We start from the raw sequence: 114,426 nt of genomic DNA, 5'->3' as shown, positions 1-114,426 counted from the left end.
ATTGTTGTTAAGGAAAACAATAGTGATTACTGGGAATTGCATCGTGTCAGTATTGTTTATCAGTTAAGCACGACAAGTGAAGAAATTTTATCTGTCGAATATTAAAACCTATTTACAGCCCATTAGTTAATGTTAGTCAGTGGGCTGAATAATAGGTTTTAAGGAGTAAAACAATGAAATGTAAATGCCCTGCTTGTGGTGCAGTGAATTCTTTAGATAGCTTAGTGGCAAATGAAAAAGCCAGCGAGGCGTTACAGTTAGCCTTAGCGGTAAGTGGCGAGCTAGGTAAAGGCTTAATCGGCTATTTAGGCTTATTTCGCCCAGCTAAAAGCTCGCTCTCTTTTGACCGAGTAGCCACCTTATTAAGCGAGCTTTTACCCTATATTGAACAAGGGGAAATCCAACGTGATGGGCAAGGTTATCCTGCGCCTGTGGAAGCATGGATTTATGCCATTAACCAGACCTTAGCAAATCGGCATAATCTTAAATTGCCAATGAAAAGCCATGGTTATTTGTTTGAAATTATTAGCCGTTGGAAACCGCAAGCCAGTACACAAGTTGCAGTTTTCGCCGATAAACCAGCGGTCAAACAAGGGCAATCAAAAACCTTAGGGGCATTACAACGCTTACAGCAAATGAAAGGGGGCTAAATGTGGTTACAAGATACCATTATTAACGGTTTATCAAGGTTAATTGTGCTACGACTACAAAATTGTCCGCCTGAAGATGCAGTGGAATTAACAGTAAAAGTGTGGCTAGAGGCAATTAGTTTTAAATTCCCCCACCTTGAGGAGAAGCTGGATAGAAAACGGATTGAGCAAGCCTTTTTAAAACTGTGCTGTGAATGTGAACGCTTTCCTACGCCCTCAATGCTCATTGAGCGAATACCGCCAAGGGAGATTGTGGCACTGCCTGAACAGGTGTGGACAGAACAAGATAGACAAAAAGCCATAAAAAATATGAGAAAAATACAAGGATTATTAAGAAAATGCACCAGAACAACCAACGTCAAGCGTTAATCGCTAAGATTCATATTGCGAAAAATCAGCTTAAATTAGATGAAGACACTTACCGTCAAATGCTACAAGGTTTAACAGGCAAAGCGAGCTGTCGTTTAATGAAAATCGCTGATCTCAATAAAGTCTTAGAAGCGATGAAACGGCGAGGATTTAAAGCTCAACATAAACAAAAACGCCCTGAACCTGCCAAGTATAAGGCGATATATTTAGCCAAAATTACGGCGTTACTCTGCCAATATAAACTGCCACCAAGCTATGCGGATAGCATGGCAAAACAAGCCTTTGGTGTTGATTTTGTGCATTGGTTAAGTGTTGATAAGCTAAAAAAAGTCATTCAAATGTTAGCGGTTTATCATCAACGACAACAGCAGAAAAGATAGTTTTTTCAAGTATTATTTGTATAAAAATGTAGAAACAAAAATATAAGTTTTGTATAGTTATTACCATTAATAATGATCGATTAAAGAGGATATTATGAATAAATTAATGGTACTGTTTCTAAGTTTTGTATCTCATACTGTTTATGCTAACTGGCTATTTTCACCCCCTCCCAAATGTGATGCTGTAAATGATGCAATTAGGCAGTTACTTGCAGAAAGAAGCCAAGAAACAGGAATTGATTTATTTTTACAAGATATAAATTACATCAAAGAAATTAAAAAACAAAATACCGCTAAAAATACAAGGTATTGTTCTGCAATAATCCAAACATCGTTGTATAAATTTGATATTATTTACTCTATTTTTCCTAATAAGAAAGGTGAATATTTAGTTCAACTAGAAGAGGCAGAAACAATTATAGATGATGAAACTATCAAAAAAAGTACTGCTAATATAAGTAATCAATTAGCAGATGAAAAGATTAAATCGTTTGAATTAGCCAAGAAGTATGGTGATATGCAAGAAGCCTGTTTAGCACTAAGAGTAGCTAAAGATTTTTATTTAAATGCTAATAATGAGCCAGAATACATAAAAGTTAATGAGCTATTAAAAGAAAATTGTGGAAAATAATTTAAAATTTTTTGTCGCAAATATCCTCACATTCAAAAATCCCATGTGATAATGCCCTCAATCTAATCAGTATGAGGGCTTTTTTATGCAAGATTTTAATGACATTATTGATTATCTACCTGAAATTGTGCAAGAAATGGTTCGCCTTATTGGCTTAAATGATACCCAAAAACTGATTGAACATTTTGGCGGTGCCGAGTTTTGCTTTACGGACGGAGTTTATTATTTCCCCCGTTTAAAAGCCTTATTAGGCAAAGAAAGTGCGGTCATATTACGCCAATATTTTCAATCCGAGCGGGTTTATATTCCCCGTTGTGAGGCTGGCTTGCGAATGTTACGCAATCGCCAAATTTTGGCAGATTTTAATTATTTAACCGAACAAAAAGGGCTAAGTGCCAGATTGGCAATGTTGGAGCTTTGTAGTAAATATAAACTGTCTGATCGGCGACTTTGGGAAATATTGCAAGAATTGCGAACTCAAAGGGACACACAACCCGTTCTATTTTAATCAGAGAAGGTCAAGGTGCTGAACCCTTTCCTACCTTAAATTAAGCCCCTTTTTAGCATAATAACCTCAAGAATTTCATTACTTGAGGTTATTTTTATGCCCGAAATCAACAAAATTGTGATCCACTGCTCTGCCACGCAAAACGGCAAGTTATTACGCAATAAAACCCATACCGCCGCACAACGCATTGATGAATGGCACGCTAAAAGGGGCTTTCAACGGCAGGCTTGGTGGCTACGTCGCTTTAATCCCCATTTAAAACATATCGGCTACCACTATGTGATTGATACCGACGGCACAGTGGAAACAGGGCGAAAAGTCGGCGAAACAGGCGCACACGTTAAAGGGCATAACACAGGCTCTATCGGCATTTGCCTAGTAGGCGGTATTAGCATTGACGGTAAAAACTATGGTCGTTATACCGCCAAACAGTGGCAGGTTCTACACCGTTTATTGCGTGAACTGGAAGCCAGCTATCCTCATGCTCGTATTTATGGGCATCGTGATTTATCGCCTGATTTAAACGGTGATGGCACTATTACCCCCAATGAATGGGTTAAGGATTGCCCTTGTTTTGATGTTTGGCACTGGCTGGATAGCGGCGAAGTGATTAATGTTGATCATTGGTTTAAGGACTAATAATGAATTACCAAGACTTTTATGCTTGTGCCAATAATGTTAAACAACACGCTGAATTTGAACGCTATTTAAAGGAAATATTGTTCAATAAAACCGAGCGTGAAGCCTTTTATCGCCGATTATTGGCGTTGGATTGTGATGTATCAAAAGACAGCTTTAAGCCCTATTTTGAACTTTATGCGGCAGAGCGTAAAAGCAATAAACAAGATTATACCCCTGATAGTATAGCGAGTATTCTTTCGCAGATTACAAATGCTGGGCAAGCCACGCCCACAGGTTATACCGCTTACGACCCTACCGCAGGCACAGGGGCATTAATTATCAATAAATGGTGGGCAGATATGACTGCTGAAACTATTTTCAGCTATGCCCCGCACCGTTATTTTTATTTATGTGAAGAGTTGGCGGATAACGCTATCCCTTACTTATTACATAATCTTGCCCTGCGTGGTATGAATGCCATCGTGATTCACGGCGATACGTTGGAGCGTGTGGCGAAACAGATTTATTTTATTCAGAACAGTCAAGATGATTGCTTGATGTTCAGCGATATTAATGTGATGCCACATTCTGAAGAAGTGGCAAAGGATTTTAATATCAAACATTGGCAAGAGCCTGCGATTAAGCATATTGAAAGCGGTGATGTGCGATTGAGTCATGCGTTACCGATGCGACGTAAGCCGTTAGTTATACAACAGACTAAAGCAAAGCCTTATACGCCGCCAGAAAACTGCTTACAGCTACAAGATATTGCGGAGGTAGAACGGGCAAAAAAGTCGAAAATCTACCGCAAGGGCAGCATTGTGATTCAGCTGTCAGCGACCAAGGGGCAAGTCGGTTTGCTGACATCCAGTGGTGAGGTAGGAACACAATATGCGGTAGTGAATAGCTTATATTTTGATGATGTTTATTTGTTTTACTTAATAAAGTTAAGACTGCCTAGACATTTGCACCGAGTACAAGAGGGGCTAAATGTGAAGTTTGAAGATGTTTTGACTATGCCTATTGGCTAATTTGAGAGGAGAATGACTTGAAAATCCAAGAATTATTTACCAATGATAACGGACGTTTATCAACCACAGGCTTTATCCAATTTTTTGGGGCGTTATTAATGGCAGGGATTTTAGTGTTCTGTGTGTGGCTTGATCGAGCTTATGTACCAGAACTCTTTATGACCTTTGCCATTTTCTGTGGCGGGGGTGTTGCCACCAAAGGCTTTGCCAATGCCCTTAACCGAGGAGAAAAATCATGAATATGCTATTAACAGGGATTTTACTGTTAGGCGGTTTAGCAGGCTTTGCCTATTGGAAAATAGGCTCGCTCACTCGCCAACTTCAAAAACAACAACAAGCCTTAAACCAAATTAAAGCAGAGGCTGCCACACTCAATAAGGAGTTAAAAAATGCCAAACTTGCGAAAAAAATTGCGAAAAAGCACCGCACTTTGTCTGATGATGATATTGATCGCCAGTTGCGAGAGCAAGGCACCTTACGTTCAGATTAGTGGTTGTAGTGCCTTTGGTTTGATTTATGTGAGTTCAAAAGACACGACGGAAACCAAACGGCAGGTATTAAGCCATAACCAAACTTATCTGGAGGTATGTCATGAACCTAGCGATTAGTGGCGAATGGCTATTTAATGGCGTGGTTTCCATCGCCGTTACCTTTGTGGGCTTTTGGTTGCGTTCAGTGAAAGAAGAAATTAAAGAGCTGAAATCGGAATGTAATCAGATAAAAGAGAACTATCAAAGCAAAGAAATGGCTCAGCTAAATGCCAAGCATAGTGATGATATTTTGCGAGAAATTCGCACGGAGTTACGGGCGATTAACCAAAAATTAGATAAAAAGGCAGATAAATGAATAAAGAACAAAATGACAAACTTGATGAAATTTTAGCATTAACCCGAGCCGCCAATAGCAAAATTGACCGCTTAGGCGAACGGGTAGAAAGTTTAGATAGCCGTTTATTTGAGTTAGAAAAACGTATGGATAAATTGGGCATTAAAGCGGTTGCTGCAGGTGGCTTAGGGGGAGCGATTACGGCGATTGGTATTGAGATTATCAAAGCGAGTTTGGGGCAATAAAGATGGCACATGACAGCAAAACCCGAGCCTTTGTGCGCCGTTATTATGTGTTTGATTTACTGCCTCTTGAACAATCTGCCGAAAAAGCAGGGGTATCTTTTGCCACCGCTCGCCGTTGGAAAAAACAGGCGGAGCAACAAGGCGATGATTGGGATAAGGTACGTGAGGCACATACGTTGTCAGGGGGCAAGGTTGAAGATGTAGCACGTGGCTTATTAACCGCCTTTGTGCTTTATTTCGGTAATGTGATGGAAGAACTAAAAGCCGATAACGAAATGTCTGTGAAAGATAAAGCGGTGTTATTAAGTGGCTTAGGCGATAGTTTTACCAAAATGACGGCTGCCAGTCGCAAAATTATGCCTGAAGTGTCGGAATTAGCTTGTGCTATGAAAACGGTTAAGTTGCTAGGTGAATATATTCAACAACACAAACCGCAATTATTAGAAGCATTTTTAGCGTTATTAACGGATTTTGGTGCAGTACTTGAACAGGAATTTAAATAATGAAAAGCAAGGAGTTTTTAGCGGAACTTGCCGCTTATGCGGATAGTTTACGACAAAAATTAGAGGCAAGCTTTAATGGTTGGGACGATAGCCTTGACGCCATTGCTAAACGGCGTAAGCAGGTGTTTGATCCTGTGTCTGGATTTGAGTTTTTTGTCAGTGAATATTTTCCCCATTATGTACGTTCGCCTGCTCGCTCGGCATTACATCATTATTTGTTTGCCACCTTGCCAACCTTATTGCAAAAAATAGAATCAGTGCTTTTAGCCACTGCCGCACCACGTGGCGAGGCGAAATCTACCTTGGTATCACAGTTGTTTACCTTGTACTGTTTAATTATCCAGCAGAAAAAATATGTTTTGATTATAATGGACAGTATCGACCAAGCCTATCCGATGTTAGAAGCCATTAAAGTTGAACTTGCCTTTAATCAACGATTGGCGATTGATTTTCCTGAAGTGGCAGGACAAGGGCGTGTTTGGCAAGCGGCAACTATTGTGACTAAAGCCAATCAGAAAGTACAGGTAGCGGGCTCAGGTAAAAAACTGCGTGGCTTACGGCATGGGGCTTATCGTCCTGATTTAGTGGTATTAGATGATATTGAAAATGACGAGCAGGTACGTTCAGTAGAACAACGAGATAAGGTGCACGACTGGTTGAAAAAAACCGTATTACCTCTTGGGGCAGCGGGGGAAAAATTAGATATTGTCTATATTGGGACGATTTTGCATTATGATAGTGTACTAAATCGTACTTTATCTTCTAAAGCATGGCAAACCGCAAAATTTAAAGCCTTAATTCGTTTGCCAGATAATATGGCTTTATGGGATAAATGGGAAAATCTTTACCTTAATGAGGGCGAAGCTGTTGCCGATGCGTTTTATTTATCTCATCAAGCCGAGATGGATAAAGGGGCGGAAGTTTCTTGGGCAGCAAGACCCTTGCTAACATTAATGAAAATTCGTGCCAGAGATGGGCATAGCACCTTTGATTCAGAATATCAAAATGATCCTATTAGTAGCGACAGTGCTATGTTTGCCAATGCTATTCAATACTGGACAAGTTTACCACAAGATTTAGTTTATTTTGGTGCGGTTGATCCCAGTTTAGGCAAAGCAGGGGCAAGCCGAGATCCGTCAGCGATTTTAATCGGTGGTTATCATCGTCAAACAGGTAAACTCTATGTGATTGAAGCCTTAATTAAAAAACGCCTACCTGATTTGATTATTGAAGATGTCATTCGCTTACATCAGCAATATCAATGTCAGCAATGGTTTGTGGAAACCATACAATTTCAAGAGTTTTTAAAAGATGAATTGGTTAAACGCTCTGCCAGAGTGGGCTATCCTGTGCCAGCGGTGGGTATAAAGCCAAATACGGACAAAATGTTACGGATTGAAAGCCTACAACCCCATATGGCAAATGGTTTAATTTTATTACACCAAAGCCAAAGCACCTTGATTGCCCAATTACGCCACTTCCCTAAAGCTGATCACGATGATGGGGCAGATGCGTTAGAAATGCTATGGCGACACGCAGTGAGTGCATCTGCCCCCATTGAATGGATTGGACTTGATGAGGATAACTTTGGTGGTTCAAGTGGTGGCAGTATTTGGAGACATTAATGATGAGTAAAAACAAGAAAAAAACACAAAAAACCTTAACGACACCACAACAATTACAAACGGCAGCGGTAACCAGTACAGGGCGAATTATTGCCGATCACCCCAGCAATCGCATTACACCGAGCAAATTAAAAAGCATTTTTGAAGATGCCGAGCGTGGGGATATTACCGCTCAACACGAACTGTTTTGCGATATTGAAGAACGGGATAGCAATATTGCCGCCAATATTCAAACTCGTAAACGGGCAATTTTAACCCTAGATTGGCGAATTGTTGCCCCACGTAATGCCACCGCTCAAGAAGAACAATATCAACAAGAAATTGAAGAGTTTTTTTATCAGTTTGTTAATTTAGAAGACTTACTTATTGACTTAATGGACAGTGTGGGACACGGTTTTGCTGCCCTTGAAATCCTTTGGCAACAATATCATGGCAAATGGATTCCAAAGCAGTTTATCCCTCGTCCGCAATCTTGGTTTAGGTTAGATGATCAGGATAATTTGTTGTTAAAAAGCCGAGATAACCCCATGGGCGAAGCCTTATTGCCTTTTGGTTGGGTCATTCATCAACATAAATCACGCTCAACCCAATTAGCACGAGTAGGCTTATATCGTACCCTTGCTTGGCTTTATATGTTTAAGCATTATTCAGTACATGATTTTGCTGAATTTTTAGAGCTTTATGGGATGCCGATCCGTATTGGTAAATTTGGTGCGGGGGCGACTGCAGAAGAAAAACGCACTCTATTAAGAGCCTTAGCAGAAATTGGGCATAATGCCGCAGGGATTATGCCAGAAACCATGCAAGTTGAATTGCATAATGTGGCGAATAGTGCGGGGCAAAATAATCCTTTTTTACAAATGGTGGATTGGTGCGAAAAGTCGATTGCTCGCTTGATTTTGGGGCAAACCCTTACCAGCGGAGCTGACGGCAAAAGCTCAACCAATGCGTTGGGCAATGTGCATAATGAAGTACGGCGTGATCTGTTAGTCAGTGATGCCAAACAGTTGGCACAAACCTTAACCAAACAGATTATTTTGCCGTATTTGCAAATTAACTTGAATGCCAATATTGATCCAACCCGTATTCCTTATTTTGAGTTTGATACCAAAGAGCGAGAGGATTTAAATCAATATGCGGAGGCTTTACCCAAATTAGTAGAAATTGGGGTAAAAATTCCTGAACGCTTTGTGCGTGAAAAATTAGGCATTCCAGAGGCAAATGAGGACGAGGAAATTTTACAATTTAAAGCCTTAACACCTGAGCCTACTGCATTATCTCAAAGCCATTGCACTTGTTGTCAGCCTAAAGGCATTGCCCTTTCACACGAGGAGGTTTCAACACAACAGGCGATATTAGATGAGGAGCAAAACAAAGCGTTTGCCGATATTGATTTTAATCGCCAACTTGATCCTATGGTTAAGCAAGCGGTGGCATTATTGCAATCTTGTGATGATTATGAACAAGTGGCAGAAGCCTTAGCAAGGTTATATCCTGATTTAGAGGATAGCCAACATCAGCGTTATTTAACTCAAGGGCTATTTGTGGCGGAATTGTTGGGAGTCAGTGATGGCTAAAACCGCTTTTTCTTTTGGGCTATCCCCAGAACAGGCTATCGCTTATTTACGCAATAAAAAAGCCATTTTAGACCAAGTTGATGATGTGGCATTGCTTACCAGTGCCAGAGGCAAAGCGGCTCGCATTGCGAATTTATCTTCACTTGAGATGACTAAGGATATTTATCAATCACTTATTGATGCACAACAAGCAGGCAAGCCTTTTCACCAATGGCAACAAGAATTACTTGCTGAAATGAAGCATAAAGGGTGGTTACATAATATTAATAAAAAAGCGGTGATTGCTGATCCGAAAACAGGGGAAATTTTTGGTACGCCTCGCCGTTTACGCACTATTTATCAAACTAATACCCAAGCAGCCTATTCAGCACAACGTTATCAACAACAACGAGATAATGCGATTAACCGCCCTTATTGGCAATATACTGCCGTAGGCGATAAACGCACTCGCCCAAGCCATAACCAAATGAACGGATTAGTTTATCGTTATGATGATCCCTTTTGGCAGACGTTCTATCCACCTAATGGCTTTAATTGTCGTTGTACGGTGATTGCCTTAGCTCAACGAGATATTGAACGGCAACAGATTGAAGTGAAAAGCAGTGAGGGGCAATTAATTGTGCAAAGTCCTAGACAGCTAAAAAATGGCGTGGAGTACACCACTGGCTATAAATTGCCTAATGGTACAATAATTCAGGCTGATCGTGGCTTTGATTATAATGTAGGACGAGTGAGCTATCGCCCGAATTTAGACAATTACCCGACACCTCTCGCCTATCAATTTACCAAGCGAGAAATGGCAGGCGACAGTTTTAAATTGGATTATTTACAGTTTCAACAAGAATTTAAACAAATTAAACAGCAATTAGGTTTGATAGATAAATTGTCATCATCAAATTTAATTGCTATTAGAAATCAGTTACGCAAAGAATATAAATTTAGTGCTGGAGTATTAACAAATCAAGATCAATTGTTATTAAATAGCACAACTAAAACTGTATGGCTGTCTGATGACTCATTACTCAAGCAATTTAATAGTCGTGAAGGACAGGGGTTTACTTCAGAATCTTATGCAATTTTACCAGATATAATTAACCAAGCTGAGTTCATTGTAAGAGATGGACAAGACAAATATCATTTTGTTAAAAATGGATTTGTTACTATCATTAAAAGTATTAGTGGGAAAGAACTATTTATTTTATCGTTTCGTAAAATAAAAGAAGTAGAAATGAAAAAAATGAAAGAAAAATATACGGTTATTCGGTAGGGCTCCCCACACCTACACACGATCAAAGTAAGTGCTATTTCAACTTACCGCCTGCGATCAGGGAGATTATCATCGCTTTTCAAATAACCGTATATAGAATATTACAATATGATAGAAGTTAAAGTCAAATTCAGACGAGTAAGTCATAAACAATGGAAAAAAGCCTTTGATAGGTAACGTGGCTAGGTAGGGCTCGAACCACCTACACACGATCGAAGTAAGTACTATTTCAACTTACCGCCTGCGATCCTCGAGATTATCATCGCTTTTCTAACCACATAAGGATATTACAATATGATAGAACTTGAAGTCAATAATGATGAGCGTATTGCCAAACAATTAGGCAAAGCCATACAAGGGCTGACAAACCGATCCCCATTAATGCAAAAATTGGCTGGCACTATGTTGTCAGTTGTACAACAAAATTTTGTGGAAAGTGGTCGCCCTAAATGGGCGGGATTAGCCTATCGTGAGGGCAAACCATTAATTGATAGCGGTAATTTGCAAAACAGTATTCAAGCCAAACATAATCATGATGAAGCCATTGTTGGCACAAATGTCCTCTATGCCGCACTTCATCATTTTGGCGGAACCATTAAACCGAAAAAGGTCAATTATTTAAAATTTAAAATCGGTGAACGTTTTGTACAAGTTAAATCTGTCACCATTCCAGCTCGTCCTTTTCTAACATTAACCGAACAAGATAAAGCGGATTTGGTGGCTGATATGCAAGACTATTTTCGCTCTTTACTTAGCCAATAATCCGATATAGCTAAAAATGCCCCTAAATGGCTTATACAGCGATTTTCTACGTTTAAGGTAGCATTTATCATTTCAAATTTTTTAAAAAGATTTAAAAGGGGTTTAAAACGTTTTAAAAAAGGTTATAACCTTAATGCCCCTTTATAATCGTTTTAATTTGAAATAAACGACTATGCCTAAGTGCTGAAGTACTTCCCCGCTTTTTCTCATCTCACCTTTCCTACAATAAAACCCTAACCACAGTTTAGGAGTTTTCAATGACATTATCCCCTATCGCTTGCAGTTTTGCCTTAAAAGAACAAAGTAACGGTCGTATTCAGTTATTTCCTTACGGGCGTTTTACTGCCATTGATGGGCGTGGCAAAGAATTAGGAGGCTGGTATGTAGATGAAACCAATGGCTATCAACTTGCCGAGCAAATTAATCTCGCTCAAGTTAAGCCAATGATTGATTACGAACACCAAACACTTTTTATTCAGACAAACGGGCAAGGCAATCCTGCTGCTGGTTGGATTATCCAAGCGGAATATATTGATGGCGAGGGCTTATTTGCTGATGTGGAATGGACAGAAAAAGCCCAACAACATATCAAAGCCAAAGAATATCGCTATATTTCGCCTTATTTCTTACCTGCACAAGATGGTGCGGTGGTGCAAGTCATTAATGCGGCACTCACTAACCGCCCTGCTTTGCATCAACTGCACGAAGCCATTGCCGCTTCACAACAATCAAATAAGGAAAAAACGATGTTGGCATTATTACGTGATCTTTTTGGCTTACCTCAAGCCAGTGAAGATGAAATTAAACAAAAACTGACCGCACTTTCACAAGCTAAAGGCGAGCAAGGTATTGCCCTTTCCGATGTGTATAGTGAATTGAATAAACAAACGGCATTAGCTGCACAAGTTACTGCTCAAACTCATATTGATCTAACCCAATATGTTCCTCTTTCTGAAATGAAGAAAGTACAACAAGAGCTAGTTACCTTAACCCAGTCCATTAACCAAGACAAAGTCAATCAATTAGTTGAGGTGGCATTATCGGAAGGGCGTTTATTACCTTCACAAAAAGAATGGGCAATCAATCTAGGGCAAAAAGACTTACAAGCCTTGTCGGATTATCTCGCCGTAACCACCGTTAATCCTGCTTTAACAAGCACACAAACTCAAGGCAAAGCCCCAGAGGAAAAAGCGGTTGCCTTATCGGAAGGGGAAAAAGTGGCAGCGAAAGCCTTGGGACTGACTGAAGCCGAATTTATTCAAGAACATTATTTAAATAAATAGGAGTAAATCATGAGTTTTAAAAAAGCGGAAGTATTAAAAGTTTTTGATGCTCAATTTAAAAAAGATTTTGTCGCTGGGTTAGCACTGGTCAATCCTCAATGGCGAGAAATTGCGATGGCTGTTAATTCAAGCACCAAAATTTCTACTTATGGTTTTTTAGGACAATTCCCTAAAATGATTGAATGGACAGGCAAACGTCAGCGTAAAAATATGCAAGCTCAAGGCACGTCCATTACCAATAAATTATTTGAGTCCACTGTAGGTATTCCTCGTACCAATGTGGAAGATGATGATGTTGGCTTTTTCCGTAATGTAGTGAAACAAGCGGCGCAATCGGCAGCGGAATTGCCTGATGATGAAGTGTTTGCTTTATTAAAAACAGGTAAATCGACCCTTTGTTACGATGGGCAAAACTTCTTTGATACTGACCACCCTGTTTTTGATAACGTTGACGGCACAGGGTCAAGCACCAATCAAGCTAATATCACTACAGGTAGCACAGCTTCCGCCCCTGTATTTTATATTTTTGATACCAGCAATGTTATTAAACCGTTAATTTGGCAAGAGCGAACTAAACCTGAAATTGAAACCCGTTTTGACCCAGCCAAATCTGATACCACCTTTAATGAAGACATTTATGAATGGGGCGTGCGAGCGCGTGGTGCAGCAGGGTTTGCTTTCTGGCAGTTAGCTCATCGTGTGGAGCAAACGGAACTGAATGCAGAAAATATTATGGCGGTGATTGCTCAAATGCAGAGCTTAAAAGGCGATGGCGGTAAGTTATTAAATATCCGTCCAAATCTGATTTTAGTGCCACCTTCATTGGAATTTAAAGCTCGCCAAATTTGTGAGAGCGAAATGATTAATGGCACGACCAATATCTTGAAAGGTCGCCTTAAAGTGATGGTGTCTTCACAAATTATTGAATAACCCAAGGGCAAGGCAACTTGCCCAGATAGGAGAAAACGATGGCAAGAAAAACAGTAAGCAAAAAAGACAAAGTTCAGCTGCAAACGGAAGAAGTCAAAGACAATGTTAAAGAACAAGAACAAGAACAAGAACAAGAACAAGAACAAGAACAAGAACAAGAACAAGAACAAGAACAAGAACAAGCTCAGCAAGATAACGGCGATTCGGCATTAACGCAAGTACAAAGCCATGTTGTCGTGCGATTACGGGAGATTCACCCACAAGCAAGTTATGGGCGTTGTGGTTATCGTTTTTCTAAAGAACAAGCGATAGAGATACCTTTTGAATGGCTTACACAATTACAGATTATTGAGCTTATGGAAGATCCTTGGCTTGAGGTTTCTCTTATTTATGAGGAATAACCGATGTTTGCTTATGCCAGTGTTGAGGATTTTGTGTTGCGTATTGGCGAAATGGAAACTATTCAGCTTACTGACCGAGAACATACAGGCGAAATTAATCAGCGGATTTTATCAGTGGCATTGGCGGATAGCGCCAGTCAAATTGATGGTTATTTGGCGGGGCGTTATCCCTTGCCTTTAGCCAGCGTGCCACAGAATTTAGTGCGAATTTGCTGTGATTTAGCTCGTTATCGGCTAGCGAGTATGTCCGATACGACGATTAGCGAAGAAGTGATTGAGCGTTATCGCTTAACCTTAAAAGAGCTTGAATATATTGCCAATGGCAAAGTCTCCTTAGGGATTGAAACACAAACTCCACAAGAAAAATTGGAAAGTAATGTGATGTTCTCTAATCCGAAAAATAAGGTGTTTAGTCGTGATAACCCGCATTGAAAATGCCTTAATTGACCGCTTAAAACGTGGGCTAGGCAAACTCGTCTATGAGGTAAAAAGCTATGAGGGCGAAATTGACGATGCTCGTCTTGCTGTCAACCGAATGCCATTGGTCTTAGTGTCTTATGGTGGTAGCCGTTTTGTCAGTAAAACGATGACAGGGCGTGGGGTACGTTATCAGCATCAGGATACCTTTGTGGTCATTGTGATGGTGCGCAATTTACGTGGTTCACAAGCGGCAAGGCAAGGGGGTGTAGATAAACGAGAAGTCGGGGCAAATCAGTTGGTTTCAGCAGTGCAATATTTGCTGGTTAATCAAACCTTGGGGCGTTTAGTTGAGCCGATTAAGCCCTTGCGAGTACAAACACTGTTAAATAATGCCGAAGTGCGTAATGAAAAGCTGACGGCTTATGCCATTGAGTTTGAAATCAGTTACAGCTTAAAACATTGGCTTGAAGATGGGCATTATCCCGAGCCTACGCAGGATAAACAGCACCCAGATTATATTTTTAATGCTTATCAAGGTCAGCTTTCTGAGCTTACGCCTGATTTAGTTCATATTCAGGGCAAAATTTATGATCCCAATAGCCATGCTCAAGTGGGCATTGCAGTAGAGACAAAAGTTGAGGAGTAATCAGTGAAAATTCAAGTAAAAGCACGTGAAGGGGTAAAGGTTCCCTATGAACACCGTCCCTCTCTTTATATTACCGAGTTTGAGCCTGTAGAGGTGGAAAACAGTATTTATTATCAACGCCGTCTTGCTGATGGTGATCTATTTATGGTGGTGCAGACTGGACAGACAGCAGAACCGCCAAAAACGCAGAGTAAAAACAAGAAAGGAGCGAATGAATGAGTATTGAATTTAATCATATCCCACAATCCTTGCGTAAGCCCGGGGTTTATACCGAATACAACAATAAAGGGGCAGTAAATAGCTTACCCAATAATAAACAAGAGGTGTTGATTATTGCCCCAATGACAAAAGAAAATGCTATGGCATTTACGGGGGCTATCCAAATTTATTCAGATAAAGAAGCAATGAGTTATTTTGGGGCTGGCTCGTGGGCGCATTTGATGAGCAAAATCGCCATTCGCAATAATAGTTTGCTGAATTTATCGGTTATTGGGCTTAAAGATAATAGTGCTGGTGTGGCAGCTACCGCCACTGTTACCTTAAACGGCACAGCGACAGTGATTGGTGTTATGGGGGTTAACATTGGTGGCACAGAATATAAAATCTCGGTCAATAAAAGCGAAGATGCGGCAACCGTGGCAAACCGTTTAACGGCGGTGATTAATGCTGGCGAAGAGTCGTTAGTGAGTGCAACGGTATCCAGTAAAACCATTACCTTAACTGCCAAATCCAAAGGGCAAATTGGTAATGAAATTGCCTTAAGTACCTATAACTCTGTGTCCGATATGACCATTGCGGCGACTTCTTTCACTGGTGGGCAAGAAAATGCTGATATAGCCCCCGCTTTAGCCAGTGTAGCAGGGACGAAATATGATGTGATTATCAGTGCTTTTTCTGATGAGAAAAATGCGGTGGCTTTGCGTGAACATTTGGCGACAGTTTCCGCTCCCCTTGAGAAAAAGCCCGGTATTGGGGTATTGGGCTGGCGTGATAGTCTTGCCACTGGCACGACATTTACGGGTAAATTAAATGCAGAACGGCTCACTGTGGGTTGGTATAAGGGTTGTATACAAGGAAATGCGTTAATTGCGGCAGGGTATGGTGCGATTATTGCTGGCGAGGAAGATCCTGCCAAACCGCTAAATACTCTGGAAATTAAAGGGTTAAGTTTAGTTGATGTGAGCAATACGCCATTACTTACCGAGGCTAACCAAGCGCTCTATAATGGTTTAACGCCAATTACGATGGTGAATCAGCGGGTACAAATTATGCGAGCTATTACCACTTATACTAAGTCCGCCACGAATACTGATGACCCAAGTTATTTAGACTTAACCACTATTCGCACTTTGGATTATGTGCGTAAAGCGGTAGAACAACGCCTAGAGTTACGCTTTCCACGGGATAAGCTCAGCCAACGTACGCCGAAAAAAGTGCGGTCAGAAATCATTGATGTTTTAGTCAAAATGGAAGAGGCTGAAATTTTGGAAAATGTACAAAGCCATTTAGCCAAACTCATGGTGGAGCGAGATAACGTGGACGTTAATCGCTTAAATTTAGCCATTCCGACTGATGTGGTAAATGGTTTACATATTATTGCTAACCGAATTGATTTGATTTTATAGGGGTAAACAATGGAAAAATATGCAGGCTCTGTGGTGCTTGAAGTGGACGGCAAAGAAATTGAAGTAACAGATTTAAGCGTAACCAAACAAACAGGGCGAAAGTTAGTTAAAACCATGAATAGTCAGGGTATTGCTAAAGGGTTTGCCCAAGGTATTGCCGTATGGGAGTTGAGTTTAACGGCAGCGATGCCTATTGATGGTTCGGAAATTGATTGGGCGGAGATCAGTGATGCGAAAGTAACCATTTATCCCCTTAATCAAGAAGAAAAACGCACTTCTTACCTCGGTTGTTTTACCACACAAGTGGGCGAAAAATACACCGTAGATAATGAGGCGGTGATTGATATTCAAATGAATGCCTTAAAAGAAATCAAGGAGTAATCAATGAAAAGTAAATTATTGCTAGGCTTAAACTATCAAGGCAATACCTATTATGCGTTTAGGGCAAATTTATTGACGGTAGCAGGTGAATGCCGAGCTTTAGAAACCATTGAAGAAATGGGCTTATCCTTAGACGACTTAACCAATGAACAGAGCGATAAACATACAAAGCAGAATATTGCATTAATTGATTTGGCGTTTATTTGTCAACAAGTGAGCTTTGAGGGAATACCTTCTTCTGACTTAACCCCTCAGTATTTGCTTGAACACTTGGCGAGTACTGATTATGCCCTTATCAATGAGGTATTAGACGAATTAAGAAAAAAGCGAATCGTCGCTGGAAATGGCGAACCCCATATAAATCAGGGCGAATAAATACGACCCAAAGACAATATGGGCTACCGCAGGCTTACCGTAGTTATCAACAAAGCACAATTTTATTAAGCAAAATTGGCTTTAATGCCGAGCAGGTTTGGCAAATGCCGATTGTTGAATTAACGAGCTGGATTAACCATTATCTTAATAGCCTTGGTATTAACGATCCTTCGCCAAAAGGCGAGCGAAAGCAGGGCAATACCGTTCATTACAATGTGGTAAGAAAAAAAGAGTAACACAGTAAATAGGGGGAGGTGGCATACTCCCCCTTTTTTTATTGAATATTTAAATGGCTTTTAACAGGAATTTAAAAATGGCAACGATGAATTTAGAAATGATCGTTAAGGCAAAAGATTTTGCCAGTAAGCAATTTAAGCAAGTGTTAGATAATGTTAAACGGACATCAAAAAATATTGATGAAATTAGCAAACAAACGCAAAAAAATCAGCAAAACGCCGCCAATAATGTGGGCAAGACTGCTGAACAGATTGCTAAACGTCAGCTAGAAACAGCAAAGCGATTAAATCAAGCTAAAGAGCATTTAGGGATTCGCAGTGAGCATCGTATTCAGCGGGAAATTCAACGCACCATAGCCGCCTATAACCGTTTACAACGTAGTGGTACAGCGAGTAGCAAAGAATTAGCCAGAGCGGCAGAGGCTCAACGGTTACGCCTTGCAAAATTAAATGAAGAAATGGTAAAAGTGGAGAAAAGCCATACCCGAATAAACAATACAGGGAATGGGCAACGCTTAACCAATATAGGGCGTGGTGTAATGGGCGTGGCGGCTGGGGTTACTGCGGGGGCTATGGTAATGGCGCAACCAATGAAACGAGAAATGGATTTTGACCGTCAATTAGCGATGACTGCAAATACTGCTTTTGTGGAACGTGATGTACAGGGACGAATTGCAGGAAAAAAAGCGTTATTTGATGCTGTTGAGAAAGCAGTAAATGCGGGAGGGGGTTCAAAAGAAGAAGCCTTAGGGGCATTAGATACAATGATCGCTTCTGGCGCGGTATCAGCACAGACAGCGATAAATTTATTACCAACTTTACAAAAAGGGGCTGTTGCTACAGGGGCAGATCCTAATGATTTAGCTAAGATTGCTATTTCATCAATGCAACAATTTGGTATTAGAGAAGAAGATATTGGCATCGTATTAGATAAAGCCGTCGCTGCAGGTCAAGCAGGTAATTTTGAGCTGGCAGATATGGCGAGATGGCTACCAAAACAAATGGCGGCGGCAAAACAAGCAGGCATTTCGGGTTTAGAGGGGCTTGATACGTTATTGGTTGCTAACCAGCAAGCAAGGGTAACTGCAGGAACCAGTGATGAAGCAGGTAATAACCTTGTAGATCTCTTAGCTAAAATGACTGCCAAAGAAACTAATGAGCGTTTTAAAAATTTAAAAATAAAAGGCAAAGACGGCAAAGAACATGGCGTAGATTTTATTGCCTCTATGGAGGCGGAAAAAGCCAGCGGTAAAAATTCACTAGAAGCCTTTAACGCCATTATGGATATGATTATCGGCGAAGATGAACAATATAAGCAATTACAAGAACGCTTAAAAACTGCCTCAAGTTCAGAACAAAAAACATTATTAGATCAGATGACAAACTTGATGGAAGGGAAAGCTATTGGGCAAATTCTTTCTGATAGACAAGCGTTAATGGCTTATTTAGGGATTCGTAATAATTTACAACTTGGTAATGAAGTCAAAGAAAGTTTAGCTGATAGTGAAGGTGCGGTGGATAAGTCCCATGCGGTGATTGCCGATACCAATGCTTTTAAAACGGAACAATTAAAAAATACTGCGGATTTTGCTCAAATGAAGTCCATGAAAGAGCTGAATGATAAGTTTGGCGATGTCAGCGAGAAATTAACTGAGTATGCTCAACAATATCCTAATCTTACAGCAGCATTAACAGGTGCGGCAACAGGCATTAGTGCATTAGGAACGGCAGCATTAGCTGCAGCAGGTTCTGTAGCTTTGCTCGGAGGTGGAAAAGGTGTTGGAAATGTCCTAAAAAATGGAACCCAAACCGCTACTGCTGTTGCTGCTGGCGGTGTTGCCTCTAAAGCCAAAAATGTTATTAAAGCAGGTGCAATTCCTTTAATTGCAACAACAGTTTTTACTTCGCCTGACTTAGATGAAGAAACTCAATCCACCTTAGATTTACAGCATAAAGTGCAAGCTGGGCAAGCCAGTGATGAAGAAAAGTTGTTATTGGCTAAAAGAATAGAGTTTGCCCGAAAAGAGGCACTATTGTTTGAAGCTTTACGCAATACGGACGGTGGTTGGGGATCAACATTAACACGTAAAAGTGTTGAAATTGACTCAATTAAATACCTAGAAAATCGGTTAGCGACAGGCGATATTAATCAGGAACAACGTACTCAAATTTTAGAACGCATCAACCGCTATGCTAAGGAAGAAAGTCGCTTATATCAGCCAAGTATTGATTTATCTGCTCATGTGCAGTCCATGGCTGAAACGTCCATTAAACTTGCTGAAGGGATCAGCGCATTGGCAAATCAACATAATACGATACAAAACCATATTACTGTTGATCTTGATAGTCGAGTGGTTGCCGAGCAAGTTTCTGAATATCAATATCAACATTTTAATCGGGGGCAATAATGAAAGGCTGGACAATGCCCATTCAGCGAGCAAGTTACCGTAATGTGCGTTTTGAAGTATTAAGTGTGGAAAATAGCTTTGAACGAGTTATGGCTGAACACGCTTACCCTTTTGTAAATGGGGCGGATATTGAGGATATGGGCTTAAATCCGCATAGTGTGCGATTACAAGCTATTTTCTATGGGCAAGAGTATTATACGGATTTTAAGAAGTTTTTAGAGGTACTAAAAAAGCAAGGGGCGGATACTCTCGTTCATCCAATTTTAGGGCGTATGCCAAATATGATTTGTTATTCTGCCTCATTTAAACACGAGGCAGATTATATTAATTATGTGTTAGTTGATTTAAGTTTCAAAGAGGCGACACCCGCCAAGCCAATTTTTGTATTTGAAAATTCATTACTCAATAAAATTGATGAATACTTAAACAAATTAGAGAATTTTATTGATGATATTTATGCCTTTTATGGCGAAGTGATGAGTTATGTGGCATTTGCCTTTAATGTGAAAGCACGCTTACTCGGCGCTTGGGGTGCTATAAGTGGTATTGTTAGCCAAGCCTTAGGGCTATTTGAGTTAGGTAAGGATTTTATTAGCCTACCTTCAAATGTGACCGCAGATAATTTTGGCTTAACGGCAAGTAAAGCATTGCAAGGCTTAAATCATATTATTAAAACAGGGACAACACAAAGTGCAAAAGTAAATCAGCTAACCATAAAATCTCGCTTTGATGATGTGTTAGTGAATACCCAAGCTATTTTGGCAATCCCTAAAAATTTGGTATCAGGTAAAAACCAAAAAGAACGGATTAAATCACGTGTTACCTCATTAACCAGTACAGATATTGTGGAGATTAGTTGCGCATTACAATTACTTTGTACAGCAAACTTAGCTAGTGTGGCGGTTGAAATCATTGAATCTGAACAAGAGATTACCCCAAATGATATTGAATATATTTGTACCCAAGTTAAACAGGCTTGTTTAGAGGGGATTTTGGCAGTACGGGCGTTACAAACCAGTGCAACGAATACCACAGATTTACAACAAGCTCAAACGGCGGTCTATGAAAAAGCCCATCGGGTGATTGAACAATTACGAGATATTGCCGCTCAAACCACACAATTAGCGATTTCAGCCATTAATCGTAAACCGCCATTGATTATTCGCACCGTTGAAATCAGTGGCACATTACAGCAAGTGGCGCATCATTTTTATCAAGATTATCAACGAGCAAATGAGTTATTACGGCTCAATGCCCATATTCGCCACCCTAATTTTATTGCTTGCGGCGAGGTATTAAATAGTTATGCGGAATAATAAAACGGATAATAGCTACCCTTTCGATAATGAAATTGTGGTAGAGATTGATGGAAAGCAACATAAAAATTGGAAGAGTTATGAGATTGATAGCGATTTTTTGATCCCTGCGGATAGCTTTAGCTTTAATATTGGTCTGCCAGCAGAAAGCACACAGATCCCCAATTATACGGGGAAAACCGCAAAGGTGCTGATTAATGATGAGTTAGTGCTAACAGGGATCATTGATACAACCAGACATAATATTAGCAAAGGCAACCGCACTTTTTCGCTAAATGGACGAGATAAGGCAGCTATCTTACTGGATTGCTCTGCACCGCAAATCAATGTAAAAGGGCTGACGGTGTTACAAGCTATTGAGCAGATTGTTAAACCTTTAGGCATTACCAACGTCCAACTGAAAGCCGAATCCAATCCTATATTGGATAAGGTGGATATTAATGTGGGGGAAAGTGCGTGGCAAGCAATAATGAATTGTGCAAATTCTGCTGGCTTACATTGTTGGTTTGAGCCTGATGGCGTGTTGGTTGTCGGCGGTGCAGATTATTCTACGCCACCAGTGGCAACCCTTTGTTGTAATAAATCAGGTGATAAAAATAATGTATTAGAAGCCTCTTTGATGTTTGATTATTCGCAATCTTACAGCCATATTACTTTTTTAGCCCAACGGCATGGGCGAAGTAATGACGAAAGTAAACACGATTTAAAATGGGTTTATGAAGCAGAAAATGCCCCAAGTTATAAACCGAAAACCATCGTGATTGCTGATGTTGAGAACCTTGAGGCTTTGCAAAAGAAAGCCAAGAAATTTATTTCAGATAGCTTGCTTGAACAATTTGATTTAACGCTCATTGTTGCTGATCATAAAACCGCATCGGGCGAATTATGGCGACCCGGGCAACGAGTTCATGTTATTTGTGAAGAATATGGTATTGATGCTATTTTCTTTTTAATGGGCAGACGTTTTATGTTGACAAAATTTGGTGGTACACAAACAGAATTAAGGCTAAAAGAAGATGGTGTTTGGACGCCTGATGCCTACGCCGCAAAATCAGAAAAAGCGAGAAAACGCAAAGGGAAAGGAAAATTATTGGTATCAGACGGTCAAGGGGGCTGGAAATGAGACGCTTAGGGCAACAATTAAAAAATATGGGGCAACATATTGCTGAAAGTCTGCGGCAGGCGTTTCGTGGGCGAATTAACCTTGTTAATTCACAAGATAATATTCAAAAAGTACAGCTCTCTGCATTGGCTGATGAAACATTGCAAGATGTGGAGTTTATCCAACATTTTGGTTTGACCTCTGTACCACCTGCTAACAGCCAAGCCATTATTTTGCCTTTAGGCGGGGAAACGAGCCATAGCGTTGTGATTGCAACGGAGCATGGCAGTTTTAGATTAAAAGCACTGCAAGAGGGCGAAGTCGCTATTTATGATCAAAGTGGCAGTTCTGTGATATTAAAACAGGGTAAACTGATTGAAATGCACTGCGAGAATTTGATTATTAATGCCAGCCAAAAAGTGCAAATTAACTCGCCATTGGTGGAAACCTCACAAGTTTTAACCGCACAGGGACAAATCAATGGCAATGGCGGTATGGCAATTCAAGGTGGCAATGGGGCAACCTTTAATGGTAACATTTCTCAGTCTTCGGGCGACTATAAAACAACAGGCGATGTGGTGGCGAATGGTAAGTCATTGGTTAATCATAAACACAAAGAACAAGGCGATGGTCAACCAACATCAGCACCGTTGTAACGTTCTAATATAAAAAGGGGTGCTGAACCCCTTCGACCTCTCTCCTCTCTCATAAATCCTTATTCTGTCGCTATGGACAGAGAATTAAACACCGCCACAGGCGATTACAACGGTCAAAATACGACTTCATTGCAAAATACGGTTTATATTCGTTTAACTACGCCATTAGGGAGTTGGTGGGCAAATCCAGCACTTGGCTCATTGTTACATACTTTACCGCGTGAAAAAGACGTTGAACGTGTGGGATTGCTGGCTCAACAATATGCGGAAGAAGCCTTACAGCCTTTGCTTGATGATAAGCGAGTAAAAACCCTATTAGTAACATATCAGCAACCGAAAAATGGTTGGTTATTGTTATTTATTGAAGTAACAGATAATCGTGGAGAACATTATCAATTTCAGCACCCTGTAAAAGTGATTTAACGAGAGATTTAACGATGTTTAAAACCCCAACATTAACGGAAATTAGACAGCAATTATTAAGGGATTATCAATCCCTTGTACCAGATATTGATATAGCGGAAGACTCGGATACTTATGCAAGGGCAAGTGTATTAGCTGCAATGGCAGAAGGGCTTTATGCCCACCAGTCTTGGTTATTTCGCCAATTTTTTCCTGATACTGCTGACAGTGATTTTTTAGAAAAACACGCCAATTTGCGTGGTATTCGCCGTCGTAATGCCACTTATGCCAGCGGAACAGGCGCAACCATTACAGGCAAGGAAAATGCCATTGTTGCCGCAGGCTTAGTGATTAAAACTGCAAATAATCAATTTTATACCACAACACAAGAGGTCATTATTCCATCATCAGGCAGTGTTGAGGTTTCAGTCAAAGCAATGGCTCAAGGCAGTCAACAGAATATCACTCACACTACGCAGGCAAGTTTTATGTCAGCCCCTGTTGGCGTGCAGTCAGAGGTGCTCTTAAATAATGTTGTTGGCGGCACAGATGCGGAAAGCGACAGTGCATTATTAGCCCGTTTACTGGAAAAAATCCGCCGTCCTGCAGCAGGCGGCAATCGTTATGACTATCGTAATTGGGCTTTAGAGGTGGACGGTGTAGAAGCCGCTTTTGTTTATCCGTTAAGACGAGGTTTGGGGACGGTTGATATTGCGATTACAGCCAATAATGATATTCCCAGTGATGACACTATTCGCCGTTGTCAGGCTTATATTGACGAAGTTCGCCCTGTTACTGCCAAAGAATCGTTGGTTGTTAAACCTGATGTCAGCAAAATTCATTTTAATATTAAAGTGAGTATTGTAGATACTAGTCTTGATGAGATTACACAGGCAATAAAATCTGCATTACAAACCCATTTTAACAGTATTGAGCCGGGCGATAGTTTTATTGTTTCACAATGTGAAGCCATTGTATCAGATTTGATCGGCGTGGTTGACCGCAAATTTATATCGCCAACCCGTAATCAAACCGCAGATACCACCAGTAAAATTGAATGGTTTAGATTGGGTAATGTGAATGTGGAGCTAATGGCATGACGGATTATAAAACGGGCTTAGCTAAACTTTATCCGCCAGTGTCTTATAACATTAACGGCGAACATTTGCTTATTCAGTGTGAGGTTGATGGCAATGCTTTTGAACGCTTAGAACAAGGAGCAACAGAGTTACTGAATGTGGTTGACCCCCAAACCAGTAATCAAATGCTAGCAGATTGGGAGCGATTGTGTGGCATTAAAACCAACTTAAATCTGACTTATAGCCAACGAGTAAGAAAAGTTATTTTACAGCTTAATGCCATTGGTGGTTTATCCATTCCTTATTTTACTCAACTTGCCGAATCCATTGGCTATCAAATTGAAATAAAGGAATTTTCTCCACTTAACAATGATTTGCCTAATGTGGGTGATATTCCCATTGCTAACTCGTCAACGGACACGTTGATTTATATGTGGCGTGTTACGGTGATAAATGGCGATGACAATATTATTTATTTTCGTGCTGGACAATCTTTAGCGGGAGAGCGGTTAGTCCAATTTGGCGACCGTGTGATAGAAGAGTTTTTTAAAGATTTAAAGCCCGCTCACACGTATTGTTATTTTGCATACAAAGGATAAGCGATGAAAGATTTACTAAAAAAAATTAATTCCAATGATGGTAATTTCCATAATGGTAATCCCGCCACAGGTGAGCAAGGGACAAGAGTTACTGCAGAGTGGTTAAATGACAATCAGAATACTTTAATCAGCTATGGTGAGGAGCTGAATTATGTATTAACACAAGCTAAACTTTCGCCTATTCCAAGTAAGAAAACACAGCTTTATGAGGCGATTGTGAACGTAATAAAAGCTATTACTGGCACGCCCTTTCAGAATTTTTCAGCCACTTCTTCCTTGAACAATATGACCAATTTAAATGATTTAAAAGGGACAGGAAAATACGGTGTTTATTCGCAAAGTAGTAATAGCAACGCCCTTACGGCATTAAACTATCCAGAACAAAAAGCAGGAACGCTATTTGTTCTGCCCTCTGCTTATCAAGGTATTCAGCTTTATGTACCGTTTGATAATCAAATCATCTATATTCGCCGAACCAATCAAGCCAGTGGGTTTGAAAATTGGCGAATTATCGGCGAGGTAATTGATAATTTAAATAGCGATAGCAAAACCGCAGGCTTATCCGCTCGTCAGGGGAAATTATTAAACGAGAATAAAGCCGAAAAAACCGAGGTAATGCCCTTACAACGAACTTCATTATCAGCCACTGATGATTTAAATGATTTCCGTCAAAATGGCATTTTTGCACAAACAACCTCTGCTCGTGCATCTATTGAGAGAAATTACCCCGAGGCTGTCGCAGGGGTTTTAGAAGTGCTATATAACGGCAATTTCCAACGTTATACCACCTTTAATAGTGTTTGCTATCAGCGAGATTATCGTAGTGGTAAATGGCAAGATTGGCGGCGAGTGGATTCATTGGGTAAGGTTGATCGGACTGGGGATACTATCAATGGATTATTACGTATTAATGCTCAATCTGGTTGGTCTTTACTACGGTTAGGGACAAATCAAGGATATTGGGATTTAGAAGTCAATCCAAATAGTGAGAGTGATAGACGGTTAAATCTTAAATATACAAATGATAGTGGTTCATCAACCTATATTCGTTTTCCTGCAACAAGGGTAGAACAGAATATCGCCTATCAAAGTTGGGTAACAGAACAAGCAAAAAACTATGTGAATAAAGATGATTTTACCCAGAATCTCAGTGGCACAGGTTGGTGCAAATTACCAAATGGCTTAATTTTACAATGGGGTCAGGTATCTGATGCAGGAAATAAATCATTTCCTATCGCATTCCCAAATGTCGCACTTATCGTTTTAGCTACAAATATTAATAGGCAAGGAGATCGTGTAGATAATTCTTTTGCTTATGTAGTTGATAAAGCAACATTTTATTATGGAGCAAAATCAAGTGCATTCAATGGAGTAACAGGAAGTGCAGGAGCATTTTTAGCAATAGGATATTAAAACGGAGAGATATATGTATTTTTATGATAAACAAACAAATGGTTTTTATTTACAGGGACTACACAAAATCCCTGAAAATGCGGTTGAAATCAGCGAAGAAAAATATAAAGAACTATTAGCAGGGCAATCACAAGGCAAAACCATTATTGCCGATGAAAATGGCTCGCCAATTTTAATTGAACCACAGCCTAGCCCTTGCCATATTTTAAAGGGGAGTGAATGGGTTATTGATGAAAACAAGCAACAAGCCTATCTCGCCAGTCTTCGGCAACAATTAAGCAATGACATTGATAATAAAGCCGCCGATATTTCTACTTATTGGACTCGTTTTATCAATGAATATCAAGAACGAGAGGCGGCGGCATTGGCATTCAAACAAGCAAACTATCAAGGCGAGCCGAGTGTTTATATCACAAGTTTTTCAAGCGTAGCGGGCTTAGATAATCAAGCCGCAGTTGAGTTGATTTTAAAACAAGCGGCAGAGTTGAGAGCCTTGCAAGAACAGCTTGCTATACAACGAATGCGAAAATATGAGTTGAAAAATGAGGCACTTGATGAATCGCAACTGCAAGCAATCTATCAAGATATTATTAACAAAATGAATGAACTGGCGGAGAAAGCATCATGAAAACACAAGTCTATTTAGCCTTTTACAAAGGCAAAAAACAAGGTTGGAAACCGAAAGCTGTGATTGCACGATTAAGCGATTGGCTAACAAGAAAACTGACAAAAGGCATTTATTCTCATTGTGAAATTGTGATAAAAGCAGAGGGAGAAGAGCATTATCAATGTTATTCCTCAAGTATTCGTGATGGCGGTGTGCGGCAGAAAACGATGTTACTGGATAGTGATAAATGGGATTTGATTGAGTTGTTTGGCGTTAATGAAGCCCAAATTATTCGCTATTTTAACCAAACCCAAGGTAGTCGTTACGATTGGTTTGGGGCAATCGGTGTGGTATTTGGTATCCCTCACGCACGTTCAAAATTCTTTTGTTCAGAATGGTGTGCGAATGCGATAAATGGTGGTACACAAGGCTGGCGGTTTAGCCCAAATGATTTGGCGGCGATTTTTAGAGTAAAGCAAAATGAAAAGGGTAAAGCTGACAGAGTTTGGCAAAGCAGTTCGTAAAGCAAGGGTTGATGCCAATGAAACTTTGTACAGTATGGCAAAAGCCATTGGTACAAGTCCCTCATTTTTAAGTGGTATGGAAACGGGACGCAAAAAAATTACAGTTAAATGGGTAGAAAAAATTGTAGTATTTTTTCAAGAAAGAAATATACAGACTGATAATTTTCAAATGTTAGCGGAGATTTCTAATCATGCTATATCGGTAAAAGGCTTACCATTACAACAACAGATACTTATCGCAGAATTGGCTAAATCTGTGATGACGATAGAGCAATTAAAAACACTTGCAATTTTGGTTAAACAAGTCAATCAAGGAGTATAACAAAAATGATTTTATAATGTGAGAACTAAGGAAAAAGACGGTATCGTTAGTTGGTCGCAACAACTAACGATAGCCTAAGCAGAACCACCCTGCATAAGCCCGTGACCGTCCTGTCTGACCAGACGGGCGGATCTTAACATAAAACCGCTTAAAATGGGAAAATTATGCAGATAAAGGAATATCGTTGTCGTTGCTGTAAAAAGCTACTAGCACGAGCGAAAAATGCACAAAGTTTAGAGATAAAATGCGTGCGTTGTAAGAAAATCAACAGTTTCAATTAACTTAGAGTGTCGGAGCATCAAGAATGCCAGAACGCCATAATTTAAAGGAGCTAAATTATGGCAAATAAAACAAAATCTTTACATTTCACTCAAGCCCCACTGCCGTTTGTGGGGCAAAAAAGGCTGTTTTTAAATCAGTTTAAAGCCTTGTTAAATCAGCATTTAACCGATGATGGCGAGGGCTGGACGATTGTTGATGTGTTTGGCGGGAGTGGGTTATTAAGCCACGTCGCTAAGCAAATTAAGCCTAAAGCAAGGGTTATTTATAACGATTATGACAGCTATGCCGAGCGGTTAGCGCATATTGATGATATAAATCGTCTGCGGGCAGAACTTTGGCAGCTGCTTGATGGCAAGGTGGAAAGTAAGAAGCGATTACCGCCTGCCCTGAAACAGCAAGTCATCGCCAAAATTGAAGCCTTTAAGGGCTCTAAGGACTTAAATACCTTAGTGGACTGGTTGTTATTCAGCGGGCAACAGGCTGCCACCTTTGAGGATTTTTATCGCCAAGACTTTTGGTTTAGAGTGCGTAAAACCCCTTATGCCAGTGCAGAACATTACTTAGATGGTTTGGAAATTGTGAGCGAAAGTTTTCATCAGTTAATGCCAAAATTTCAGGATAATCCCAAAGCCTTGCTGATTCTTGACCCGCCTTATTTATGTACTCATCAAGCTAGCTATCGTCAAGCCCATTATTTTGATTTAATTGATTTTTTACGCTTGATTAACCTTACAAGACCGCCCTATTTGTTCTTTAGTTCGACCAAATCGGAATTTATTCGTTTTATTGACTATATGATTGAGGATAAGGTGGATAATTGGCAAATTTTTGAGAGCTATCAGCGTATTGTTAATACTTCCACCAGTTATGCGGGGAGATATGAGGATAATTTAGTCTATAAATTCTAAGGCAATCCCCGCCATTTAGCGGGGAAATTCGGATTTTAAGGCGTAAAAATCAGGCGTTGTGCTGTGGTTGGTTAATAAATAAAAACTGACGAGTTTATCATGTAAGTGGGAATGGCGACCTGTAAAGCGGATAGGCGTAAACGCCAGTTTATAGGTTACCCCCTCAAAGGTATAGGTATCGTTGCTGATGGTTTCTTTCCCTGTTTTTACAATGCGTAAAGCAAATTCGGTCAGCATTTCGTGGTGGGTTCTGAGTTTTAACATTGTTTTCTCCTTAATTAGTAAGCTATTGTATTAAAGACAGCTTCGCTCGGAATGCAATGAAAGTGAAGTGTTACTATATATAAAGTAGACTGACTGCGGTTCAAATAGGCTGGAGGGGTATGGATGTCTGGTTTTATTTTATAATAATATTCATCTCATTTTTATTTGCATAAAACCAAATATTAATTTTATGCAAATAATTTTATAACTTTATGCAAAAAATTTTGCGAACTTACAGAGCAATCTCAACCTTAGCTTATGAACAAAGTTTTGTTCTTGCACCACAATACCAAACGCCATTTGATCCTTTTGACAATATAGAGAAAGGACAACGTGGTGGTATTCATTGGCAAACAGATAACCGACAACAACTACTCTTAAAAATGATTGATCAAACCTTAGCTGACAATCCCAATATTGACACTAATAGAATTTATCTAATCGGATTATCAAGAGGAGCAGAGGGAGCATTAAATCTTTTGCTAAAACGACCGCACTTTTTTGCTGGAGCCTTGCTACTTAGTGGACGAGAGGCACATAGCCTTGAGTGGATCGATGGTAATGCCACCAAAGATAACCTCGCTAGTATCAAGCATATACCCATTTGGTTTATTCATAGTCAAGAAGATAAAATTGCCCCCGTAACAGGCTCTCAAAAAAACTATCAAATACTTCGTTCACTTAACGCCCCTTTTGTGAAATACAATGAATTAATATTTCAACAAGTTGGCGACAATGGAATGATTAACAATAATGCTCATAATAGTTGGGATATGGCATTTGATAGTCCCACAGTAATAAATTGGTTATTGCAACAAAGACGTTCATCAACGGAAAGAAAATAGTGGGTAAGTAAAAATCTTCTGTGTGATCTGAATCCAAAAGTTGGACTCATTTCATCAAGCTTATCATTTGATATTGCTAGCTTTGGTTGGAATGTAGTATCGGTTTGCTCCTGTCAAGTTTGGTAATACCCAATTACAGTTTATCAAACGGTTATTGTAAGAAAAGGGAATTTGTCAAAGTATATTGAGGAAAGGAAATTGCTTTGATATAGCTGTCCCACTTTAAAATAATACAGCGTTGGCACACTTTGTCTTGTTTTAAATTGAGGGCGGTTATATTTTTTCACTTTCATTTCTCTGATTTGGCTAGCGGGGTTTTGACGTTGGTAACGGCAGAGAATAAATCGTGAAAAATATCCCAAAAAACTACCTTATCGGTAGTTTATTAATATTCCCATTGATCTGGATTGATCCCCATTTCACGCATAATTTGCTTTGCGGTTTCAGGGATTTCATCATGTCGCTCTTTAAGCAAATCTTCATCAGTAGGTAGGGGCTGTCCTGTAAAAGCGTGCAGAAATGCCTCACACAGTAATTCACTATTGGTAGCGTGGCGAAGATTGCGGATTTGGCGGCGTGTGCGTTCATTGGTCAAAATTTCTAAGACTTTAATGGGGATAGATACGGTAATTTTTTTTACTTGTTCACTTTTTTTACCATGCTCTGCATAGGGGCTAATATATTTTCCGTCCCAATTCGCCATAATTCTTTATCCTGATCCTCTACATAAATTGTGGGTATTTTAAAGAAAAACTAGACAAATAACAATCTAGACGTCTAGATTTCTTTTTCTTATTTTTTCATCATTGAGCAAATCAATGGTACAATAAATCTCCATTTGGTGTAAAACACAAGGAGAAAACCATTGAGCAAACAATTACATAAATTTGGTGGAAACGCATTAGCTGATGCCAATGGAATTAAACAAGTTAGTCAATTAATTCAACAATATAGCCAAGCTGAAGATTTAATTGTGGTTTCAGCAATGGGGAAAACCACAAATTTATTAATTGATTGGGTACAATTTTCACAAAAAAATCCTCTTGAAGCGAACCGCACTTTACAACTTATTCGCCATAGTTATTTAACGCACGCTAATAGCTTATTAAAAAATCCTGAAAAGGTAACCGAGCCTTTTCTCGCTGAAATTTTACATTTATCCCATCTTTTAGATCAAACAATCACTGAAGCCGTTTATGCTGAAATTGTGGGGCATGGGGAAATTTGGTCAGCTCGTTTGTTAACCGCTTATTTAAATCAACAAAATATTGCGGCGGAATTTATTGATGCACGTACATTTTTAGTGGCAGAACAACATATTTTGCCAACGATAAAGGTTGAGTTGAGCCAACAAGCTTTGCAACCGATTTTACAAGCTCAGCAACAAAAACGGCTTGTGATTACGGGTTATATTTGTCGTAACCTACAAGGAGAAACATTGTTATTAGGTCGTCATGGCTCGGATTATTCAGCCACCCAAATTGCCGCTCTAGCCAATATTGAACAGGTTACTATTTGGGGAGAAATTGCAGGGATTTATAGTGCCGATCCAAATTTAGTGAGAAATGCTAATTTATTGCCTTTATTGCGTGTTGATGAAGCCACTGAATTGGCTCGCCTTTCTGCACCGATTTTACACCCTAATAGCTTACAACCTGTTAATGAACAAAAATTAAAATTGCGTTTGCGTAGTTATATCCAAGCTGAACAAGGTTACACTCAAGTAGAACATTTATTAGCTTCCTCCGCACAAGGTAAAATTGTTACACATCATAATCATATTGGTCTTATTGAACTGACCATTGCTCCAAATCAAAATATCACGCAATGGCAACAACAATTAGAAAATTGGTTACAACAGCAACAACTTATCCCTTTAGCCTTGTCAATTAATACCTCTGAATATCGGATAAAATTAGTCTATCCAAACGATATTATTGATCCTATTTTTATCCAATTTAAACAGCTACCTTTACCATTAGAATCCATGTCAATACGCTACGATCTAAGTATGATTGGCATTATTGGGGCAAATATTTGCCAAAATTCATTACAAATGATGCGATTTTTTCAACAAATTAAAAATCAACCTATTGAATTAATTTGGCAATCTCCGCAAAATATTAGCGTTCTCGCTATTTTACGCCAAGCGGTAAGTCGTGAATTATTAAATAAGGTACATGATGATCTCTTCCGAGCCCATAAAACCATTGGTTTAGTGGTGCTTGGTAAAGGCGAAATTGCGAAAACTTGGATTCAACTTTACCAACAAGAAAAAGAAAAAATGGCGGCACGCAGCCATTTTGATTTTGCTCTAATAGGGTTAGTATCTAGCCAAAAGGCTTGGCTAGATTATCAAGGCTTACCCACATTAGGTTTTAATCAACTTGATGAACAATTTGCTCAACACGCCAAAGAATTAGTTCCCGATCAACTGTTACAATGGCTTAGTCTTCACCCCTTTGACGAATTAGTTATTTTAGATATTACCGCCAGTGATTTTGTTGCTCATCATTATATTGATTATGCGAAATATGGTTTCCATGTGGTCAGTGCCAATAAACGAGCGGCTGGCTTTCCGTTAGCTCAATTTCAACAAATTCAAGCTGCTTTTGCACAATCGGGCAGTTATTGGCTCTATAATGCCACCGTAGGGGGCGGTTTGCCGATTAATAACACCGTACATGATTTGGTGGAAAGTGGCGATAAAATTATCAGTATTGAAGGAAGTTTCTCTAATTCTCTCGCTTGGTTATTTTATCAATATGATGGCACTATTCCTTTTTCACAATTAGTAGAGCAGGCTTGGTTACAAGGACTTACCGAGCGTGATCCTCGAGAGGATTTGTTTGGTTATGATGCCCTTCGTAAATTAGTGATTACCGCTCGTTCTGCGGGCTACAATATAGATAATCATCAAGTAAAAGTACAATCTCTGATCCCTGCTCATTTAGCAGAATGTTCCATTAATGATTTCTTTGAACAATTAAGCATTATTGATCAGCACATTGCACAACAATATCAAGAAGCTAAAGAAGACGGCAAAATCTTACGTTACATCGCCAAATTTCACGCCCCTGATCAAGCCTATATTGGTCTAGCTCAACTTGATCCCGAAGAAAATCTCGCCAAAATTCTTCCGGGGGAAAATATTTTTATGCTAAAAAGCCAATGGTATCGTGATAACCCACTTATTATTCATGGCCCAAGTTCTGGCAAAGCCATGAGTGCTGGGGCAATTCTCAATGATTTAAATCGGTTGGTGAGGTTGTTTTAGGATAATATGTTCATTTTAATTTGAAATAAGCAAAGCAGCTCAATGTTGTATTCTTTATAAAAGAAATGACTATATAATGAGAAAGCATGGCTAATATTTAAAACAATATTAGCCACTTTTTTATATTGATAAATGCCACAAATACTTATTATGATAAACCTAGCTAATCAAAGAATAAGTTTATTTACCCCTGCCCATAATAAGCATTCTTACCATGTTTCCGTAAATAATGTTTATCCAGCAATACTTGTTGCATATCTGGTAAATTTGGTGTGAGTTGGTAAGAAAATAGGTTCATATAAGCAATTTCTTCTAGTACCACAGCATTATGTACCGCATTATGTGGATTTGTCCCCCAAGCAAAAGGTCCGTGCGAATGGACTAATACTGCAGGAATATCTTTTGCTTTAATTTGGCGTTGGTTGAATGTTTCAACGATAACTTTACCTGTTTCTAACTCGTATTCGCTGGTAATTTCTTGTTCTGTCATCAAACGTGTACAAGGAATGGTGCCGTAAAAATAATCCGCATGGGTTGTGCCTAATGCAGGTAAATCTCGTCCTGCTTGCGACCAAATCGTGGCGTGGCGTGAGTGAGTATGGACAATGCCACCAATGTCCGTAAATTGGCGATAAAGTTCAAGGTGAGTTGGTGTATCAGATGATGGTTTTTTGTTGCCTTCTACTACTTTGCCTGTGTGTAGATCGACGACCACCATATCTTCAACTGTCATTACATCATATTCTACACCTGATGGTTTGATGACAATTAAACCACGTTCACGATCAATGCCACTTACGTTACCCCAAGTGAAGGTTACTAAACCATATTTGGGTAAATCAAGATTGGCTTCTAATACTTGTTGTTTCAATTGTTCTAACATTCAAATCCCCCTAATTGCATTTGTTGTTCAATCCATTTGCGTGCATTAATAATTTCAACTATCGGCTCTTCTGCTTTTTCTGTCCACATTTCAATTAAAAATGCCCCACGATAGTTAAGTTGTTGTAAGGTTTGAAAAACCTTAACAAAATCCACACAGCCTTCACCAAATGGTACATCTCTAAATTGTCCTGAGTAATCTTTGGTTACTGCATAAGTATCTTTTAAATGAATGGCGGCAATACGATCCATACCTAATTGTAATTCTTGTGCCACATCATTTCCCCAAGCAGAAAGATTGCCAACATCGGGATAAACGGTAAACCAAGGCGAGGCAAGTAATTGATCCCATTTTTTCCATTTACGAATGGAATTCATAAATTCGGTATCCATAATTTCTACGGATAACATAACTTGTGCCGCCGCTGCTTTTTCTACCGCCCATTGTAAACCTTGCAAAAAACGCTGGTAGGTACTGTCGTCTTGTTGTTCATAATAAACATCATAACCTGCTAGCTGAATAGTACGAATACCTACATCCGCTGCTAATTGAATCGCTTTTTCCATTATTATATAGGCTTGTTGACGGATTTGTTCATCGTGGCTACCAAAAGGAAAACGGCGATGACCCGAAAGGCACATTGAGGGGATAGTAATGCCTGTTTCTAATATCGCTTTGACTAAGGCTAAACGTTCTTCCTTGCTCCAATCCAAACGAGCAAGCCGTTCATCAGTTTCATCAATGGACATTTCCACAAAATCAAAACCACAAAATTTTGCTAAGACCAAACGTTCATTCCAGCTAATGCCTTTGGGTAAGGCTTTTTCATAGATCCCTAGCTTATGTTTTTTCATATTATTACTCCAAGTTGAAATGATGCTGTTGTTCATTAAATGTTTGTAGGCAACGTACTAATAATTGATATTTTTGATATTTCTGTTGATAGAGAGAATAGGCTTGTGGATCAGGTTGAATTTCAATGACTTTCGGTTTAATTGCATTTGTTAGCGGTCGTTGACTAACACCTTGGCAAGCTACCATTGCAGCCCCTAAACAGCCTGTTTCTTCAATTTGTGGTACTTCAATCTTAATTCCCGTTAAATCAGCCAATATTTGTAACCATACCTTTGATTTAGCTGGACCACCTGTTACTCGGATAGTATGAGTTTGTGGAAAACGTTCTAACATTCGTTGCAAATGATACATTAAGCTAAACATTACGCCCTCATAGACCGCTTGTAATAGATGAGCTTGATTGTGGATAGATTGCAAGCCATAAAACCCTGCTTGCATACCCAATCCTGCATTTGAGCCATACAAAAAAGGTACAAAAAAGACCGCACTTTTGGCTTTAGGCAATTCACTGACTAATTGATTAATGCGTTGATAATCTTGAATATTTAATTGCTGGCAAACCCATTCTAAATTGGCTGCTGAAGTTGGACTTGCCTCGTGTACAATAAATTGATTTTGGATAGCATAACGTCCATAAACAAAAGGAATGGTTTGTTGTGATTGAATATGATCGGTAATGCCACTGACTACTGACCAAGTACCAAGTACCGCATTTAAGGTGTACTCATCAGTTAAGTTAGCACAAAGTGCGGTGGAAACCACATCAAATAATCCACCAACCACAGGCGTACCTATTGCAAGTCCAGTTTGTAATGCCACCTCTGGCAGAATATAACCCGCAATGTCAGCAGATTGAATAATCGGCGGTAAAGCAGGCATAATTTCGGCAATATCCAGTAACTGGGCTAAAGATTCATCATATTGCCCTGTTTGCATATTATATAAATTAGATTCTGAAATATTGGTTTCTTCGGCGGCAATTTGTCCTGTTAAGCAAAAACGTAAATAATCGTGCGACATTAACACCGCCCCAATATTTTGATAACGCCCAGGCTGGTGTTGTTTTAACCAACGCAAAATCGCCACAGGGTGTCCAGTCCACAGGGTTTGCCTGGTTTGTGGGTAAAGTTGTTGTGGAATACCCTCTTGTTGCCATTGTTTAACAATCTCTAAAGCTCGTTGATCCGATGATAAAATGCCATTGCCTAAAGGTTGCTGTTGTTTGTCTAGCAGAAAAAGCCCTTTACCTTGTGCTGAGATACCAATACCTTTGATATCTTGTGGATTAAGCTGGCTTTGTTGCACAACCTCCTTAATTACAGCAACACAAACCAGCCAAAGATCAGTAAGGTTTCTTTCTGCCCAACCTGCTTGAGAGCTAATAATGGTTAAACTTTGCCGTACGCAATGTATTTCATTAAATTGAGCATCGTATAAGCCTGCTTTAATAAAAGTGCCACCGCAATCAATACCTAGCCAATATTGTTCATTACTTTTTACCATTAACTTTCCCTTTATTTAAAAACAGAAAGAAGATACTGATTGTTCAGTATATCCAGATTAAGTTTATCTTGATCAAAAAAGCCAAGTTTATTTCTGTTTTTTGATCAAGATCGCATTTTTTACTCCGCCAAGGCATCAATTTTGTTGATTAACTCATCGCCATTTTTATCAATAAAGGATTTTCTAACTTGTTCCTCTATAATGGCTTTAAATGGTGCCACATCAACGGTTTCAATGACTTCTACCCCTTGTTGACGCATTTTATCTAACAAGTCTTGTTCATTTTGTTCATTTAATTGACGCTGATAGGCACCTGCCTCTTTCGCCGCCTCTAAAATAGCCGTTTGTAATTCTGGCGAAAGTCCATCAAATTTGGCTTTATTCATTACCACAATCAATGGTGTATAACCGTGATTCGTCAAGCTCAGGTATTTTTGCACTTCATAGAGTTTTGATGACCATACAATGCCAATTGGGTGTTCTTGCGCATCAACGGCTCTTGTTTCTAAAGCGGTATAAAGCTCAGACAATGGCATCGGTACTGGATTTGCTCCAAGTAAGGTAAAGGCTTGAATATACATAGGGTTTTGATTGGTTCTCACCTTGAGATTTTTAATATCTTCAGGGGTGTTCACAGGGTGTTTAGAATTGGTAAAGGAGCGGAAACCCACGTCCCAGAAAGCTAAGCCTTTTAGTCCTTGTTTTTCTAGGTCTTTAAGTAACTCTTGCCCCACTTCACCATCTAATACGCGATAAACGTGTTGACGATCTTTAAAGATAAAAGGAATATCAATTACATTGAGTTTAGGTTCTAAACCAGTGAAATTCGGTGATCCAGACATCTCAATATCAATCGTGCCACCTCGTACCGCAGAGATCATTGTTTGTGCATTGCCCAAAGTGCTATCAGGGAATAAACGCAATTTAATTTCACCATTGGTTTTTTCTTTCAATAGCTGATCAAATTTTTGTGCAGCGGCGTGTTGAGTATCACTACGAGGTGCTTCATAACCAAAACGCAAATTTACTGCAGCATAACTGCTGGTGGCAAATAAGGTTGTAGCAGCAAACAAAGTCATCAGTTTTTTAAGTTTCATAATATTCTCCTATTGTAACCACGCAAGTGGGGTTAAAACGAGTTGAGGAAAGAAAATCAGAGTAAATAATAATGCAACCATCATTAACATATAAGGCATTACCCCTTTGGCTGCTTGATCAAAAGGTAATTTTGATACACCCGTAATTACATTTAATACATTGCCGACAGGTGGTGTTAATAAGCCAATAGAGGTGTTTAAAATAAACAGTACACCGAAATAAACAGGATCAATACCTGCTTCTAACACTAATGGCATAAGTACAGGTGTTAGGATTAACACTGTTGGGGTAAGATCCATGACCATTCCGATGATAAAGACCGCCAACATAATAACAATTAATAATAAGGTTGGGCTATCAATCAATGGCTCAAGTAATTCAGTAAGCATTTGTGGTAATTCTGCAATGGTAATTAACCAACCTGTAATTTGTGCTGCCGCTACAAGGAACATCACGACAGCGGTGGTTTTGCCTGCGGCTAATAGCACTTTATACAGTTGCGACCATTTCAACTCTTTATAGACAAAAATGGAAACAATTAAGGCATAAAACGCAGCAACCGCTCCTGCTTCCGTTGGGGTAAACATACCTGAACGAAAACCACCAATAATAATCACAGGTAACAATAATGCCCAAATACTGTTTTTAAAGGAAAGACAGAGTTCTTGTTTAGTGGCTTTGGAAAAGGTCATTAAATCAAGACGTTTGGCTTGCCACCACCATAATGCCGCCAAACAAACGCCCATTAAAATGCCGGGAAATATGCCCGCCAAAAATAGCTTCGTAATGGAAACACCACTGGCAACACCGAAGATGATAAAGGGGATAGAAGGTGGAATAATCGGTGCAATAATACCCGCTGTACCAATTAATCCAGCGGATTTATCAACGGGATAGCCTGTGGTTTTCATCATTGGTAATAACATCGCTGCCACAGCTGCAGTATCGGCGACCGCAGATCCTGATAAACTTGCCATAATCATTGCTGCAATAATTGCCACAAAGCCTAATCCACCACGTTTATGCCCAACCAATTTCATTGGTAAATCAATGATGCGTTTTGACAAACCGCCTTCATTCATTATTTCACCTGCTAATACAAAAAACGGAATAGCCAGTAAGGAAAAACTATCAGCACCGCTGACTAATTGTTGAGCAAGAATTTGTGCATCAAATAAATCTAAATGGATCATTAAGGCGATACCACAAGCAATCAATGAAAATGCAACAGGAACGCCGAGGAGAATACAGCCTAATAATACCGAGAGGAAAAGAACTATGGTCATTTGTTTACTCCTTTTATTAAAAGTACTAATGTACTAAATATACGAGCAATTAATAAAAGACCAATCGCTATAGCCGCAATTAGGCTAGCAAGGAAATTAATACCGATTGGAATACCCGAAATAGGTGCAATATTATTGATATTTAGCTGAAACTGTATCCAGCTACCCATTAAAATTAAATAACAGCAATACAACATTAAACCATCAGTGAATAGCGACAAGATTTTCCGTTTTTGCTCAGTTAATTTGTCAATAAACATCGTTACTCTTACGTGCTGATTTTCGCTAAAGGCTAAAATTGCACCTAAGAATGTCAACCAAACAAACAGATAACGAGATAATTCTTCCGTCATACTAATACTGCTATGAAAACCATAACGTAATACCACATTGATAAAAACCAGCACTGACATTACAGCTAAAATTACCACAAGAGTAAATTCCAGAGCTTTATTCACATATTGAGCTAACTCACGCATTTTGCCTCCTAAGGACTTAATTGCGACATTGCAATCTTCACCACGACTTTTCTGATGGGTGAAGATTGCCCATCAATACAATTAGGACGATGAATATCATTGGGAAAGAACACAGCAAAATTACCTGGACGCATAATCAAATAACTTTCATTTTCCACATTGGCATAAAACAAAATATCTCGTTTGGTGTCATAGGGTTGTGCCACAGGATTATTGCCATTGTCGGCAACCACGCCAATTTTTTCTATACCACTGTGTAAATATTGCACATCAAGATAATGGCGATGGACTTCAGGTAGATTTTGTTCAGCAGACTGAGTTTGTAAATCTAGCACTTGCACATAGATTTTATCGCCCTCTAATTCATAGCGACCTACCTCAAGCTGATCAAAATCAGTTTGTTGCAAAAAACGCAATGCTTTTTGTACCGCACTTGGATATAAATGAAAATCAATATGTTGAATATGCCCGAAAAACATTTGCTGCCCCCTTTGCTTTAGTTATGATTATAAAGACAACAGTTTTTGCCACACGCTATCATCAACAGGAATACCATTCGCCACATTATCCGCTTTTAAGGCGACAAACTCGTGTCCAGGTAAACGAACCTCAACATTAGGATCAGCTCGTTCTGCGGTTTTAACATAATCCATAATGCGATTTAATTTTTCATCACGAGTTTTACCATCAATTAAACGATCTACTTCAATGGCAATAAAAATTTGAGAAACACAGTATTCATCATCTTTTTCTTCCGTTACCTCTGCCACAGATAGCCCATTGGAAAGTAAGGTGGCAATCATATCAAGCACAATAGATAAACCTGATCCTTTCCAATATCCCATTGGCAATAAACGGCGATTTTTCTCAATGGTAGCTGGATCTTTAGTAAGGTTACCCTCGTCATCAAATCCAGCATCAACAAAGGTTTGTTTGCCTGCTAAACGGTTGACTTCCAACATACCGTAAGAATACATAGAACAAGACATATCTACCATGGTGATAGGATTACTTGGCACCGCAATAATAAGAGGATTTGTGCCGATACGACATTCTTTTGCTCCCCAAGGTGGCATCACTGCAATAGAATTTGTCCAACAAATACCGATATAACCTTTTTCTGCCGCTTGATAACCATAGCCACCGCCACGCATCCAGTGATTGGCATTTTTTAATGCCACCACACCAATACCAAACTGATCGGCAATTTCCATCGCGCGATCCATCATTTTTTTGGCAGTTAAATTACCGATAGCTTGATGGGCGTCCCATTGTTCTATTGCCCCAACCGATAATACTTTTGTTGGTTCTGCATCTGGCACAATATCGCCGTTCTCTAATTGTTGAATAAAACGAGGAAAACGATTAACACCGTGTGAATATACCCCTGCTTGTGTGGTATCGGCAAACATAGTGGCACAATCTTCCGCAATAGGCTCAGCTACATTACGGGCTAATAAAACACGTTTAAATTCTGCTTTTAATTGTTGATAAGATACTCGCATAACACCCTCTTGAATTTCAGATAGTAAAATCATATTTCACAAATTACGCTGTTCAAGCTACAAAGTCAATTTAATTGAAAAATAAAAAGTTAATATAAATCAATATGTTATTTGTAAATTTTCAAATTTGTGAACAAGATCGCAAAAATATGGTATTCTATTTCATAATATGAAATAGAAACCCACCCAAATTAAGGAATATCACTTATGGAAAAAAATCAAGGTAATCAAAGTTTAATACGGGGTTTACGTTTAATTGATTTATTAAGCAACTATCCAAATGGCTGCCCACTTGCTCACTTGACTAAGTTGGTAGGGTTAAATAAAAGTACCGTTCATCGCCTATTACAGGGGTTACAAAGTGAAGGTTTTGTCTGCCCAGCGAATAGTACAGGCAGTTATCGTTTAACCACAAAATGTTTAAGCATTGGACATAAAACCTTAGCTTCATTAAATATTATTAATGTTGCTATGCCCTATTTAGAGCAATTAAATCTTACCTTAGGCGAAACGGTAAATTTTTCTAAACGGGAAGATGATCACGCATTAATGATCTATAAACTTGAGCCCACCACAGGTATGATGAAAACTCGTGCTTATATCGGTCAACATTTGCCTCTTTATTGTTCAGCGATGGGAAAACTTTACCTTGCTTTTGAAGATGATCCCGCCTATTTAACCACCTATTGGCAAAGTCATCAAGAAATTATTCAGCAATTAACCGCTAAAACCATTACTTCCTTAGACAAAATGTGTGAAGAATTAAATAAAATTCAGCTTGAGCATTATGCTATGGATAGAGAAGAAAATGAATTAGGTGTTATGTGTATCGCTTACCCTATTTTTAATCATCAGCACAAAGTGGAATATGCAGTTTCCGTATCTGCCTCCATTTATAAATTTGCTCAACTTGGTATGGCTAATGTTCAGCAACAGATTCAATTAACAGCTCAAGGGATTTCTCAAGAACTTGGGGCAAATATAGAATAGTGCCCCGTTGATTTATTTGCCAAACATCAGCTCCCTTTGATTATGTTTGTGCTAAGTTAGTCCCAATATTGCGCAATTTCAGCCCGAATTGCATTGGCTGTCGTTTTACCTTGTTCGCCCACCAATGCACGTCCTGCAATAAAGGCTTTGGCATGTTTAATGGATTTAAACAAATGAATATCCTGTGGCACAATACCACCAGTAATAGAAACCGCTAGTCCAATTTGTTCTAAACGTTGCATATTTTCAATATCTTCGGCTGTCCAACCTTTGCCCGCCAATTCTGCATCTCTAGAACGATGATAAATCGCTTGTTTAATGCCAGCATCAACCCATTGTTGAGCATCTTCAAAAGTCCAATTACCATAAATTTCAATTTGAATTTCTTTTTTTACCTTTAATTCAGGGTGAGCAGCATTAAATTCATCAGCCACTTTCTTACAAGCTGCTTTCGTGGCTGGGTGAGCTGCGGCTGAAACTGTAAGCCAATCGGCTCCTGCCTCAAATGCCATTTTGGCTAGAATGGCACCGCCATCTGTGGTTTTTAAATCGCAGACAATAATATGATTAGGGTGCAATGCACGTAATGTGCTTACCGCTTTCATTCCCTCAGCACAAGCAAGAATGGTACCCACTTCAATAATCTCTACCAAGTCTTCCGCCTGTTTAGCATCAGCAACGGCTTTTTCTAAATTAAGTGAATCTAAAGCGATTTGTAGTAATGGTTTTGTCATAAGCTATCCTTTTTTAATTAGTCAGTTTAAAATTTATCAATAAATTTATATGCTCAAACTATTGCTTTAATTAGGCTAATGCCTGATCAATGACTTGATAAACTTGCTCAACTGTTTGACAACGGCGAATTTTTTCAAGATCAATTCCTGTTTCACTATCAGGATCATCTAACACTTGGGTGATTTCCATAAGCCCTTGCATATGCTGATCGGAATCACTGCCAGCTAAAGCAAATAACACATCAACAGGTTCTTCTTCGCCCTCAAAGAAAACGGGTTGGCTTAAAGTAATTAACGAAAAAGCGGTATGCTTAACCCCGTCTTCAGGACGAGCGTGTGGCATTGCCAAACCGGGGGCAAGAATAATATAAGGTCCCATTTCTGTGATACATTCAATGATACGATCATAATAGCGTGGTTCCACCGCTCCTGAAGCAATTAAAGGATCAATCGCCAGTTTTACGGCCTCTTGCCAACTCTTTGCTGTTTGATTAAGCAAAACAGAATGATTATCCATTAATGATTGTTTTAAGTTCATTTTCCTCTCCTTATTGTGAGATCGCTTTGTTTATTTTTTATCAAAGCGATCTTGATTAAATGGTTATTTCTCAGCGTTATGTTTATTAATTAACTCAATTAACTCCTCGCCAAAAGAATGAGGATTAAGCATATTTTTCACGCCAAGTACCGATTTTCCTTCACCTACTTGAATTTCGCCAGCCAAATGTTGTGAGGCAACAATAATATCAACATCGTTTAATTTACCTTTATAATCTGTTACCGCACAAGAGTCCATAATATTGGCAATGCCTTTTTTATCCAAATAACCTTTAATTTTCATTTTCATCATCATTGATGAGCCCTGACCTGAACCACAAACCGCTAAAATTCTCACTACTTTGTTGCCAGCTTGTACTTGGTTCACTTCTTCCCTTACTGGGGTGGCTACCTCGTCTAAACCATAACCGTCTAATTGCTCTAAGGTTAAACCTGCCGCCGCGGCTTTTGCTTCGTCCTGACGTAATTGACGAGCAGCAAAATACATATATACCAACGCAAGCAACAATATTACAAAGAAGAAACCGGGAATGCTCACAATGCCTTGTAAGACAGGTGGGAAGAATAATGCCCAATCAGCCATACCCATCCAACCATTAAAGGTTGTTCCTTGTGTGGCTAACAAGTGGATAACCCAAGCAGAACCTAGAATTTCAATAATGCCCATTACAAAACAGATTTTCATCACAGCTTTCCAACCACCAAATTGGTTAGCAAATACACCGATAGTGGCGTTGGAAAAGAACATTGGAATAAAACCGGGGATAATTAATACCGCATTATGCACTTCAAAGTAACTATTAAACAGCAATAATAGCCCAACAGCCACAAATTGCCCAATCGCCCCCCACATAAAACCAAATACCATCGCATTAGGTGAAAAAGCATAGATTGCCGCACAATCAATAGCCAGTACCGAATTTGGAATGACTTTTTCAGAAATTCCTTTAAAGGCTTCGGACAGCTCTGCCACAAACATACGCACCCCAGTAACAATAATTTGAATGGCTACCGCAAATTTTAACCCTGTTTCAAGGATATACATAAACCAGTTGGTTTTACCTGCCATAGCTTGCAAGTTATCTAAGCCAAAGGAAAGCAAAATTATACCGAAGAATAAGGTCATAATTAATGCGGTTGCGGAAATACTATCATGGAAGATATGTAGCCATTTCGGCAAATTCATTTTATCCACCGTATCGTTTTTATCGCCTAATTTCGGGGCGATTTTGGTGGCAATCCAAGAGGCAATTTGCTGTTGATGACCAATGGAAAAACCTGCCCCATTTGTAACCGCTTGCGTTGGTTTGTACATAATATTAGAGGATATGCCCCAATATAATGCCATTAAAATTGCAGTGTAAATAACGGTTTCCCACATTGAGGCACCAATAATCATATAGAATACAGCAACCAACCCTGCTTGCTGGAACATAATATGTCCTGTAAGCATAATGGTACGAACACCAGTAAAGCGACGCAAAACCACCAATAAAATATTGAGGAATAACGCTAATATAACCGCATAACCGACCCAAGCATAATTATCGCCCATAGTTTCAATGGTGGATTGCATACTGGTATAAGGATCAATCACTGCTCCTGCGAGATTATGAAATTTGGATAAATTTTCAATAATAGGCTTAAAACTGCTGACTAACGTCCCTGCCCCGATTTGTACCATCATAAAACCCACAATGGTTTTGATCGTCCCTTTGAGGATCGTGGTAGTATCTTTTTTCAATAAAATATAACCAATACAAGCCACCAACCCTAATAGGAAGGGGGCTTTAGATAACACTTGGTCATTAAAACCTAAGAATAAATTATAGAGTGTTTCCATAATGGACCTCTCTTGAGTTGTGTGGATAGGAACAACAAAATGATAACAAAAATAGTCTTGCCAGTGATTAAGTCATATTAATAACTTAATCCTCACAATACTATGGCTAGCATAATACTGCACTTTTAAGATTATAAAAGATTATTTTTGATTATTTGTGAATAAGATCACAAAATTTTTTAATCAATTAAAATCATCTATTGTCAGTTAAAAGCTCCAATAAATAATCATTAGCCCATTTATCACCTATTATTCTCTAAGTGCGGTCAGTTTTATTATTGTTTTTTAACGATAAAAATAATGAAAAAAACTACCGCACTTTTTATCTTACCCAACAAAAAGAGAGCTAGATCACAAAATTTGAAAAAAGCATTTTACAAATAATAATGATTAGTTATGATTAGTTGTGATTATTTTGATTATCTATGAGGAGCAAGTTATGAGCAAAATTCAAGAAATTACCCGTGAAAGCTGGATTCTTTCCACCTTTCCAGAATGGGGCACTTGGTTAAATGAAGAAATTGAGCAAGAAGTGGTGCCTGAAGGGCATTTTGCTATGTGGTGGCTAGGTTGTGTAGGCGTATGGATTAAAACCCCGGGTGGTGCCAATATTTGTATGGATTTATGGTGCAGTCGTGGTAAAAGTACCAAAAAAGTAAAAGATATGGTAAGAGGACACCAAATGGCAAATATGGCAGGGGTAAGAAAATTACAACCTAATCTGCGAGCTCAACCAATGGTACTTGATCCCTTTGCGATTAATGAAGTGGATTTTATTGTCGCCTCTCATTATCACAGCGATCATATTGATGTGAATGTTGCTGCGGCGATTGTGAATAACCCAAAACTGGATCACGTAAAATTTGTCGGACCTTGGCATTGTGCTGAATTATGGAAAAAATGGGGTGTGCCTGAAGATCGTTTGATTATTGTGAAACCTGGTGATGTGGTTAAATTAAAAGATATAGAAATTCACGCCTTAGATTCTTTTGATCGTACTTGTTTAGTCACTTTGCCAGTGGAAGGTGCGGAGGAGCAAGGGGGCGAATTAGCAGGACTTTGCCCATCTGATGAAGAAATGGGACGTAAAGCCGTTAATTATGTCTTTAAGACCCCCGGTGGTAATATTTATCATGGTGCGGATTCACACTATTCAATTCAGTTTGCTAAACATGGTAAAGAGTTTGATATTGATGTGGCATTAAATAACTATGGTGAAAATCCAGTGGGAATTGCGGATAAAATGACCTCTATTGATTTATTGCGTATGGCTGAGTGTTTACGCACCAAAGTGATTATCCCTGTACACCATGATATTTGGACTAACTTTATGGCAAGTACGGACGAAATTTTACAGCTTTGGCGTATGCGTAAAGATCGCCTACAATACCAATTCCACCCATTTATTTGGGAAGTAGGGGGGAAATATGTTTATCCGCGAGATAAAGATTTAATTGAATATCATCACCCACGTGGCTTTGATGATTGTTTTGAGTATGAACCCAATATTCAATTTAAATCCATGTTGTAATAAATAAAAAATTAAACGCTGATTGAAATAATCAAAAAAATCAAAAGCAATCAATCAGCGTTTATTGTATTATATAAGCTATGACCTGTTATTTTGCATAAGGATTAAAATGAACGCACATTATCGGCATAGCAATCTGTTAAACCTATTAAATAAACAAGGGACTTTATCTACTCAACAAATTATTGAGGCGCTTAATATTTCGCCAGCCACTGCTCGACGAGATATTAATTTATTGCATCAAGCCGGTAAGTTGAGAAAAGTCCGCAATGGTGCCGAAGCCTTATATTTTGATGTCAACCAACCTCGCCAGCGTACCTTTTCCAACAGCAATGAAAAACAACGTATCGCCAAAGCTGCCAGTGAATTATGCCAAGAGGGGGAAAGTATATTAATTACTTGTGGTTCAACAATGTTAATGCTAGGGGAACAACTCTGTGGCAGAAAGTTGCAAATTATCACTAATTATCTTCCTCTCGCCAATCATTTAATTGAACGCAATCACGATGATATTGTGATTTTAGGTGGGCAATATAACAGAAATAAAGCCATTACTTTATCCCTTAATACTCAAAATGAAACCACCTATATTGCCAATATTATGTTTACTAGCGGTCGGGGCTTTACCAAAGAAGGGCTATATAAAACCGATATGATAATCGCCAATTCAGAACAACAAATGTCCGCAAAATCAGGCAAATATGTAGTCTTACTTGATAGTTCAAAATTAGGGCAACAGGTAGGTATGCTTTTCACGAAATTAGAGGAAATTGATATTCTTATTACAGGTAAAGAAGCCGATCCGAATATTATTGCGGAATTGCAACAACAGGGCTTAGAGGTCATTTTGGCTTAGGTTAATTTATAATTGTTTCAATTTAAAATAAGACAAGACGCCTCGCCGAAGACTGTACAGATAGTACGGCGAGGTTATGTCAGCACCCTATTATTGCAAAGTATAATGATATATCTTTGATTACAGCATCAACGCCTTACGGATAAGTTGTTGTTTTAAGGGGGGGAGGTTTTCTACACTGTTTAATCCAATACCTCTGATCAGTTTTTTAATAGGATTGTCGCCGCTGAACAGATCTTTTAAGCCTTGCATGGCGATTAGCATTTTCATTGCTTCTGTTTTACGTTGTTGTTCGTAGTGGCGAAGGTGGCGGTATAAGCCTATATCCTGTTGTTTTTGTGCTAAAGCCAGTAAGGTTTGGGCAAGTGTTATGGCATCTTGGAAACCTAGATTGACACCTAAACCCGCTAAGGGGTGAATGGTATGGGCGGCATCTCCCACTAAGGCTATGCGAGGTTGGGCAAATTGGCGAGCATATCTTGCGGTAAGTGGGTGGCTTTGGCGTTCGCTTACTACTTCACATAATCCTAACTGGTGATCAAAGGCAACCGTTAAGGCTTTATTAAAGCTGGCTTGATCGCAATTTATGAGTTGTTTTGCTTGTTCTGGTGGTAATGACCAAACAATGGAACAAAGATCCTCTTGATGTAAGGGTAAAAAGGCTAAAATACTTTGTGGCGAAAAAATTTGCCTTGCACAATGTTGATGAGGTTCACTGGTTTTTACATTGCAAACCAATGCGTGATGCCCATAATCACGAAAAACCAGCGGAATGTGTGCTTGTTGGCGTAGCCAAGAATTTGCACCATCAGCTCCGACCACCAATTTGGTTGATAATATTTCGCCATTAGCTAGCGAGAGAATGGCATTGTCTTCGGTAATACCTAAATGTTGTGGAAGTGCGGTCAATATTTCACAATTTTTTTGTTGTTCAACCTGTTGCCATAATAGGCGTTGTAATAAGGCATTTTCTACAATATGTCCTAAATGGCTTACCCCTAATCCTTGTGTTGTGAAATTAAGTTGAGCAAAGCTATCTTTTTCCCATATATACATTTGTTGGTATGCCGTTGCTCGCTGTTGTAACAATAATTGCCAAACCCCAAATTGTTCAAGCATTTGTTGGCTAGTTAAATTTAATGCACTAACCCGATGTGATACCTCTTGTTGTGTTAAATCTGGTGGGCGATTTTCAACCACAGCGAGATTAAATGAGCTATGGCGTAAAGCGAGGGCTAATGCCAATCCCACCATACCGCCACCAATAATAACAAGATCAAAATGTTTCATAAATTAGACCCACCCTAGTGTTTGTTTCGCGAAATGTTGACGCAATAAGCAAGATTGTGCTAATGCCAATAAGCCGAAGTTACGCCCGATTTTCATTGGTAATAAGTCATTAGCAAAAAGTGAAACCAAGCCGTCAGTTAAATTGATGATATTAGCTTGATCCTGTTGGCGTTGTTGCTGGTAATGTTGTAATTGTGTGTAATCGCCAAAATCTGTCCCTTGTTTTACTTGTTGTTGAATATATTCGCTTAATGCCAATATATCTCTTATCGCCAAGTTAAAGCCTTGTCCCGCAATAGGGTGTAAAGTTTGGGCGGCATTGCCGACTAATACCACTCTTGGTTGAATATATTGTTCGGCTTTAATCAGTTTTAACGGATAGGCAAAACGTTGTCCGCATTGTTCTAATTTGCCTAATCGCCAACCAAAGGCTTGTTGTAATTTGGCTAAAAAGGTTTGTTCAGAGAGAGATAACAAGTCATCAATTTGTGTTACACACCAAACCAAGGTCATACGTTTTTCGCCTAAAGGCAATAATGCAATAGGTCCTTGTGAGGTAAAGCGTTCAAAAGCCCGATATTGGTGATCCTGTTGTGTTTGAATATTGGTGATGATTGCCGTTTGTTGATAATCTCGTAAGGTTTGTTGTGGAATATGGCTTAATTGTGCCACTTTAGAAGGTACGCCGTCTGCCCCTACTAACAATTTTGCGGTTAAAATGCGTTGGGATTTTAAGGTAACTTGAATATGCTGGGGTAAAGGGATTATCTCAACCATTTCATCAGGGCAGAAATAATCAATATGGGGTTGTAATGCGATTTGCTCGAGTAATAATTTACCTACTTGGTGTAACTCTACCACTGCCCCGAGTTGATCCAAATGAAATTCTTCTGCGTGAAATTGTACTATGCCTGCTTTGCCTTTATCTGACACATGAATTTGTTTAATCGGGGTGGCAAATGATTGGATTGCTTGCCATAAATGTTGCCTTATCTGGTTTGATTGGCTTAATGGGATTTGAGCAAAACGTTGGCAAGAGCCTTGGGCTAGGGCAATACAGCGTGCATCAAACCCTTGTTGTTGATGAAAATTTTGAGGTTGGCGTTCAATCACCGCAATTTTTAACGGATATTGCGGATTATTGGCTAAGGCTAATGCTAAGGTTGCCCCTGTCATTGCCCCGCCATGGATAATTACATCATACACCGCGGTTGCTCCCCTTGCATTAATGCCTCAATGTCGGCAATTTCTTTGGGTACTGCACTGGTTAATACCTTATTGCCATATTCGGTAATCACAATATTATCTTCAATACGAACCCCAATACCACGATATTGTGCAGGAACTTCAGCTTGAGGCGAAATATATAGCCCGGGTTCAACGGTTATGACCATACCCACTTCTAAAGGACGATCCCGATTATTGCCATAATCGCCAACATCATGAACATCAAGCCCTAACCAATGCCCTAAGCCGTGCATATAAAATTGACGGTGAGCCTGATTGGCAATTAATTCATCAATATCGCCTTGTAAAATGCCTAATTCTATCAAGCCTGTTACTTTAATCCGAATGACTTCATCATTTGCCATTTTGATAGAATTTCCTGCTACCAATAATTCAATAGCACGTTTTTGTGCTTTTAGTACCAAGTTATAAATGGCTTTTTGTGGTTCAGTAAAACGCCCATTGACAGGAAAGGTGCGTGTAATATCCCCGGCATACATAGCAAATTCACAACCTGCATCAATCAATACAAGTTCGCCTTGTTTGAGCAGACAATCATTTTCGGTATAGTGTAAAATACAGGCATTTTCGCCCCCTGCGACAATGGGATTATAGGAGGGAAAACGAGCTCCATGGCGACTAAACTCGTGTAATAACTCGCTTTCTATTTCATATTCAAAACGATTAGGACGTATTTCTCGCATTGCACGCAAATGGGCTAAGGCGGAAATTTGTCCTGCCTGTTGTATTAGGGCAATTTCTGCTTTTGATTTAATTAACCGCATTTCATCTAACCAAGTTTGCCAGCTAGCTTGTTGGCTTGGTAGGGGCAAGGTTGCCAATAATTGATCTGCCCAAGGGTGTAGCCCTTGATAATGATAAAGTGCGGTGGCTTTTGCCAAAATTTTTGGCAATTCTGTAGTGATTTCATCAATAGAAAAGGCACGATCTACCGATAATTTTTCACTTGCTCGAGCAACCCCTAATCGCCGTCCATGCCAAATTTCTGACAAGGGATCAGAGGGACGTAAAAATAAAATTTGCTGTCCTTGTCCTGCCGATTTTTGTAATACTAACAGGGCATTAGGTTCATTAAATCCCGTTAAGTACCAAAAATAGCTGTCTTGGCGAAAAGGATAACAACAATCATTATTACGCCGTTTTTCTATTTCAGAGAACACCAATAAAACGCTATTATCGGGCATTTTCTCCAATAAGGTCATACGGCGTTGAACAAACTCTTGTGCGGGTAACTGTGCTAAATAAGCCAAATCCATATTTTCCCCTTTTTGCTTAATGTAAGGTGTTTGTTTGAGCTTGACGAGGACGAAATTCGGCAAAAAACAAGTTTACCAACGTGCGTACATATTCTGTAACTTCCTCTAATGCCAAGCTCAATTCTTCAGGATCATCATCTTCTTCATAACATAAACGACAAATATCATGTAAATCTTCCAACGCCTCTTGAATATCTGGGTTTTGATATTGTTGCAAACGAGGTTGAGCTAAACCTAATCCCAATAAAAAATGGTTTGCCCATTCTGATAGACTGTCTGCTTGCACAAACACCGAGTCGTGTTCTGCTAGCCAAAGTCGGAAATTAAACCCATCAATATCCGCCAAGAGTGTATAGGTGGTTTGATAAAGTTCACTGACTTCTTGTAATAACTTTTGGGGATAAGCCTGTCCGTCATTAGTGAATTGATACAATAAGGGTTGCCAGCTTTGATCTGCCACGCCACCACAAATTAATCCTGTTAAAAAACCATGTAATTCAGCGGGCGAAAGGGGAATGGCGGCTTGCTTTAAGCTCGCGGTAAATTGTTGATAAGTATTTTTATTAAGCATATTCTTTTCCTCGCAGTGGTTGGCGGATATTTTAGCACTCTTGCCCTAATGCAACCAATAAATCTAGATTAAATAGCCAAAAAAATGGCATAATAGGGCAAAATCGTTGCTAGCGAGAACTCTATTTATGTCATCAAAAAGTATTGAAATTACTATTTTCGGTCAAACATTACGCTTAAACTGCCCTGAACAACAACACGAAGAATTGCGTGCCGCCTCGCAAGATCTAGAAAATAAAGTGGCGGAATTAAAAGAACGTACAGGTATCGTACAATTAGAACGTCTGCTTGCCATTGTGGGATTAAATTTAAGTTTTGAACTGGCACAGGAAAAACAAAAAAATCTTGCCATTGAAAACGTATTACATACCCGTATTCAACAGCTTGATCATTCTTTAGATCATATCTTAACCCAGCAACAAAATAGCAAATTGCACAATTAATGTGATCTTAATAAGGATTTACTGAATTAACACTAGATCCTAGCGATAAATTGGGTTAGTATTGACAACAAAGATTACCTGGGGTGTTCGCCTGTGGATTATGTCCCTGAGCCGATACTTTAAACATAATGAATTGGTTCTCTATTATTGGTGTGCAGGCTTAGCTAGACTAAGAAGCCTAAAAATAATAATAACTAATTCTCCTTGAACCATAGGGTTCAAGGACTGCTGTCCACGACGGCACTCTGGGGCCTTTATCAATAGAGGATAAAAAATCTTAATGTTACAAACTCGCCAACAACTTCGTCATCAAATCAGAAAAATTCGTCAAAAACTGACCGCACTTCAACAAGCTCAAGCTGAACAACATATTACTCAACAAGCCTTAGAATTGATTGAACAACGGCAAGCAAAGCATATTGCCCTTTATCTTAGCCACGATGGTGAAATATCAACCCAACAATTAATTCAAACCTTATGGCAACAGCAAAAATTCGTGTATTTACCCGTTCTTCACCCTTTTTGTCGTGGGCATTTATTGTTTTTACGTTATTTACCTGATACCGAGATGATCCCTAATCAATTTGGTATTCTTGAGCCTAAACTCAACTGTCAAACCTTATTACCACTTGAACAACTGGACATTATTTTTACCCCCTTAGTCGCTTTTGATCAACAAGGCAACCGCTTGGGTATGGGGGGCGGTTTTTATGATCGCACCTTGGCAAATTGGCAACAAAAAAATTTTATCCCTGTGGGGCTGGCTCATGCTTGTCAACAAGTGGCACAAATTCCCATGCAAGATTGGGATATTCCTTTGTACAATATTTTAATTGGCTAAACGTCCCACTTTAAAATGATACAGCGTTGGTATACCTTGCCGTACTACTTGTACTGTCTTCATTGACATGACAATATGAAGATTTGGCAAAATTTTGCATTATTATTTTCACTAACAATGTTAAGATAAGGGCTAATTTTTTGCATAACGATAATGAAACAAAATGAGAATACCACGAATTTATCAGCCTGTTCCTTTGGTTGAGCAAACCACCTATGTGCTGAACGAAGAGGCCGCCAATCATGTTGGGCGAGTTTTGCGTATGCAAACGGGGGAAAAACTTGAATTATTTGATGGTAGTAACCATATTTATCCTGCGGTTATTCAAGCAATAAATAAAAAACAGGTGGTGGTTACGCTTTCGCAACGGCAATATGTTGATCGTGAATCCCATTTACCTATTCATCTTGGGCAAGTGATTTCTCGTGGCGAACGTATGGAATTTACCATTCAAAAATCCGTTGAATTAGGGGTAAAAGTGATTACGCCATTGCTTTCTGAACGTTGCGGGGTAAAACTGCAAGCGGAAAGAATGGAAAAGAAAATTCAACAATGGCAAAAAATCGCCATTAGTGCTTGTGAACAATGTGGGCGTAATGTGATCCCTGAAATTCGTCCTTTAATGAGCCTGCAAGATTGGTGTCAAGAACAAGATAACAGCTTAAAATTAAATTTACACCCAAGAGCAAGCTATTCCATTAAAACGTTGCCAAGCATACCCGCACAAGGGGTACGCCTATTAATTGGCCCTGAGGGCGGGCTATCAGAACAGGAAATTGCCTACACCGAGCAACAACAATTTGCACAAATTTTATTAGGCAAACGGGTATTACGCACCGAAACCACCGCATTAGTTGCCATTACCGCTTTACAAGTTTATTTTGGCGATTTAGGCTAAGTGATTAGCCCTAACAAGTAGGAAAGCAAATGAAATTAGACGATCATTTTTTAATCGCTATGCCACAATTAAATGATGAATATTTTTATCGCGCTGTCATTTATATGTGTGAGCATAATAAGCAAGGGAGTATGGGCTTAGTGCTAACCCAACCTACCGATTTGAGTATTGCGGAATTAGTGGCAAAAATGAATTTTATGATGGCAAATGACCGTCAATTCTCGCAAGATATGGTGTTAGCAGGTGGGCCTGTTAATATTGAGCATGGTTTTATTTTACATACAAAAACTGAGCAGGCTTTTCAGCATAGTTATAAAATTACTGATCGCTTACAGCTCACTACCTCAGGCGATATTATTGATACCTTTGGCACAGCACGCCAACCTGAAAAATACTTAGTGGCTTTGGGTTGTGCCAGTTGGTCGCCAAATCAGCTAGAAAATGAAATCGCTGATGACGCTTGGCTGGTTGTTCCTGCTAATGAACATATTTTATTTGATGTACCTTATGATCGCCGTTGGTTAGCCGCAATGCAAATATTAGGCATTCAACAAGAAAGCCTTTCCTACCAAGCAGGACACGCCTAATGGGAAAAACCGTTATCGCTTTTGATTTTGGCACAAAAAGTATTGGTTGTGCCGTAGGGCAAAGTATTACAGGCACAGCCCAAGCATTACCTGCCTTTAAAGCCCAAGATGGGATTCCAAATTGGCAACAAATTGAACAATGCCTACAACAATGGCAACCTGATTTTGTGGTAGTTGGCTTACCTTTAAATATGGACGGCACAGAGCAAGACCTTACCTTACGAGCCAAAAAATTTGCAAATCGGTTGCATGGACGTTTTGGCATACAGGTTAAACTTCAAGATGAACGACTTACCACCACCCAAGCTCGCAGCGAAATATTTGAGCGAGGCGGTTTTAAATCGCTCAAAAAAGGCAAAGTTGATGGTATTTCTGCTTGTCTTATCTTAGAAAGCTGGTTCGCTGAAAATCCGCTATAACCAAGGGGTAAAATAATTATAAAACCGCACAAAAGTGCGGTTTAAATTGAAATTATTTTATGGTTTTTCCTAAAAATTTAAAGAGCTTCACTTTGGCTTTCTTAATCCATTGATCGAGGATTAAATTTAAACGGTTGTTGGTTTTATTTTGGCTAAAATGCACTCGCCGTTTATCGCCAAGATGTTCTATAACGGGTTGTTTGAAAAAAACACTAATAAAATTTCGTTGGCGATAAAAGTCAGAAAGAACATCTTCTAAAGGTTGTCCATTTAATTTTGCGTAATGACCGAATAAATCCATATCGGCTTTACGGCGCAATGTGGGATTAAAGGTAAAAACCTCTTTACGCACTTGATAAAAATGTTCGCCTTGTGGTGAGATATAGTCTTCAGCAAGGAAAAAATCTTCAGGGTAATCCTGTTTGCTTCGCATTCCTACTAATAAAACCTTGGGATCTTGTTCTAATACAGCTAAAGAACGCTTAATAAAGCCCGATTGTGAAAATAACCAGTCATCTTCACAATGAAAAATATAGGGCGTTGTTACTTCGGCATAAGCACGATCAATAGAACGCATCTGTCCCAAACGTTGTGGATTTATGATTAATTGAATAGGATATTGAGTGTATTGGCGAAGCAATTCACGTAATGCTTTCTCACCCCCACCACTATCTTCAATAATGATAATTTTGGCTAAGGGATAATGATTATAATGAAAAAAACTTTGCAATGTTTGTGCTAATAGATCAAAACGCCCAGCACTGGTAATCACTAATGTTACTTTAGATTGAGTAGTTTCGTTCATAATGGGTTATTTTTTACTGTTTTTATTGTTCATCAATGGGTTTTAATTGGGCAAGTCCGTTGTGGCAAGCAATGACTTTTTGTTCAATCGCTATATCAAGTAATTTGTCATTTTCTGGCAAGCTATCTCGTTCCGCTTCGTGATGCCAAAGATGATAAGCAATGCCAGCAAATTTAAGGTTAGCTCGTTTACCACCGTTATTATAAAAACGTGCTACAAACTCACTATCTTCACGCCCCCAACCAACAAAATCGTTGTTAAAGCCATTAATTGCTACGGCATCTTGCTTAAAGAAAGCCATATTACAACCGCGTATGCCTTGGTATTCATTACGCAATTCTTTGGCTAAAATGACCGCACTTAACCAAGGCAAATGTAAGGCTGAAAGGCGTTTTTCTAGTCGTTTCTCTAGTTGTTTTTCATACCATTTTAATGGTCTATATTGGCGAGGATTTGCCAATAATTGTTCGGTCTTTTGTTCTGTTAAGATGACTCGTCCCCCTTGAACAAAAAGCCCTTTGCGTGCTGCTTTCTTATGATCTGCGATAAAGTCAGGGTGAAGAAGCATATCCCCATCAATAATGATGACATAATCACTTTCCACCATAGCTAACGCACGATTGCGTGATTGTGCCAAACGAAAACCGTCATCAGGTTGCCAAGCGTGTTTGAGTTTAAAAGGTAGGGCTTGAGTTTGAAAATCTTTGATAACTTGTTGTGTTTGTTCCTTTGAACCGTCATCAGCGATAATCACTTCTTGCGGTAAATCTTTTTGGGCTAACACCGAGTATAACACCGCTTCTAAGGCATCGGGGCGATTATAAGTGGTAATAATCAATGATGATGTTAAGGTTTGGTTTGCTTCCGCTAATTTCACATATTTATAATAAGCACCACAGGCGTTGGCAAAGGAAATCACAAAGCCGTCAGCACCAGATAAAATACCTTTTTTAATGAAATAATTTTTAATAAAGGCTGAAATGCCATGCCCAATTGCGGTCAGTAGAGAAGAACGTTTTTGGAATTTTTGTTGCTCTGCAAACAAGCTCGTATATTGTTGCATTTTGTTAATTAATCCTTCTGCATTGGCAAAGGAATAATGCACAAAGGGGTGGTTCAACTTGATAATTTGATGATCTTGCGTTAATTGTAGCGATTCATGCACTTTTTTATGGTTAAATTGTACCGCACTTTTATGATATAAGCGTTTTACATAATCAGGATACCAACCACAGGTTTTAATGGGTTTACCACGATAATGATTAATGCGAGGAATAGCATATACCCGATTAGGATTGCTAAGATCTAATTGGCGAATTTCTTGTATAAGCTCAGGGGTAAAAATTTCATCGCTGTCAATGTTGAGAATCCAACTATGTTTAGCGAAAGAGGCGGCTAAATTTTTCATTTCGCCAAAGCCGATAAAAGTATGATGCTGAATAACAACATTGGGATATTGCTGTGCAATGGTTAAGGTTTTATCGCTTGAACCATTGTCTAAAACAATAATTTCATCAAAATCTTGTAACGCATTTAAACATTGTTTCAGGTAAGTTTGTGAGTTTTTTGTCAGAATAGTAACCGTAATCGGCAATTTTTCTGCCATAATTTATCCTTTAAGTCTGTTGCATGAAAGATTATACTATTGCGAAATTTTAGCATATAAAATCGCTCTCACCTATGTTTACTAAGAGCAAAGTTTACTAAAAACAAATTTAAACAAGAAAAATAACAAAAACTTATGTTACGTTTTTTATATACTCTATTAATGTACTGTATTCAGCCAATCATTATATTTTTTATGCTGATTCGCAGTTTAAAATCGCCGAAATATCGTCAACGCCTTGGCGAACGCTATGGTTGTTATCATCACATTCAACCTCCAAAACCAGAGGGCATTATTATCCATGCGGCTTCTGTGGGGGAAGTTATTGCAGCCACACCATTGGTAAAACGCATACAACAACAATATCCTGATCTTGCCATTACCTTTACTACCGTTACTCCAACAGGTTCGGATCGGGTGATGTCTGCTTTTGGGCAGCAGGTTAAACATATTTATTTGCCTTACGATCTTCCGTTCGTGATTAAACGTTTTATTGATTTTGTGCAACCTAAACTTTGCATTGTGATTGAAACGGAAATTTGGCCGAATTTAATTCGTCAATTACGGCAACGCCATATTCCTTTTATGATTGCTAATGCCCGTTTGTCGCCGCGTTCAGCTAAACGTTATGGTTGGGTAAAAACACGTTTTCAAAATATTTTAAAGGATATTGAGTTAATTGCTGCCCAAGATCGCATCAGTGGCGAACGTTATTTACAACTTGGTTATCCCGATCAGCGATTAAAATTAACGGGCAATATCAAGTATGATTTAACAATTTCTCCTCATTTACAGGATAAAATTAATGGTTTAAAAACCTTATGGGGCGATAGGCTGGTTTGGGTGGCAGGAAGTACCCATGACGGAGAAGATGAAATCATTTTGCAAGCTCATCAACAATTATTAACGCAATATCCTGATTTACTCTTAATCCTTGTGCCACGCCACCCTGAGCGTTTTAATGTGGTTGCGGAATTGGTTGAAAAAATGGGATTTAATTATTGTCGCCGTAGCAAAAATATCTTACCAAATGCCAAAATACAAGTGGTGTTAGGCGATACCATGGGCGAACTAATGTTGTTATATGGACTAGCGGATGTGGCATTTGTTGGTGGCAGTTTAGTGAAACATGGTGGACATAATCCGCTAGAACCTCTTGCTTTTAAATGCCCGATTATTAGTGGGCAATATACCTTTAATTTTCCAGAAATCTTTGAGCAATTATCAAAGGAGCAAGGCGTGCTGAAGGTAAAATCTGATGTGCAATCTTTCAAAAGTGCGGTGGATATTTTGCTAAATTCGGCGGAAAAACGCCGCCAATATGGCGAAGCTGGTTTTAAGGTTTTAATGGAAAACCGAGGGGCATTAGACCGTTTATTACAACTTTTACAACCTTATTTAGAGCGATAACAGCATGACAAGCGTAATTTATCCGGGAACATTTGATCCTATTACCAATGGACATTTAGATATTATTGAGCGTAGTGCGGCATTGTTTCCTCAAGTATTTGTTGCGGTGGCAGCAAGCCCGAGTAAACGCCCTATGTTTGAATTAGCACAACGTGTTGAATTGGTTAAACAATCGGTAGCACATTTGCCTAATGTTAGTGTAGAAGGTTTTTCAGGCTTATTAGCCGAGCTAATTAAGCAACGCCAGATTAAAGCCATTATTCGAGGTGTAAGAGGGGTAGCGGATTTTGAATATGAATTGCAACTTTCTCACTTAAATCGCTTATTAACTCAAGGCGTAGAAAGCCTTTTTTTCCCCCCCTCAGATAGGTGGTCGTATGTTTCCTCAACAATGATCCGAGAAATAAAATTGCATGGTGGCGATATTAGTCAATTAGTGCCAGCCCCTGTTCTAAAAGCCTTAAGATAAAAATTTTGCCAAAATAGACCGCACTTTTTGCCTTATTTTGCAGAAAAAGATTTCTTAATGCCAAAATATTGCTATAATTTCTCTGTATAAAAAAACAGTGGTAGCGAGTATGGATTTTGCAGAATTACTTGATGGTTTAAATGATAAACAACGTGAGGCAGTGGCAGCGCCGCTAGGCAATTATTTGGTCTTAGCGGGAGCAGGCAGTGGCAAAACGAGGGTATTAACCCATCGTATTGCTTGGTTAATTGGGGTTGAAAATATTCCTGAAAGCCAAATTATGGCGGTAACCTTTACCAATAAAGCGGCAAATGAAATGCGGCATCGTATTAAAGCAACGCTAGCTAATCAGCCCTTGTTGGGTATGTGGGTAGGGACTTTCCATAGCATTGCAAATCGTTTATTACGGGCACATCATCTTGATGCAGGTTTACCGCAAGATTTCCAGATTATGGATAGCGAAGATCAATTACGCTTGATCAAACGCTTAATTAAACTTCATCAACTTGATGAAAATGCTTTCCCGCCTAAACAAGTGGTGTGGTATATCAATAGCCGAAAAGACGAGGGATTACGTCCTTGTCATATTGATTTACAAGAAAATCCAAAAGAACGTGAATGGGTAAGGCTTTACCAAATTTACCAAGACGCTTGTGATCGAGCAGGATTACTTGATTTCGCCGAACTATTATTGCGTAGCTATGAATTATGGCAGAAAAAACCGCTTATTCTTGAACGTTATCAGCAACGTTTCCAACATATTTTGATCGATGAGTTCCAAGATACCAACAAAATCCAATATGATTGGATTCGCCTATTAGTAGGGAAAACAGGGCGAATTATGATTGTTGGCGATGATGATCAATCTATTTATGGTTGGCGAGGGGCAAAAATTGAGAATATTCAACGCTTTTCACGAGATTACCCTCAAGTAACCACCATTCGTTTAGAGCAAAATTATCGTTCTACCAATAATATTCTTAATAGTGCTAACCAATTAATTGCCAATAATCAAAACCGTTTAGGTAAAAATCTTTGGACACAGGGGGGCGATGGCGAGCCTGTGGGGATTTATGCGGCTTTCAATGAACTTGATGAAGCCTTATTTGTCGCTTCACAGATTAAAATATGGCTAGAGGACGGTGGAAAATTAGAGGATTGTGCGATTTTATACCGTAGTAATAGTCAATCTCGGGTATTAGAAGAAGCCTTATTGCGAGCTAATATCCCTTATCGGATCTATGGGGGTATGCGATTTTTTGAACGACAAGAAATTAAGGACGCACTTGCCTATTTACGTTTAATGGCAAACCGTCAAGATGATGCGGCGTTTGAACGCATTATTAATACCCCAACTCGAGGGATTGGCGAACGCACCTTAGATATTTTGCGTAACCTAACACGAGATCGACAAATTACCCTTTGGCAAGCCACCCAAGTGGCAATTCAAGAAAATAAATTACCTGCACGCACAGCAACAGCATTATTACGCTTTGTAGAATTAATTAATTCATTACAGCAAGATAGCGAAGCAATGCCATTATTTGCCCAAACAGATTTTGTGATCAAAAATTCTGGTTTATATGCGATGTATCAACAAGAAAAAGGCGAAAAAGGCGAAGTGCGGATCGAAAACTTACAGGAATTGGTATCGGCAGCAAGAAGTTTTATTAAACCTGATGATGCTGAAGAAATGTCCGATCTTACTGCCTTTTTAACACACGCTTCTTTAGAGGCGGGCGAAATGCAAGCTAATCCTTATCAGGCTTGTGTAGAAATGATGACGTTACACTCAGCCAAGGGATTAGAATTCCCACGAGTATTTATGGTTGGTGTAGAAGAGGGCATTTTCCCAAGTAAAATGTCCTTAATGGAAAATGGACGCTTGGAAGAAGAACGCCGTTTAGCCTATGTAGGGATTACCAGAGCGAAACAAAATCTAACCATTAGCTATGCGGAAAGTCGTCGCCAATATGGGCAAGAGGAACGCCATATTCCCTCTCGTTTTATTAGCGAATTACCGCAAAACTGTATCCAAGAAATTCGCTTGCGTGGCACAGTAACACGTGCATTTCATTCTGCAAATGAGCCCCAAGCCACCAGTGTGACGAGCTTAACTCAGGATAATCCTTGGAAAATGGGGCAAAAAATAAAACATGAAAAATTTGGTATTGGCACTATTGTCAATGTAGAGGGAGCAGAGAATAACACACGTTTACAAATTGCTTTTCAAAATCAAGGGGTAAAATGGCTCATTGCTTCTTTAGCCAAATTAGAAAAAATCTAATACAATAACAAAATTGCTTTATAGGAAAATTTTGACGAAAGCAACAAAACCAGTTACATTAACCCAAGTATTAACTTAATTTGAGATAACAACTATGGAAAATCTAAACAAACAATCTTTTCAAGATGTCTTAGAGTATGTGCGTATGTACCGTTTAAAAAACAAACTAAAAAGAGATATTGCTGATAATGATCGCAAAATCCGTGATAATCAAAAACGTGTATTATTACTAGATAATCTTAATCAATATATTACTGATGATATGAGTATTGATGATGTTAGAGCCATTATCTCTAATATGCACGATGATTACGAAACCCGCGTTGATGATTATATGATTCGTAATGCAGAACTTTCTAAACAACGCCGTGAAATTTCCAATAAAATGAAAGAACGCCATAAATTGCATGAGCAGTTGGCAAAAAATAAGTAATCACTAAAATATGAACCTGACAAGCAATATTGTCAGGTTTTTTCATTAGCTTAATCCTGCTAATGAGCGCATCACTAAATCCACATCACGATTTTCTAATTCTTGAATGATGTGTAAATAGGTCTTTTGTGTCGTCGTCATACTTGAATGCCCTAAACGTCTTGCTACGCTGGCAATAGATACTCCTGCAAATAATAACAGAGAAGCGTGAGTATGCCTTAAACCATGTAAGGAAATAGTGGGTAAATTGGCTCGTTTGCAATGGCGAAATAATACATCATTTACTGTTGAATTATAAATTTTTTGTTTACCTACAAAAATAGGGGAATTTTCTGGTAATGCTTTGATAAGTTGAGAAAATTGAATAATGGTTTGCCAGTCTAATTGAATTTTACGTACCGAAGAACGATTTTTGGTGGGTAAAAATCCACCATCGCCTTTGTAATCCCAAGTTTTACTAATAGACAAGGTTTGCCGAGAAAAATCAAAATCATTGGGTGTTAACGCTAAGGCTTCGGAAAATCTTATACCTGTTTTTGCTACCAACATAATAAACCAATCCCAGTTAAGTTGTTGATCTAATTGTAAATGACTAAGTAGGGTATGGAGTTCAAACTGATTAAGGTATTTAGGTTTTTTGGCTTTTGGTGTTTTGCCCTTAATAATGGCTTTACGTGTTGGATCTCGAGTAATAAGTCCCTCATCTACAGCATCTAAAATTGCTCCTTTTAGCTGATGATGAAAATCCATTGTGGTTTGGCGTTCGTGCTGTAAAGCATAATCATTTAGTAATTGTTGATAGGTTGTGCGAGTTAAATCACATAATCGAATTTTAGGCGCAAGTTTAATTAACCAATTATGAGTCATCAAATATTTTGCCATTGTAACAGGACGAATAGCCCCCTCCTTATAAACTTTTACCCAACGTTTATAATAAATATGAAATAATTCTTGTGTATGAATATTCGTTTGCATAAAACATTCTCCAGATAAATTAAAAAATACTTAAAGATAATAAATCCTATAAGCACCCTTAGGCATAGTTACGCCCAATGCTAGATTAGAATAATTTACCTAAACTGACTATTATTTAATCCTTTGTTTCTTTATTTTTTAACAATCTATGATTGATAGCTAGAATCTATTATAAATTAGGGATTTTGGGGCAATTTTGGCGGAATTTTTCCTTACGCTGATGAAGGGTAATAAGCTGATCGAGTTGGCTGAAAAAGTGGCCTATTTGGGTTTGTTCTCTTGCTATTGGAATATATACATGGAATTCAGAAAATTTTGAAATCCAATGCCGTTCATGATTTTGAGGAACATATTTTATATTCTTTAATATGTGATAAATAAAATAAATGTTTTCTTTTGGCGATGTTACTTCCAGTAGTTTAATAGCTGTACTCTTAATTTTGAAAGGAAAGTCAACATAATGAGAATTGGTTGTAAAATCATCAAAAATGATAACAGGTTTTTTCGGGCTAGCTTCTTTTATACCACTAATTTCATTTGTATATCCTAAAACAAAACTATTTCCAGCGGTTAAAACAGGTATTCTAAAATTATTAGAATAGTCTGTTGATTTAACAACATAGCTATTAGGTTGCTCATATTTTAATAAATCCCCTAACTTCCGCTGTTCCCAAGCGTTAGCTTTTTATTAATTTGTATTATTTATATTTCGTAAAAAATACTGACGCTTGGGAACAGTGTAAGTTTTTGAATATATTAAAAACCTATCCATTTCGTCAATATTTGGCATATCCCATTGAAAAAGGTAATTACATCATCATTCAACAAGGAGACAATCCAATTTTAGGATATGCTAATGGAAAGCCATTTGATAACTTTAATAATGTAATATTATTTGGAGATCATACAGTTTCTTTATATAAGCCATTAGAAAAATTTTTTATAGCCACCGATGGTATTAAAATTTTAGGAGCATCTAATTTTGATCGTGATTATCTGTTTTCATTATTAGAATTTTATAAGCCAGAGCCTCAAGGATATAAAAGACATTTTTCAATCCTTAAAAATATAGAAATATGGTATACAGACAATAAAATCGAACAACAAAAAATCGGCCACTTTTTCAACCAACTCGATCAGCTTATTACCCTTCATCAGCGTAAGTTAGAAAACGTCAAAAAACTGAAAAAAAGTTTACTCCAAAAGATGTTTCCTAAAAATGGTAGCCAATTTCCTGAAATTCGCTTCCCAGAATTCACTGACGCTTGGGAACAGCGGAAGTTGGGGGAAATATCAAACATTAAAACAGGTTCTAGTGATTTACAAGATGCTGATGAAAATGGAAATTATCCATTTTTTGTTAGATCTGAAAAAGTTGAAAGAAGTAACCAATATATTTTTGATGGTGAAGCTATTTTAATTCCTGGAGAAGGGAGATTAGGAGATATATATCATTATATAGATGGGAAATTTGATTATCACCAAAGAGTATATAAAATAAGCAACTTTAAAGATTCAAATGTAAATGGTAAGTTTGTTTTGTATGAAATGAATACTAATTTCAAAAAACACGCATTAAAACACACAGTAAAAGCGACTGTTGATTCATTGCGACTACCAACTTTATTAGATTACATAATTTCATTACCACAACTAGCTGAACAACAAAAAATCGGCCACTTTTTCAGCCAGCTTGATCAGCTTATTACCCTTCATCAGCGTAAGGAAAAATTCCGCTAAATACTTATAAAAAAGCCAAACTTATGATAGCTTTTAGCTATTAAAGTTTGGCTTGAGAAATTAACAAGGTATTTTATTCTATTTCCACCCCCAATAATTTCAATTGTGCTTTAATTTCTTGCTCTAATTGGGCAATTTCTTGATTGTCTTGCGCTAATTGTCGCATAACATCATTAAGATCGATCTCCTCTTCTTCCTCAAAGGTATCCACATAACGAGGGATATTGAGATTGAAATCGTTCGTTTTTATTTCATCAAAATCGGCTAAATAAGCATATTTATCCACATTCTGGCGAGCTTGGTAGGTTTGAATAATCTTATTAATATGTTGTTCTGAAAGGAAATTTTGATTTTTTCCCTTTTCAAATTCATTAGAGGCATCAATAAATAAAATATTTTTATTGGTCTTATTTTTTTTCAATACTAAGATACAAGTTGGGATAGCCGCTCCAAAAAATAAATTTGCAGGCAAACCAATGACAGTATCAATATAATTTTTTTCAATTAAAACTTGACGAATATGCCCCTCTGCCGCCCCTCGGAATAAGACGCCATGTGGTAATACTACCGCCATTGTGCCTTCATTATTTAAATGGTATAAGCCATGCAAGACAAAGGCAAAATCCGCTTTGGATTTAGGGGCAAGTTTACCATAGGCATTAAATCTTGGATCTTTCAGTTTACTTTCATTATTATCCCAGTTAGCGGAATAAGGCGGGTTTGCCACTACCGCATTAAAGGTTCTTGGGCGGTCAATACCCTGTGCATCAACGCCATCAGGCCAATCGGACTCTAGCGTATTAGCATTTGACAAAGTCATATTAGAAAAACTGACGCCGTGCATCATTAAATTCATACGCGCCAAGTTGTAGGTAGTGGTGTTTAACTCTTGTCCGTAAAATTTAATGCGTCCTTGCTTTTTGCCATCAGGTAATTGTTCCGATACGGTCAATAATAATGAGCCTGAGCCGCAAGTTGGGTCATAAACGCTAAATACTTGATTATCTTTAGCAATATTAATAGTAACAATTTTAGCAAGAATTTGACTGACCGCATGTGGAGTATAAAACTCTCCGCCTTTTTTCCCTGCGTTGGCGGCGAATTTACCAATTAATTCTTCATAAATTTCGCCTAAAATATCCCGCCCTTTTTCATCTTTATACTGAATATCATTGACTAATAGCACCACTTTATTTAAGGCTTTGGTGCGTTCATTAATGGAATTGCCTAAGCGTGAATCTCCTAGGTTTAAATCATTAAATACCCCTCTAAAATCCTTGGCTGCCTCAATATTAATTTCTGTATTTTGGTTAAAACTATCAAAAATGGCTTGATAGTCGCTTGGGGCAATTTTATTTTGCTGGATTTTTTCTACCAACTGATCCCACATATGTTCAGGATTAATGGCATAACCTAATGCCGAAGCCATATCCTGCAAATAATCTTCTAAACCATCTTGCTCAACCGCTTGTTGATAAGCCTGCGTTAGGCTTTGTCCCTCTTTAACTTCAAGAATATTGTTCTGGATTAAATATTGGGCTTGGTGTTCGGACAGATAGCGATAGAAAATAAAGCCGAGAATATAGTTTTTATATTCTTCCGCTCCCATATTGCCACGCAGTTCATTTGCCATAGCCCAGATTTGATTAGCGATTGTGGTTACTTTACTCATTTTATGCTCCGAAATAATAAAATTTTTGACTAAAATTGTACGTGTATTAAACAAACATTTGCTGTAATAAGGATTTTTTCTGCTTTTTCAGGTTATCTAACTTACGCTGATGAAGGGTAATTAGCTGATCGAGTTGGTTGAAAAAGTGGTTAATTTTGGCTTGTTCTATTTCTGTGGGTAAGAATATTATTTGGTTCTTGACTAAATCAGAATTTAAATTTACTTGGCTACCGGGTTGTCCATATTTATTCCATTTAGGGCGAAACATTTCTAACCATTGAAACATAAATTCAATATCAAATTTAGGGTTTAAGAAGATTAGAAAACCATCATGTACACCTGTTTTAATATAATTAATAACGGGCTTCCCTACCGTAGCTGCAATACTTAACAATAAATGTGGTTTGGGTAAAACTCTAGTTTTTTCTTGGGCTAATTTTGATATTTTTTGCTCAAGATAATAAATTCTTCCATCTTGTTCTGTAACGTCAGAGATGCGTAGCCAGCCTATATCACTGTTGTTGTCAAACCATTTTGGATCTTGGATAGGTCTAGGGCTAGCACCTCGTACAATATCAGCTACTTCCCCCAACCTCCGCTGTTCCCAAGCGTCATTAAAACCAGGAAATCTTAATTTAGGCACTTTTTGATTATTATTAGTCATTTGATAATTCCTTTGTTTGGTGAATTAATTGATCAAAATCGGATTTAATCGGTTGAATTTTATTAAATTGCTGATATTCATCAAGGGCTTTTTGCTTTGCCATTTTTTGGCTTATTTTGCCTTTATCGGATAAGATTTGGTAGCGGTTAAATTGTAAAAAGGCGTCAATACTTTCCGCAAAATCTTGCATTGAAAGCAAATTTTCTTCCTCTAATAATCGTTCCACATAGTCAAAATAGGCGGAAATACTGCGTTCCAGTCGGCGTATTTGTTCGGCGGATAAATAATTTTTCGCCACAGTAACATCTGAGGATAAAATCCGTCCGTCAGGGGCATTTTTCCAACTGGTTAAACCCATATTGGGTTGATCTTTGTCCGCTTTTTGATACACAATTTCAGCAGCGGTTTTGCCTGTAATGGCATAATGAAATTTATTTTGTACGCTGGCATAAAATTGGCGTGTAATTTCTGCATTTTTATCGTAATCATAGGAAATTTCGGCAAAAATATCGGTAATTTGTTGCCAAACTCGCCGTTCGCTGGCTCGGATACTGCGAACGATTTCCACCAATTCACGAAAATAATCCTTTCCAAAAACCCTTTCGCCTTGTTTCATTCGCTCAACATCAATTTTAAAGCCTTTTTTAATGTATTCTTTTAAAATATCGGTCGCCCAAATACGGAATTTGGTGGCTTTTTGCGAATTCACTCGATAGCCCACAGAAATAATGGCATCAAGATTATAAAATGTTGTTGTTCGTTTGACTTGACGCCCAGCTTCATTTTGAACTATTTCCATTTTGGAAATAGTTCGATGTTCGTCCAATTCTCCTGATTCAAAAATATTTTTTAGGTGCTTGTTAATTGCAGGGACACCTACATCAAAAAGCTGAGCAATAGCTTTTTGCGTTGCCCAAATGGTTTCTTCTTTGGCAAGTACTTCAATGGGGCTGTCATCGCCATAGAGTAAAAATTGGATTTCATTATGCTTTGCCATTGATGTCTCCTAATATTGGGTTAATTTATCCGCTAATTGCCCAATAGCGTTGCGTAATGCGGTGCGGTATTTGATTTTACTAAGGGCTTGGACTTCGCTATCCGTTGCTAAGACTTTATAATGTTCAACCCCTTGATTAATTATCTTGGTTACCGCTTTGGTATCGTCCAAATCCTGTTGCCCATATTGATGATGAGCAAATAATTGGCGTAACCCTGCGCTACTCACAATATCGGTAATGCCCCAATGATTGCGAAAATCGAGTAATTGCCGATCAAGGGTAATGGTGCTTGCCTGCTCCAAGACTTGATTTAATTCTCCGTCTTTTAAGCGATAGTTGCCTTCAAAAGGTTCGGTTGGGTATTCTTTGTTAATAATGGCTTCGGTAGCTCGGCGAATTTTTTGTGCATAGGCTAAATTCTCTAACCCATTGGCAAATTTCTCAATATCGTCTTTGGTTTGTGCTACTTGTTCGCTTTGTTGTTGATGGACTTGGTTAATTAATTGCTCAAGTAGTTCCATTAAATAATCATGAGTAACGGTAACTTCTTTAATGTGCGACATTCTTAGTTCAATTTCCGCCACTGAAATTTGTTTTATTTTGGCAAGATGGTATTTCAGTTCGCCAGCCAAAACAGTGGTGAGCATTTTTTCTTGCTCCACTGTCATACCTAACTGTTCAATCAAAGCATCAGGATTATCATAATCAAAGCCCTCAATATGCTCGTCTATTTCCTCTTGAGGATATTGTTTGAGCTTGGCTATTAGCATATTGTAATCTCGCAAATAATCTAGTAAATCTTCTTTTTGTTTTTCACTTTTTGGTAACTCCATAAAAGGCTCTTGTCTGCTATTTTGCGTTAACTTAGCTAATTCATTTACCACGTTTTTGGCATCTTTTAAGACTTCATTAAAAGGTTTTGCCAATATGCCGTCTTTTTGGTTTTCACGTTTACGCTCTTCATCGGAAAGATGCGCGGAATTTTTATTGGCATAAATGGCAAGGGCTTCATTCATCAAGCGTTCATTTTGTACTGGCCAACGGTAATTGATAATTTGCCCAAAGGGTTTTTCTTGCATATCGGCGATACGATTGGTGCGTGAATAGGCTTGAATTAAGCTAGCATCTTTTAAAATACGGTCCACATAAAGGGTATTGAGTTCAGGGGCATCAAAGCCTGTTAGCAATTGATCCACCACGATGACTAAATCAAGGTAGTTTTTATCCACACAGGTTTTATTCAATCGACTCATGACGTCTTGCGTATATTCCGAAACGCTGTCTAAGCCAAATTTGGTATTAAATTGTTGATTGTAATGATCGATAGCACGATGTAAGGCTTGATTGCTTTGGGTCATACTGTCGTTATTGCTGGTATTTAAACTAAAAGTAATGGCGACTTTTAACGTAAATTTTCCCAATTCCGACCGTACTTTATTGACTCGTACAAACTCATCAAAATAACGCATCGCTAAAGGCGTACTTGGGCCGTTACCGCTGACATGAGTGGTTAATAAGGCATTATATTTGCCATTGTTGGAACGGTTTCGCCAATTTTGAAAAATATCTTCCACCACTTTTTCTACGTGTTCAGGGGTTTCATCGTAAAAATTAGGGTGTAAACTGCGTTCAATTTTTTCCCCTTTGCTGATTTTGTGATTGCCCTCGCTTTTGCCAAATAAATCCGCTTGTTCAAATTCCTCTTGGCGAATGGCTTCTAGCTCTTGTTCAATTTTTTCATCATTCCAATCGGGGTGTTCTTGCTTTAACAAGGCGCGCATATCTACGGTGCTTTTAAAATCCACTTTAAAGCCCAATACATTGCGATCGGCAATGGCTTCACGAATGGTGTAGGCGTGTAATAATTCGCCAAAAATATCTTGAGTGCGTAAGCCTTTGCTACGATTATCAAACATTGGCGTGCCTGTATAGCCAATCCAAACGGATTTCTTAAAAGCTGCCTGAATAAGCTCAAAGCCCTCGCCAGCAGTAGAACGGTGGGCTTCGTCCACTACAAACACAATGCGTTTATCAGGTGCAACAAATCCTTTGGATTTCACCAATTTCAATAATTTTTGTACGCTGGTAACAATAATATTTTTGTTTGTCTCTTTGAGTTTTTTACGTAAATCTCGGGTGTTATTAGTATTTTGCACTGAACCCCATTTATCGTTGTTATTTTTATCAGGATCATAGGCTTGATAATTTTCAAAAGTTTGTTTGGTTAGGGCAATGCGATCCACCACAAACACCACTTTATCCACGTTCAGCAAACGACTGGCAAGCCAAGCGGTTTTAAAACTGGTAATGGTTTTACCGCTACCTGTGGTATGCCAAATATAACCTAGCTTTTTATTGCTAAATTCAAAATCCCAAGGTTTCAATTTATCTAATACGGCTTGGGTAGCATAAACCTGATAAGGGCGCATTACTTTGAGCATTTGTTTGTTTTCTGTGCCGTCCAAAATCATATAATTGGTTGCCATTTGATGCGCCATAGGAATACTCAGCATGGAATTTGCAAACTCTTTCCAATGACGAACAACGCTATTATCGCCTTTGCGTTGCCAATTAAAGGCAAAATCTTTGTTAAATTTATCGGCGGTGGTATTTGCCATATATTTCACATTATTTGGTGCAACCGCCACTAAAATTTGCACTGTAGAAAAAATATCACGATATTGATTTTCTAACGCATACTGGTGCATTTGGTTAAGTGCATCATTAACATCAACGGTTTCTTTTTTCGCTTCAATCTGAATAATTGGCAAGCCATTAATCAATAAAGTAATATCAAAACGTCGATTTTGCTTACCTGCTATCGTTGCTGGGCGTTCAATTTGATTAACAATTTGATAAACCGTATCGCCTGCACCAATCTGTTTTTGATCAAATACCGTTAAAAATACATGGCGGCCATCTTCTAAATCCACTTCAACCTGTGAAATACCATTTAAGCCGTATAAAAATTGCCCAGCTTGGTAAGGGGTGCGTAAATTGCAAATTTGGGTTTTGACTTGTTCAAATTCATGTACACTCAATGGGTGATGAAGAATATTTTGATTTAAGCGTTCTAAAATTTGTTTAAAATTTTGCCAGAGTTGCTCGGTGGTTTTAATTTCTGGTTTATATTCCCAGAGTTTTTCCGTTAGAAAATAGCTAGCGGTAGGTTCTGCTACGCTATTCGTTGCGATTTTTCCTGTGCTTAAGTAGCTGATTAATTGGGTTTCAAATTCAAATTCTGTCATTATTTTACTCCTTTTAATTGATTAAGTACGATAGTGGTTTGTAATTTGGCGACTTGCTGTTGCAAGGCTTGAATCCGTAATTGCTTAAAATAGATCTCGCCCATTAATTGCTGTTTTTCTAAGGGCGGCAAAGGGGGAAGCTCTAGTTCTTTAAGCTGTTTAATTGTATATTTTTGTACACTTGAACCTTGCAAATTCATTTGTAATTGGCGGCGAATATTGGCATTTTCATTGAGTAAAAAAATCAAATATTTGCCATTAAGTTGAGAGGACGGCATTAATTTCACATAGTTTTGTGTCAATAAATAACCTTGATGTCTGGCTCGCACTTGGCTTGCTCGCCCTGAAATTAAACTGAATACAATATCGTCAGTTTGGACAGTGATGAGTTTATCAAAGGTTCGCACTCGCTTACCTTGATAATCCTGCCCCATATCAATCAAATCATTTTCCAATTCAGCTTGTCCATAATAACAATAGTATGGTGCATTAATATCAGTGCTTTCTTGGATACGGAATTGGGGGGATCCGCTGTAAAACTCAATTAATTTTTTCATAATTAAATTGTGCCTTATTAAAATCACAAATTTAATTTTATATGAAATTTATTGTAAAGCAAGCGTTTTTTATTATAGTCGTTTCAATTTAAAATAAGACAAGGCGGTACGCCAAAGGCAGTACAAAGTAGTACAGCGAGGCGTGCCAACGCTGTATTATTTTAAAGTGAGGCGGCTATACCCATAAAAAAACGGCAAAACAAAATGCTTTACCGTTTCTTAATCATAGCGGTTATATTCTAAATCATTCCCCTTTTTCCACCGCACTTTGAATGGTTAAAATCACCTCAGGGGAGATCATTTTGCTTAGTATATTAGCAATGTCATTTACTTTTGCTACCATTGCGTAGCCATTTTGATCGATATATTCATTGGCTTTTAGGCTAGCGATAAAGGTAGAAAAGACCGCTTTATCAAAAAATTCAGGGGCGTTGATGCCATGTAATACCGATAAGCGTTGTGCAATGGATTGGCTTTCTTTTTCAAGAGTTGCTCGGCTAATGTGCGGATCCGCTTGTAATAGGCTTAGGGTAATATAATAGCGTTGTAAAATTTCACGCACACCTGCTGACCAAAGCTGTAAGGTTCTTACTTTGGCTTTATTTAGGCTTAATAATTTGTCATTATCCTTAATCAGTTGCTGACGTTGTAACTCGTTGATAATTTGATCAATGTATTGATTTAACTGATCCTGTGGCAGGTGCATAAATAATTCATTTTGTAAGAATGGATAAATTTTATGTACAGCTTCTAAGACCAACTGTTTTTGAATCGCTTCATAATGTAACACAATGCTGGCGACTAAAGCAGGTAATACAAATAAATGCTGAATGTTGTTGCGATAATAGGTCATTAATACCGCTGAGTTACGTTCTAAGCGTACAATTTCGCCAAAATTATCTTTTTCTATTAATACCCCCACGCGATCAAGTCCTAATACATGCTCTAACATTTGTTGCGGGGTTTCATTAGGAATAATCACGTCCGCAGAATAAGGCACATTTTGTAAAAATTGCTGATAGCTATCAAGTTGTTCTAATAGCTGTTCTCGTGATAATGCCCGTTGGCGAGAAGAAAGCAAGGCAGTTCCTGTGAGGTTCATGGCATTTACCGCTGCCGCATTATTAATATGGGTCATCACTTGATTTGCTACGGCATCAACCGCTTGAGCAAACCAAGCGGGACGTTCTTCTGTTTGTTGTTCTTCTTTCCATTCAGGATAATGTTGGTTGAGGTAATTATTAAGCTGAATAGGCTCGCCAAAATTCACATAGCCTTTGCCTAAGTTACGCAATTTTTTGATAACTCGTAACACCAAGCCTGCATTTTCTTTTTCTTTTGCAGCCCCTCGTAATTCTTTGGCATAAGTATCCACTTCCAACACATGCTCATAGCCAATATAAACAGGCACAATAGAAATAGGACGATTTTGTCCTTGTTGTAAAGCCTGTAAGGTCATTGACATCATACCCGTTTTAGGGGCAAGCAAACGCCCTGTGCGTGAGCGTCCCCCCTCAATAAAATATTCCACCGAATAACCACGATGAAATAATTCGGCTAAGTATTCACGAAAAATGGTGGCATATAAGCGGTTACCCTTAAAACTACGGCGAATAAAAAATGCCCCACCTCGTCTAAACATTCCGCCCACAGGCCAGAAATTGAGGTTAATTCCTGCGGCAATATGGGGTGGAAATAAACCTTGATGATATAACACATAAGATAATAATAGGTAATCAATATGGCTACGATGACAAGGCACATAAACAATCTCGTGTCCATCTAAGGCGAGTTTGCGTACACGATCGGCGTGTTCTACCGAAATGCCTTGATAGAGTTTGTTCCAAAGCCAACCTAAAAAGCGATCCGCCATACGCAGCCCCTCATAGCTCACATTGGCAGCAATTTCATTCAGGATTTTCTTCGCCTCTTGCGTGGCTTTTTCTGGGGTTATTTTTTTATTTTGTGCTTCATCAGCAATGGCAGCAAGAATGGTTGGCGATTGCAATAATTTATTAAACATTGCCTCACGATTAGGCAAGCGTGGGCCTGTGGCTGAGATCCGTTGTTTAGAGAAATGAATTCTTGCCACTCTTGCTAATTTTTGTGCAATTTTCTTATCTGCCCCATATTTATTTACCATATAACGCAGGGAAACGGCTTGCGAAAAACGCACAAAGGTATCGCTTCTAAACCAAGCAATAGAAATCAGCTTACGAATACCACTGACGAGGCGTAAATCTGGTAAACCTGTTTGTTGTTCATGCCCGGGAGCGCGTCCCCATAATACCGAGGCAGGGATAAGCTGGACATCTAATTCTGTTGCATGGCGATGCAATTCTAAATAGCGATAAAATACCTGTTCTGTTTCTTTTTTTGCACCTTTAGAACGGAAAATGCGACGACCTTCATCAAGAAAAACAAAACGAGGCAAGCTCACACCATTTATTTCATTATTTTCTAAGGGATCAGGCAAGCCGACACTTAAACAATTTTTGCGAAAAATAAGTAAATCTGTTTGAGAAGTATAGGGCAAAACATAAACAAAGGGTTGAGAAATATCTAAACCAAGCTCTTCAATGGGGGAATTAGGAATAGGGTTATTTTTGACTAATAATGTTAATGGAAAATCCAACATTTTCCGATAAAAATTTAAACATACAGACATAATAATATCCATTTAACCTCGCTTATCATTGATGATAAGCCAATTATTGTTTCATTAGTATAGTTGTTTCAATTTAAAATCAGACAGGGCGTATTTAACACCCACTTATTTTAAAGTGGAACGACTATAACTAAACAAATAGCGATAGTCTAGCATAAAACCACAAGTTAAGCTGAATACAAATATCAGGAATTCTGGCTTAAATCACATTTTATTGCTAAAAATCTGCAATTAGTTATTGCAATACAGGGGGGTTACTGTATATTATGACAGATAAAAATGTATAAAAAGACAGTTAAGGAGTGATTATGAAACCCTTTAAAGCCCTCACTGCTCGTCAACAAGAAGTCTATGATTTCCTGAAACATCATATTGAATCAACGGGTATGCCACCTACTCGAGCAGAAATTTCCAGAGAACTCGGCTTTCGTTCGCCAAATGCGGCGGAAGAACATTTAAAAGCCTTAGCCCGTAAAGGCGTGATTGAAATTGTTTCTGGTACATCAAGGGGCATACGCTTATTATGGGAGCAAGAAGAAGATAACGAAGAGGAAGGATTGCCTTTGATTGGACGTGTTGCCGCAGGCGAGCCGATCTTAGCCGAGCAACATATTGAAGGTACTTACAAAATTGATCCTGATATGTTTAAACCTGCTGCCAGTTTTTTATTGAAGGTCTATGGCGAGTCCATGAAAGATATTGGTATTTTAGACGGTGATTTATTGGCGGTACATAGCACAAAAGATGTGCGTAATGGGCAAGTGATTGTGGCGAGAATTGATAATGAAGTTACGGTAAAACGTTTTGAGCGACAAGGTTCAATCATTTATTTACACGCCGAAAATGAAGATTTTGAGCCAATCGTCGTCAATTTAGCAGAAGAGCCTTATTTTGAAATTGAAGGTATTGCAGTGGGAATTATTCGTAATAATGCTTGGATGTAAAAGCATTAAATAAAAAACTTTTTAAAAATTGACCGCACTTTGTAGAGAAATGGGTAACATAATGCAAAAGGTAGCATAGCGTAACGATTAATATCAAATAAAGTGATTGAGGAAGAGAATGAAATACAAAATCTTATGGGCGAGTTATTTATGCCTGTTATTTCATCATACTGTTCAGGCTGAACCTATTCAAGCAATAAAGCAAGACGAGGTTTATCAAAAACTCAATCAAATTATTCAACAAAGTCAAAGCCAAGCTACATTAAACTTGGTAGAGAATATGTTGCCTGAATTGACAAGTTATCCGCTGTATCCCTATGCTCAATTCCAGTTACTCAATGCCAAAGCCCAACAAGATCAGCTTAATGTAGATGACATTCGTCAATTTAGCCAGCAATACCCTGATTTGCCTAATTATTTTGTAAGCACCTTAACCACAAATTGGTTTAATACCCAATTTAATCAGCAACATTGGCAAGCCATTGTAGATAATCAAGGGCTATTAACTGATTCAGTGGCAAATCGTTGTTTGCTTATGCAGGCTGAAATCAATTTAACCTCAAAAGACACCGCACTTTTGACCACTGAACAGCAACAAGATATACAACAATTATGGCTAACAGGGCAAAATTTACCTGCAAATTGTGCTGTATTGGTGGCATTATGGCAACAACAAGATCCGCTTAGTAACGCATTGATTACTCAACGAGCAATATTGGCATTTCAGCAAAAAAATACGGCGTTATTAAATCAGTTGGTTGCCTTAGCACCAGAAAATACTTGGTTAAAGGACATTCAACAACTTTTACAACGCCCGCAAAGATTGCCTGATTTTGCCGAAAAGGCAGAAAATAACGCCGATAATCAAGCCATTATTTTAGCGATTTTTCCTACATTTATACGTCAGTTAGGCGAAGATAAATGGACAATCAGTGAAAATCCCTTTGCTCCCTATCAAATTTGGGCAGATAAATTTGCTTTAACGGACACACAAATTAAGCAATGGAAATCCCAATTTCTTTGGCAAATATTTGATAGTGATATTGCCTTATTGCAACAATGGCGAGATCAACAAATTGCACAGCTCAAGGAAGATCGCCAAACTGAACGCCGTATTCGGTTAGCGATTCGTCAACAACAAGATCTTTCGCCTTGGCTTGATCTATTATCCGATAATGCCAAACAAAGCCAAGAATGGCGTTATTGGCAAGCCTATGCGTTGCAAAAACAAGGGAAAAAACAACAAAGCCAGCAAATCTTAACAGCCTTAAGTGAGCAACGTGGCTTTTATCCTATGCTAGCGGCTCAACAGCTAGGGATCGTTTATCAACCTAATATGGTAGAAATTAGCTCACAAGCTAGACAACAAACAAATTTACTCGCATTTCAACCCGCACTTCAGAGAATTCAACGCCTTTACCAACTTGGGCAACAAGCAAATCAGCAACAGATCAATCGAGAATGGTGGGCGTTATTAAGTTCAGCTAGCAACAAGCAAAAATTATTGCTAAGTGAATATGCTCATCAACAGCAATGGTTTGATTTAGCGGTAGAAGCCACAATTCAAGCAAAGGCTTGGGGATATTTGGCTCTACGTTTACCCAATGCCTATTTAAATTGGTTTGATTTACAATTAAAAAATAATTCCAAAATTGACCGCACTTTTGCTATGGCAATCGCACGACAAGAAAGTGCGTGGAAACCCTATGCTCAATCTTCGGCAAATGCGCGAGGAATAATGCAATTATTACCCACTACGGCTCAAGCCACAGCGGACAAATATCAATTACCTTACAAGCAACAGGCTCAATTATTTGATCCTTTCTATAACATTATGCTTGGTACAGCCCATTTACAAGAGCTTGCCGAACGCTATGGCGATAACCGTATTCTTATTGCTGCCGCTTATAATGCGGGAAGTTCCAGAGTAGATAATTGGTTAGCTCGCTCACAAGGGAAATTAACTATGGCTGAATTTATTGCCAGTATCCCTTTTTATGAAACAAGGGGTTATGTGCAAAATGTACTCACTTATGACTACTATTATCAAATTTTACAACAAAAACCACTGATAAAATTCAGCAAAAGCGAATATGATCGATTATACTAGTTAAATAGTATCAGTCTGATCATAGGGAGAGCAGAATGTATTTAAGTCGTAATTTAGCACAATGGGAAGCCTTTATTGACATCTTGCGTCGTGCGGTTCAAGAGGAAAAAGAACAAGAACTATTGACCTTATTATTAACCCCTGATGAACGAGATTCTGTTGGTTTACGTTTACAAATTGTCAATCAATTACTTGATGCTCACACTTCACAACGGGAAATCCAACAAAACTTAAATACCAGTGCGGCAACCATTACAAGGGGATCTAATATGATCAAAACCATGCCACCTGAATTTATTCAATGGATTAAACAACAACTCAATGAGCAAAAAGAATAAACGGAAAAATACTGTCTATAGCAAAGTAAAAAAATGGCTATGCCGTATTATCGGATATAGCCTATTATTCTTTGTAGGCATTACGCTATTATTTCGCTTTATGCCCGTTCCTTTTTCCGCTTATATGGCACAGCAAAAAATTATGGCTTGGGTACAGGGCGACTTTACCACTAAATTAGATTATCAATGGGTAAGTTTGGATAACATTGCCTGGCAGATGCAATTAGCGGTAATCGCCGCAGAAGATCAAAAGTTTTTTGATCATTATGGTTTTGATTGGCAAGCGATAAAAAGTGCGGTAAAAAATAATCAAAATTCAATGCGTTTGCGTGGTGGTTCTAGTCTTTCGCAACAAACCGCCAAAAATTTATATTTATGGCATGGGCAAAGCTGGCTGCGGAAAGGATTAGAAGTGCCGACAACTTTAGTATTAGAAAGCCTATGGTCAAAACAGCGTATTTTAGAAGTCTATCTTAATATTGCCGAATTTGGCGAAGGCATTTTTGGGGTAGAAGCAGCAAGTCAGCATTATTTTAACAAATCAGCGAAACAATTAAATCAACAAGAAGCGGCGTTGCTTGCTGCGGTTTTACCCAATCCGATTATTTATCAGGTTAATCGTCCAAGTGCTTATGTATTACGCCGCCAAGCATGGATTTTACAACAAATGAACCAATTAGGTGGTAAATCCTTTTTAACTCAACAATAAAAATTATGCGATTATTTATAGCAGAAAAACCCAGTTTAGGGCGAGCGATTGCCGAGGTTTTACCCAAACCCCATCAGCGTGGTGAGGGCTTTATTAAATGTGGTGAGCAAGATTATGTTACTTGGTGTATCGGGCATTTATTAGAGCAAGCTGAACCTGATGCTTATAATCCTTTGTTTAAACAATGGCGTTTGGAGCATTTACCCATTGTGCCTGAACAATGGCAATTAGTCGCGAAAAAAAATACCGCTAAACAACTGAAAATTGTTACAAAACTGATCCAACAAGCTGATGAAATCGTTAATGCGGGCGACCCTGATCGAGAAGGGCAATTATTAATTGATGAAATTTTTAGCTATGTGAAATTACCCAGTGAAAAACGTGCCAAAATAAAACGTTGTTTAATCAGCGATCTTAATCCCAGTGCGGTGGCAAAGGCGATTGAAAAATTACAACCTAATCAAAACTTTGTGCCATTAGCCACTTCCGCCCTTGCTCGCTCAAGAGCCGATTGGCTATATGGCATTAATATGACAAGAGCCTTTACTATTCGTGGGCAACAAACGGGCTATAAGGGCGTGCTTTCTGTTGGGCGTGTACAAACGCCTGTTTTAGGGCTTATTGTGCGTAGAGATCTTGATATTGAACATTTTCAGCCTAAAGATTTTTTTGAAGTATTAGCCCATATTCAACCCTCGCCAACGCAAGATGAACAAAATCAAGCCTTTTCTTTTACGGCATTATGGCAACCGAGCAAAGCCTGTGAGGATTATCAAGATGAAGAAGGGCGTGTGTTATCACGTCCATTAGCGGAAAATGTGGTAAAACGTATTACCAATCAGCCAGCGGAAGTAACCGATTATAGTGATAAACGAGAAAAAGAAACCGCCCCCTTGCCTTATTCCCTTTCCGCTTTGCAAATTGATGCGGCAAAAGGGTTTGGCTTATCCGCTCAAGAGGTGTTAGATATTTGTCAGCGTTTATATGAAACCCATAAATTAATTACCTATCCTCGTTCTGATTGTCGTTACTTGCCCCAAGAACATTTTGCTGAACGACAGGCGGTAACAAAGGCGATTTCTTCTCGTGTAAGGGAATACCAACAATTACCTGAAGTGGTGGATCTTGCACAAAAAAATCGTTGTTGGAATGATAAAAAAGTAGAGGCACACCATGCCATTATTCCAACGGCAAATCATCGCCAAGTGTCGCTAAATCCACGAGAAATGCAAATTTATCAGCTTATTGCTCGCCAATATTTATTACAATTTTGCCCTGATGCCGAATATCGTAAAAGCCGTATTACACTGAATATTGCAGGGGGAACTTTTATTGCCCAAGCTCGCAATTTACAAATTGCGGGTTGGAAACAACTTTTGGGGAAAGAAGATGAAGATCAGCAAGCAGATCCGCCCTTACCTGAAGTGAAAAAAGGCGATATTTTACATTGTCTAAAAGGGGAAATTATCAGTAAAAAAACACAGCCCCCTAAACCCTTTACTGATGCCACTTTGTTATCAGCAATGACAGGTATCGCTCGTTTTGTGCAGGATAAAGCCTTGAAAAAAATTTTGCGTGAAACAGACGGATTAGGCACTGAGGCAACGCGAGCGGGTATTATTGAGTTATTATTCAAGCGAGGCTTTTTATATAAAAAGGGCAGAAATATCCATAGTACAGAGGCGGGCAGGGTGCTTATTCAAGCCTTACCCGAAATAGCAACGCAACCAGATATGACCGCACATTGGGAATCGCAACTGACTAGTATTAGCCAAAAACAAGCGAGTTATCAGGACTTTATGAATATGCTATTAACCATGTTGCCGAATTTACTTAACTATGTGGATTTTCAAGCATTGCGTCAACTAAGCCGAGTAAATTCAAACGTGCCACATAGCAGTAAGAGTAAAACTAAGGCAAAAGTGCGGTAGGAAAATGAAAAATTTTGCTTAAAATAACAACAGTTAAGAATTCTAGGCAGAAAACCGCTTGCGAAGTGATAAGGCTTTCGCTATTATTCCGTCCCTAGAACCGAATTTCTTATCATTTATAGCAAAAAAGAGAACGAAAATATAATGTATCAGGCTTTATTAATTGTTTATCTCATTGTTGCCATTGTGCTTATTGCTTTTATTTTAGTACAACAGGGCAAAGGTGCTGATGCGGGAGCTTCTTTTGGTGGCGGTGCTTCAGGAACGGTTTTCGGATCCGCAGGTTCAGGAAATTTCCTCTCTCGTACCACAGCCATTTTAGCGGTAGCATTTTTTGTGATTAGTTTAGTGATTGGTAATATTAATTCACACCGTAATAATGTTCAATTAGGTACGTTTGATGATTTAACACAAACAGCGGAACAACTTGAACAAACTAAACCAGCGGAAGTACCTACATTAGATAATCAAAATAACGATATTCCGCAATAATCAAATTTAAGCACTGGTGGTGGAATTGGTAGACACGCTATCTTGAGGGGGTAGTGTCGCAAGACGTGCGGGTTCAAGTCCCGCCCAGTGCACCAAATTCAAGGCTCTATTAAGAGCCTTTTTTATTTTCTGCTGGAGATTTTGGAAATAAGAAATGACAAAAGCCCCCAGTTAATGCTAAAATCTGCTTAGCTATGTAACTTTTGGTTATGTATGCTGAAATCAAAGTCTTAACCTATATGGCAAAACCCAAGTGGTAAAACCAGCTAAATCAAAGGTTGCGACTTTGACGATTAATACATAAACTACTTAACTCGCAACAAGCGATATTTATACTAAATAGGGAAAAACAAATGAGTATTGAAGAACGCGTAAAAAAAATTATCGTTGAACAATTAGGCGTTAAGGAAGAAGAAGTAAAACCAGAGGCTTCTTTTGTTGAAGATTTAGGTGCTGATTCATTAGATACAGTTGAATTAGTGATGGCTTTAGAAGAAGAATTTGATATTGAAATTCCTGATGAAGAAGCTGAAAAAATTACCACTGTTCAATCAGCCATTGATTATGTACAAAACAATCAATAAGTATTGACCATTAAGGCGGGATTACCCGCCTTAATTTTTATTTGTTATCTAACAATTCCTGTCGTTAAATCTATTCTTTTATTTTCATTTCATCTCTAGCATAGTGATAATTTGATTTAGATAAAATTTTCCTAAAAAAATTAACAATTCTTTACTAAAGATATTGAATAATACCTCTATTTAGCTATGATTAGCAGCAGTGATATTCCTAATTTTTTGAGGTCATTATGCTTTATCTAGAGTTTCTTTTTCTTATTTTCATGCTTTATATTGGCAGTCGCTTTGGTGGGATTGGCTTAGGGGTTATTTCAGGGATAGGATTAGCCATTGAAGTCTTTATCTTCCGTATGCCCGTAGGTAAAGCCCCTGTTGATGTGATGCTGATTATTTTAGCGGTGGTAACCTGTGCATCTATTTTAGAAGCGGCAGGTGGCTTAAAATATATGTTGCAAATTGCTGAACGAATTTTAAGAAGTAATCCTAAACGGGTAACCTTTCTTGGGCCTATTGTTACCTATCTTATGACCTTTATGCTAGGAACAGGGCATTCAGTCTATTCTATTATGCCGATTATTGGCGATGTGGCGTTAAAAAATAATATTCGTCCAGAACGCCCAATGGCAGCGGCATCAGTTGCCTCACAGCTTGCTATTACCTCAAGTCCCTTAGCGGCAGCGGTGGCGTATTATCTTACCCAAATCGCACAAATCCCGGGCTATGAACATATTAGCTTATTAAATATTATTTCAGTTACCATACCAGCAACCTTTATCGGTACTTTAGCCATTTGTTTTTATAGCTTACGGCGTGGTAAAGAGCTACAAGAGGATCCTGAATACCAACGCCGTTTGCAAGATCCAGTATGGCGTGAGCGTATTATGAATACCACTGCAACCTCGTTGAACGAAGAATTGCCAAATTCAGCGAAAAATGCGGTGTATTTATTTCTACTCTCGCTTGTAGCGGTAGTCAGTATTGCTATGTTCCCTGATATTCGTTCCATTGGTGACAGCGCTAAACCAATTTCAATGTCTTTGGTTATCCAGATGATGATGCTAGCGTTTGGCGGTATTATTTTGGTACTCACTAAAACCAATCCGCAAACCGTACCTAATGGCGTGGTATTTAAATCTGGTATGGTGGCTTGTATTGCGATTTTTGGGATTGCGTGGATGAGTGATACCTATTTCCAATATGCTATGCCAGAATTTAAAGCCGCAGTAACCTCAATGGTGGAGCATTATCCTTGGACATTTGCTTTTGCTCTCTTTGCCGTATCCGTTGTGATTAATAGTCAAGCAGCGACTGCGGTTATGATGTTACCTGTGGGCATTGGATTAGGTTTGCCAGCACCATTATTAGTAGGCTTATTGCCAGCAACTTATGCCTATTTCTTTATTCCAAACTATCCGTCAGATATTGCCACAGTCAATTTTGACCCAACAGGCACGACTAAAATCGGTAAATATTACTTTAACCACAGTTTTATGGTACCGGGGCTGATTGGTGTCGTGGTGGCTTGTTTTGTGGGCTATTTTGTTGCTCAAATTGTAATTAGCTAATTCTATTGAACTGATAATATAGTCGTTTCAATTTAAAATCAGGCGAGGCGTACCAACACTGGATTATTTTAAAGAGGGACGGCGATAAAAGTGCGGTGAAAAATGACCGCACTTTTTTATCCTAATCCTTTTGGTTAATCATTTAAGCACTTGTTCAGCCTTAAGAATTTGCTAGAATGAAGCACATTTATTTCTTTTCTGGAGCCAATATGAAAAATAGAATTCTCGGTAGTGCCTTAATGATCGCAGGTACGACTATCGGTGCGGGTATGCTTGCTATGCCACTGACTTCCGCAGGTATGGGGTTTACTGCGACGTTTCTTTTGTTGATCGGTTTATGGGCATTATTAACCTATACAGGTTTATTATTTATGGAGGTTTACCAAACCGCCCCTCGTAAAGATGTAGGGGTAGCTAGTTTAGCAGAACAGTATTTTGGTTTACCGGGTAGAATTCTTGCCACTTTATCCCTACTTATTTTATTGTATGCCCTACTTTCAGCCTATGTTACAGGTGGTGGTTCATTAGTTGCAGGTTTACTTCCAACGATTGGTGATGAAAAACTTACGCTACAAATTGGTATTATTCTATTTACTGTGATTTTAGGGGCTTTTGTGATCATTGGCATAAAAGGCGTAGATGGGCTAACTCGCTTATTATTTTCAGGGAAAATCATTGCTTTTGTCATTGTCCTCTTTATGATGTTGCCTAAGGCAAAATTAGAAAATCTCACCGCTATTCCTATTGACAACCGCCTTATTCTGTCAGCCGTACCTATTTTTTTCACTGCTTATGGCTTTCATGTGATTATGGCAAGTATCAATACCTACCTTGATGCTGATATTCGCCGTATTCGCACTGCTGTCATTATTGGCACTTGTATTCCTCTTGTGGCTTATTTGCTTTGGCAATTAGCAACCCATGGGGTATTAACCCAAAGTGAATTTATGCAAATACTAAAAGAAGATGCCACGCTTAATGGTTTAGTGAAAGCCACAAGACAAATTACTGGCAGCGAAATCCTTGGCGAGGCAGTTCGTTTATTTTCAGCACTTGCTTTGATTACGTCATTTTTGGGCGTTGCTTTAGGGATCTTTGAAGGGGTAGGTGATTTACTTAAGCGAATGAATCTACCTGCTAACCGTCTTTCTTTAACGCCATTAACCTTTATTCCGCCGTTAATTTTTGCTTTGTTTTATCCGAATGGTTTTATTGCAGCATTAGGCTATGCGGGATTATTATTTGCCTTTTATGGGTTAATTTTGCCTACGGCGTTAGCTTGGAAAGCTCGCAAACAACACCCTAATTTGCCTTATCGTGTTGCTGGGGGCAATTTTAGTTTAGTGATTACACTGATTATGGGGATCATTATTATTTTAATTCCATTTTTAATCCAAGCAGGTTATTTGCCTGCGGTGGTGGGATAAGCGATTAAGCCGAGCAAAAGAAAAATAGGGATTATACTTGCATTTTTTAGTAAAAAAGGTAAAATCGGCAGGCTTTTTGTCTATATATACAGAGAAAAAAGTAAGCATTATCCTCAGAGATGAGGATTTTTCTTTTTACTATTGAATTAGAGGAAGGTTATGGTAACCATTCGTTTATCTCGTGGCGGAGCAAAAAAACGCCCATTTTATCAAATTGTTGTTGCTGACAGCCGTTCACCACGTGACGGTCGTTTTATTGAACGTGTTGGCTTTTTTAATCCATTAGCTTCTGGTCAAGCTGAGCCTTTACGTATTAATTTAGAGCGTGTTGATTACTGGTTAAGTCAAGGTGCAACCTTATCTGATCGTGTAAACAGCTTAGTAAAACAAGCTCGTAAAGCAGCATAAACAACATTCGTTTATTTGAGTTAGGTGAATAAGATGAGTGAACAACGTATTACAGTTGTTGGGAAATTAGGTTCCACTTATGGTATTCGTGGTTGGCTACGCATCTATTCATCAACAGAACAAAGTGAAAGCATCTTTGCTTATCAGCCTTGGTATTTAAAAATTAAAGGCAAATGGCAACAAACAGAATTAGAAACTTGGCGTTATCACAATAATGATTTAATTGTTAAATTAAAACATATTGATGATCGTGAAAGCGCTCAAACTCTCGCTAATATTGAAATTGGCGTTGATCTAGCCGTATTCCCACAACTTGAGGAAGGCGATTATTATTGGCACGATTTAATTGGTTGTCAGGTCATTAATCTGCAAGGCTATAATATGGGCGTAGTTTCTGAAATGATGGAAACAGGTTCTAATGATGTGTTGGTCGTAAGAGCAATGAATAAAGATGCTTTTGCTAAGCAAGAACGATTAATTCCGTTTTTGCTTGAACAAGTAGTTAAAAGAGTCGATCTCACCACCAAAACAATAGAAGTGGATTGGGACGCTGGTTTCTAACCTCAGGTAGCCGAATAGCTTTATATGCAGATTGGTATTATTAGCCTTTTTCCCGAGATGTTTAAAGCAATTACGGAATTTGGGGTAACAGGACGAGCCGTTAAACAAAATTTGTTAAGCATACAATGTTGGAATCCACGAGATTTCACCAGTGATAAACATAAAACCGTTGATGATCGCCCTTATGGTGGTGGTCCGGGTATGTTAATGATGGTGCAACCTTTGCGTGATGCAATTCATTGTGCTAAACAAAATATTGGCGAACAGGCAAAGGTCATTTACCTTTCGCCACAAGGACGTAAACTTGATCAGGCTGGAGTAAAATATTTATCCACATATCAAAAACTTATTTTAGTATGTGGGCGTTACGAAGGTATTGATGAACGATTGATTGAAACTGAAATTGATGAAGAATGGTCAATTGGTGATTACGTTTTAACAGGGGGAGAATTGCCCGCAATGACCTTGATCGATGCGGTAGCAAGATTTATCCCTGGGGTATTGGGCAAAGCCATTTCAGCACAAGAAGATTCTTTTGCAGAAGGTTTATTAGATTGCCCACATTATACACGCCCTGAATGGTTAGATGGTTTGACTGTCCCTAAGGTATTAATGTCTGGTAACCATGAAGAAATCCGCCAATGGCGATTGAAGCAATCTTTATTGCGTACTTGGTTAAGACGACCTGAGCTATTAGAAAGCCTAGCTCTGACTGACGAACAACGTAAGCTGTTGGCTCAAGTGCAACTTGAGTATCAAGCAAATATCAGTTAAACCTAGGATTAATCCTTATAAGGAAACATTATGAGTAACATCATTAAACAACTTGAACAAGAACAACTTAAACAAAACGTGCCTAGCTTTCGCCCGGGTGATACTTTAGAAGTGAAAGTATGGGTAAAAGAAGGTAACAAAAAACGTTTACAAGCATTTGAAGGCGTTGTTATCGCTATTCGCAATCGTGGTTTACATTCTGCCTTTACGTTGCGTAAAATTTCTAATGGCGTTGGTGTTGAGCGTGTATTCCAAACTCACTCTCCAATCATTGATAGCATTAGCGTGAAACGTAAAGGTGCGGTACGCAAAGCGAAACTTTACTACTTACGTGAGCGTTCAGGTAAATCTGCACGTATTAAAGAACGCTTAGGCGACTAATTTGTCGTTAGCAATAATCTTTATAAAATAAGATTAAACAGCATATTGTTGCAGGTGCATTTTTATTATAAAATGCACCGCACTTTTTACTGTTGCAGTGATGCAATGAATATTAACCCATAAACCTATATTAGGTTTATATATTACATACGGTGTTGGCTGAAAAACGCCAATGGCGGTATGGTTTCAGATTGAGGTTTACTATGAGAAAAGGTATTCACCCAGAATATAAAGAAATTACGGCAACTTGTTCTTGCGGTAATGTTATCAAAACTCGCTCTACTGTGGGTAAAGATATTAACTTAGATGTGTGTGGTGTTTGCCACCCATTCTATACAGGTAAACAACGTGTTGTTGATACAGGTGGTCGTGTAGAACGCTTTAACAAACGTTTCAATATTCCAAGTACAAAATAATCTTGGTTTAATTATGATTTTAACCCTGCATAATGCAGGGTTTTTTATGCCAATAAATGTTTCATCGTTTGGGTTCCCTTACCCCAATCACTTAATAAAAAGGATCATTATGTTAAAACAATCATTAGTCTTTACGCATCAACAAAAAATTTATTCACTTTTCTTACTGAGTTTTTTCCATATTTTTATTATTACTGCCAGTAATTATTTGGTACAAATCCCCTTTGAGATTCGTATTCCCCTAGCAATTTTTGCACAGAAAGATTTTATCTTTCATAGCACTTGGGGGACACTTACCTTTCCTTTTATTTTTTTAGCTACAGATTTAACCGTACGCATTTTTGGGGCAAATTCCGCGCGTATTATTATTTTTATTGTGATGTTCCCTGCATTAATCATTAGCTATGTGGTTTCTGTTTTGTTTTCAGAGGGGGTATATCAAGGGCTAAGTGCGGTCAGTATTTTCAATATTTTTGTTTTTCGTATTGCCATTGCTAGCTTTTTAGCTTATGTGTTTGGGCAACTTTTAGATGTATTAGTCTTTAACCAATTACGCCGTTTGCCGCAATGGTGGATAGCCCCAAGTTGTTCAATGATTTTGGGATCAGCAATGGATACATTTTTGTTTTTTGCGGTAGCTTTTTATCAAAGTACTGATCCTTTTATGGCAGAACATTGGCTAAGTTTAGGTTTGGTGGATTATTTATTTAAACTCTTTATTGGCATTTTATTGTTTGTGCCAGCTTATGGAGTGGTACTTGATGTTATTTTACGAAAAATTAATCGTTTAACGCAGTAAATTTTATCATCATTATGGAGAAGTCATTTATGACATTAACAGAAAAAATCGCCCAAAGTCCAATGAGTTTATATCAATGGCTAATTGTGATCATGGCGGCGGTAATGAACTTATTAGATGGTTTTGATGTATTAGCCTTAGCTTTTACGGCAACCGCAATTCGTGCCGAATTTGGGCTAACAGGTGTTGAACTCGGTTATTTATTTAGTGCGGGTTTATTGGGTATGACCGCAGGATCGTTATTCCTTGCCCCTTTAGCCGATAAATTTGGTCGCCGTCCTTTATTACTTATTTCGGTAGCCTTATCTGCCTTGGGTATGTTAGGTTCAGCTTTTGTGAGCAGTTACCAAGTGTTAGGTTTTTGGCGAGTTATTACAGGATTGGGCGTTGGTGGGATTTTAGTGGGAACGAATGTGCTAACCAGTGAATATTCCTCTAAAAAATGGCGCAGTTTAGCCATTAGCATTTATGCATCAGGCTTTGGTATTGGAGCAATGCTTGGTGGATTTTTTGCCGTTGTGTTACAAGCCGAATATGGTTGGCGTTCGGTATATTTAGTGGGAGCGATATTGACTGCTTTATGTTTTGTGGTGCTATTATTTTGGTTGCCTGAATCCATTGATTTTCTTAGCACTAAACAACCTAAAAATGCACAACAGCGTTTAAATAACATTGCACGCAAAATCCATTTAGCAGGCGATTGGCAATTACCTGCTAAACCCAATACAAGAGCGGTAAAACTGCCTATTTCTAAATTATTTAGTCCACAATATTTGCGTTCAACCCTATTAATTTGGCTAGCATTTATCGCCATTATGTTTAGTTATTATTTTGTTAGTTCTTGGACGCCTGCTTTATTAAAAGAAGCAGGAATGACCACAGAGCAAAGTGTAACAGTGGGTATTATGATTTCTTTAGGTGGTACTTGTGGGGCATTGCTTTATGGTGTATTAGCCAGCCAATGGACAGCACGCAATGTCTTGATTTTATTTACTTTAGGGTCTGCCTTAATGTCAGTGATTTTTATTTTATCTGCGAGTGTGTTATCCCTTGCGATTGTTTTTGGTATTGCCATAGGCGCGTTAATGAACGGTTGTATTAGTGGACTTTATACCCTAAATCCAAGTATTTATTCCGCTGATATTCGTGGTACAGGGGTAGGTTGGTCAATCGGTATCGGACGTGTGGGAGCAATTTTAGCCCCAACAGTGGCAGGTGCATTATTGGATCAAGGTTGGCAAAAACAGGATTTATATATTGGCATTGCATTGATTATGCTTATCTCTACCTTAGCATTGTCTTTTTTACCTATCAAAACAGAAGTAAATGCAATAAAATGAACATTCTTGCCCAAATTAATCTAAAGCCTATGCGGTCTTATCAATGGTTTGTTATTGCAATGACCGCCATTATGAATATGCTTGACGGCTTTGATGTCTTAGCATTAGCCTTTACTGCTTCAGCCATTAAAGAAGAATTTTTTCTTACAAGCACCGCACTTGGTTATTTGCTTAGTGCAGGATTAATCGGTATGGCATTAGGCTCTTTATTTCTTGCCCCCCTTGCGGATCGCATTGGGCGGCGTCCTTTATTGTTAATTGCAGTGGCTATTTCCGCCTTGGGTATGCTTGCCGCTGCCTTTGCTCACAATCCTACTAGTCTTGCCATTTATCGTATTATTACTGGCATCGGTGTGGGCGGAATTTTAGTTGGTGGAAATATTTTAGCCAGTGAATATGCCTCACAAAAATGGCGAGGTGTTGCCATTAGCATTTTTATTGCAGGTTATAGCTTAGGGGCAGTTTTAGGCGGTATTTTTGCGGTTATCTTACAACAATATTATGACTGGCGTGCAGTATTTCTGGCAGGGGCAATCCTTACCGCAATATGTTTTATCATATTACTCTGTTACTTGCCTGAATCCATTGATTATTTAGTTAATCAACGTCCGCATCATTTTCGCCAACAACTTAATAAAATCAGCCAACGTTTAGGTATTACTGCTTATGATTTACCCTGTACTACCACCACAAAAAGCAAAGCTAATTTAACCATACAATTATTTTCGCCTACCTTTTTAAAGGCGACTTTATTGCTTTGGTTTATTTTCTTTAGCATTATGTTTGCCTTTTATTTTGTGAATTTTTGGACACCGACTTTATTAAAAGAGGCAGGTATGACTGCACAACAAAGTATCAGCGTAGGCATTATGATTTCCGCAGGGACAGTTTGTGGGGCGACTTCCTATGGCTTTTTTGCAATTCGTTGGCGAGCAAATTATGTACTAATGGCATTTACTCTGCTCGCTGCGATGACCATGATCCTATTTATTATGCTATCCGCTCAACTGGCTTTGGCAATGTTAATTGGGGTTGTGCTTGGTTTTCTGATTAATGGTTGTATTAGCGGTATTTATCTGCTCAATACCTTAATCTACCCTGCCAAAATTCGTGCTACTGGGGTTGGCTGGGCAGTGGGAATCGGCAGAATGGGCGCAATTATCGCCCCAATCCTTGCAGGAGCATTATTAGATTTAGGTTGGCAAAAACAATCGCTTTATATCGGCGTAGCGATTATTTTGGTTGTTACCAGCTTAGTTATTCTGGCTATGCCAAAACAGCATTTGAGCCGATAATTATCGTTGTCCTAAGGTAGCCGTTGAGATTTCAACGGCTATAACACCATTTTAATTAAGGCGTCCGCTTTAATTCGGGCAAATTTTTTCAACAGTTTTTGTACAGGGAGAGGGTAGTCCGCCAAGTCTTGCAATTCAGTGTAATGCTTTATCTGTTGCGTATGTTGACGAATGGCTTGCAATTCTTGTGCCACTTGTGGTTTTAATTGCTGAAGGGGATCTTGGATAAGCAAACCATTTTCAGCATCTAAACGCCAAGCTCGTGGATTGAGATTATTACCCGTTAATAGGATATAACGATCATCAACCCAAACCCCTTTCAAATGGTAGCTATTTTCGCCATTTTTCCATGTTCTAATGATTAAATTACCCTGCTTGATATAATCCGCAAATTTTTTGCTAAATGCACGCAGATTTTTTTCATACAAATAAGGCAACGCACCGATCAGTTTAAAGGGCTTTTCTGGGGAAATATAAAAATCATTTGCGGTTTTATCGCCCACAATAATTTCTACTTGTTTACCCTGTTGTAACAGCTGACGAATTTTTTGTTGTAGGCTACGAGGTAAATTAAAATAAGGCGTACAAATAATTAGGGTATGTTCTACCACTAATAATAAATCTTCAATGGTGCGATTTAAGACATTATGCTGTCCGCCCAAACCAAATAATGGGCTAATGCGAAGTTGCTGAGTATTGCCACTATCCTCAAATTGATATTCGCCCTGTTGTGCCAAATGTTTACGATAAGTACGAATAGACTGGCGTATTTCTTTGGTGGTTGGACGAGGTAATTGATCCAATGGGAAAACAGCTCGCAAATCCCATAAATATTGGTTAATAAAATTCACCATACAATCAGCTAATGCTGGATTGATAATTTGATGATAACGATCGTAACGGTATTTTTGCTGTTGGCAAAGGTAAATATTATTAATACTTGCACCGCTATATAACAAGGTATCATCAAAAATAAACCCTTTTATATGTAATACCCCAAAAATTTCTCTGGTATTAATGGGTACGCCCCAAAATAACGCTTCATCTTGTTGATGACGTTGTTGTGCATACCAATCGGCATTGGTGCTGGTTTTTTCTGCCCCCAATAAATTACGTTGAGCCCGATGCCAATCTACCAAGATTTTAATGTCAAGTTGTGGATTAGTTCGTTTGGCTTGATAAATTTCGGCTAAGATTTGCTGCCCTGCCTCATCATTTTGCCAATAAAGTGCGGTAATATAAATGCGAGTTTTGGCTTGGCGAATAAGCTGAATAATCTGGTGTTTAAAGTCTTCAGCACGATAAATAAAGGTTATATTTGCTGGGTTTTGTGCTAAACAAGGCAAATTTTCAAGATTTCTTTTTGCTCGCTTACTTTTGTCTATTAGCATAATTATTCAATGATTATTCCGAATATTAAGTAGCTAGTTTACAATTAACGAGGCTATTTTAACAGTAATTTCCGCCTTTTTCTGTTAAAAAATAGCGATTTCTCTGGCTTTTACCGTTATAATGGTTGATCTTAACTTCATGGCTTTTGAGTGATTTATGCAACATAAAAAAACCACTTTTCAACAAAATAAACGGCAATTTAAAGAACCAACTTCTCATCTTTCCTCTCAGCGAGCAACCTCAGCAGATGCTCATAAGAAAGGGCAAAAATCTCAATTTTCAACTAAAACGGTTTCTACGCTTACGAATACCCAGTTACCCTCTGCCAATAAAGCAGGGACTGTTGCGGTTTTAGTTAAAAATCGTACAAGCCAAGTAAATGAGAAAAAAACAGGTCCACTTTCGCCACGTGCCCCAGAAAAAATTCGCAAAAATCGTGCAGAAGAAATGAAAGTGTATGGCGAGAATGCGTGTTTAACCTTGTTTGATGTGCGTCCTGATGCCATTGTGCGAATATGGGCAACGGTGCAAATGTCCCATAAAATTGGGCATATTTTACGTTATTTAGCTAGCCATAAAAAAGTGTACCACATTGTAGATAATCAAGAATTACAATTAGTGAGTGGTTCGGAACACCATGGCGGTATTTGTATGTTGGTAAAGAAAAGCACGCCTTTTACGCTTTCAGGTTATTTACAACTTGAACGCTCGCAAGATTGTTTAGTGCTATTAAATCAAATAGGCAATGCTTACAATATCGGTGGCTTAATGCGAACCTGTGCTTATTTTGGCGTGAGAGGGCTTGTAGTTGAACAAGTTGATTGTTTACATTCCTCTATGGCATTACGCATTGCGGAAGGGGGCGCGGAGCATCTTATATCCTTAGAAAGCCACAATCTTCACCAAGGGTTGCAACAATTACGTCAAGCGGGCTATCAAATTGTGCATCTTAGCGCAGATAAGCAAGGGGAAGCACTTTCACACATAAAATTTGCCAATAAAGTGGTTTTTGTCTTGAGCGAAGTAAATGATGATAGCTTGCTTTTGCCTAGTGATAAACAAGTGAAAATTTCTCATAGTCATCAATTAAAACAAGGCTTAAATGTAGTGGTAAATGCAGGGATATTATTATCCACTTGGTATAATCAATAAACCGAACAAAGGTACAAAAAATGATTAATAAAGATACACAGCTTTGTATGTCATTAGCAGGGCGTCCCGGCAATTTTGGTACAAGATTTCATAATTATTTATATGAAAAACTGGGCTTGAATTTTATTTATAAAGCCTTTACTACCCAGCATATTGAAGATGCCGTAAAAGGTATTCGTGCATTAGGCATACGAGGTTGTGCTATTTCAATGCCCTTTAAAGAAAGTTGTATTCCGTTTCTTGATGAATTATCGCCCTCTGCCCAAGCAATCCGGTCGGTAAATACCATTGTCAATGATAATGGTTATTTAACCGCTTATAACACCGACTATATTGCGATTAGCAAATTAATTGCTCAATATCAATTATCGCCTAAGCAATCGGTGGTGGTGCAAGGAAGTGGCGGAATGGCAAAAGCGGTGGTAGCGGCGTTTAAACAAGCGGGATTTACTCAATTAACCGTATTGGCACGCAATCAGCAAACAGGACAGTATTTAGCAGACTTATATGGTTATCAATATTGCAATGCCTTGAGCCAAGGGGCTGATATTCTAGTCAATGTTACCCCCATAGGTATGTATGGTGGTGCAGAAGCAGAGCAATTAGCTTTTGCTGAACCATTAATCCAACAAGCTCAAGTGATTTTTGATGTGGTAGCATTGCCAGCACAAACTCCATTGATTGCTTATGCCAAACAACAAGGTAAAACCACCATTTCAGGGGCAGAAGTCATTGTTTTACAAGCGGTAGAACAATTTGTGTTATATACCCAACAACGCCCTAATGAACAACTTATTGCTCAAGCGGCAGAATTTGCGCAATCGGCGACAAGTTAAGGGCTAAAGTTTATCGGCGTGATGAATTAACACAAATTTTTCCCATAGTTCATCGTGGCTTTCAATATGCTCGGGATCAGAGATAATGCAGTGATTAATGGGGCAAACTTTTTGGCAAGTGGGTTTATCATAATGCCCCACGCACTCGGTACAAAGCACAGGATCAATCACATAGATCTCATCGCCAACCGAAATAGCCTCATTGGGACATTCTGGCAAACACATATCGCAGTTTGTACATTTTGCAGTAATTAACAATGCCATAACGCTGTTACAACTAAAGGATAAAAAATAATAAGTGGCACATTATAAAGAAAGTTTGCTAAAAAGCCACTTTTTCACAAGCGATCATTAAGGAATAAGTATGAATCAACGTAATACCTTATTACTCTCATTATTTGTAGTTTGCTTTTTTATGTTTTTATTAGCAGGCTGGTATTATTTTGCTCAACAAAAACATGCTGTAGAAGTAGCGTTAGATACGGATTATGACGTATCCATGAAACATGATCCCATTGGGCAAAATAAACGGGCTAGCACCGATTATTACACCCTCGTTTTATCTTGGTCACCCGCTTTTTGTACTCAACAGCAAAAACGTTATCAGGATAATTTACCAGCCTCAATGCAGTATCAATGTGGCGACACCCAACAATTTGGCTGGATTATTCATGGTTTATGGCCGCAACACGCCAAGGCACGCCGAATATCTGAACACCCTCGTTTTTGCCAAGGGGATCTAAAAGCCTTACCTAGGGAGCTTATTGAGGAATTTCTACCGGAATCGCCTGATGCAAGGTTATTGCAGGGGGAATGGGAAAAACATGGGGCTTGTGCCTTTAACGATGCACGTAGCTATTTTGAGAAACAGCGTGAATTATATCATGCTCTTAACTTGCCAGATTATACCTTATCACGTACAGAATTATTTCGTTGGTTAAAGAAAAATAATCCTGCCTTGCAAGGTAAAAACCTCAATGCCCGAGGCAATGAACTTTTTATTTGTTATGACTTACAATGGCAGGTTATGGATTGCCCAAGGGTGCGTTAGTGTGACATAAAAAATTTTGGCAAAAATGACCGCACTTTTTATGGCTTTTGCCAAGATTAAACCAAGTTATCACTGACGTTGATTTATTTAAATAAATAAAATAAATCAAAAATTCTTTGATCTAGCACTATTAATCACAGGGGATAACTGGTTATAATGGGCGAAGTTTTTATTTTATCTTAACTTACTAGAGGATCAATTATGTCAGTAATTAAAATGACCGATTTGGACTTAAATGGTAAACGCGTTTTTATTCGTGCAGATTTAAATGTACCAGTAAAAGACGGCGTGGTAACGTCTGATGCACGTATTCGTGCGACAATTCCAACCTTAAAACTTGCCTTAGAAAAAGGGGCAAAAGTGATGGTTACTTCTCATTTAGGGCGTCCAACGGAAGGCGAATTTACTGAAGCGGATTCATTACAGCCTGTTGTTGATTACTTAAATAATGCGTTAGATGTGCCTGTACGTTTAGTGCGTGATTATCTTGATGGCGTTGAAGTTAATCAAGGTGAAGTTGTGGTGCTTGAAAATGTGCGTATCAATAAAGGCGAAAAGAAAAACGATGCTGAACTTGGTAAAAAATATGCCGCACTTTGCGATGTGTTTGTAATGGACGCTTTTGGTACAGCACACCGCGCGCAAGCCTCTACTTACGGCGTGGCAGAATATGCCCCTATTGCCTGTGCTGGTCCATTATTAGCGGCCGAATTAGATGCACTAGGCAAAGCCTTAAAAGAACCGCAACGTCCAATGTTAGCCATTGTGGGCGGTTCAAAAGTATCTACTAAACTTACCGTATTAGACTCTCTCTCTAAAATCGCTGATCAATTAATTGTAGGTGGCGGTATTGCTAATACCTTTATTGCGGCAGAGGGCAATAATGTGGGTAAATCTCTTTATGAAGCAGATTTAATCCCTGAGGCTCAACGCCTTGCGAAAGCTACTAATATCCCTGTTCCTGTTGATGTGCGTGTAGGCACAGAATTTTCTGAAACTGCCCCTGCCACAGAAAAAGCCATAAACGAAGTAACGGATAATGAATCTATTTTTGATATTGGCGACAAAACCGCAGAAGAATTTGCTGCATTAATCAAAAATGCCAAAACTATTTTATGGAATGGTCCAGTCGGCGTATTTGAATTCCCAAATTTCCGTAAAGGAACAGAAGTGATTTCTCAAGCGATTGCAGAAAGTGATGCTTTCTCTATTGCTGGGGGTGGCGATACGTTAGCGGCTATTGATTTATTCGGTATCGCCGATAAAATTTCTTATATTTCCACAGGGGGCGGTGCATTCTTAGAGTTTGTTGAGGGTAAAGTATTACCTGCCGTTGAAATTCTTGAGAAACGTGCAAAAAATTAAGGTTACAGGGGCATAGCCCCTTATTATTTGATAAGTTTTATTATTAATTAAAGGAAAATAAAATGGCTAAATTATTAGATATTGTTAAACCGGGTGTTGTAACTGGTGATGATGTACAAAAAGTCTTTGCTTATGCAAAAGAACATAATTTCGCAATTCCTGCGGTAAACTGTGTGGGTTCAGACTCTATTAATGCGGTATTAGAAACGGCAGCTCGTGTTAAAGCCCCTGTTATTGTGCAATTCTCAAACGGTGGTTCTTCTTTCTATGCAGGTAAAGGCATTAAACCAACCAGCGGACAACGCCCTGATGTATTAGGTGCCATTGCTGGTGCAAAACACGTTCACGCCTTAGCGGAAGAATATGGCGTACCTGTTATTTTACATACTGACCACTGTGCGAAAAACTTACTTCCTTGGGTAGATGGCTTACTTGAAGCGGGCGAAAAACACTTTGCTGAAACAGGCAAACCATTGTTCTCTTCTCATATGATCGATTTATCTGAAGAGCCTATGGAAGAAAATATGGCAATTTGCCGTCAATACCTTGAGCGTATGAGCAAAATTGGTATGACCCTTGAAATTGAAATTGGTATTACTGGCGGCGAAGAAGATGGCGTAGATAATACCGATGTAGATGAAGCGCGTCTTTATACTCAACCAGAAGATGTGCTTTATGTTTATGACCAACTCAACCCTGTTAGCCCACGTTTTACTGTGGCAGCAGCGTTCGGTAACGTGCATGGCGTGTACAAACCGGGTAACGTAAAATTAAAACCGAGCATCTTAGGGGCATCACAAGAGTTTGTATCAAAAGAACGTAACTTACCAGCGAAATCCATTAACTTCGTCTTCCACGGCGGTTCTGGTTCAAGTCGTGAAGAAATTCGTGAAGCTATCGGTTACGGTGCAATTAAAATGAATATTGACACCGATACACAATGGGCATCTTGGGAAGGCATTTTAAACTTCTATAAAGCTAACGAGGCTTACCTACAAGGTCAATTAGGTAACCCAGAAGGTCCAGACGCACCAAACAAAAAATACTATGATCCACGTGTTTGGTTACGCAAAATGGAAGAGTCAATGTCTAAACGTTTAGAACAATCTTTTGAAGATCTAAACTGTATTGATGTACTTTAATCATTGATAGATTAATAAAAAGTGCGGTAATTTTTACCGCACTTTTTTCTATATTAACCCACTCATTTAGCTTCATCATTTACGCTATTGTTTATCCCTTTTTCCTGCCAACCACCCCCTAAGGCTTTATATAGTCCGACTAAACTTTTGGCGGTTTCCAGTTGTGATTGGATAAGTTGTTGTTGGTAGTTTAAGACGGAAAGTTGAGCCGAGATGGTGTTGTTAAAGGTTTGGTCGCCGTATTGGAATAGGCGTTTTGCTTCTTTGCTTTGTTGTTGAGCCTGTTGTAATGCTTGGTTAAGCTGTTGATTTTGTTGACGTAGGGCGTATTGTTGTTGATAAGCGTTCTCTACCTCTGCGAGGGCGGTTAAGAGGGTTTTATCGTATTGGATTAGGGCTTGTTGTAAGCGTGCATCGCTGGCATCAATATTGGCTTGAATTCGCCCGTTGGTAAAGAGGGGGAATTGTATGCCAAGACTGAGAAAACTGCCGATGCCTGATAAGTAGGAAAGGTCATTATTTACGTCTATGCGTCCGCCTTGTCCTAAGAATTGTAGGTCAAAGCGGGGTAATAAATCGGCTTTAGCACTGGCAAGTTTTGCTGCATAGGCTTGTACTTGTTGGGCGTTGGCGGATAGGTCTGGACGGCGAGCCAGTACTTCCGCTGGCATTTGCCCTGTGGGAATGGCAGGTAAATGCACGAGAGGGTTGCCTTGTGTTGTTAGGCGGAATTGTTGTAGTGATTGTCCTGTGAGTATGGCTAGCTGGCGTTGCTGGGTATCACGTTGTGCTTGTAAGGTGGCTTGTTGGGCTTGTGCAGCACTGATTTGTTTTGCCACTTCTTGTCGTTCATAGGCATTGATTTGCCCTGCTTGAAAGCGTCCTGTAAGGTAACGCTGTAATTGTTGTAGGGCGTTAATTTGTTGTTTTAATACGCTTTGTTGTTGTTCAATGGCATAAATATTGAAATAGCTTTCGGCAATTTGTGCGGTGATTAACAGTTGAGTGGCATAGACTTGTTGTTGGTAGCTTAATGCGACAGCTTGTGCCGCATCGCTATCACTGCGTTTTTGTCCAAATAAATCAGGCTCCCAACTGGCGGTCAAGCCGCCTAATAAGGCGTGGCTACGGCTACTGGCTGGGTTGATTATCCCTGTGTTTATATCGCTATATCCTATCCCTGCTGTTCCGCTGACACCTACATTTGCCCCTAATTCGGCATTTGCCATGCGGCTTTGTGCTTGGGCTTCAGTCAGTCTTCCTTTGGCAAGGGCAAGATCAAGGTTATGGGCAAGCCCTTGTTCAATAAGGCGATTAAGTTGTGGATCTTGCCAGTTTTGCCACCATTGTTGGATATTTTGTTGGCTTTGCCCTGCTTGCTGTTGGCTAAAGCTGGCTGGAATTTCCATTGATGAGGATAAATCCAGTTGGGTTTGGCTACAGGCATTTAAGATGATAAATGAGCAAGAAAGTGCGGTCAGTTTTAGATTTTTTTTCATGATATTCTTTATCCTTGTCGAGAAAGCATGGTTTTAAATTGAATAAGGGCAAGGGCGAGAAAACCGCCACCTAATGCCGCCATTTGTAATAATTTTTGCCATACATATTGTATGCCTGCATCACGAAATAGCACATCTTGCGTATAGGCAGCAAAAATGGTGGTAGGTGAAAACTGGGTCAGTTTTTGCACCAGTTCAGGCATATTTTCAATGGGGGAATTTGCCCCTGATAAGAGGTATAGCACAATATAAGTAGGCACACATAACAAGCCAAATTGTGGCATGGTTGGGGCGATAATGGCTAATAATATCCCTAATGATGAAATAGAAAATAAAAAGGTGATGAACCCTATGGCAAATAAAGGGATTGAATGGTTATGAATAGGGACAGCAAGCACACCTTTAATAATAAACAGCAGTGAGAGAATGGCAACGCAAAGTAAGACTAAGCCATTGGCAACAATTTTTGAGACGGCGATTTCACTGGCATTGACGGGCATCACCAATAAATGTTCAATGGTGCCTCGTTCACGCTCACGAATGACCGCTGCCCCTACTAGCAATAATACCAACAGCGTGGAATTACCAACAATTTGCATCGTACCCATTAGCCATTTACTGGAATAATTGGGGTTGTAAAGCACATTGCTCACCACTTCCACTGGCAACGTGCTTGCGGATAGCCCTAAAAATTGGCGAAGCTCGTCCGCAAAAATTTGGCTAATATAAGCGGCACCAATGCCTGCTTGGGTCATTGCGGTGGCATCAACCAGCAGTTGTATTTGTGGCGATTGTCCCAATAAGATATTTTTTTCATAATTAGCAGGTATGGTCAGTACAAAGGTATATTTGCCTTGATCCATCGCGCGATCGATTTGGCTAAGTTCAATTTCTTCTACCGCTTTAAAACTGGGTTCAATTAAACTGTCGCGTAACTGATAGGATAAATTGGAACGATCTAAATCCACCACAGCCACTGAGCCATTTTTCATTTCCGTTGTGGGCATATTGGCAATGGTAATCAATGCCACCGAAAACATATAAACAATTAACACCAATAGCACAGGATCGGAAAATAAACTGCGTAACTCTTTGCTGGATAAATAGCCAACATTTTTAAACCAACGTAACATTTATTTCTCCTGTTTCTTCAGAAATTGCGTGGCAAGCACAAGATACACCGTATAAATCGTCAAGAGGGCAAGATAGCTGTTGATAAAGTCCATAAAGCCTAGCCCTTTGGTAAAGCCACCTAAACTGATTAATTGAAACCAAGCCCCAGGGAAAAGGTGCGCAATAAAATAAACGTGGCTATCTAAATTGGCAGTGGGATACATCATGCCTGAAAAATTCATCGTCGGCACCATCATCACAATGGCGGTGGCAAATAAGGCGGCAATTTGGCTTTTCACAAAGCAGGAAACCAGTAAACCAAAGCCTGTTGATGCCATAATAACGATCAATGCCCCTAAAAACATCGCCCAAGTTGAGCCTTTAATGGGAACGCCAAATACCGTTATGGCAATCAATACCAGAACCAAATAGCTGACAAAAGCCAATAGAACATAGGGTAATTGTTTACCCAGTAAAAATTGCAGCTTACTGGCTGGCGAACCATAAAGGTTCATAATAGAGCCAATTTCTTTTTCACGCACTACCCCTAACGCAGTCATAATGGAAGGGATCATTAACATGGCTAACATAATCACGCCCGGCGTAATGGCATAAATGCTTTTAAAATCTTGGTTATATACATAGCGTGTGGCTAAAATATCAGAGGCAGCCTGAAAAGAATGAATCCCCTGCTGTTGTAAATAGCCATTGATATATTGAGCTATCACACCATTAGCAGAATTTTTGAGATTTTCGGCGGTTGAGGGAAACGCCCCATCAATAAAAATCCCAATGGCAGGTTGTTCCCCCTTGAGCAAATTTTTGCCAAAGTCGGCAGGGATTTCTAGCACCATTTTTGCCTCACTGCTTTGCAATACCCTATTGACTTCATCGGGTTGATAGAGGGTTGCCATATGAATAAAATATCTTGATCCCTCAAAATGCTCGATAAGTTTTTGGCTTTCGCTACTGTTATCAAAATCTAATACGGCAAATTTCATTGGATTAATATCAAAGGAAATACTTGATGCCATTGCCAATAATAACAGTGTCGGGCCACCAATGGCGAAAAAGAGACGGATTTTATCGCGCAATAATTCTCTCCCTTCCCTCAAGGCAAAGGTCCAAACAATGGCTAACCACGCCCAAAATCCTTGGGTAACAGGGGAAAGTTCGCCTTGTTGTTCAGCGGCTTTTTCTCTTTCCGCTTTGCTTGGCATGGCAGTGGTTTCATCATTTTGTTCTTCAAGATAAGTAATAAAGGCTTGTTCTAAACTCTCCGCTTTTTTCGCCTTGCGTAATTCTTCTGGTGTGCCTACCCCTAATACCTTGCCACGATGCATAAAGGAAATACGATCACAACGTGCCGCTTCATTCATAAAATGGGTGGTAATAAAAATGGTGATTTTATCCTCGCGCGAAAGTTTAATCAGATATTGCCAAAACATATCGCGAGCCGCAGGATCAACGCCAGAAGTGGGTTCATCTAAAATTAATACTTCAGGTTGATGCAAACAAGCCGCCGCCAGCTGTAAACGTTGACGTACCCCTAAAGACAAAGAAGCAGGCGTAACGTCCGCTAATTTTGTCAAATGAAATTGTGCCATCGCACCTTCAACATAATCATGCCATTTGGCTTTCTCAATTTGATACAACTTAGCGTGCAGTTCTAAATTTTGTCGTACCGTTAATTCTTCATAAAGGGAAAAGGCTTGCGACATATAGCCCACTTTTTTGCGTGTTTCAATATCGCTCGCATCAATGGGTTGTCCCAATAACTGCGCTGTACCAGAGGTTGGCTCTAAAAGCCCTGTTAGCATTTTCATTGTGGTGGACTTACCACAACCATTTGAACCAAGAAAACCAAAAATCTCGCCACGTGGAATGGTAAAACTCACATTATCCACTGAAACAAAATCACCAAATTTTTTGGTTAAGCCCTCTGCCTCAATGGCAGGGGGGTCATTGGGATCAGACTGAAAAGGGGGAATGATTAAACCGTCCTCAGCGCCACGTTTTTCCTTAGGCAACAGTTTAATATAAGCCTGTTCCAAGGTATCGCTATGGGTTTCTGCCATCACTTTTTGAGTCAGATCATTGGCAATCAATTTGCCATCGTCCATGGCTAATAAATACTCAAAACCCTCCGCCTCGTCAATATACGCCGTTGCGACAATGACCGTCATATTGGGCGACTCTTGACGTAAATCACTGACTAATTGCCAAAATTGACGGCGTGAAAGAGGATCAACCCCAGTGGTGGGTTCATCTAAAATCAATAAATCTGGGCTATGAATTAATGCACAACATAAACTTAACTTTTGTTTCATACCCCCTGATAATTTACCTGCGGCACGATGAGCAAAAGGTGATAACCCTGTTGCCGCTAATAAACGTTGAATCCGTTGTTGGCGTTGCTCGGCAGGTAAACCAAATAAACGAGCGTGAAACTCAATATTTTCCGTAATGGATAAAGTCGGATAAAGATTTTTACCTAACCCTTGTGGCATAAAAGCAATTTTATGCGAGAGTTGTTCTTGCTCTTTGGCATTCGCGATATTTTTACCCAATACCTCCACTTGCCCTGTTTGGATAATCTTTACCCCTGCAATTAAAGATAATAATGTGGATTTTCCCACCCCATCAGGTCCAATTAATCCTACGGTTACCCCATTAGGAATGGTTAAACTCACTTGATCAACCGCTTGTGTTTTACCATAAAAATGACTGACCTGCTGTAAATTAACGGCAAACTGCTTTATCGTCATACACAATCCTTTATTTAGCTGGTAATTTTTCCACTAAATCTGCTGACCATTGTGCCTGAGATTGATAACGCACATAACCCATTGCCGTCATACCGCCTTTTAATAAATTAGGGTATTGCTGAGTAACAGCTTGCGGCACTTGTAATTTAATCTTAAACATCAATTTGGTTCGCTCTTCCTCTGTTTCTACGGATTTTGGGGTAAATTGTGCATCAGAAGACACATAAACCACTGTCGCAGGGAAAACCGCCGACAAACCATCAACCACAATGCGCGCTTCATCGCCAATACGCACCTGATTAGACTGCTCAGCAGGCAAGAAAATATTCATATAAACATCATCAAGATTTAAAATACTAACGGTCTTACCACCTGCTGCAATCACATTACCCATATCCACTAAACGATATTCAACTCGCCCAGCCAATGGGGATTTAATCACTAAATCCTGATTAACATCAGCCACCTCATCAATTTGCGCTTGTGCTTGTAAAACACTTGCCTCAGCTTGAGACTTCATCGCCTCAGCCCCCACCAACGCCGCTTGAGCAGATTGATACGCCGCTTGACGACGTTCCAATTCTGTACTGGAAATTAATTTATCTTTGCGTAATTGTTGAGCATTATCTAATTCTAATTTAGCAATATCACGTTGCTGTTGACTAGCCAACACCTGTGCATTGGCACTCACAACCGCTTGTTCCGCTTGTTGTTTTGCCGCATTAGCTTGAGCCAATTTTGCCATCACTTGGCTATCAGATAAACGGACTAGAGGTTGATCTTTAACCACATAGTCCCCCTCATCAACATAGACCTGCTCAACACGCCCGGCATAAAGACTGGCTACATCAATACGCTCTACGGTCAAACGCCCATTCATACCCGCAATGCCTGTTGGTAATTCATCAGCGTTACGATGAATTAACCAATATGCTGCACCAGCCCCAATCAACACCAGTAACAAAATTAAAATTCGCTTTTTCATTAGAAGTTCCTGTTAAAAAATCAAGGTTAATATTAGCTATTAGTGTAAATAATGACACTTTTACCTTCAACCACCAATAAGCAATAAAATATTGCTTAAACAACAAATTAAGATAAAATGTTGTTTATTGTGTTAAATGAACCAGAAAAATGATGAAAAAAACCGATATTAGAATTATTAAAACCCAACGCAATATTAAGAATGCCTTTCGCCAGCTATTGGCTGAAAAAAGTTTTGAAGAAATCAGTGTGCAACATATTATTGATCTGGCAGAAATTAATCGCACAACGTTTTATAAGCATTACCTCAACAAAAATGCCTTAGCGATCCAAGTGATTGATGAATTTAAACAACAGGTTTTTCTGCCAACATTAGAAAAACGCTTTTCCTCTTCCGCCAGCGAATTTGCCGAATATATGCCTCAAATTTTGCTTAATTTTAAACAAGAACTTCAATTATTGTGGAAAATTAATACCGCAAAAATCCATTTAAAACAGGATATGTATCAAATTATCAAAGAAAAATACATTGAAGAAAGCCAAAAACACCCCCAACCCGATTACGCTAATATCACCTTTCAAGCCCATATTTTCGCCTCTATTTCATTAGCCTCTATCAGTTATTTACTTGAACAAGATAAGTTAGTTGATCCACAACAAATCTTAGCCAATATCCATATGGTGTTTGATCGTTTGTTGGTTTAATTATAGTCAATAAAATGATTTTGAATTAAAGTGCGGTTGGTTTTATCTATCCCTAGAGCTTAGATAGTTTAATTTAAGTATTCAAGGATCAAATTTTATATTTTACAGGATGAGGTTCTTCTAATTATAAGTCTAGCTATAATAAAAGCCTACTTAAATAATGTTGGTGTAATGGATAAAATGGTAGCTAAAAAGTGGTTTGAAGCCTTATACTGCAAGGTTATAGATCGCTTTTTGAACAGTGAACAAAAAACTGCCCTTTTTACCTAGATCTGAATATTAAGAAAAATGGTACTCAAAATCATATTCAATGCTATAAACAATTATTGTAATAAAACCTTTATCTTTAAAATAAATTCAATCTCACTGAAATTTGGTTTAATTATTCTCAAGGCTTGTTATTAAATATCAATACTCTATTAAAACAATCCAAAGATATATCGATAAAGCCCCTAAAACAGCGTTAAAACTTCCTCTATCAATACATTTAAATATTATTATGGATACCACTTTCTTTAAGCGAGATTTTGGTGTGTTAGTGTTAATGGATAGCCTGACAGAAAAAGTGATTTATCATCAAATTGTAAAAACAGAAAAGGCTATTTATTATCAACTATCTTTAAATAAATTAAGAGAGAAAGGCTATATTATTCAATCAATTACCTGCGATGGTCGTCGCGGATTATTAAAAGAGGTATTTAATACACCTGTTCAAATGTGCCATTTTCATCTTATGGCAATGGTGATGATAAAATTAAGAAAAAAACATCAATCTCAAGCTGGAAAGGAATTAAAAATTATTATGAAAACCTTAAAAGAAAGCCAAAAGCATGATTTTTTTTCGTCGTTTGCATTATTGGTATTTAAAACATCAAGATTATTTGAATGAACGCTCAGAGAAATGCAATGAAAAAGGTTATTTTCCTTATAAACATAAAGGATTAAGAGGGGCATTAGCGAGTATTAAATATGATGAAAAATATTTATTTACCTTTGAAAAGTATGCGGAATTAAATATTGAAAAAACAACAAATCGGTTAGAAGGTTTATTTAGTGAACTTAAGCGGAAATTAATTAATCATAATGGATTAAGAAGAAAGCGTAAGATTATGTTTATAAAGGATTTTTTAAATAGAATGAGTTGCTAATAATTTGAGAAAATTATTATTAGCAACTATTTTTTCCATTACACCTTTTTAATTAACCAAACCTCTACACATATCTTTTTCCAATAATTAAAGCAAAACAATAATATGATTTACTTAACGATAATGATCTATCCACACATCATCTTCTTCCTCAAATAATAAGAAATCAACCAGGACTTCACAAACTTCTCCTTGCGCATCATAGCCAAAATAAACGGGATAATAGCCATCTCCCCAACCTGAACTTACCATTGGAACAATTAGATCTGTATCAGGGATAGTAAAAAATAGCCAACTATCTTGATTAAACTGTGGATGCTGTTCAGTATTTTGTTCAAATAGCTCTTCAAAAAAATCGGAATAAATATCAGAAAAATCTTCGTTATTTTGATGTTGTTCTAGCCATTTATTTTCAAATTGGCTATAGGCTTCGGCAGTAACAACATCAACCAATGTTGCTAATCCTGCATCTACCATAAAACCAAAAAAATAAGGCTCTTTTTTATTTTCTAATGTTAAATCTTCATCGCCTCGTACTGCTAAATGCTATCTTACCGCTTGCTGTTCGCTACATTTCAGGCGACAAAAAGCATAACGCTCATCAAAAGAATATTCTGCCACCAATACTTGTAACGAATGGCGACCTGCTGGAATGCTTTGTAAATAAGGGGCAAGATACTCATTGTCAGCATTTAATTCGCACAAAGGATCACATACTAAAATTTTACCCGTTGGAAAATTTAATGTTCCTAATTCCATTAGGTGTAATTTCTTTTCGCCGATTTTTTCGCTACTAAATATTTTTTGAATATCCAATGGTGGCTGAGTATTAACTTTATTCGCTTGCCAAGTAGCAAGCCATTGAGCCGAAGGTTGAATACTTGGGATAGCCATATAAATATCCTCCTAAGATTTATAAATAATATAGTAAATATATATACCACACGCTAAGTTGTGAGCAAAGATAAAAAACGGAGCTATTTAGCTCCGTTTGATTTAATTGTTAGCCGCCAAAATCATCTAATAAGATATTTTCATCTTCAACGCCAAGATCTTTTAGCATTTTGATAACTGCAGCATTCATGACTGGTGGACCACACATATAGTATTCACAATCTTCTGGTGCTTCGTGATCTTTTAAGTAGTTTTCATATAGCACATTATGAATAAAGCCTGTGTAACCTGTCCAATTATCTTCTGGTAGTGGATCAGAAAGAGCAACATGCCATTGGAAGTTGTCATTTTCTGCTTGTAATGTGTCAAAGTCTTCCACATAGAACATTTCACGTTTAGAACGTGCACCATACCAGAATGAAATCTTACGTTTTGAATGTAAACGTTTTAATTGGTCAAAGATATGGGAACGCATTGGAGCCATACCTGCACCACCACCGATAAATACCATTTCTGCATCGGTATCTTTGGCAAAGAACTCACCAAATGGCCCTGAAATAGTGACTTTATCTCCCTCTTTTAATGACCAAATATAAGAGGACATTTGTCCCGGTGGAGCATCTGGATTTTTTGGTGGTGGCGTGGCAATACGCACATTAAGCATAATAATGCCTTTTTCTTCAGGATAAGATGCCATTGAGTAAGCACGCACAATAGGTTCATCAACTTTGGAAACATAACGCCATAAGTCGTATTTATCCCAGTCTTCGTGATATTCTTGTGGAATATCAAAGTCTTTATAATAGACAGTATGCGGCTCAGCTTCAATCTGAATATAACCCCCTGCACGGAATGGAACTTCTTCGCCCTCTGGGATTGCCAATTTAAGTTCTTTAATAAAGGTTGCTTCGTTATTATTAGAAATAACAGTACATTGCCATTTTTTTACCCCAAAAATTTCTTCTGGTAGTTCAATATCCATATTGGATTTGACATTAACTTGGCAAGATAAACGGTAACCCTCTTTCGCTTCACGTTTAGTAATATGGCTTAATTCGGTAGGAAGAATTTCACCGCCACCGCTTTTTACTTTTACCACACATTGTCCACAAGAGCCACCGCCTCCACAAGCGGAAGAAACAAAGATTCCTTTGCTCGCTAATGCACCTAATAATTTTCCACCCGCAGGTAACGTAATGGCCTTTTCAGGATCATCATTAATAGTAATAGTGATATCGCCGGAGTCCACTAATTTGGATTTAGCCACTAGGATAATTGCCACTAATACTAAAACAATGGCAGTAAAAGCCGCAATACCGAGTGTAAGAACTGTCATATCATTCATTATGTTACACTCCTTATAATTGAATACCCGAGAATGACATAAAGCCAAGAGCCATTAAGCCAGCGGAAATAAAGGTAATACCTAATCCTCTTAATCCTGCTGGAATATCCGCATATTTGAGTTTTTCGGTAATACCTGCTAATGCCACAATGGCTAACATCCAGCCCATACCTGCACCAATACCATAGACGATAGATTCGCTAAAGGTATATTCACGTTGAATAGCAAAAGATACGCCACCAAAAATCGCACAGTTTACGGCAATTAAAGGTAAGAAAATCCCTAATGCACTGTATAAGGCAGGAAAATACTTATCCAAAATCATTTCAAGAATTTGTACGATACCTGCGATAATGCCGATAAAGGTAATAAAGTTAAGGAAACTTAAATCTACCCCTTCCACTAAAGCACTGTCTTTTAAAATATGTTCATAGACAAATTGGTTAGCTGGCACAGAAATGGCAAGTACCACAACAACGGCAATACCTAAACCAAAGGCAGTTGAAATTTTCTTAGATACCGCAAGGAAAGTACACATTCCAAGGAAGAAAGAAAGTGCCATATTCTCAATGAATACTGCTTTGACAAATAGACTAATATAATGCTCCATCTTATTTCTCCACTTGTTCAGGTTTCCAAGTTCTTAATCCCCAAATTAAGAAACCAATAATAAAGAAAGCACTTGGTGCAAGTAGGAATAAACCATTGGCTTGATACCAACCACCATCTTGGATAGTTTGTAATACAGGGTAACCTAATAAACGACCAGAACCTATTAACTCCCGTAAAGTCCCCACGATAACAAGGATTACACCATAACCTAAACCGTTACCAATTCCGTCCACAAAACTTTCTATTGGTCCAGATTTCATCGCATAGGCTTCTGCACGCCCCATTACGATACAGTTAGTAATAATCAATCCCACGAAAACCGAAAGTTGTTTGGACAAACCATAAGCATAAGCACGTAAAATTTGGTCAACCACAATTACTAAGGAAGCAATAATAGCAAGTTGCACAATCATACGAATACTATTTGGTATGTAATTTCGTACTAATGCAATAAAGAAACTGGATAAACCTGTTACTAAACTTACAGCAAGTGCCATTACAATCGCTGTTTCAAGTTTTGTTGTTACTGCTAATGCAGAACATACCCCAAGGATTTGCAACGCAATAGGGTTATTTTTCACCACAGGTGAAAATAAAAGATGTTTTAAATTATCTTTTTTCTCTGCCATTTTAGTTCGCTCCTGCTTTAAATTTTGCTAAGAATGGACCAAACCCATTTTGACTAAACCAATAATCAAATGAACCTTGTACACCATTAGTGGTTAAAGTTGCACCTGATAATCCATCAACACCATGCACCGCATCTGTAGAAGTACCTTTATAAATTTTTAATGCCACATTGTCATTATTATCATAAAGTTTTTTACCAACAAATTGTGCTTGCCATCTTGGATTAGCAATTTCGCCACCAAGACCTGCGGTTTCACCTTGGTCATAATAAGTAATGCCTTTTAAGGTATTACCATCTGGCTCAACGGCTACAAAACCATACATAACAGACCATAATCCACGACCATACATAGGTAAAACCACTTGTGTTACTTTCCCTTCAGCATCTTTAACCAAATAAACCTTGGCTAAATTTGCTCGTACACGAATGCCTGCTTTATCTTTTTCTGGGGCTATTGCTTGGCTTTGAGCATTGTCTTTAATTGCCTCTTTAGGATCAAAACGCTCAATTTGTTCTTCGCTAGCTTGAACATAATCCCCTGTATCAAGATCCACTAAGCGAGGCTCAATGAATTTACGATATGTTTCAGTAATTTGAGCTGGACTATCATTTTCATTGGCTAAACCTGCCACGCTAAGAATATTACGTTGCACATCAAGTGCTTTTTGTTCATCTTGTGCAGGTTTTAGCAACACTGCTGAACCTGTAACAATAATAGAACAAACTAAACTAAGTAGTAGCACAACAAGTACTGTACCGCCTACGCTATCTTTATTAAATTTAGCCATTGCGTGCTCTCCGACGTTTAATATTTGCTTGAACAACAAGGTAGTCAAAAATTGGTGCGAACAAGTTGGCAAAGAGAATTGCTAACATCATTCCTTCTGGATAGGCGGGATTCACTGTACGAATTAATACCGCCATTGCACCAATCAAACCACCATACCACCATTTCCCTTTATTGGTAAAAGAGGCTGATACTGGGTCGGTAGCCATAAATAGCATACCAATGGCAAAGCCCCCTAACACTAAATGCCAATACCAAGGCATAGCAAACATAGGGTTGGTGTTTGAACCAATCAGGTTAAATAAACTTGAAGTTAAAATCATTCCAATCATTACCCCTGCGATAATTCGCCAAGAAGCAATACGGAAGAATACGATCATTGCCCCACCAATAATCAAAGCTAAGGTAGAAACTTCACCAATAGAACCTGGCATATTACCAATAAAAGCGTCCATCCAAGTTAGAGGTTGACCTGTAACCGTATTGGTTAAACCTGCTTGTCCTGCTTGCGACCATTGTGATAGAGCAGTTGCACCAGAAAAGCCATCAGCGGCAGTCCACACTAAATCGCCCGAGATTTGAGCAGGATAAGCAAAGAATAAAAATGCACGACCTGCCAAAGCAGGGTTCATAAAGTTTTTACCTACACCACCAAACACTTCTTTTGCTACAACCACACCGAAACTGATACCTAAGGCTGCTTGCCATAAAGGTAGGGTTGGCGGAACAATTAAAGCAAAAAGAATAGAGGTAACAAAGAATCCCTCGTTGATTTCGTGTTTACGTACCATGGCAAAGAGTACTTCCCAGAAACCACCCACTAAAAAGGCTACGAGATAAATTGGTAAAAAGAAAATTGCACCAAATGCCATTTTACTTAGCCAACCAGCCTCATTCGTCAAGGTAATCCCCAAGCTATCCGCTAAACCATAATGCCAGTTATTAGCAATCATTTCAGATAATGTACCAAGATGATTTGCCGCTAAAATCGCTTGTGCTCCAGCGTTATACATACCATAAAACATCGCTGGAAATAACGCTAACCAAACTAAGATCATCATTCGTTTGGAATCAAGAGCATCACGAATATGTGTATATTTTTTAGTTACTGTGCCGGGCGTATAGAAAATGGTATAAGCCGCCTCAAATAAGGCATACCACTTTTCATATTTACCGCCCTTATGAAAATGAGGCTCTAGTTTCTCAAAAAGATTTTTTAAACCCATTGTTAACCTTCCTTCTCAATCTTATCTAAGGCTTGACGTAAGATTGGACCGTACTCATATTTACCTGTGCAAACAAAAGTACAAAGTGCTAAATCTTCTTCATCTAATTCTAAACAGCCTAATGCTTGCGCACTGTCTGTATCGCCAGAAATTAAATCCCGTAATAATAAGGTTGGGATAATATCTAATGGCATTACGCGTTCATAATTACCAATTGGCACCATAGCACGCTCGCCACCATTCACTGCTGTGGTAAACTTGAACAATTTATTTTTCAAGAAATGCCCAACGGTTGTACGAGTAATGGAATATTTATCCGCACCCGGTGTAATCCAACCTAAAAACTCTTTTTCATAGCCTTCAAGTAACGCAGATACTTGTAAATGATAACGCCCTAAATAATCATGTGGTCCTTTTGCTGTATTACCATGTAATACCGAACCAGATACTACTCGATTATCACCGTCTAATAATTCATTTGCCGTTAGCTGAGTTAAATTTGCCCCAATTTGCGTCCGCACTAAACGAGGATTTTTAACCTGAGGACCAGATAATGCCACCACACGATCAGTGACCAATTCGCCAGTAGTAAACAATTTACCTGCCGCAATCACATCTTGATAATTAATATGCCAAACGCTTTTATTCACGCTTACTGGATCAATAAAATGAATGTGAGTGCCGACTAAGCCCGCTGGGTGAACACCTGCAAATTCATGGATTTTGACATTATTTGCAGATACTACAGGAAGCTCAACGCCCGCCGCTTTACAAAGATGAATATCACCACGAATTAAACGACTTAATACAGTTACCCCATCAACAAATGCCTGTTTATCCGCATTAACTACCACCACAGGATCAGCGGATAATGGGTTAGTATCCATCGCATTAATAAATAACGAGGACGGTACTGCATCTAAAGCAGGAATTTTACTAAATGGACGTGTTCTCAAGGTTGTCCATAAACCCGATTCCACTAAATTTTGTTTTACTTGCTCAGCGTCTAAAGAAGCAAGTTTAGCTGACTCATAAGCGGTAAAACGAATTTGCTCATCGCCTTCAATACGGATAACTACTGACTGTAATACCCGTTTTTCCCCACGATTAATGGCAACAACCGTTCCACTAGCAGGTGCAGTAAATACAACACCAGGATTCTTTTTATCTTCAAAAAGCACCTGACCTTTTTTTACCACATCACCTTCACGCACCTTCATAGAAGGGCGCATACCCACATATTCTTCGCCAAGCAAAGCAACTTCATTAACGCGATTACCGTTATGGATTACTTGCTCTGGTTTTCCTGCAATCGGAAGATCCAAGCCTTTTTTGATTGTAATCATATTGTTTGCACTACTTTCGGTTAGATTGAAAATATAGCTATAACTGAACTAGCCAGTTATAACCTCGTCTTGAGTAAGGGCTTTTATGACAGAAAAATACATTAATTACGAAATAATACGCATTAACAACAATCTGTACTCCAACCACTAAGAATAAAACTCAAATTCTGTATTTCGCTATTTAGGGGATAAAATTGACATTAAAACCAAATAGCTAAAAAATTCATTTAAAAATAAAGCGACTTATTTTAGCGAAAGAATAAGCATCTTGCCACTTTCAAGCCAGCTTTTCCTGAAAAAAAATCTATTTTTTTGAAGTACATCAAAAATCGTTTTTCTTTCAACGAATAAAAATACCTCTAAAAAGGTAGTTATTGACCAATTCCCATACAATTAGGCGACAAAGGTGCTTGCTGATTTAACTTTTCCCATTCCGCTAAAGTATATAAATGTAAAGCTAACGCATGAATCCCATTTTGTAATTCTGATGCAAAAAGCTGATAAATTTGCTGATGACGAGCAACTTTGCTTACACCTAAAAAATCATCGGTAACTAACACAATACGAAAATGTGAATTTGCCCCTTTACCTGAACTGTGCATATGACTTTCATTGTTTATTTGTAAAAAGTGCGGTGTAAATTGCGTATAAATTTTATCGGTTAATTGCTGTTCCACCTTGACCTCTCTCTTGTAAAATAAAAGAAGAAATTATATATTCTACCCAATATTATCAAAAGTTTTATTTCTTTTTTGGAGTTTTCATCTATGATAAAAACCACGAAATCCCTTGCACTTACCGCGTTATTCATTGCAAGCCTAGGTTTAAGTGCTTGCCAAAACCAAACCAGCACAACATTGTACTTCACACCTATTGCACCAAACGTACAATTTAACATTGCAAACCAAGCACAAGCGACCTTAAATATTGTTGCACGAGATCTTCGCCCACAACCTGAAGTGGCAAGCTATGTAGAACAAGAAAAGGTTATCAAACTTACTTCATCACCAAGTGTAACCCAACTATTTCAACAAATCCTACAACAGGATCTAAATAGCAAAGGTTTTCGCATTACCCCACCAGCCCAATCCAATACTAATGTGATTGTGAATGTCAAAGAATTTTACGCAAATGTAGAACAAGGTAATTTACGTTACAAAATTACCAGCAAAATCCAACTTGAAATCCAAATACAAGGAGCAAAAGGACAATTTAACAAAACAATGACCGCTTCTCGTACTCAAGAAGGTGTGTTTTCCGCCAAAAACAACGAAATTCAAAATGTGCTTACCGCAACATTAAACGAAATCACACAAAATATTTATCAAGATCAAGAAATTAGCCAAGCTATTCAGCAGTATTCTCGTTAACTTTATAAAAAAGTGCGGTCTAATTTATATCTATTTTAAGTTAAAATAAGGCATAGCAGAAATTTTTTCTGTTATGCCTTTATTTATTGTTATTGCTGAGTGTTAATCAATTTTAGCTTGAGTAGGTTCAGCATAAACATGGCTAATGGCACTATGATGTCCCGCCATTCCTTTGCCATGGAAATAATAGCGGGATTCTTGCCATTGTTTTATCTCAAAAGTGGATAGAGGCTGTTCGCTTGCTTGGGCGAGGGTCATCTCTGCTTTGGTATGCTCAATGGCAGAAATTGTACCTAAACGCCCAGTAAAGACATAATCACGTTGAAATTCAGTTGTTTCTGTGGTCTGAATTGGCTTTTGATTTGTCTGTTCCTGTTGTAGTTCACTGAGTGAGTGTTCACTTAGCAGTTGTGCTGTGCTAGGCGTTTGTTGCTCTAACTTTTCTAATGATCCTTGGATTTTCTTTTCTACGGATTCATTAGCGGGTTG

120 protein-coding genes, 1 tRNA gene, 1 other RNA gene and 3 pseudogenes (2 of these 125 running past the window's edge) are annotated in these 114,426 nt (G+C 38.6%); 83 read left to right on the top strand and 42 right to left on the bottom strand.

Features of this window, described 5'->3' with window-relative positions; all coding sequences use genetic code 11:
• The 40 genes from A6A20_RS05400 to A6A20_RS05210 all read left to right on the top strand — a co-directional run.
• Positions 1–105 carry the 3' end of a hypothetical protein gene (locus tag A6A20_RS05400; protein ID WP_279572500.1) on the top strand. The gene continues 198 nt to the left of window position 1, outside the view, so only the last 105 of its 303 coding nucleotides appear in the window; the start codon falls outside the window, past its left edge; the stop codon is at positions 103–105.
• 68 nt (positions 106–173) lie between these two features.
• Entirely contained in the window at positions 174–650 is a 477-nt protein-coding gene (locus tag A6A20_RS05395; RefSeq protein ID WP_279572499.1) for a hypothetical protein, read from the top strand.
• Entirely contained in the window at positions 651–1,019 is a 369-nt protein-coding gene (locus tag A6A20_RS05390; protein WP_279572498.1) for a hypothetical protein, read from the top strand.
• Complete coding sequence (locus A6A20_RS05385) at positions 989–1,399, top strand: gp16 family protein (protein ID WP_279572497.1); 411 nt, start codon at positions 989–991, stop codon at positions 1,397–1,399. Before A6A20_RS05390 ends, A6A20_RS05385 begins: the two co-directional genes overlap by 31 nt.
• 94 nt (positions 1,400–1,493) lie before the next feature.
• Positions 1,494–2,030, top strand: coding sequence for a hypothetical protein (locus A6A20_RS05380; RefSeq protein ID WP_279572496.1), 537 nt, complete (start codon positions 1,494–1,496; stop codon positions 2,028–2,030).
• Between the two features lie 85 nt (positions 2,031–2,115).
• Positions 2,116–2,538 carry a Mor transcription activator family protein gene (locus A6A20_RS05375; protein ID WP_279572495.1) on the top strand — a complete coding sequence of 141 codons (423 nt, stop codon included), beginning with the start codon at positions 2,116–2,118 and terminating at the stop codon, positions 2,536–2,538.
• Positions 2,539–2,634: 96 nt separating this feature from the next.
• On the top strand, positions 2,635–3,177 hold the full coding sequence (locus A6A20_RS05370; RefSeq protein ID WP_279572494.1) for an N-acetylmuramoyl-L-alanine amidase: 543 nt from the start codon (positions 2,635–2,637) through the stop codon (positions 3,175–3,177).
• A 2-nt stretch (positions 3,178–3,179) separates the two neighbouring features.
• Complete coding sequence (locus tag A6A20_RS05365; RefSeq protein WP_279572493.1) at positions 3,180–4,190, top strand: N-6 DNA methylase; 1,011 nt, start codon at positions 3,180–3,182, stop codon at positions 4,188–4,190.
• A gap of 17 nt (positions 4,191–4,207) precedes the next feature.
• Positions 4,208–4,429, top strand: coding sequence for a DUF2644 domain-containing protein (locus A6A20_RS05360; RefSeq protein ID WP_279572492.1), 222 nt, complete (start codon positions 4,208–4,210; stop codon positions 4,427–4,429).
• Entirely contained in the window at positions 4,426–4,680 is a 255-nt protein-coding gene (locus A6A20_RS05355; protein ID WP_279572491.1) for a DUF2681 domain-containing protein, read from the top strand. Before A6A20_RS05360 ends, A6A20_RS05355 begins: the two co-directional genes overlap by 4 nt.
• A 101-nt stretch (positions 4,681–4,781) precedes the next feature.
• Positions 4,782–5,036 carry a hypothetical protein gene (locus A6A20_RS05350; RefSeq protein WP_279572490.1) on the top strand — a complete coding sequence of 85 codons (255 nt, stop codon included), beginning with the start codon at positions 4,782–4,784 and terminating at the stop codon, positions 5,034–5,036.
• Positions 5,033–5,260 (top strand): hypothetical protein, encoded by a 228-nt coding sequence (locus A6A20_RS05345; protein WP_279572489.1) that lies wholly within the window; start codon positions 5,033–5,035, stop codon positions 5,258–5,260. Before A6A20_RS05350 ends, A6A20_RS05345 begins: the two co-directional genes overlap by 4 nt.
• Before the next feature lie 2 nt (positions 5,261–5,262).
• Positions 5,263–5,763 (top strand): DUF1804 family protein, encoded by a 501-nt coding sequence (locus A6A20_RS05340; RefSeq protein ID WP_279572488.1) that lies wholly within the window; start codon positions 5,263–5,265, stop codon positions 5,761–5,763.
• On the top strand, positions 5,763–7,388 hold the full coding sequence (gene terL / locus A6A20_RS05335) for a phage terminase large subunit (RefSeq protein WP_279572487.1): 1,626 nt from the start codon (positions 5,763–5,765) through the stop codon (positions 7,386–7,388). The genes A6A20_RS05340 and terL overlap by 1 nt, the downstream gene beginning before the upstream one ends.
• Positions 7,389–7,390: 2 nt before the next feature.
• Positions 7,391–8,965 carry a DUF935 domain-containing protein gene (locus A6A20_RS05330; protein ID WP_279573749.1) on the top strand — a complete coding sequence of 525 codons (1,575 nt, stop codon included), beginning with the start codon at positions 7,391–7,393 and terminating at the stop codon, positions 8,963–8,965.
• Positions 8,958–10,232 (top strand): phage minor head protein, encoded by a 1,275-nt coding sequence (locus tag A6A20_RS05325; RefSeq protein ID WP_279572486.1) that lies wholly within the window; start codon positions 8,958–8,960, stop codon positions 10,230–10,232. Before A6A20_RS05330 ends, A6A20_RS05325 begins: the two co-directional genes overlap by 8 nt.
• 294 nt (positions 10,233–10,526) lie before the next feature.
• Positions 10,527–10,994 carry a phage virion morphogenesis protein gene (locus tag A6A20_RS05320; protein ID WP_279572485.1) on the top strand — a complete coding sequence of 156 codons (468 nt, stop codon included), beginning with the start codon at positions 10,527–10,529 and terminating at the stop codon, positions 10,992–10,994.
• Between the two features lie 257 nt (positions 10,995–11,251).
• Complete coding sequence (locus tag A6A20_RS05315) at positions 11,252–12,277, top strand: phage protease (RefSeq protein WP_279572484.1); 1,026 nt, start codon at positions 11,252–11,254, stop codon at positions 12,275–12,277.
• 9 nt (positions 12,278–12,286) lie between these two features.
• Positions 12,287–13,207, top strand: coding sequence for a Mu-like prophage major head subunit gpT family protein (locus tag A6A20_RS05310; RefSeq protein ID WP_279572483.1), 921 nt, complete (start codon positions 12,287–12,289; stop codon positions 13,205–13,207).
• A gap of 38 nt (positions 13,208–13,245) precedes the next feature.
• On the top strand, positions 13,246–13,608 hold the full coding sequence (locus tag A6A20_RS05305; protein WP_279572482.1) for a hypothetical protein: 363 nt from the start codon (positions 13,246–13,248) through the stop codon (positions 13,606–13,608).
• 3 nt (positions 13,609–13,611) lie between these two features.
• Positions 13,612–14,040 carry a gp436 family protein gene (locus A6A20_RS05300; RefSeq protein WP_279572481.1) on the top strand — a complete coding sequence of 143 codons (429 nt, stop codon included), beginning with the start codon at positions 13,612–13,614 and terminating at the stop codon, positions 14,038–14,040.
• Positions 14,024–14,674 (top strand): phage protein Gp37, encoded by a 651-nt coding sequence (locus A6A20_RS05295; protein WP_279572480.1) that lies wholly within the window; start codon positions 14,024–14,026, stop codon positions 14,672–14,674. Before A6A20_RS05300 ends, A6A20_RS05295 begins: the two co-directional genes overlap by 17 nt.
• A 3-nt stretch (positions 14,675–14,677) precedes the next feature.
• Positions 14,678–14,893: a DUF2635 domain-containing protein gene (locus A6A20_RS05290; protein WP_279572479.1), complete on the top strand. Its 216-nt coding sequence runs from the start codon at positions 14,678–14,680 to the stop codon at positions 14,891–14,893.
• Positions 14,890–16,299 carry a phage tail sheath subtilisin-like domain-containing protein gene (locus tag A6A20_RS05285; protein WP_279572478.1) on the top strand — a complete coding sequence of 470 codons (1,410 nt, stop codon included), beginning with the start codon at positions 14,890–14,892 and terminating at the stop codon, positions 16,297–16,299. The genes A6A20_RS05290 and A6A20_RS05285 overlap by 4 nt, the downstream gene beginning before the upstream one ends.
• Before the next feature lie 9 nt (positions 16,300–16,308).
• Positions 16,309–16,680, top strand: a complete 372-nt coding sequence (locus A6A20_RS05280; protein WP_279572477.1) for a phage tail protein — start codon at positions 16,309–16,311, stop codon at positions 16,678–16,680.
• Between the two features lie 3 nt (positions 16,681–16,683).
• The gene (locus A6A20_RS05275) at positions 16,684–17,055 is read left to right on the top strand and encodes a hypothetical protein (RefSeq protein ID WP_279572476.1); all 372 of its coding nucleotides are present in this window, start codon (positions 16,684–16,686) and stop codon (positions 17,053–17,055) included.
• A 104-nt stretch (positions 17,056–17,159) separates the two neighbouring features.
• Positions 17,160–17,291 (top strand): hypothetical protein, encoded by a 132-nt coding sequence (locus A6A20_RS05270; RefSeq protein ID WP_279572475.1) that lies wholly within the window; start codon positions 17,160–17,162, stop codon positions 17,289–17,291.
• Positions 17,292–17,368: 77 nt separating this feature from the next.
• Entirely contained in the window at positions 17,369–19,699 is a 2,331-nt protein-coding gene (locus A6A20_RS05265) for a phage tail tape measure protein (protein WP_279572474.1), read from the top strand.
• Entirely contained in the window at positions 19,699–21,015 is a 1,317-nt protein-coding gene (locus A6A20_RS05260) for a DNA circularization protein (RefSeq protein ID WP_279572473.1), read from the top strand. The genes A6A20_RS05265 and A6A20_RS05260 overlap by 1 nt, the downstream gene beginning before the upstream one ends.
• Positions 21,005–22,138, top strand: a complete 1,134-nt coding sequence (locus A6A20_RS05255; protein ID WP_279572472.1) for a phage baseplate assembly protein — start codon at positions 21,005–21,007, stop codon at positions 22,136–22,138. Before A6A20_RS05260 ends, A6A20_RS05255 begins: the two co-directional genes overlap by 11 nt.
• Positions 22,135–22,773: a phage baseplate assembly protein V gene (locus tag A6A20_RS05250; protein ID WP_279572471.1), complete on the top strand. Its 639-nt coding sequence runs from the start codon at positions 22,135–22,137 to the stop codon at positions 22,771–22,773. Before A6A20_RS05255 ends, A6A20_RS05250 begins: the two co-directional genes overlap by 4 nt.
• A 72-nt stretch (positions 22,774–22,845) precedes the next feature.
• On the top strand, positions 22,846–23,196 hold the full coding sequence (locus tag A6A20_RS05245) for a phage GP46 family protein (protein WP_279572470.1): 351 nt from the start codon (positions 22,846–22,848) through the stop codon (positions 23,194–23,196).
• Positions 23,197–23,210: 14 nt separating this feature from the next.
• Positions 23,211–24,275, top strand: a complete 1,065-nt coding sequence (locus A6A20_RS05240; protein WP_279572469.1) for a baseplate J/gp47 family protein — start codon at positions 23,211–23,213, stop codon at positions 24,273–24,275.
• Positions 24,272–24,853 carry a YmfQ family protein gene (locus A6A20_RS05235; RefSeq protein ID WP_279572468.1) on the top strand — a complete coding sequence of 194 codons (582 nt, stop codon included), beginning with the start codon at positions 24,272–24,274 and terminating at the stop codon, positions 24,851–24,853. The genes A6A20_RS05240 and A6A20_RS05235 overlap by 4 nt, the downstream gene beginning before the upstream one ends.
• 3 nt (positions 24,854–24,856) lie before the next feature.
• Positions 24,857–26,266: a pyocin knob domain-containing protein gene (locus tag A6A20_RS05230; RefSeq protein ID WP_279572467.1), complete on the top strand. Its 1,410-nt coding sequence runs from the start codon at positions 24,857–24,859 to the stop codon at positions 26,264–26,266.
• Positions 26,267–26,279: 13 nt separating this feature from the next.
• Positions 26,280–26,894: a tail fiber assembly protein gene (locus tag A6A20_RS05225; RefSeq protein WP_279572466.1), complete on the top strand. Its 615-nt coding sequence runs from the start codon at positions 26,280–26,282 to the stop codon at positions 26,892–26,894.
• A complete protein-coding gene (locus A6A20_RS05220) occupies positions 26,891–27,397 on the top strand; it encodes an enoyl-CoA hydratase (protein WP_424585420.1) in 507 nt (168 codons plus the stop codon). The genes A6A20_RS05225 and A6A20_RS05220 overlap by 4 nt, the downstream gene beginning before the upstream one ends.
• Positions 27,354–27,719: a helix-turn-helix domain-containing protein gene (locus A6A20_RS05215; protein WP_279572465.1), complete on the top strand. Its 366-nt coding sequence runs from the start codon at positions 27,354–27,356 to the stop codon at positions 27,717–27,719. The genes A6A20_RS05220 and A6A20_RS05215 overlap by 44 nt, the downstream gene beginning before the upstream one ends.
• A 164-nt stretch (positions 27,720–27,883) precedes the next feature.
• Positions 27,884–28,000 (top strand): Com family DNA-binding transcriptional regulator, encoded by a 117-nt coding sequence (locus A6A20_RS12745; RefSeq protein WP_424585419.1) that lies wholly within the window; start codon positions 27,884–27,886, stop codon positions 27,998–28,000.
• A 57-nt stretch (positions 28,001–28,057) separates the two neighbouring features.
• A complete protein-coding gene (locus tag A6A20_RS05210) occupies positions 28,058–28,909 on the top strand; it encodes a DNA adenine methylase (RefSeq protein WP_279572464.1) in 852 nt (283 codons plus the stop codon).
• 15 nt (positions 28,910–28,924) lie between these two features.
• Here A6A20_RS05210 and A6A20_RS05205 read toward each other — a convergent pair whose 3' ends face one another.
• Positions 28,925–29,173 (bottom strand): hypothetical protein, encoded by a 249-nt coding sequence (locus A6A20_RS05205; RefSeq protein WP_279572463.1) that lies wholly within the window; start codon positions 29,171–29,173, stop codon positions 28,925–28,927.
• Positions 29,174–29,409: 236 nt separating this feature from the next.
• Between A6A20_RS05205 and A6A20_RS05200 the strand changes: the two are divergent.
• A pseudogene (locus A6A20_RS05200) lies at positions 29,410–30,018 on the top strand (carboxylesterase family protein); the annotation flags it as partial.
• 385 nt (positions 30,019–30,403) lie between these two features.
• On the opposite strand, the gene metJ reads toward A6A20_RS05200, so the two are convergent.
• Positions 30,404–30,721, bottom strand: a complete 318-nt coding sequence (gene metJ, locus A6A20_RS05195) for a met regulon transcriptional regulator MetJ (RefSeq protein WP_279572462.1) — start codon at positions 30,719–30,721, stop codon at positions 30,404–30,406.
• Positions 30,722–30,883: 162 nt separating this feature from the next.
• Between metJ and metL the strand changes: the two genes are divergently transcribed.
• A complete protein-coding gene (metL, locus tag A6A20_RS05190) occupies positions 30,884–33,295 on the top strand; it encodes a bifunctional aspartate kinase/homoserine dehydrogenase II (protein ID WP_279572461.1) in 2,412 nt (803 codons plus the stop codon).
• Between the two features lie 184 nt (positions 33,296–33,479).
• Here metL and araD read toward each other — a convergent pair whose 3' ends face one another.
• The 8 genes from araD to yiaK all read right to left on the bottom strand — a co-directional run bounded on the left by araD (position 33,480) and on the right by yiaK (position 40,904).
• Complete coding sequence (gene araD / locus A6A20_RS05185) at positions 33,480–34,178, bottom strand: L-ribulose-5-phosphate 4-epimerase (protein WP_279572460.1); 699 nt, start codon at positions 34,176–34,178, stop codon at positions 33,480–33,482.
• On the bottom strand, positions 34,172–35,032 hold the full coding sequence (locus A6A20_RS05180; RefSeq protein WP_279572459.1) for an L-ribulose-5-phosphate 3-epimerase: 861 nt from the start codon (positions 35,030–35,032) through the stop codon (positions 34,172–34,174). Before A6A20_RS05180 ends, araD begins: the two co-directional genes overlap by 7 nt.
• A gap of 4 nt (positions 35,033–35,036) precedes the next feature.
• Positions 35,037–36,536 (bottom strand): FGGY-family carbohydrate kinase, encoded by a 1,500-nt coding sequence (locus A6A20_RS05175; protein WP_279572458.1) that lies wholly within the window; start codon positions 36,534–36,536, stop codon positions 35,037–35,039.
• Between the two features lie 119 nt (positions 36,537–36,655).
• A complete protein-coding gene (locus tag A6A20_RS05170; RefSeq protein ID WP_424585441.1) occupies positions 36,656–37,615 on the bottom strand; it encodes a TRAP transporter substrate-binding protein in 960 nt (319 codons plus the stop codon).
• A 27-nt stretch (positions 37,616–37,642) separates the two neighbouring features.
• Positions 37,643–38,920: a TRAP transporter large permease subunit gene (locus A6A20_RS05165; protein ID WP_279572456.1), complete on the bottom strand. Its 1,278-nt coding sequence runs from the start codon at positions 38,918–38,920 to the stop codon at positions 37,643–37,645.
• The gene (locus tag A6A20_RS05160) at positions 38,917–39,399 is read right to left on the bottom strand and encodes a TRAP transporter small permease subunit (RefSeq protein WP_279572455.1); all 483 of its coding nucleotides are present in this window, start codon (positions 39,397–39,399) and stop codon (positions 38,917–38,919) included. Before A6A20_RS05160 ends, A6A20_RS05165 begins: the two co-directional genes overlap by 4 nt.
• A gap of 8 nt (positions 39,400–39,407) precedes the next feature.
• Complete coding sequence (locus A6A20_RS05155; RefSeq protein WP_279572454.1) at positions 39,408–39,878, bottom strand: NanQ anomerase/TabA/YiaL family protein; 471 nt, start codon at positions 39,876–39,878, stop codon at positions 39,408–39,410.
• A gap of 27 nt (positions 39,879–39,905) precedes the next feature.
• On the bottom strand, positions 39,906–40,904 hold the full coding sequence (gene yiaK / locus A6A20_RS05150) for a 3-dehydro-L-gulonate 2-dehydrogenase (protein ID WP_279573747.1): 999 nt from the start codon (positions 40,902–40,904) through the stop codon (positions 39,906–39,908).
• A gap of 207 nt (positions 40,905–41,111) precedes the next feature.
• Here yiaK and A6A20_RS05145 point away from each other — a divergent pair, with 207 nt between their 5' ends.
• The gene (locus tag A6A20_RS05145) at positions 41,112–41,894 is read left to right on the top strand and encodes an IclR family transcriptional regulator (RefSeq protein WP_279572453.1); all 783 of its coding nucleotides are present in this window, start codon (positions 41,112–41,114) and stop codon (positions 41,892–41,894) included.
• Positions 41,895–41,950: 56 nt separating this feature from the next.
• On the opposite strand, the gene A6A20_RS05140 is transcribed toward A6A20_RS05145, so the two are convergent.
• From A6A20_RS05140 to A6A20_RS05130, 3 genes are all read right to left on the bottom strand, one after another.
• The gene (locus A6A20_RS05140; protein ID WP_279572452.1) at positions 41,951–42,628 is read right to left on the bottom strand and encodes a 3-keto-L-gulonate-6-phosphate decarboxylase UlaD; all 678 of its coding nucleotides are present in this window, start codon (positions 42,626–42,628) and stop codon (positions 41,951–41,953) included.
• 70 nt (positions 42,629–42,698) lie between these two features.
• Entirely contained in the window at positions 42,699–43,166 is a 468-nt protein-coding gene (locus A6A20_RS05135; protein WP_279572451.1) for a PTS sugar transporter subunit IIA, read from the bottom strand.
• A 63-nt stretch (positions 43,167–43,229) separates the two neighbouring features.
• The gene (locus A6A20_RS05130; protein WP_279572450.1) at positions 43,230–45,029 is read right to left on the bottom strand and encodes a PTS ascorbate-specific subunit IIBC; all 1,800 of its coding nucleotides are present in this window, start codon (positions 45,027–45,029) and stop codon (positions 43,230–43,232) included.
• A 439-nt stretch (positions 45,030–45,468) separates the two neighbouring features.
• On the opposite strand from A6A20_RS05130, the gene ulaG reads away from it, so the two are divergent.
• On the top strand, positions 45,469–46,560 hold the full coding sequence (ulaG, locus tag A6A20_RS05125) for an L-ascorbate 6-phosphate lactonase (protein ID WP_279572449.1): 1,092 nt from the start codon (positions 45,469–45,471) through the stop codon (positions 46,558–46,560).
• 109 nt (positions 46,561–46,669) lie between these two features.
• Positions 46,670–47,416, top strand: a complete 747-nt coding sequence (gene ulaR / locus A6A20_RS05120) for an HTH-type transcriptional regulator UlaR (RefSeq protein WP_279572448.1) — start codon at positions 46,670–46,672, stop codon at positions 47,414–47,416.
• Positions 47,417–47,536: 120 nt separating this feature from the next.
• Here the strand turns inward: ulaR and A6A20_RS05115 are convergent, their stop codons facing one another.
• The 4 genes from A6A20_RS05115 to A6A20_RS05100 are packed head-to-tail and all read right to left on the bottom strand — an operon-like array spanning position 47,537 to position 51,781.
• Positions 47,537–48,706, bottom strand: coding sequence for an FAD-dependent monooxygenase (locus A6A20_RS05115; protein WP_279572447.1), 1,170 nt, complete (start codon positions 48,704–48,706; stop codon positions 47,537–47,539).
• Positions 48,707–48,709: 3 nt separating this feature from the next.
• Positions 48,710–49,882 (bottom strand): 2-octaprenyl-6-methoxyphenyl hydroxylase, encoded by a 1,173-nt coding sequence (gene ubiH, locus A6A20_RS05110; RefSeq protein WP_279573746.1) that lies wholly within the window; start codon positions 49,880–49,882, stop codon positions 48,710–48,712.
• A 17-nt stretch (positions 49,883–49,899) separates the two neighbouring features.
• The gene (gene pepP, locus A6A20_RS05105; RefSeq protein ID WP_279572446.1) at positions 49,900–51,210 is read right to left on the bottom strand and encodes a Xaa-Pro aminopeptidase; all 1,311 of its coding nucleotides are present in this window, start codon (positions 51,208–51,210) and stop codon (positions 49,900–49,902) included.
• A 16-nt stretch (positions 51,211–51,226) separates the two neighbouring features.
• Positions 51,227–51,781 carry a YecA/YgfB family protein gene (locus A6A20_RS05100; protein WP_279572445.1) on the bottom strand — a complete coding sequence of 185 codons (555 nt, stop codon included), beginning with the start codon at positions 51,779–51,781 and terminating at the stop codon, positions 51,227–51,229.
• Positions 51,782–51,908: 127 nt separating this feature from the next.
• Here A6A20_RS05100 and A6A20_RS05095 point away from each other — a divergent pair, with 127 nt between their 5' ends.
• The 6 genes from A6A20_RS05095 to ruvX all read left to right on the top strand — a co-directional run bounded on the left by A6A20_RS05095 (position 51,909) and on the right by ruvX (position 54,968).
• Positions 51,909–52,223: a cell division protein ZapA gene (locus A6A20_RS05095; protein ID WP_279572444.1), complete on the top strand. Its 315-nt coding sequence runs from the start codon at positions 51,909–51,911 to the stop codon at positions 52,221–52,223.
• A gap of 72 nt (positions 52,224–52,295) precedes the next feature.
• Positions 52,296–52,479: non-coding RNA, 6S RNA (gene ssrS, locus A6A20_RS05090), on the top strand.
• A gap of 24 nt (positions 52,480–52,503) precedes the next feature.
• Positions 52,504–53,064 carry a 5-formyltetrahydrofolate cyclo-ligase gene (locus A6A20_RS05085; protein WP_279572443.1) on the top strand — a complete coding sequence of 187 codons (561 nt, stop codon included), beginning with the start codon at positions 52,504–52,506 and terminating at the stop codon, positions 53,062–53,064.
• Positions 53,065–53,227: 163 nt separating this feature from the next.
• Positions 53,228–53,962: a 16S rRNA (uracil(1498)-N(3))-methyltransferase gene (rsmE, locus tag A6A20_RS05080; RefSeq protein WP_279572442.1), complete on the top strand. Its 735-nt coding sequence runs from the start codon at positions 53,228–53,230 to the stop codon at positions 53,960–53,962.
• A 29-nt stretch (positions 53,963–53,991) separates the two neighbouring features.
• Complete coding sequence (locus A6A20_RS05075; protein ID WP_279572441.1) at positions 53,992–54,549, top strand: YqgE/AlgH family protein; 558 nt, start codon at positions 53,992–53,994, stop codon at positions 54,547–54,549.
• Entirely contained in the window at positions 54,549–54,968 is a 420-nt protein-coding gene (gene ruvX / locus A6A20_RS05070; RefSeq protein ID WP_279572440.1) for a Holliday junction resolvase RuvX, read from the top strand. Before A6A20_RS05075 ends, ruvX begins: the two co-directional genes overlap by 1 nt.
• Positions 54,969–55,020: 52 nt before the next feature.
• Here ruvX and A6A20_RS05065 read toward each other — a convergent pair whose 3' ends face one another.
• Positions 55,021–55,773 carry a glycosyltransferase family 2 protein gene (locus A6A20_RS05065; protein WP_279572439.1) on the bottom strand — a complete coding sequence of 251 codons (753 nt, stop codon included), beginning with the start codon at positions 55,771–55,773 and terminating at the stop codon, positions 55,021–55,023.
• 22 nt (positions 55,774–55,795) lie between these two features.
• Positions 55,796–57,379 carry a glycosyltransferase family 2 protein gene (locus tag A6A20_RS05060; protein ID WP_279572438.1) on the bottom strand — a complete coding sequence of 528 codons (1,584 nt, stop codon included), beginning with the start codon at positions 57,377–57,379 and terminating at the stop codon, positions 55,796–55,798.
• A gap of 135 nt (positions 57,380–57,514) precedes the next feature.
• Between A6A20_RS05060 and waaA the strand changes: the two genes are divergently transcribed.
• From waaA to A6A20_RS05040, 4 genes are all read left to right on the top strand, one after another.
• The gene (gene waaA / locus A6A20_RS05055) at positions 57,515–58,789 is read left to right on the top strand and encodes a lipid IV(A) 3-deoxy-D-manno-octulosonic acid transferase (protein WP_279572437.1); all 1,275 of its coding nucleotides are present in this window, start codon (positions 57,515–57,517) and stop codon (positions 58,787–58,789) included.
• A 4-nt stretch (positions 58,790–58,793) separates the two neighbouring features.
• Complete coding sequence (coaD, locus tag A6A20_RS05050; RefSeq protein WP_279572436.1) at positions 58,794–59,258, top strand: pantetheine-phosphate adenylyltransferase; 465 nt, start codon at positions 58,794–58,796, stop codon at positions 59,256–59,258.
• A gap of 109 nt (positions 59,259–59,367) precedes the next feature.
• Positions 59,368–61,545 (top strand): DNA helicase II, encoded by a 2,178-nt coding sequence (gene uvrD, locus A6A20_RS05045; protein WP_279572435.1) that lies wholly within the window; start codon positions 59,368–59,370, stop codon positions 61,543–61,545.
• A 94-nt stretch (positions 61,546–61,639) separates the two neighbouring features.
• Positions 61,640–61,978: a DUF496 family protein gene (locus A6A20_RS05040; protein WP_279572434.1), complete on the top strand. Its 339-nt coding sequence runs from the start codon at positions 61,640–61,642 to the stop codon at positions 61,976–61,978.
• 45 nt (positions 61,979–62,023) lie between these two features.
• Here the strand turns inward: A6A20_RS05040 and A6A20_RS05035 are convergent, their stop codons facing one another.
• Both A6A20_RS05035 and A6A20_RS05030 read right to left on the bottom strand, forming a co-directional pair.
• On the bottom strand, positions 62,024–62,953 hold the full coding sequence (locus tag A6A20_RS05035; RefSeq protein ID WP_279572433.1) for a site-specific integrase: 930 nt from the start codon (positions 62,951–62,953) through the stop codon (positions 62,024–62,026).
• A gap of 169 nt (positions 62,954–63,122) precedes the next feature.
• Positions 63,123–63,614: pseudogene (locus A6A20_RS05030) on the bottom strand (restriction endonuclease subunit S); the annotation flags it as partial.
• Between the two features lie 86 nt (positions 63,615–63,700).
• Between A6A20_RS05030 and A6A20_RS05025 the strand changes: the two are divergent.
• Positions 63,701–64,693, top strand: a complete 993-nt coding sequence (locus A6A20_RS05025) for a restriction endonuclease subunit S (RefSeq protein WP_279572432.1) — start codon at positions 63,701–63,703, stop codon at positions 64,691–64,693.
• A 73-nt stretch (positions 64,694–64,766) separates the two neighbouring features.
• On the opposite strand, the gene A6A20_RS05020 is transcribed toward A6A20_RS05025, so the two are convergent.
• The 6 genes from A6A20_RS05020 to plsB form a co-directional block, all read right to left on the bottom strand.
• Positions 64,767–66,365: a type I restriction-modification system subunit M gene (locus A6A20_RS05020; protein WP_279572431.1), complete on the bottom strand. Its 1,599-nt coding sequence runs from the start codon at positions 66,363–66,365 to the stop codon at positions 64,767–64,769.
• Between the two features lie 46 nt (positions 66,366–66,411).
• Entirely contained in the window at positions 66,412–67,029 is a 618-nt protein-coding gene (locus A6A20_RS05015; protein ID WP_279572430.1) for a restriction endonuclease subunit S, read from the bottom strand.
• Positions 67,022–68,026, bottom strand: coding sequence for a RhuM family protein (rhuM, locus tag A6A20_RS05010; RefSeq protein WP_279572429.1), 1,005 nt, complete (start codon positions 68,024–68,026; stop codon positions 67,022–67,024). The genes A6A20_RS05015 and rhuM overlap by 8 nt, the downstream gene beginning before the upstream one ends.
• 9 nt (positions 68,027–68,035) lie before the next feature.
• Complete coding sequence (locus A6A20_RS05005; RefSeq protein ID WP_279572428.1) at positions 68,036–71,275, bottom strand: type I restriction endonuclease subunit R; 3,240 nt, start codon at positions 71,273–71,275, stop codon at positions 68,036–68,038.
• Positions 71,275–71,832: a restriction endonuclease subunit S gene (locus A6A20_RS05000; protein WP_279572427.1), complete on the bottom strand. Its 558-nt coding sequence runs from the start codon at positions 71,830–71,832 to the stop codon at positions 71,275–71,277. The genes A6A20_RS05005 and A6A20_RS05000 overlap by 1 nt, the downstream gene beginning before the upstream one ends.
• 244 nt (positions 71,833–72,076) lie before the next feature.
• Positions 72,077–74,500: a glycerol-3-phosphate 1-O-acyltransferase PlsB gene (gene plsB, locus A6A20_RS04995; RefSeq protein WP_279572426.1), complete on the bottom strand. Its 2,424-nt coding sequence runs from the start codon at positions 74,498–74,500 to the stop codon at positions 72,077–72,079.
• 308 nt (positions 74,501–74,808) lie between these two features.
• Between plsB and lexA the strand changes: the two genes are divergently transcribed.
• The 18 genes from lexA (at position 74,809) to A6A20_RS04905 (ending at position 90,571) form a co-directional block, all read left to right on the top strand.
• Entirely contained in the window at positions 74,809–75,444 is a 636-nt protein-coding gene (lexA, locus tag A6A20_RS04990; protein WP_279572425.1) for a transcriptional repressor LexA, read from the top strand.
• A gap of 118 nt (positions 75,445–75,562) precedes the next feature.
• Positions 75,563–77,554 carry a transglycosylase SLT domain-containing protein gene (locus A6A20_RS04985; protein ID WP_279572424.1) on the top strand — a complete coding sequence of 664 codons (1,992 nt, stop codon included), beginning with the start codon at positions 75,563–75,565 and terminating at the stop codon, positions 77,552–77,554.
• A 35-nt stretch (positions 77,555–77,589) separates the two neighbouring features.
• Complete coding sequence (gene trpR, locus A6A20_RS04980; protein WP_279572423.1) at positions 77,590–77,892, top strand: trp operon repressor; 303 nt, start codon at positions 77,590–77,592, stop codon at positions 77,890–77,892.
• Positions 77,876–78,601: a monofunctional biosynthetic peptidoglycan transglycosylase gene (gene mtgA, locus A6A20_RS04975; protein WP_279572422.1), complete on the top strand. Its 726-nt coding sequence runs from the start codon at positions 77,876–77,878 to the stop codon at positions 78,599–78,601. The genes trpR and mtgA overlap by 17 nt, the downstream gene beginning before the upstream one ends.
• A gap of 5 nt (positions 78,602–78,606) precedes the next feature.
• Positions 78,607–80,532 (top strand): DNA topoisomerase III, encoded by a 1,926-nt coding sequence (locus A6A20_RS04970; protein WP_279572421.1) that lies wholly within the window; start codon positions 78,607–78,609, stop codon positions 80,530–80,532.
• Positions 80,533–80,676: 144 nt separating this feature from the next.
• Positions 80,677–81,024: a preprotein translocase subunit SecG gene (gene secG / locus A6A20_RS04965; protein ID WP_279572420.1), complete on the top strand. Its 348-nt coding sequence runs from the start codon at positions 80,677–80,679 to the stop codon at positions 81,022–81,024.
• 10 nt (positions 81,025–81,034) lie between these two features.
• Positions 81,035–81,119, top strand: a tRNA-Leu gene (locus A6A20_RS04960).
• A 258-nt stretch (positions 81,120–81,377) separates the two neighbouring features.
• Entirely contained in the window at positions 81,378–81,608 is a 231-nt protein-coding gene (gene acpP, locus A6A20_RS04955; protein WP_111301362.1) for an acyl carrier protein, read from the top strand.
• 227 nt (positions 81,609–81,835) lie between these two features.
• Entirely contained in the window at positions 81,836–83,170 is a 1,335-nt protein-coding gene (locus A6A20_RS04950) for an anaerobic C4-dicarboxylate transporter (RefSeq protein WP_279572419.1), read from the top strand.
• A 209-nt stretch (positions 83,171–83,379) separates the two neighbouring features.
• Positions 83,380–84,597 (top strand): aromatic amino acid transport family protein, encoded by a 1,218-nt coding sequence (locus tag A6A20_RS04945; protein ID WP_279572418.1) that lies wholly within the window; start codon positions 83,380–83,382, stop codon positions 84,595–84,597.
• A gap of 159 nt (positions 84,598–84,756) precedes the next feature.
• Positions 84,757–85,005 (top strand): 30S ribosomal protein S16, encoded by a 249-nt coding sequence (gene rpsP, locus A6A20_RS04940; protein WP_279572417.1) that lies wholly within the window; start codon positions 84,757–84,759, stop codon positions 85,003–85,005.
• 33 nt (positions 85,006–85,038) lie between these two features.
• On the top strand, positions 85,039–85,566 hold the full coding sequence (gene rimM, locus A6A20_RS04935; RefSeq protein ID WP_279572416.1) for a ribosome maturation factor RimM: 528 nt from the start codon (positions 85,039–85,041) through the stop codon (positions 85,564–85,566).
• Positions 85,567–85,590: 24 nt separating this feature from the next.
• Complete coding sequence (gene trmD / locus A6A20_RS04930; protein WP_279572415.1) at positions 85,591–86,340, top strand: tRNA (guanosine(37)-N1)-methyltransferase TrmD; 750 nt, start codon at positions 85,591–85,593, stop codon at positions 86,338–86,340.
• Positions 86,341–86,370: 30 nt separating this feature from the next.
• Positions 86,371–86,721 (top strand): 50S ribosomal protein L19, encoded by a 351-nt coding sequence (rplS, locus tag A6A20_RS04925; RefSeq protein WP_132690131.1) that lies wholly within the window; start codon positions 86,371–86,373, stop codon positions 86,719–86,721.
• Between the two features lie 203 nt (positions 86,722–86,924).
• A complete protein-coding gene (gene rpmE / locus A6A20_RS04920) occupies positions 86,925–87,137 on the top strand; it encodes a 50S ribosomal protein L31 (protein WP_279572414.1) in 213 nt (70 codons plus the stop codon).
• A 109-nt stretch (positions 87,138–87,246) separates the two neighbouring features.
• Entirely contained in the window at positions 87,247–87,936 is a 690-nt protein-coding gene (locus A6A20_RS04915) for a 7-cyano-7-deazaguanine/7-aminomethyl-7-deazaguanine transporter (RefSeq protein ID WP_279572413.1), read from the top strand.
• A gap of 29 nt (positions 87,937–87,965) precedes the next feature.
• The gene (locus A6A20_RS04910) at positions 87,966–89,276 is read left to right on the top strand and encodes an MFS transporter (protein ID WP_279572412.1); all 1,311 of its coding nucleotides are present in this window, start codon (positions 87,966–87,968) and stop codon (positions 89,274–89,276) included.
• Positions 89,273–90,571, top strand: coding sequence for an MFS transporter (locus A6A20_RS04905; RefSeq protein ID WP_279572411.1), 1,299 nt, complete (start codon positions 89,273–89,275; stop codon positions 90,569–90,571). The genes A6A20_RS04910 and A6A20_RS04905 overlap by 4 nt, the downstream gene beginning before the upstream one ends.
• 38 nt (positions 90,572–90,609) lie before the next feature.
• Here the strand turns inward: A6A20_RS04905 and pssA are convergent, their stop codons facing one another.
• Positions 90,610–91,962, bottom strand: a complete 1,353-nt coding sequence (gene pssA / locus A6A20_RS04900) for a CDP-diacylglycerol--serine O-phosphatidyltransferase (RefSeq protein WP_279572410.1) — start codon at positions 91,960–91,962, stop codon at positions 90,610–90,612.
• Positions 91,963–92,119: 157 nt separating this feature from the next.
• Here pssA and A6A20_RS04895 point away from each other — a divergent pair, with 157 nt between their 5' ends.
• Complete coding sequence (locus tag A6A20_RS04895; protein WP_279572409.1) at positions 92,120–93,115, top strand: tRNA/rRNA methyltransferase; 996 nt, start codon at positions 92,120–92,122, stop codon at positions 93,113–93,115.
• A gap of 20 nt (positions 93,116–93,135) precedes the next feature.
• Entirely contained in the window at positions 93,136–93,951 is an 816-nt protein-coding gene (locus A6A20_RS04890; protein WP_279572408.1) for a shikimate 5-dehydrogenase, read from the top strand.
• A gap of 3 nt (positions 93,952–93,954) precedes the next feature.
• Here the strand turns inward: A6A20_RS04890 and A6A20_RS04885 are convergent, their stop codons facing one another.
• Positions 93,955–94,215 (bottom strand): YfhL family 4Fe-4S dicluster ferredoxin, encoded by a 261-nt coding sequence (locus A6A20_RS04885; protein WP_279572407.1) that lies wholly within the window; start codon positions 94,213–94,215, stop codon positions 93,955–93,957.
• 100 nt (positions 94,216–94,315) lie between these two features.
• On the opposite strand from A6A20_RS04885, the gene A6A20_RS04880 reads away from it, so the two are divergent.
• The 3 genes from A6A20_RS04880 to fbaA all read left to right on the top strand — a co-directional run bounded on the left by A6A20_RS04880 (position 94,316) and on the right by fbaA (position 97,509).
• Entirely contained in the window at positions 94,316–95,002 is a 687-nt protein-coding gene (locus A6A20_RS04880) for a ribonuclease T2 family protein (protein ID WP_279572406.1), read from the top strand.
• A 201-nt stretch (positions 95,003–95,203) separates the two neighbouring features.
• Positions 95,204–96,367, top strand: coding sequence for a phosphoglycerate kinase (locus tag A6A20_RS04875; RefSeq protein WP_279572405.1), 1,164 nt, complete (start codon positions 95,204–95,206; stop codon positions 96,365–96,367).
• Positions 96,368–96,429: 62 nt separating this feature from the next.
• Positions 96,430–97,509, top strand: a complete 1,080-nt coding sequence (gene fbaA, locus A6A20_RS04870; RefSeq protein WP_132690103.1) for a class II fructose-bisphosphate aldolase — start codon at positions 96,430–96,432, stop codon at positions 97,507–97,509.
• A gap of 62 nt (positions 97,510–97,571) precedes the next feature.
• On the opposite strand, the gene A6A20_RS04865 is transcribed toward fbaA, so the two are convergent.
• Genes A6A20_RS04865 through A6A20_RS04850 form a run of 4 tightly spaced genes read right to left on the bottom strand, consistent with a single transcriptional unit; the run spans position 97,572 to position 103,874 of the window.
• Positions 97,572–99,008 (bottom strand): efflux transporter outer membrane subunit, encoded by a 1,437-nt coding sequence (locus A6A20_RS04865; protein WP_279572404.1) that lies wholly within the window; start codon positions 99,006–99,008, stop codon positions 97,572–97,574.
• A gap of 8 nt (positions 99,009–99,016) precedes the next feature.
• Entirely contained in the window at positions 99,017–100,141 is a 1,125-nt protein-coding gene (locus A6A20_RS04860) for an ABC transporter permease (RefSeq protein ID WP_279572403.1), read from the bottom strand.
• Positions 100,142–102,889 (bottom strand): ribosome-associated ATPase/putative transporter RbbA, encoded by a 2,748-nt coding sequence (rbbA, locus tag A6A20_RS04855; protein WP_279572402.1) that lies wholly within the window; start codon positions 102,887–102,889, stop codon positions 100,142–100,144.
• Positions 102,890–102,899: 10 nt separating this feature from the next.
• Entirely contained in the window at positions 102,900–103,874 is a 975-nt protein-coding gene (locus tag A6A20_RS04850; protein ID WP_279572401.1) for an HlyD family secretion protein, read from the bottom strand.
• Positions 103,875–104,023: 149 nt separating this feature from the next.
• On the opposite strand from A6A20_RS04850, the gene A6A20_RS04845 reads away from it, so the two are divergent.
• The 3 genes from A6A20_RS04845 to A6A20_RS12735 all read left to right on the top strand — a co-directional run bounded on the left by A6A20_RS04845 (position 104,024) and on the right by A6A20_RS12735 (position 105,726).
• Positions 104,024–104,578: a TetR/AcrR family transcriptional regulator gene (locus A6A20_RS04845; protein WP_279572400.1), complete on the top strand. Its 555-nt coding sequence runs from the start codon at positions 104,024–104,026 to the stop codon at positions 104,576–104,578.
• A 499-nt stretch (positions 104,579–105,077) separates the two neighbouring features.
• Complete coding sequence (locus tag A6A20_RS12740; protein ID WP_424585418.1) at positions 105,078–105,467, top strand: transposase; 390 nt, start codon at positions 105,078–105,080, stop codon at positions 105,465–105,467.
• Positions 105,409–105,726: a hypothetical protein gene (locus A6A20_RS12735; protein ID WP_424585417.1), complete on the top strand. Its 318-nt coding sequence runs from the start codon at positions 105,409–105,411 to the stop codon at positions 105,724–105,726. Before A6A20_RS12740 ends, A6A20_RS12735 begins: the two co-directional genes overlap by 59 nt.
• 114 nt (positions 105,727–105,840) lie before the next feature.
• On the opposite strand, the pseudogene A6A20_RS04835 reads toward A6A20_RS12735, so the two are convergent.
• The 8 genes and pseudogenes from A6A20_RS04835 to A6A20_RS04800 all read right to left on the bottom strand — a co-directional run bounded on the left by A6A20_RS04835 (position 105,841) and on the right by A6A20_RS04800 (position 113,244).
• Positions 105,841–106,485 (bottom strand): annotated as a pseudogene (locus A6A20_RS04835) (DUF4241 domain-containing protein).
• A gap of 244 nt (positions 106,486–106,729) precedes the next feature.
• Positions 106,730–107,965, bottom strand: coding sequence for an NADH:ubiquinone reductase (Na(+)-transporting) subunit F (nqrF, locus tag A6A20_RS04830; protein WP_279572399.1), 1,236 nt, complete (start codon positions 107,963–107,965; stop codon positions 106,730–106,732).
• A 13-nt stretch (positions 107,966–107,978) separates the two neighbouring features.
• Positions 107,979–108,575, bottom strand: coding sequence for an NADH:ubiquinone reductase (Na(+)-transporting) subunit E (nqrE, locus tag A6A20_RS04825; RefSeq protein WP_279572398.1), 597 nt, complete (start codon positions 108,573–108,575; stop codon positions 107,979–107,981).
• A 1-nt stretch (position 108,576) separates the two neighbouring features.
• Complete coding sequence (locus A6A20_RS04820) at positions 108,577–109,206, bottom strand: NADH:ubiquinone reductase (Na(+)-transporting) subunit D (RefSeq protein ID WP_279572397.1); 630 nt, start codon at positions 109,204–109,206, stop codon at positions 108,577–108,579.
• 1 nt (position 109,207) lies between these two features.
• On the bottom strand, positions 109,208–109,996 hold the full coding sequence (locus A6A20_RS04815) for a Na(+)-translocating NADH-quinone reductase subunit C (protein WP_279572396.1): 789 nt from the start codon (positions 109,994–109,996) through the stop codon (positions 109,208–109,210).
• Positions 109,989–111,221, bottom strand: a complete 1,233-nt coding sequence (locus A6A20_RS04810) for an NADH:ubiquinone reductase (Na(+)-transporting) subunit B (protein WP_279572395.1) — start codon at positions 111,219–111,221, stop codon at positions 109,989–109,991. The genes A6A20_RS04815 and A6A20_RS04810 overlap by 8 nt, the downstream gene beginning before the upstream one ends.
• Positions 111,222–111,223: 2 nt before the next feature.
• Positions 111,224–112,567, bottom strand: coding sequence for a Na(+)-translocating NADH-quinone reductase subunit A (locus tag A6A20_RS04805; RefSeq protein ID WP_279572394.1), 1,344 nt, complete (start codon positions 112,565–112,567; stop codon positions 111,224–111,226).
• Between the two features lie 371 nt (positions 112,568–112,938).
• Positions 112,939–113,244, bottom strand: coding sequence for a BolA family protein (locus A6A20_RS04800; protein WP_279572393.1), 306 nt, complete (start codon positions 113,242–113,244; stop codon positions 112,939–112,941).
• A gap of 90 nt (positions 113,245–113,334) precedes the next feature.
• On the opposite strand from A6A20_RS04800, the gene A6A20_RS04795 reads away from it, so the two are divergent.
• A complete protein-coding gene (locus A6A20_RS04795) occupies positions 113,335–113,937 on the top strand; it encodes a YajG family lipoprotein (RefSeq protein WP_279572392.1) in 603 nt (200 codons plus the stop codon).
• A 102-nt stretch (positions 113,938–114,039) separates the two neighbouring features.
• On the opposite strand, the gene rne is transcribed toward A6A20_RS04795, so the two are convergent.
• Positions 114,040–114,426 carry the 3' portion of a ribonuclease E gene (gene rne, locus A6A20_RS04790; RefSeq protein WP_279572391.1) on the bottom strand. It continues 2,550 nt past the right edge of the window, so 387 of the gene's 2,937 nt are visible here — the last part of the coding sequence; the start codon falls outside the window, past its right edge — the gene reads right to left on this strand; its stop codon occupies positions 114,040–114,042.

It is taken from the genome of Volucribacter amazonae, from assembly GCF_029783845.1.
GTDB classification, from domain to species: domain Bacteria; phylum Pseudomonadota; class Gammaproteobacteria; order Enterobacterales; family Pasteurellaceae; genus Volucribacter; species Volucribacter amazonae.
Note: the sequence above shows the minus strand (reverse complement) of the source record. Positions and strands in the feature narration are given on the sequence as shown.

Excerpts from the sequence above, each read along its gene's own strand:
- A6A20_RS05395 (WP_279572499.1), top strand. The coding sequence starts at position 174 with ATGAAATGTAAATGCCCTGCTTGTGGTGCAGTGAATTCTTTAGATAGC.
- A6A20_RS05390 (WP_279572498.1), top strand. The coding sequence starts at position 651 with ATGTGGTTACAAGATACCATTATTAACGGTTTATCAAGGTTAATTGTG.
- A6A20_RS05385 (WP_279572497.1), top strand. The coding sequence starts at position 989 with ATGCACCAGAACAACCAACGTCAAGCGTTAATCGCTAAGATTCATATT.
- A6A20_RS05380 (WP_279572496.1), top strand. The coding sequence starts at position 1,494 with ATGAATAAATTAATGGTACTGTTTCTAAGTTTTGTATCTCATACTGTT.
- A6A20_RS05375 (WP_279572495.1), top strand. The coding sequence starts at position 2,116 with ATGCAAGATTTTAATGACATTATTGATTATCTACCTGAAATTGTGCAA.
- A6A20_RS05370 (WP_279572494.1), top strand. The coding sequence starts at position 2,635 with ATGCCCGAAATCAACAAAATTGTGATCCACTGCTCTGCCACGCAAAAC.
- A6A20_RS05365 (WP_279572493.1), top strand. The coding sequence starts at position 3,180 with ATGAATTACCAAGACTTTTATGCTTGTGCCAATAATGTTAAACAACAC.
- A6A20_RS05355 (WP_279572491.1), top strand. The coding sequence starts at position 4,426 with ATGAATATGCTATTAACAGGGATTTTACTGTTAGGCGGTTTAGCAGGC.
- A6A20_RS05350 (WP_279572490.1), top strand. The coding sequence starts at position 4,782 with ATGAACCTAGCGATTAGTGGCGAATGGCTATTTAATGGCGTGGTTTCC.
- A6A20_RS05345 (WP_279572489.1), top strand. The coding sequence starts at position 5,033 with ATGAATAAAGAACAAAATGACAAACTTGATGAAATTTTAGCATTAACC.
- A6A20_RS05340 (WP_279572488.1), top strand. The coding sequence starts at position 5,263 with ATGGCACATGACAGCAAAACCCGAGCCTTTGTGCGCCGTTATTATGTG.
- terL (WP_279572487.1), top strand. The coding sequence starts at position 5,763 with ATGAAAAGCAAGGAGTTTTTAGCGGAACTTGCCGCTTATGCGGATAGT.
- A6A20_RS05330 (WP_279573749.1), top strand. The coding sequence starts at position 7,391 with ATGAGTAAAAACAAGAAAAAAACACAAAAAACCTTAACGACACCACAA.
- A6A20_RS05325 (WP_279572486.1), top strand. The coding sequence starts at position 8,958 with ATGGCTAAAACCGCTTTTTCTTTTGGGCTATCCCCAGAACAGGCTATC.
- A6A20_RS05320 (WP_279572485.1), top strand. The coding sequence starts at position 10,527 with ATGATAGAACTTGAAGTCAATAATGATGAGCGTATTGCCAAACAATTA.
- A6A20_RS05315 (WP_279572484.1), top strand. The coding sequence starts at position 11,252 with ATGACATTATCCCCTATCGCTTGCAGTTTTGCCTTAAAAGAACAAAGT.
- A6A20_RS05310 (WP_279572483.1), top strand. The coding sequence starts at position 12,287 with ATGAGTTTTAAAAAAGCGGAAGTATTAAAAGTTTTTGATGCTCAATTT.
- A6A20_RS05305 (WP_279572482.1), top strand. The coding sequence starts at position 13,246 with ATGGCAAGAAAAACAGTAAGCAAAAAAGACAAAGTTCAGCTGCAAACG.
- A6A20_RS05300 (WP_279572481.1), top strand. The coding sequence starts at position 13,612 with ATGTTTGCTTATGCCAGTGTTGAGGATTTTGTGTTGCGTATTGGCGAA.
- A6A20_RS05285 (WP_279572478.1), top strand. The coding sequence starts at position 14,890 with ATGAGTATTGAATTTAATCATATCCCACAATCCTTGCGTAAGCCCGGG.
- A6A20_RS05280 (WP_279572477.1), top strand. The coding sequence starts at position 16,309 with ATGGAAAAATATGCAGGCTCTGTGGTGCTTGAAGTGGACGGCAAAGAA.
- A6A20_RS05275 (WP_279572476.1), top strand. The coding sequence starts at position 16,684 with ATGAAAAGTAAATTATTGCTAGGCTTAAACTATCAAGGCAATACCTAT.
- A6A20_RS05270 (WP_279572475.1), top strand. The coding sequence starts at position 17,160 with ATGCCGATTGTTGAATTAACGAGCTGGATTAACCATTATCTTAATAGC.
- A6A20_RS05265 (WP_279572474.1), top strand. The coding sequence starts at position 17,369 with ATGGCAACGATGAATTTAGAAATGATCGTTAAGGCAAAAGATTTTGCC.
- A6A20_RS05260 (WP_279572473.1), top strand. The coding sequence starts at position 19,699 with ATGAAAGGCTGGACAATGCCCATTCAGCGAGCAAGTTACCGTAATGTG.
- A6A20_RS05255 (WP_279572472.1), top strand. The coding sequence starts at position 21,005 with ATGCGGAATAATAAAACGGATAATAGCTACCCTTTCGATAATGAAATT.
- A6A20_RS05250 (WP_279572471.1), top strand. The coding sequence starts at position 22,135 with ATGAGACGCTTAGGGCAACAATTAAAAAATATGGGGCAACATATTGCT.
- A6A20_RS05245 (WP_279572470.1), top strand. The coding sequence starts at position 22,846 with ATGGACAGAGAATTAAACACCGCCACAGGCGATTACAACGGTCAAAAT.
- A6A20_RS05240 (WP_279572469.1), top strand. The coding sequence starts at position 23,211 with ATGTTTAAAACCCCAACATTAACGGAAATTAGACAGCAATTATTAAGG.
- A6A20_RS05235 (WP_279572468.1), top strand. The coding sequence starts at position 24,272 with ATGACGGATTATAAAACGGGCTTAGCTAAACTTTATCCGCCAGTGTCT.
- A6A20_RS05230 (WP_279572467.1), top strand. The coding sequence starts at position 24,857 with ATGAAAGATTTACTAAAAAAAATTAATTCCAATGATGGTAATTTCCAT.
- A6A20_RS05225 (WP_279572466.1), top strand. The coding sequence starts at position 26,280 with ATGTATTTTTATGATAAACAAACAAATGGTTTTTATTTACAGGGACTA.
- A6A20_RS05220 (WP_424585420.1), top strand. The coding sequence starts at position 26,891 with ATGAAAACACAAGTCTATTTAGCCTTTTACAAAGGCAAAAAACAAGGT.
- A6A20_RS05215 (WP_279572465.1), top strand. The coding sequence starts at position 27,354 with ATGAAAAGGGTAAAGCTGACAGAGTTTGGCAAAGCAGTTCGTAAAGCA.
- A6A20_RS12745 (WP_424585419.1), top strand. The coding sequence starts at position 27,884 with ATGCAGATAAAGGAATATCGTTGTCGTTGCTGTAAAAAGCTACTAGCA.
- A6A20_RS05210 (WP_279572464.1), top strand. The coding sequence starts at position 28,058 with ATGGCAAATAAAACAAAATCTTTACATTTCACTCAAGCCCCACTGCCG.
- A6A20_RS05205 (WP_279572463.1), bottom strand. The coding sequence starts at position 29,173 with ATGTTAAAACTCAGAACCCACCACGAAATGCTGACCGAATTTGCTTTA.
- metJ (WP_279572462.1), bottom strand. The coding sequence starts at position 30,721 with ATGGCGAATTGGGACGGAAAATATATTAGCCCCTATGCAGAGCATGGT.
- araD (WP_279572460.1), bottom strand. The coding sequence starts at position 34,178 with ATGTTAGAACAATTGAAACAACAAGTATTAGAAGCCAATCTTGATTTA.
- A6A20_RS05180 (WP_279572459.1), bottom strand. The coding sequence starts at position 35,032 with ATGAAAAAACATAAGCTAGGGATCTATGAAAAAGCCTTACCCAAAGGC.
- A6A20_RS05175 (WP_279572458.1), bottom strand. The coding sequence starts at position 36,536 with ATGGTAAAAAGTAATGAACAATATTGGCTAGGTATTGATTGCGGTGGC.
- A6A20_RS05170 (WP_424585441.1), bottom strand. The coding sequence starts at position 37,615 with ATGACTTTGTTTGCTGCTACAACCTTATTTGCCACCAGCAGTTATGCT.
- A6A20_RS05165 (WP_279572456.1), bottom strand. The coding sequence starts at position 38,920 with ATGACCATAGTTCTTTTCCTCTCGGTATTATTAGGCTGTATTCTCCTC.
- A6A20_RS05160 (WP_279572455.1), bottom strand. The coding sequence starts at position 39,399 with ATGCGTGAGTTAGCTCAATATGTGAATAAAGCTCTGGAATTTACTCTT.
- A6A20_RS05155 (WP_279572454.1), bottom strand. The coding sequence starts at position 39,878 with ATGTTTTTCGGGCATATTCAACATATTGATTTTCATTTATATCCAAGT.
- yiaK (WP_279573747.1), bottom strand. The coding sequence starts at position 40,904 with ATGCGAGTATCTTATCAACAATTAAAAGCAGAATTTAAACGTGTTTTA.
- A6A20_RS05145 (WP_279572453.1), top strand. The coding sequence starts at position 41,112 with ATGGAAAAAAATCAAGGTAATCAAAGTTTAATACGGGGTTTACGTTTA.
- A6A20_RS05140 (WP_279572452.1), bottom strand. The coding sequence starts at position 42,628 with ATGACAAAACCATTACTACAAATCGCTTTAGATTCACTTAATTTAGAA.
- A6A20_RS05135 (WP_279572451.1), bottom strand. The coding sequence starts at position 43,166 with ATGAACTTAAAACAATCATTAATGGATAATCATTCTGTTTTGCTTAAT.
- A6A20_RS05130 (WP_279572450.1), bottom strand. The coding sequence starts at position 45,029 with ATGGAAACACTCTATAATTTATTCTTAGGTTTTAATGACCAAGTGTTA.
- ulaG (WP_279572449.1), top strand. The coding sequence starts at position 45,469 with ATGAGCAAAATTCAAGAAATTACCCGTGAAAGCTGGATTCTTTCCACC.
- ulaR (WP_279572448.1), top strand. The coding sequence starts at position 46,670 with ATGAACGCACATTATCGGCATAGCAATCTGTTAAACCTATTAAATAAA.
- A6A20_RS05115 (WP_279572447.1), bottom strand. The coding sequence starts at position 48,706 with ATGAAACATTTTGATCTTGTTATTATTGGTGGCGGTATGGTGGGATTG.
- ubiH (WP_279573746.1), bottom strand. The coding sequence starts at position 49,882 with ATGACAGGGGCAACCTTAGCATTAGCCTTAGCCAATAATCCGCAATAT.
- pepP (WP_279572446.1), bottom strand. The coding sequence starts at position 51,210 with ATGGATTTGGCTTATTTAGCACAGTTACCCGCACAAGAGTTTGTTCAA.
- A6A20_RS05100 (WP_279572445.1), bottom strand. The coding sequence starts at position 51,781 with ATGCTTAATAAAAATACTTATCAACAATTTACCGCGAGCTTAAAGCAA.
- A6A20_RS05095 (WP_279572444.1), top strand. The coding sequence starts at position 51,909 with ATGTCATCAAAAAGTATTGAAATTACTATTTTCGGTCAAACATTACGC.
- A6A20_RS05085 (WP_279572443.1), top strand. The coding sequence starts at position 52,504 with ATGTTACAAACTCGCCAACAACTTCGTCATCAAATCAGAAAAATTCGT.
- rsmE (WP_279572442.1), top strand. The coding sequence starts at position 53,228 with ATGAGAATACCACGAATTTATCAGCCTGTTCCTTTGGTTGAGCAAACC.
- A6A20_RS05075 (WP_279572441.1), top strand. The coding sequence starts at position 53,992 with ATGAAATTAGACGATCATTTTTTAATCGCTATGCCACAATTAAATGAT.
- ruvX (WP_279572440.1), top strand. The coding sequence starts at position 54,549 with ATGGGAAAAACCGTTATCGCTTTTGATTTTGGCACAAAAAGTATTGGT.
- A6A20_RS05065 (WP_279572439.1), bottom strand. The coding sequence starts at position 55,773 with ATGAACGAAACTACTCAATCTAAAGTAACATTAGTGATTACCAGTGCT.
- A6A20_RS05060 (WP_279572438.1), bottom strand. The coding sequence starts at position 57,379 with ATGGCAGAAAAATTGCCGATTACGGTTACTATTCTGACAAAAAACTCA.
- waaA (WP_279572437.1), top strand. The coding sequence starts at position 57,515 with ATGTTACGTTTTTTATATACTCTATTAATGTACTGTATTCAGCCAATC.
- coaD (WP_279572436.1), top strand. The coding sequence starts at position 58,794 with ATGACAAGCGTAATTTATCCGGGAACATTTGATCCTATTACCAATGGA.
- uvrD (WP_279572435.1), top strand. The coding sequence starts at position 59,368 with ATGGATTTTGCAGAATTACTTGATGGTTTAAATGATAAACAACGTGAG.
- A6A20_RS05040 (WP_279572434.1), top strand. The coding sequence starts at position 61,640 with ATGGAAAATCTAAACAAACAATCTTTTCAAGATGTCTTAGAGTATGTG.
- A6A20_RS05035 (WP_279572433.1), bottom strand. The coding sequence starts at position 62,953 with ATGCAAACGAATATTCATACACAAGAATTATTTCATATTTATTATAAA.
- A6A20_RS05020 (WP_279572431.1), bottom strand. The coding sequence starts at position 66,365 with ATGAGTAAAGTAACCACAATCGCTAATCAAATCTGGGCTATGGCAAAT.
- A6A20_RS05015 (WP_279572430.1), bottom strand. The coding sequence starts at position 67,029 with ATGACTAATAATAATCAAAAAGTGCCTAAATTAAGATTTCCTGGTTTT.
- rhuM (WP_279572429.1), bottom strand. The coding sequence starts at position 68,026 with ATGGCAAAGCATAATGAAATCCAATTTTTACTCTATGGCGATGACAGC.
- A6A20_RS05005 (WP_279572428.1), bottom strand. The coding sequence starts at position 71,275 with ATGACAGAATTTGAATTTGAAACCCAATTAATCAGCTACTTAAGCACA.
- A6A20_RS05000 (WP_279572427.1), bottom strand. The coding sequence starts at position 71,832 with ATGAAAAAATTAATTGAGTTTTACAGCGGATCCCCCCAATTCCGTATC.
- plsB (WP_279572426.1), bottom strand. The coding sequence starts at position 74,500 with ATGTCTGTATGTTTAAATTTTTATCGGAAAATGTTGGATTTTCCATTA.
- lexA (WP_279572425.1), top strand. The coding sequence starts at position 74,809 with ATGAAACCCTTTAAAGCCCTCACTGCTCGTCAACAAGAAGTCTATGAT.
- A6A20_RS04985 (WP_279572424.1), top strand. The coding sequence starts at position 75,563 with ATGAAATACAAAATCTTATGGGCGAGTTATTTATGCCTGTTATTTCAT.
- trpR (WP_279572423.1), top strand. The coding sequence starts at position 77,590 with ATGTATTTAAGTCGTAATTTAGCACAATGGGAAGCCTTTATTGACATC.
- mtgA (WP_279572422.1), top strand. The coding sequence starts at position 77,876 with ATGAGCAAAAAGAATAAACGGAAAAATACTGTCTATAGCAAAGTAAAA.
- A6A20_RS04970 (WP_279572421.1), top strand. The coding sequence starts at position 78,607 with ATGCGATTATTTATAGCAGAAAAACCCAGTTTAGGGCGAGCGATTGCC.
- secG (WP_279572420.1), top strand. The coding sequence starts at position 80,677 with ATGTATCAGGCTTTATTAATTGTTTATCTCATTGTTGCCATTGTGCTT.
- acpP (WP_111301362.1), top strand. The coding sequence starts at position 81,378 with ATGAGTATTGAAGAACGCGTAAAAAAAATTATCGTTGAACAATTAGGC.
- A6A20_RS04950 (WP_279572419.1), top strand. The coding sequence starts at position 81,836 with ATGCTTTATCTAGAGTTTCTTTTTCTTATTTTCATGCTTTATATTGGC.
- A6A20_RS04945 (WP_279572418.1), top strand. The coding sequence starts at position 83,380 with ATGAAAAATAGAATTCTCGGTAGTGCCTTAATGATCGCAGGTACGACT.
- rpsP (WP_279572417.1), top strand. The coding sequence starts at position 84,757 with ATGGTAACCATTCGTTTATCTCGTGGCGGAGCAAAAAAACGCCCATTT.
- rimM (WP_279572416.1), top strand. The coding sequence starts at position 85,039 with ATGAGTGAACAACGTATTACAGTTGTTGGGAAATTAGGTTCCACTTAT.
- trmD (WP_279572415.1), top strand. The coding sequence starts at position 85,591 with ATGCAGATTGGTATTATTAGCCTTTTTCCCGAGATGTTTAAAGCAATT.
- rplS (WP_132690131.1), top strand. The coding sequence starts at position 86,371 with ATGAGTAACATCATTAAACAACTTGAACAAGAACAACTTAAACAAAAC.
- rpmE (WP_279572414.1), top strand. The coding sequence starts at position 86,925 with ATGAGAAAAGGTATTCACCCAGAATATAAAGAAATTACGGCAACTTGT.
- A6A20_RS04915 (WP_279572413.1), top strand. The coding sequence starts at position 87,247 with ATGTTAAAACAATCATTAGTCTTTACGCATCAACAAAAAATTTATTCA.
- A6A20_RS04910 (WP_279572412.1), top strand. The coding sequence starts at position 87,966 with ATGACATTAACAGAAAAAATCGCCCAAAGTCCAATGAGTTTATATCAA.
- A6A20_RS04905 (WP_279572411.1), top strand. The coding sequence starts at position 89,273 with ATGAACATTCTTGCCCAAATTAATCTAAAGCCTATGCGGTCTTATCAA.
- pssA (WP_279572410.1), bottom strand. The coding sequence starts at position 91,962 with ATGCTAATAGACAAAAGTAAGCGAGCAAAAAGAAATCTTGAAAATTTG.
- A6A20_RS04895 (WP_279572409.1), top strand. The coding sequence starts at position 92,120 with ATGCAACATAAAAAAACCACTTTTCAACAAAATAAACGGCAATTTAAA.
- A6A20_RS04890 (WP_279572408.1), top strand. The coding sequence starts at position 93,136 with ATGATTAATAAAGATACACAGCTTTGTATGTCATTAGCAGGGCGTCCC.
- A6A20_RS04885 (WP_279572407.1), bottom strand. The coding sequence starts at position 94,215 with ATGGCATTGTTAATTACTGCAAAATGTACAAACTGCGATATGTGTTTG.
- A6A20_RS04880 (WP_279572406.1), top strand. The coding sequence starts at position 94,316 with ATGAATCAACGTAATACCTTATTACTCTCATTATTTGTAGTTTGCTTT.
- A6A20_RS04875 (WP_279572405.1), top strand. The coding sequence starts at position 95,204 with ATGTCAGTAATTAAAATGACCGATTTGGACTTAAATGGTAAACGCGTT.
- fbaA (WP_132690103.1), top strand. The coding sequence starts at position 96,430 with ATGGCTAAATTATTAGATATTGTTAAACCGGGTGTTGTAACTGGTGAT.
- A6A20_RS04865 (WP_279572404.1), bottom strand. The coding sequence starts at position 99,008 with ATGAAAAAAAATCTAAAACTGACCGCACTTTCTTGCTCATTTATCATC.
- A6A20_RS04860 (WP_279572403.1), bottom strand. The coding sequence starts at position 100,141 with ATGTTACGTTGGTTTAAAAATGTTGGCTATTTATCCAGCAAAGAGTTA.
- rbbA (WP_279572402.1), bottom strand. The coding sequence starts at position 102,889 with ATGACGATAAAGCAGTTTGCCGTTAATTTACAGCAGGTCAGTCATTTT.
- A6A20_RS04850 (WP_279572401.1), bottom strand. The coding sequence starts at position 103,874 with ATGAAAAAGCGAATTTTAATTTTGTTACTGGTGTTGATTGGGGCTGGT.
- A6A20_RS04845 (WP_279572400.1), top strand. The coding sequence starts at position 104,024 with ATGATGAAAAAAACCGATATTAGAATTATTAAAACCCAACGCAATATT.
- A6A20_RS12740 (WP_424585418.1), top strand. The coding sequence starts at position 105,078 with ATGGATACCACTTTCTTTAAGCGAGATTTTGGTGTGTTAGTGTTAATG.
- A6A20_RS12735 (WP_424585417.1), top strand. The coding sequence starts at position 105,409 with ATGATTTTTTTTCGTCGTTTGCATTATTGGTATTTAAAACATCAAGAT.
- nqrF (WP_279572399.1), bottom strand. The coding sequence starts at position 107,965 with ATGAATGATATGACAGTTCTTACACTCGGTATTGCGGCTTTTACTGCC.
- nqrE (WP_279572398.1), bottom strand. The coding sequence starts at position 108,575 with ATGGAGCATTATATTAGTCTATTTGTCAAAGCAGTATTCATTGAGAAT.
- A6A20_RS04820 (WP_279572397.1), bottom strand. The coding sequence starts at position 109,206 with ATGGCAGAGAAAAAAGATAATTTAAAACATCTTTTATTTTCACCTGTG.
- A6A20_RS04815 (WP_279572396.1), bottom strand. The coding sequence starts at position 109,996 with ATGGCTAAATTTAATAAAGATAGCGTAGGCGGTACAGTACTTGTTGTG.
- A6A20_RS04810 (WP_279572395.1), bottom strand. The coding sequence starts at position 111,221 with ATGGGTTTAAAAAATCTTTTTGAGAAACTAGAGCCTCATTTTCATAAG.
- A6A20_RS04805 (WP_279572394.1), bottom strand. The coding sequence starts at position 112,567 with ATGATTACAATCAAAAAAGGCTTGGATCTTCCGATTGCAGGAAAACCA.
- A6A20_RS04795 (WP_279572392.1), top strand. The coding sequence starts at position 113,335 with ATGATAAAAACCACGAAATCCCTTGCACTTACCGCGTTATTCATTGCA.